Raw genomic sequence first — 108,441 nt, forward strand, 5'->3', positions numbered from 1 at the left:
GCCGTGGGCGAGGTCCAGGCCGAGGATCGTGTCGCCGGGCTGGGCCAGCGCGAAGAGGGCGGCCTGGTTGGCGGAGGCGCCGGAGTGGGGCTGGACGTTGGCGTACTCCGCGCCGAACAGCTCCTTGATCCGGTCGATGGCGATCTGCTCGGCCACGTCGACGTGCTCGCAGCCGCCGTAGTAGCGGCGGCCCGGGTAGCCCTCGGCGTACTTGTTGGTCAGGACCGAGCCCTGCGCCTCCATCACCGCGAGCGGAGCGAAGTTCTCCGAGGCGATCATCTCGAGGGTGGACTGCTGGCGGTTCAGCTCGGCGTCGACCGCGGCGGCGATCTCCGGGTCGAGCTCGTGCAGGGGCGTGTTCAGAACAGTCATCGGGGTGGTCCTCAGCCGGCGGTGTAGGAGATGTACTCGTCGGCGGTCAGCAGGTCGTCCGGCTCGCCCGTGACGCGTACCTTGAACAGCCATCCGCCCTCGAAGGGGGCGGAGTTCACCAGCGCCGGGTCGTCGACGACGTCCTGGTTGATCTCGGTGATCTCACCGGTCACCGGCGCGTACAGCTCGCTGACCGACTTGGTCGACTCCAGCTCGCCGCAGGTCTCGCCCGCGGTCACCGTGTCACCGACCTCCGGGAGCTGGACGAACACCACGTCGCCGAGCGCGTTGGCCGCGTGCTCCGTGATGCCGACCGTCGAGACGCCGTCCTCGGCGCCCGACAGCCACTCGTGCTCCTTGCTGTAGCGCAGCTGCTGGGGGTTGCTCATGGCCTGAATTCTCCTGTACGCGAGGGAGTGCTGATGAATGGGGGACTGCTGAAGGCGTGCGTGACCAGCGGGAATGTGCGCAGCGTCACGCACAGGGACCGGGCACCGCGCCCAGTGTCTATTTCCGGCGCTTGTAGAACGGCAGCGCCACGACCTCGTACGGCTCGTGGCTGCCCCGGATGTCCACGCCGACCCCGGCGGTGCCCGGCGCCGCGTGGGCGGCGTCGACGTAGGCCATCGCGATCGGCTTGCCCAGCGTGGGGGAGGGGGCGCCGGAGGTGACCTCGCCGATCACCCGGCCGTCGGCGACCACGGCGTACCCGGCGCGCGGGACGCGGCGGCCCTCGGCGATCAGGCCGACGAGGACCCGCGGAGGGTTCTGCTCGGCACGGGAGGCGGCCTCCTCGAGCGCGGCGCGCCCCACGAAGTCACCCTCCTTCTCGAACTTCACCACCCGGCCGAGACCGGCGTCGAAGGGGGTGCGGGAGGTGCTCAGCTCGTGCCCGTACAGCGGCATGCCCGCCTCCAGGCGCAGCGTGTCGCGGCACGACAGACCGCAGGGGACCAGGCCGACGCCCTCGCCCGCCTTGGTCAGAGCCTGCCAGAGCTCGACCGCGTGGTCCGGCTTCACGAACAGCTCGAAGCCGTCCTCACCGGTGTACCCGGTGCGGGCGATGAGGGCCGGGACCCCGGCGACCGTGCCGGGCAGGCCCGCGTAGTACTTCAGACCGTCGAGGTCCGCGTCGGTGACCGCCTTGAGGATGCCGGGGGACTCGGGCCCCTGCACGGCGATCAGCGCGTAGGCGTCACGGTCGTCGCGGACCTCGACCTCGAACTCCTCCGCGAGGTTGCTCAGTTCGTTGAGCACGTTCTGGGCGTTGGAAGCGTTGGAGACGATCATGTACTCGGCATCGGCCAGCCGGTACACGATGAGGTCGTCGAGGATGCCGCCGTTCTGGACGCAGATCATGGTGTAGCGGGCCCGGCCCACCCCCACGGCCGCAAGGTTGCCGACGAGGGCGTAGTTCAGGAACTCGACCGCCTCCGGCCCGGTCACCGTGATCTCGCCCATGTGCGAGAGGTCGAAGAGGCCGGCCCGGGTGCGGACGGCCTGGTGCTCGTCGCGTTCGGAGCCGTAGCGCAGGGGCATGTCCCAGCCTGCGAAGTCGGTCATCGTCGCGCCGAGCGAGCGATGCAGGGCGTCGAGCGCGGTGTGACGGGGTGCGGAGCTGCTCATCGGACGGTTGTCTCCCAAGGCATGACGGCGAGGTCGTTCCTCCCCATCTGTCATCGGAACCTGAGAGGTTCGTCACGACCCCGCGAAACGGTGGTCCTGACTTGCACCTTGGGTGGGGCCACCGGAAACGGCGGCCCGCTTTTCAGATGTGCCTCGCCCGCGCGGTAACGGGGCCTGAGAGATTCAAGGGAGGGACTTGCTCCTTCGGCGCCCCAGCGCAACGACAGGCGGACCTGCTGCTGGGGACTCTCCCGCGCGGATTCAAACGGCCGGTATGCAGTTGGCGCGGCCATCATCGCACGGCCCGCCCCGGTCGCGGCAGGCCGCATCTGTAACCGGCTTGTGTCGGTACGCGCACGAAAACGCGAGACACCACGCATTACCTTCTCTTTACGCTCGATGGGGATGAGGACTACCTGACCCCAGGGGAGGACGATCACGGTGAACAGGACGACGACAACGGCGAGGACCACGGCATTCGCGACCGCTTCGGGGCTCGCGCTGCCCGCGCAGCCCGGCACCCGGGCCCGGGAGGCGTGCGGCTCGCAGCCCGCGCCCGTCGTCCGCGACCTGCGCGAGCGGGCCGGCCGCAGCCCGCACGGTCTGCTCTTCGGCCCCCGTGACCTGGTCGTGGTCACCGGGCTGCCCGGCAGCGGCAAGTCCACGCTCATGAAGCGGGCGGTCAAAGGCGCCCGCATCGACTCCCAGGACACCCGCGACCGGTGGGACGCCCGCGCGCCCCGCTTCCTGCCCTACGCCCTCTACCGCCCGCTCGTCCGCCTCGCCCACTACGCCGGCCTGCGTCGAGCCCTGCGCGGCGGCCAGGGCGTCGTCGTGCACGACTGCGGTACGCAGGCCTGGGTCCGCGACTGGCTGGCCCGCGAGGCCCGCCGCCGTGGGGGCACCCTCCATCTGATTCTGCTGGACGTCGGCGCGGACCAGGCCCTGGAGGGCCAGCGCGAGCGCGGCCGGGGCGTCTCGCGGTACGCGTTCCTGCGCCACCGCCGCGCCGCCGCCCGACTCCTGCGTTCGGTGGAGAAGGGCAGCCTCCCCGAAGGCTGCGCCTCGGCGGTCCTCCTGGACCGCCCCGCCGCGAACGTACTCAGGCGCATCGCCTTCACGGGCTGAGGCGTCCGGCGGCCGTCTGTGGCGTGATGCGCCGCACAGGCTCTAGCCTTTCAGCCACAGCACAGTGAGCGGTTCTCAGCAGGCGGTAGGCAGATGGATTTCCCCCCGGCGGACTTCCCGACGGACTTTCCGGCGCAGGCACACCCCCATCCGCACGGCGGATGGCCCGGCAACGAGCTGGAGGAGGTGCTCTCCGCCTCCCTCGGCGTGCCCGGAGCCGGCTCCCGGGTCGTGGAGGTGCTCGGGCGCAGCTTCGTCTGGGTGCCGCTCCCCGGTGGCGGCGGCCCCGGCAGCGGCCCCCTCGACCTGCCCACACTGGAGCTGGACGGCCAGGTGTACGTGCCGGTCTTCAGCTCCGAGGAGCAGTTCCGCCAGGTCGTCGGCTCGCACATGTCGTTCACGATCGCGCCGGCCGTGGAGTTCGCCCGGGGACTGCCCCCGCAGGTGGGCATCATGGTCAACCCCGAGGGCCTGGTCGGCATCCCGCTGCCGCCGCCGGCCGTGGCCGAGCTGTGCCGGGCGGGCCGCACCCCGCTGGACGGTCCCACCAGCGGCGGCCGGGTCCGCCTCTACGAGCCCGACTGGCAGGACGACCCGATCGACTTCCTGGCCGCGGCCTCCGCGGAGTTCGAGGCCACGGGCGCGATCCGCACGGCCCGCCGCTGCCTGGCCGCCGTCGAGACGGCGGAACCGGTGATGTTCGTCGGCGTCGAACTCGCCGGGTCCCCCGAGGAGTCCCAGTGGGAGGTCGACCTGCGCGCCCTGCCCCTGGAGGCGCTGAGCAGGGCGCTCACCGAGACCGCGGCCCCCTGGCCGGTCAACCTCGTCCTGCTGGACGTGGCCCAGGACCCGGTGGCCGACTGGATGAGGGAACGGGTCCGCCCCTTCTACCAACGCTAGACAGGCCCGCACAGGGGCGCGATCGACCACCCGCGACCCGCACCCGCCAACGCACCACAGGCCCTGAGCTCTTGGGCGCTTAAGCTGGACCCCAACGCGGGGCATTTTCTCGAAGGGGCGATAAAAAGTGAGCGCTGGCACTGCCGCGACCGGCTCGGTCGAGCACATGCTGCGCCAGGTCACGCCCGGGCGCTACGACGCCTACGAGGCCCTCCTGCGCGCGCTCGCGACCCCGTCCTCCGGCCAGGTCTGGATGCTGTTGTGGCACGGCCAGGCCGGCTCCCCGGACGCCCAGTACGGGAACATGGAGGTGGACGGCCACGGTTACGCCCCCTGCGTGACCTCCGCCCAGGAGCTCAGCGCCAGTGGCTGGAACCGGTCGTACGAGGTGGTCGACGGAATCGACGTGGCCCGCACGCTCTATCCCGACCACTACGGTCTCTGGCTGAACCCGCACGGCCCCGGCGGCGGCGTCGGCATCCCGTGGCTGGATCTGCGCCGTATCGCCACCGGGCTGGAGCGCCAGCCCGCCGGCCCGCTGCGGCTGTCCGAGCCCGCCATCGAGATCCCGCAGTTCTACGCCCTGCTCGCGCAGAACGCCCACCGGACCCCGGCGGTCCGCGCGCTGCGCCGGGCGTGGGTGCAGCCGGCGCTGGGCGCGCCCTATCTGGCCGTCGGGCTGGACGTGTACGACTCCTCGCCGTCGGCCGTGGACGCCGTCCGGGCCATGATGCAGCAGTCCATCGGCGCGGTGCCGGACGGACTGCCGGTGTCGACGGTCGCCATGACCGACGAGTACGACCCCGTCGTGATGTGGATGCGCGCCAACGCCCGGCCGTTCTACGACCGTGAGGCCCACGCTCCCGCTCCCGCGTCGGCCCCGGCGCCCGCGGGCGGATACGGCTATCCGCCTTCAGGACGCTACTGATTTTCCGCCACCGTTCCTGCCGAGAGTCCGCCGAGAGTCCTGCCGCCGTTCTGTTGTGTGTTTGTTGTGATCCTGTTGTGGGTCCGCCGCGAGGGAGGACTCGGACGTCTTCGCGCGTAGATAGCGGCGATTGATCCCGTTCTTGTCCGATCTGCCCAAATAAGTCAGCGTCCGAGGGGCGTTACCCGCCGTCCGGATAACGGAACCCATCTACCCGCATCACGTTTACGCATCCTTTCACTGCCAAGTCTGGCAACAGATCGCCAAAGCGTTGAAGACTCCCGCTCCAGGGGACTTATCCCCTGCGTATTACGGACTGATCACGCCGCTACAGCGGCAAGTGCGGGCCGGCTACCGCCGGTTGAGAGGGGTCCCTGCCAGATGACGGCACCATTGCACGAGCCGACCGCGGAAGCGGCTCCGAGCGCGGCCGAGGAAGCGGCGGTCGCCACCAGCGGCGCCAAGGCCGTTCAGGGCCGTTCCCTGGGCCGGATCGCCTGGGAACGCCTCAAGCGGGACAAACTCGCCCTCACGGGCGGCATCGTGGTGCTCTTCCTCGTCGTGATCGCGCTGTTCGCGCCGGTCATCACGGGGATCCTCGGGCAGGACCCGAACGAGTACCACGAGAACCTCATCGACCCGCTCTTCGGCACCCCCACGGGCTCCCTGGGCGGCCTCAGCGGCGAGCACCTGCTCGGCGTCGAGCCGATCAACGGCCGGGACATCTTCGCGCGCATCCTCTACGGCGCCCGGATCTCCCTGCTGGTCGGCTTCCTGTCGGCCGTGGTCGCCGTGGTCCTCGGAACGGTGCTGGGCATTCTCGCCGGATTCTTCGGCGGCTGGGTGGACTCCCTGATCAGCCGGATCATGGACGGCCTGCTCGCCTTCCCGCAGCTGCTGTTCATCATCGCGCTGGTCTCCGTCATGCCGAGCGACATGCTGGGCCTCACCGGCTCGAGCGTGCGTGTCTTCGTGATGATCCTGGTCATCGGATTCTTCGGCTGGCCCTACATCGGACGCGTGGTGCGCGGCCAGACGCTCTCGCTGCGTGAGCGCGAGTACGTCGAGGCCGCCCGATCGCTGGGCGCCGGTCGGCTGTACATCCTGTTCAAGGAACTGCTGCCCAACCTGGTCGCCCCGATCGTCGTGTACACGACGATGATGATCCCCACCAACATCCTCACCGAGGCGGCGCTCAGCTTCCTGGGCGTCGGCGTCAAGCCGCCCACCGCCTCGTGGGGACAGATGCTCTCGAGCGCGATCGACTACTACGAGTCGGACCCCATGTACATGGTGGTCCCGGGTGTGGCGATCTTCATCACCGTGCTGGCCTTCAATCTCTTCGGCGACGGCGTCCGGGACGCGCTGGACCCGAAGGCCTCCCGCTGAACAGCGAACTGCCGAACCGCGAACTGCTCTGAACCGCGAACCGCTGAACCGCTTGAACCGCAGAACAGCGAAACCGCAGTACCGCTGAACAGCGAAACCGCCGAACACGGCACCCCAACCGTCCCGTGGCCTTCACACGGGGTCTCTCATCTAATCCGGAGGATCCGAGATCGTGACTACCCAACGCACCTCAGGGCGGCGGAAGCAGGCATTTGCCGCTGCCGCCGCGGTCGCCGCGCTGCTGACCACGGCGGCGTGCGGCGGTGGCGGAAGCGACGACGACAAGGGCTCGACCACCGGCGCCGCCGGCTTCGACGCCGCGAACAACAAGGTCGCCCAGGCTTCCGCCGCCACGAAGGGCGGCACGCTGAAGTTCGGTGCCGCACAGGACGCCGACTCGTGGGACACCACGCGCGGCTACTACGGCATGATGTGGAACTTCGCCCGCTACTACAGCCGTCAGCTCGTCACGAACAAGACCGAGCCGGGCGCGGCGGGCGCCGAGCTCACCCCGGACCTCGCCACCGGTCTCGCGAAGGTCACCGACGACGGCAAGACCTACACGTACACCCTGCGTGACGGCATCACGTGGGAGGACGGCAAGCCGATCACGTCCAAGGACGTGAAGTACGGCATCGAGCGCGTGTGGGCGCAGGACGTGCTGTCCGGCGGTCCGACGTACCTGAAGGACGTCCTCGACCCCACGGGCACGTACAAGGGCCCCTACAAGGACACCTCCGCCGACAAGCTCGGTCTGAAGGCCATCGAGACGCCGAACGACAAGACCATCGTCTTCAAGCTCCCGCAGGCCAACTCGGACTTCGAGGAGATGCTGGGCCTGATCTCGGCCTCCCCGGTCCGCCAGGACATGGACACCAAGTCCAAGTACGGCCTGAAGCCGTTCTCCTCGGGCCCGTACAAGTTCGCCTCGTACAGCCCGGGCAAGGACCTCAAGCTGGTCCGCAACACCAACTGGAAGCAGGCCTCGGACCCGATCCGCAAGGCCTACCCGGACGAGATCACCATCCAGTTCTTCTCGGACGCCAACCAGCTGGACCAGCGTCTGCTCAGCGGTGACCTGGACCTCGACCTGAACCAGACCGGCATGTCGCCGCAGGGCCGCACCACCGCCCTGAAGGAGCACAAGGCCAACCTGGACAACCCGGTCTCCGGCTACGTCCGTTACGCGGTCTTCCCGCAGAGCGTGAAGCCGTTCGACAACATCGAGTGCCGCAAGGCCGTGATCTACGGCGCCGACCACGTGTCGCTGCAGACCGCCCGCGGCGGCCCGGTCGCCGGTGGCGACATCGGCACCAACATGCTGCCGCCGTCCGTCCCGGGCGCCGAGGGCCAGAAGTACGACCCGTACGAGGTCGCCGGAGCCAACAAGAACGGCAACGAGGCCAAGGCCAAGGAGGCCCTGAAGGCCTGCGGTCAGCCGAACGGCTTCAAGACCACCATCGCGGTCCGCAACAACAAGCCGGTCGAGGTGGCCACCGCCCAGTCCCTCCAGGCGTCGCTGAAGAAGGTCGGCATCACCGCCGAGATCGACCAGTACGACGGCTCGCAGACCGCCGGCATCATCGGCAGCCCCTCGAACGTGCAGAAGAAGGGCTACGGCATCATCATCATGGGCTGGGGTCCGGACTTCCCGACCATCCAGGGCTTCGGTCTCCCGCTGTGGGACAGCAAGTACATCTCGGCGAGCGGTAACAACAACTACGCGCTCATCAAGGACAAGACGATCGACGGTCTGTTCGACTCGTACGTCACCACGCTGGACGACGCCGGCAAGACCAAGATCTCCACGGAGATCAACCACAAGGTGATGGAGGGCGCGTACTACCTGCCCTTCGTCTTCGAGCGGTTCATCAACTGGCGCTCGGACAACCTGGCGAACGTCTACACGACCGACGGCTACAGCGGTCAGTACGACTTCGTCAACCTCGGTCTGAAGAACCCGAAGAAGTAAACCCGGCACACCCGCCGAACGGCACGAAAGGCAGGTGAAGGCCGGCGCGGCGTGATCGCGGGTCATCTGGGGGTCCCTCCCACGTCCTCAAGACAGTGGGGGAGATCGCAGGTGGCCCGCGGTCCGCGGCGGGCCGAGAGCTGTGCTCGCTTACCTCATCAGGCGGTTGCTGGCCGCCGCAGTGATGCTCGTGGTCATCGTCATGGTGGTCTTCGGCATCTTCTTCCTCATCCCCAAGTGGGCCGGCGTCGACATCGCCTTGAGCTTCGTGGGCAAGCAGGCCGACCCTGCCGCCGTCGAGGGCGTGCGTGAGAAGCTGGGCCTGGGCGACCCGATCTACGCCCAGGTCTGGGAGTTCTTCAAGGGCATCTTCGCCGGTCGCACCTACACGGGCGGCGGCGATTCCATCCACTGCGCCGCCCCGTGCTTCGGCTACTCCTTCCGCAGTGAGCAGGCCGTCTGGCCTGTGCTGACCGACCGCTTCCCGGTGACCCTGGCCCTCGCGCTCGGCGCCGCCGTGCTGTGGCTGATCCTCGGCGTCTCGGCGGGCGTGCTCTCCGCGCTCAAGCGCGGCAGCCTGTGGGACCGCGGCGCGATGGTCGTCGCGCTCTCCGGCGTCTCCCTGCCGATCTACTTCACCGGCATGGTCGCCCTGTCGATCTTCGTCTACGGACTGGATCTGTTCGACGGGCAGTTCGTGCCACTCGACGAGAGCTTCACCGGCTGGTTCGGCGGGATGATCCTGCCGTGGATCACCCTCGCGTTCCTGTACGCGGCGATGTACGCGCGCATCACCCGGGCCACCATGCTGGAGATCCTCGGCGAGGACTACATCCGCACCGCCCGCGCCAAGGGCCTCAAGGAGCGCACCGTCATCGGCAAGCACGCCATGCGCTCCACGATGACGCCGCTGCTGACCATGCTCGGCATGGACCTCGGCGCCCTCATCGGCGGTGCGATCCTGACCGAGACGGCGTTCAACCTGCCCGGTCTCGGCCAGGCCGTGCTCAACGCCATCAAGAACCAGGACCTGCCCATCATCCTGGGCGTCACCCTGATCACTTCTCTCGCGGTGCTCGTCGCCAACCTCGTGGTGGACATCCTCTACGCCGTGATCGACCCCCGAGTGAGGCTCACGTGACCGAACTCAGCAAGAGCGGAGCGGCCGTGGGCGAGCCCACCCCCGCCTCGCCCGCGCCGACCGCCTTCCTCGAAGTGCGCGACCTCAAGGTGCACTTCCCGACCGACGACGGCCTGGTCAAGTCCGTCGACGGGCTCAGCTTCCAGTTGGAGAAGGGCAAGACGCTCGGCATCGTCGGCGAGTCCGGCTCCGGCAAGTCGGTGACCTCGCTCGGCATCATGGGCCTGCACACCGCCGGCCAGTACGGCAAGCGCAAGGCCCAGATCTCCGGCGAGATCTGGCTGGACGGCACCGAGCTGCTGTCCGCCGACCCGGACCACGTGCGCAAGCTGCGCGGCCGCGAGATGGCGATGATCTTCCAGGATCCGCTGTCCGCGCTGCACCCGTACTACACGATCGGCCAGCAGATCGTGGAGGCGTACCGGATCCACCACGACGTCGACAAGAAGACCGCCAAGCGCCGTGCGGTCGAGATGCTCGACCGGGTGGGCATCCCGCAGCCGGACAAGCGGGTGGACAGCTACCCGCACGAGTTCTCCGGCGGTATGCGCCAGCGCGCGATGATCGCGATGTCGTTGGTCAACAACCCCGAGCTGCTGATCGCCGACGAGCCGACGACCGCCCTGGACGTGACCGTCCAGGCGCAGATCCTCGACCTCATCCGCGACCTGCAGAAGGAGTTCGGCTCCGCGGTCATCGTCATCACCCACGACCTGGGCGTCGTCGCCGAACTCGCCGACGACATCCTGGTGATGTACGGCGGCCGCTGCGTCGAGCGGGGCCCGGCCGAGGACGTGTTCTACGAGCCCCGACACCCCTACACCTGGGGGCTGCTCGGCTCGATGCCGCGCCTCGACCGCGACCAGCAGGAGCGGCTGATCCCGGTCAAGGGCTCCCCGCCCTCGCTGATCAACATCCCGTCCGGCTGCGCCTTCAACCCGCGCTGCCCGTACGCGGACCTCCCGAAGGACAACGTCACCCGCACCGTCCGGCCCGAGCTGGCCGAGGTCGGCAGCCGGCACTGGGCCGCCTGCCACCTGGGCAAGGAGCAGCGGGAGCGTATCTGGACCGAAGAGATTGCGCCGAAGCTGTGAGTGACGACGAGAAAGCGGTGAAGATTCCCGCGCAGGCCGACGCCCCGAACGAGCAGGGCGCGACCCTCACCAAGGACGCCGCCCCCGGCGAGGTCCTGCTGAAGGTCACCGGGCTGAAGAAGCACTTCCCGATCAAGAAGGGCCTGCTCCAGCGGCAGGTCGGGGCGGTGCACGCGGTCGACGGCATCGACTTCGAGGTGCGCTCCGGTGAGACGCTCGGCGTCGTGGGGGAGTCCGGCTGCGGCAAGTCCACCATGGGCCGGCTGATCACCCGGCTGCTGGAGCCGACCGGCGGCAAGGTCGAGTTCCAGGGCAAGGACATCACGCACCTCGGTGTGAGCGGCATGCGCCCGCTGCGCCGTGACGTGCAGATGATCTTCCAGGACCCGTACTCGTCGCTGAACCCGCGCCACACCATCGGCACGATCGTCGGCGCTCCCTTCAAGCTCCAGGGCGTCGAGCCCGAGGGCGGCATCAAGAAGGAAGTGCAGCGACTGCTGTCGGTCGTGGGGCTCAACCCCGAGCACTACAACCGCTACCCGCACGAGTTCTCCGGCGGTCAGCGCCAGCGCATCGGCATCGCCCGCGCGCTCGCGCTGAACCCGAAGCTGGTCGTGGCGGACGAGCCGGTCTCGGCCCTGGACGTGTCGATCCAGGCCCAGGTCGTGAACCTGCTCGACGACCTCCAGCAGGAGCTCGGCCTCACGTACGTGATCATCGCGCACGACCTCTCGGTGGTCCGGCACGTCTCGGACCGCATCGCCGTGATGTACCTCGGCAAGATCGTCGAGCTGGCCGACCGCGACCTGCTCTACAAGTCGCCGATGCACCCGTACACCAAGGCGCTGATGTCGGCGGTGCCGATCCCGGACCCGCGGCGCAAGCACGCCAAGAGCGAGCGGATCCTGCTCAAGGGCGACGTGCCCTCGCCGATCTCCCCGCCGAGCGGCTGCCGCTTCCACACCCGGTGCTGGAAGGCGACGCAGATCTGCACGACCAAGGAGCCGGCGCTCGTCGAGCTGCGGCCCGGCCAGCAGGTGGCCTGCCACCACCCGGAGAACTTCGCGGACCAGGCCCCGCAGGACACCGTCCTGCTGACCGCCGCGAAGGAGGCGGCGGAGCTGGTGGCCGACGAGGTGCTCGCGGAGTCGGCGGAGACGTCGGCGGCCGTGGCGGCGGAGGTCGCGGCGGAGGCGGCGCAGGCCGCGGAGGCTGCGGCGGAGGCCTCCGAAACCCCCGAGGCCTCCGAAACCCCCGAGGCCTCCGAAACCCCCGAGGCCGCCACGGAGGCCGAAGCGGCTTCCGAGGCTCCCGAGGCCTCCGGTGATGACGCTCCGGCCAAGGAGATGTAAGTAACACTGAGCCCCCGCCTTACATTGTAAGGCGGGGGCTCAGTGCTGGGTGACAATGTGAAGGTGCTTCAGCAGATCTTCAGCTCCTCCGTCCAGCACACGCTCGACCTGGCCGGCATCTTCGTGTTCGCCATCTCCGGCGCGCTGCTGGCCGTCCGCAAGAACTTCGACGTGTTCGGCATAGCCATGCTCGCCGAGGTCACGGCGCTGGGCGGCGGGGTGTTCCGCGACCTGGTCATCGGGGCGGTGCCGCCGGCCGCCTTCACGGACCTGGGGTACTTCCTCACCCCCCTCCTCGCCGCCCTGCTCGTCGTCTTCCTGCACCCGCAGGTGGAGCGGATCCAGGCGGGCGTCAACGTCTTCGACGCGGCCGGCCTCGGCCTGTTCTGCGTCACGGGGACCATCAAGGCGTACGACCACGGCCTCGGCCTGACCGCGTCGGCCGCCCTGGGCGTCGCGACCGGCGTCGGCGGCGGTGTGCTGCGCGATGTGCTGGCCAACGAGGTGCCCTCGCTGCTGCGCTGGGACCGCGATCTCTACGCGGTCCCGGCGATGGTCGGCGCCACCATGGTGGCGCTCAGCATCCGCTACGACCTGCTCACCCCGCTGGCCGGCGGGCTGGCCGCGATCACGGCTTTCGTGCTGCGGCTGCTCGCGATGCGGTTCCACTGGCGAGCGCCGCGCGCTTGGAACCGCCGCTCGACGGTTCGCGAGGAGTAGTCGCCTTCCCCTTGCCGTCCCCGGCGTCGGTGAACCGCTGCTCGTCCAGCTGTGTCGTCAGCCAGCTGAACGCCGGCACCACCTGCGGCCGCCACAACGCCATGACGTGACCGCCCGCGCTGCTCGGGATGAAGACGACGTGCACGGTCGTCGGTGCCTTCGCCTCCTGCCGCAGGGCCAGGGCGGCCTCGTAGCCGTCGTGCGGCTGGCCGGAGAGGTAGAGGGCCACGGGCGGCGGGACGGCGGCCTTGCGCAGCAGCAGGTAGGGGTTGTTGGCCCGGCGCAGCGCCGGGTCCTGTGCGGCGAGGGAGTTGGGCTGGTCCATCGGGTCGCTGTACCCGGACAGGCTCACGGCCGCCCGGTAGCGGTCGGGGTGGGCGACGGCGAGCTTGGCCGCGCAGTGCGCGCCCGCCGAGTACCCGGCGACCGCCCAGCCCCTGGGCGCGGGCTGGGCCCGGAAGTTGTCCTTGACCATGTTCGGCACGTCGATGCTGAGCCAGCTGTCGGCGTTCACGGTGCCCGGCACATTGGCGCAGCCGGTGTCGATGCCGGGCAGCAGGTTGGTGCGCGGCGCGACCAGGATGAACGGCGCGACCTTGCCCTCGCGCATCAGCGGGGCCAGCTGCTCGTGCACATGCAGCGTCGAGTACCAGGACTTCGCGGAGCCCGGGTAGCCCGGCAGCAGCTCCACGACGGGGAAGGCGCGGTGCGCGTAGGCGGGCTCGTCGTACTGCGGCGGCAGCCAGACGTAGACCTCGGCGTTCACGCCGGAGACGCGGCCCTTGAGCTGGGTGACGCGGACGCCGCCGGCCGCCTGCATGGCGGACCCCTCGACCTGTGTGAACTTCTGGATGACCTTGGGCAGCCGGTCCAGCGCGATCCCGCCGGTTCCGTCGGCGCCCAGGTCGGCGGCCTGCTGCACATGGGTGCCGGTGCCCAGCAGGTCGTCCCAGGTGTCGTAGAGGTTGTTGGCGTTGTTGACCATGACGAAGACCAGCGCGATGGCCGTGCCCTGCGCGAACATCAGCATCAGTACCCGGGCCGCGGCGCGCAGGATCCGCGGCCCGCGCAGCCGCGACCACGCCAGCAGCGGTAGCGCGACGGCGACGACGGACAGCGCGATCAGGGTGTAGAGGAACGGAGTCCCGGTGAGGCTCATGTCTTTGCAGAGGGGAAACCGGGCGTCGAGGTTTCGGACGACATCGGGCACTTACCAAGAAATTGCGAGCGCTTCACCCGGGGGCCCTGAGGCAAAGCTACCGCTTAGTAGTTTCTTGTTGTAGCGTTCAGACATGCCAGAAGCAGCTATCGCGTGCGCGCGCATCGGCGACAGCGAGTTCGACCGCGACACCGCGCTCACCCGGCGCGAGCCGGGCGTCTACGACCTCGACCTCTCGGCCGGCTGGACGATCATCAGCGCCGTCAACGGCGGCTACCTCCTCGCCGTCCTCGGCCGCGCGCTCGCGGACGCCCTGCCGCACCGCGACCCGTTCACGGTCTCGGCGCACTACCTCACGGCCTCGCAGCCCGGCCCCGCGGTCGTCCGCACGGACGTCGTCCGCACCGGCCGCACCCTGTCGACCGGCCAGGCCTCGCTCTTCCAGTACGACGAGCACGGCGCCGAGGTCGAGCGGATCCGAGTCCTCGCCTCCTACGGCGACCTGGACGCCCTGCCGGACGACGTCCGCACCACGGCCGTGCCGCCCGCGATCCCGCCCATGGACCAGTGCTTCGGCCCCGAGGACGGACCGGCGCCGGTCGACGGCAGCTCCGCCATCGCCGACCGCCTGATGCTCAAGCTCGACCCGTCGACCCTCGGCTGGGCACTCGGACAGCCCTCCGGCAAGGGCGAGATGCGGGCCTGGTTCGGCCTGAAGGACGGCCGCGACCCCGACCCGCTCTCCCTGCTCCTCGCGGTGGACGCCCTGCCGCCCACCGCCTTCGAGATCGGTCTGCGCGGCTGGGTCCCCACGGTCGAGCTGACGGTCCACGTCCGCTGCCGTCCGGCCCCGGGCCCGCTGCGCGTCTCCATCACCACCCGCAACCTCGCCGGCGGCTTCCTGGAGGAGGACGCCGAGGTCTGGGACAGCGCGGACCGTCTCGTCGCGCAGTCGCGGCAGCTCGCGCGGGTCAGGCTCGGCTGAGCGGCTCCCGGCCGAGCCAGGCCGCCAACTCCGCGTAGGCGTCGGCCCCTTCGGGCACCGGGCGGGCCGGCTCGAAAGGACGTCCGTCGCGCGGGCCGTCGGGCAGCGCCGTGCGCGCGGCGGCCAGCGAGAACTCGGCCAGCTCCGGGTCGAGCCGCAGCGGCCGGCCGAGCCCCTCGGAGAGATCCCAGGTGTGCGCCACGATCTCCATGACGTACGCGGACAGCGCGTCCCGGCCCGGGATGTCGCCCCACGGCACCCGCACCGGCCCGGCCATCCGCTCGTCGCTCGCCCAGGCCTTCAGCACCCGGTTCCTGATCTCGTCGTACGCCTGCGGCCAGCCGTCGTCCTCGACGCCGTCCACGAACATCCGTACGGCGAGCCCGTCGCCGCCCTCCCCGACCACCGCGATCCGCACGGAGCCGCCGACGATATGGCTGAGCAGCGTGCGGACGTCGTACTCGGCACACGGCGTGGGGCCGGTCAACAGCTCGGGCCGTACGGTCCCGATGAGCTCGGCCGCCTGCGCGGTGGCCCGGGTGTACAGGGGGCGTGGATCGGTCATGGCGGAGCCTCTCTCTGCTCTCGGCTGGTGCTCCTCGGAGACTTCCCGGAAAACTCGGCGACCGCCGTCGGCGGCGGCGAGGCCGACCCGTATGGCGGGCCCTGTCCGGCGTCCGTCCGCTGTCCGCCCGCGGTCTTCTGTCACGGAGCTGTACCAGCGCACTGACCGGGTATCAGGGGTGAACTCCCAGGTCGGCGAGGTTTGTTGAGGGGGGCTTTACCTGATTGACAGGCAGCGGACAGAGGAGGCTCAAGGAAGCCCTAAGCGCTGTTGGTTGAGTTCGCGGCCTCAGGTCCCCCTCATCTTCCATGGAGCTGTCTCTCATGAAGCGTGCGCTGATGCCCGTCCGTCTCGTCCCCGCGGTGGCGCTGCTGGCGCTCTCGCCCCTCGCCCTGGTCGCCTGCGGCTCCGGTGACTCGTCCTCCTCGAACAGCGGCACGACGAGCCGGCAGTCCTGCTCGCCGCCGACCGGCAACGCCTCGGGGATGCCCAGCGGTGCGCCGAGCGGAGCTCCCAGCGGCGCCCCCTCGGGCGCGCCGACCGGCGCCGCGGCCTCGGGGCAGCCGACCGGCGCGCCGACCGGCATGCCGACCGGCGTCCCGTCGGGCGCGCCGAGCGGTGGCCCCGGCGGCGGTCAGGGCGGCCCCGGCGGCGGCTGTGGCGGTGGCCCCGGCGGCGGCCAGGGGGCCGGTCAGGGGCAGCAGGCCCAGCAGCAGGGCTGACCGACCGGCGGGGCGGCCCGCGGCGGTTCGACGACAGGGGCGGCGCGCTCGGCAACGGGCGCGCCGCCCCTGCGCGCTGCCGCGTCCGGCGTGTCCTACGGGCCGTCGGTCCCGCCGGTGTCAGCTCGGCCGGTGTCAGTTCAGCCAGTGGTGGCGGCCGATGCTGATGAGCCGCATCTGGCGGGTGGCGCGCCGGCGGATCCGCTCCCGCTCCTCCGGCGAGGCCTCCAGCGCCTCCAGGAACAGCGAGGCCGTGCTGAGCATCTGATCGACGTAGAGGTGCGAGAGCATCGACAGGTCGTCCTCGCTCCAGCCCTCGGCCTCGGCGTCCTTGGCCAGCTCGGTCTGCACCTCGTCGGCGAACCGGCCCAGTTGGTCCCGGATCGCCTCCCGCACCGGCTGGACCCCGCCGTGCCGCTCCCGGGCGATGAAGCGGACATGCGCGGGGGAGGCGCTCACGTGACCGTCTATCAGCTCGACGGCCCGGGTGATGCGTTCCTCGCTGGAGTCGGCGGTGGCCACGGTGGTCCGGATCATCGGGTGCAGGCTGCCCAGCGCCTCCTCGACGAGGGCCACGCCCAGATCCGCCGTCGAGCGGAAGTGCCGGTAGAAGGCGGTGGGGGCGACGCCGACGGCCCGGGTGACCTCGCGCAGGCCCAGGGAGCTCAGACTCTGCTCCTCCAGCAGTCCCAACGCCGCGTCCAGGAGCGCCTGCCGGGTCTTCTGCTTCTGGGCCTGCCGGATGCCGAGGGTGTGACTCATGTCATCCAGTTAACAACTGTTCTCCGTAATTGAAAAGCCGTGCGGCGCGCTAGACTCAAGAGTCAGTGAACAACTGTAACCACAACTGTTCACCGAAATGTAACGAGAGGCGGCCGAAGAGCCGTCCGGAGGGGGTTTCGTCCCATGCTGTTCCTCGTCGCCGCGCTGCTGCTGTTCGGTGTCGTGATGGGCGCCGTGGCCCACGCGCCGTTCGCCTTCACCCTCGTCGCCGCCACCGTGATCGCCGCCTGGCTCGGCATCTTCGCGCTCCGTGAGCGCCACGGCCGCCGTCGGACCTCGGCCCACTGACCGCCCACTCGCCGATCCCCCGGGACCGCCCACTCGCCGATCCCCCGGGACCGCCCACTCACCGTTCCCTCGACCGACAGGAGCTGAACCACCGTGCAACTCACCGCACCGGCCAATCCCACCCCCACCCCCACACCCACCCGCGCCACCGGCGTCCGGGACGCGGACGGCATGGCCGTCGCGTCCTTCATCCTGGGGCTGCTGGGCCTGCTCGTGCTCAACCTGTTCCTCGGCCCGATCGCCATCGTCCTCGCGGCAGTCGCCCTGTGGCGCGGCACGGCCCGTCGTGGCCGCGCCTACCTCGGCCTCGCCCTCGGCGTCGCCGATCTGCTGGTCCTGGTGGCGTTCATGCAGGCGGACTCCACGATCTCCTGGAACTTCTGAGACGCGCGGCGCACGACCCGGCCGCGACCCAGGGGCGACCCAGGGGCGACCTGGCAGCGAGGGCTTCTGTACAGCCCCCGTAGAATCGTTGCCACCATGGCATACCTCGACCACGCCGCGACCACGCCGATGCTCCCCGAGGCGGTCGAGGCACTCACCGCGCAGTTGAGCATCACCGGCAACGCCTCCTCGCTCCACGCCGCCGGCCGACAGGCCCGCCGCACGGTCGAGGAAGCACGTGAGACCCTCGCGGAAGCGCTCGGCGCCCGCCCCAGCGAGGTGGTCATCACCTCCGGCGGCACCGAGGCCGACAACCTCGCGGTCAAGGGCCTGTACTGGTCCCGCCGCGACGCCGACCCGGCCCGCACCCGTGTCCTGGCCAGCCCCGTCGAGCACCACGCGGTCCTCGACGCCGTGCACTGGCTGGGCGAGCACGAGGGCGCCACCGTCGAATACCTCCCGGTCGACTCCTACGGGCGGGTCCACCCGGACGCGCTGCGCGAGGCGATCGTCCGCGACCCCCACGACGTGGCCCTGGCCACCGTGATGTGGGCGAACAACGAGATCGGCACGGTCCTGCCGGTCCGTGAACTGGCCGATGTGGCCGCGGAGTTCGACATCCCGCTGCACGCCGACGCGGTCCAGGCCTTCGGGCAGGTGCCCGTCGACTTCGCCGCCTCCGGCCTTGCCGCGATGACCGTCTCCGGCCACAAGATCGGCGGCCCGTACGGCATCGGAGCCCTGCTGCTGGGCCGCGAGTACACCCCCGTGCCCGTCCTGCACGGCGGCGGCCAGGAGCGCCATGTCCGCTCCGGCACCCTCGACGTCCCCGCGATCGCCTCCTTCGCCGTGGCCGGACGCCTCGCCGCCGAGCAGCGCGAGTGGTTCGCCCGCGAGATCGGAAGCCTGCGCGACACCCTGATCGACGCGGTCCGCACCGCCGTCCCGGACGCGATCCTCGGCGGCGACCCCGTGGACCGGCTGCCGGCCAACGCCCACTTCACCTTCCCCGGCTGCGAGGGCGACTCGCTCCTGCTGCTCCTGGACGCGCAGGGCATCGAGTGCTCCACCGGCTCCGCGTGCACCGCCGGGGTCGCCCAGCCCAGCCATGTCCTGCTCGCCACCGGCACCGACCCGGACCTGGCGCGCGGCACCCTCCGCTTCTCTCTCGGTCACACCTCCACCGAGTCCGACGTCGAGGCGGTCGCGGCGGCCATCGGCCCGGCGGTGGAACGGGCGCGGGCGGCCGGGCTGACGTAACGCGGCGGCATGACAGCGATGTCTAGTGTCGACACTCGGGCCGAATCTAAGGGTCACCTGTCAATTCGATGGCTAGGTGTCGACAGTAGGTAGCACTTGCTCTACCTTCTGGCACAGGTTCCCGCCACCGCTGTCGACAGAAGGTCCTCCTTCCATGACCCTCGTGCCCTCGCGTGAACGCCGCCGCGTCGCCTTCGCCGCCACGGCCGCCCTGCTCCTCCTGGGCGCCCTGGCCGCGGCGCCGGCCGCCGCAGTCGTCGGTCCGCAGCGGGCGAGCGCCGCCTGCACCGGCGCCCTCTCGTACCGGTCGGCCGCCTCCGCGACGGCCGCCGCGCAGACCCGTCACGTGGTCACCGCGGACCTGGACGGCGACGGCGTGCTGGACGTGGTCGCCGCCAACCTGGACGCCGACTCGGCGACCGTGCTGCTCGGCAACGGCGACGGGACCTTCGCCACGGGCACGACGTACGCGGTCGGCACCCGCCCCTACCAGAGCGTGGTGGCCGACTTCGACGGCGACGGCAGCCCCGACCTGGCGCTCGCCGACTTCGGCGGCGCCCAGGTCAGCGTGCTGCTGAACGAGGGCGACGGCACGTTCGGCGCCGCCTCGGCCATCGACGTCGGCGCGTCGCCGCGCGCCCTGGCCACCGGTGACCTCGACGGCGACGGCAGCCCCGACCTGGTGGTCGTCGAGCAGGGCCCGAGCACGGTGCGCGTGCTGCTCGGGCGCGGCGACGGCACCTTCGACGACCGGGGCCAGACCGCCACCGGCAGTCAGCCGCACGGTGTCGTCGTCGGCGACTTCGACGGGGACGGCTCGCCGGACGTGGCCACGGCCAGCGTCGGCCGCGCGGGGGTGAGCGTCCTGCTCGGCGACGGCACGGGCGCCCTCGGCGCCTCGACCGCGTACCCGGCGACCTCCCGCCTCTACTCCCTCGCCGAGGGCGACTTCGACGGGGACGGCGCCCTCGACCTGGCCACGGTGAGCAACGGGACCACCGCCCTGGACGTACTGCTCGGCGACGGCGACGGCACCTTCGGCGCGGCGACCACGTACGCCGTCTCCGCGCTGCCGGTCGCGGTGGGCGCCGCCGATCTGGACGGGGACGGCTTCGACGACCTGATGGTCTCCTCCCTGCGGGGCGACTCGGTCACCCTCCTCCGGGGCGCGACCGGTGGCCGACTGACCGAACTCACCGAGCTGTCCGCCACCGGCGCCTACGACGCGACGGCGGCCGACCTCGACGGCGACGGGATACGCGACCTCGTGGTGGCGAACAGCACCGGAGGCCGGGTGGACGTGTTCAAAGGCGCCTGCCGCGGCACTAGCCGCCGCCACCATGAACCTGGCCCGGGTGCGCTGGGCCAGGGGCTGCCGCCGGCACTTCCACTGCCGGCGGCAGCCTGCTGATGAGGCCTGGCTGAGCTGAGGCGAAGCGCCTAGCCGTCCGTGACCATGAGGGCCGCCATCATGCCCTCGTCCTCGTGCTGGAGCAGATGGCAATGGAGCATGTACATGTACGTGTCGTCGGTGAAGTCGGTGAACTTCATCGCGATCTTGATCGAGCCGCCGCCGACCACCTCGAAGGTGTCGAACCAGCCGAGGTCGACGCCGGTGGGCTCCGCACCGTTGATCTCGATCAACTGGAACGGCACGTCGTGCAGATGGAAGGAGTGCTCCAACTGAGTCCCGTTCTTGATCGTCCAGACTTCCTCGGCGTCCAGCGTGGTGCTGATCATCGCCATCCCGGCCATGGTGGTGCCCACCGAGCCGTTGATCGTCATGTTCTGGCCGCTCTGGCCGAGGGTGATCGTCCGCGCGGTGAAGTCGCTCGTGTCGTACCGGGTGATGGTGTTGAGCGCGCTCGGCAGATCGGCGGGCGTGTCGGTGGCCTCCGGCGTCACCGTCAGGAAGTCGTACGTGCCGCTGCCGCCACGGATCCAGCCCGTGGTGACGACGGCCTGGAGTGTGACCGCGTCCGCGAGGTCGAGGACGAACTCGGCGCGGGCGCCCGCCACCAGCCGGATCGTGGTCACCTCGGTGGGCTCGGCGAGATAGCCCTGGTCGGTGGCGATCTGGGTGAGCGTGCCGCCGTCGCCGCGCTGGATCGTCATGATGTCGGCGGGGGAGGCGTTCAGAACCCGGAAGCGGGTGCGGGTCTTGGTGGCCGTGAACCCCAGGGTGGTCGTGTCGACGTTGGTGCCGTTGCACAGCACCGGGTAGCTGAGGCCGGAGGTCAGGTAGCCGGCGATGTCGTACTTGACGTCACCGCTGGTGTCGACCGCCAGACACTGCAGGATGATCGGGATGTCGTCGACGCCGTACTCGCTCGGCAGCGCGGCCGAGACCTCCGAGTCGTCCTCGACGATGATCATGCCCGCCAGGCCGTGCACGACCTGCTCGGCCGTGGTGCCCAGGGCGTGCGGGTGGTACCAGAGGGTCTTGGCCTCGTCCTTGACCTCGAAGGTGGGCGACCAGGTCTCGCCGTCGGCGAAGGCGTTCTGCGGGCCGCCGTCCATCTCGGGCGGGATGTGGGCGCCGTGGAAGTGCACGGAGGTGTCCGCGCCCAGGGTGTTGGTGATGTTCAGCAGGGCTGCGGTGCCGGTGGTCCACTTCATGGTCGGGCCGAGGTAGGACCCGTTGTAGCCCGCGGTGGTGCTGGTGACGCCGCTGATCACCTCGCTCGTGCCGGTCTTCGCGGTCAGGGTGTAGGTGGTGGTGCCGTCGGACGTGGTGCCCTCCAGCAACTCCGGGATGTCGAGGGTGCCGGTGGCGGTCGTCGCCGCGGACGCCTTGTTGCCGTTGCCGCCGGTCAGCAGGGAGAAGGCGGCTCCCGCCGCGCCGACGGCGCCGAGTCCGACCCCGGCCATCCCGCCGAGGAACTTCCGCCGGTGCAGGCCCTTGCCGCCGCGGCCCCTGGTCTCCTTGGAGTGCTCGTCCTTGCGGCCCCGGCCGCTCCTCGCGTGGGCGCCCTTGCTCTGCTCTCCCGCGCCGGCGGCGGGATCTGTCGTGTGGGTCATGGCAGCGGAGCTTTGGACTAAAGCCTATGTAAAGACTGAGCCGAAATTAGGAGCGAGCCGAGGACCCTGTGCGGGTGCCCTGTGCCTCAACTTCCTTGAGAAAAACCCGAGTTGGCAGGCCGCAGGTCATCTTCGGGGAGTGGGACACATCGGACGGCCGACTCTCATCAACTGTTCACGATATTGAGTACATATGACCTGCATCACGATGGCTCGTCAGGTGGAGGCGGTCTGCGTCACTTTCCGCGCCTCTTCGACGAGCCGCAGGTACCGGTCCCAGTCCCAGTGCTCACCGGGGTCGGTGTGGTCCGTCCCCGGCACCTCCACATGCCCGATGATGTGCTCGCGGTCGACGGGTATGTCGTACCGCCGGCAGATCGCCGCGGTCAGCCGGGCGGACGCGGCGTACATCGCGTCCGTGAAGTCCTGCGGACGGTCCACGAACCCCTCGTGCTCGATGCCGACACTGCGCTCGTTGTACGACCGATTGCCCGCGTGGTACGCCACGTCCAGCTCGCGGATCATCTGCGTGACGTGCCCGTCCTTGCCCACGATGTAGTGCGCGGCCGCCTTGTGCCCCGGGTCCTCGAACGCCTTCACGGCGCTGTCCAGATCGCCCTGCGTGACATGGACGACGACCATGTCGATCCCGAAGTCGTCCGGCCGGTCCGCCCAGCGGAAGTTGGCCTCCGACGCCGCCACCCACCGCGCGCCCGTGTAGTCGACCGCGCCCTCCACCCGCTGTCTGCGCACCCCGGGCAGTCGCCAGTACAGCCGGGCCAGCTCCTCACGCGCCAGCACGCCCGTGCCGACCGCGGCCGCCGCCCCGCCGATCAGCAGCGCCCGCCGCCCGATCCGCCGGTCGGAGTCGCCCTTCCTCGCCCCCATGCGCAGTCCTTTCTCGCCCCTCGAGATCGTCAACGGATACTCGCGGGCTCCGGTTCCCGGCGCCCCGTACCCTGGAAGGGCTATGACTGAGACTGAGACCTCGCAGCGTCCCCGCCCCCTCCGCGTACTCGCCGCCATGTCCGGCGGGGTCGACTCCGCCGTCGCCGCCGCCCGCGCCGCCGAAGCCGGCCATGAGGTGACCGGTGTGCACCTCGCGCTCTCCGCGAACCCGCAGTCCTTCCGCACGGGCGCGCGGGGCTGTTGCACCATCGAGGACTCCCGGGACGCCCGCCGCGCCGCCGACGTCATCGGCATCCCGTTCTACGTGTGGGACCTCGCCGACCGCTTCCGCGAGGACGTGGTCGACGACTTCGTCGCCGAGTACGAGGCCGGCCGCACCCCCAACCCGTGCCTGCGCTGCAACGAGAAGATCAAGTTCGCCGCGCTGCTCGACAAGGCGCTCGCACTGGGCTTCGACGCGGTGTGCACGGGCCACTACGCGCAGGTCGTCGTCCGCGAGGACGGCACCCGCGAGCTGCACCGGGCCTCCGACATGGCCAAGGACCAGTCCTACGTCCTGGGCGTCCTGGACGACCGCCAGCTCGCCCACGCGCTCTTCCCCCTCGGCGACACCGTGACGACGAAGGACGAGATCCGCGCGGAGGCCGAGCGGCGGGGCCTGGCCGTCGCCAAGAAGCCCGACTCCCACGACATCTGCTTCATCGCCGACGGCGACACCCAGGGCTTCCTCGCGAACAAGCTGGGCCGGGCCGAGGGCGACATCGTCGACGAGTCCGGCGCGAAGATCGGCACCCACGAGGGCGCGTACGGCTTCACCATCGGCCAGCGCAAGGGCCTGCGCATCGGCACCCCGGCCGCCGACGGCAAGCCGCGCTACGTCCTCGACATCTCCCCGGTGAACAACACCGTGACGGTCGGCCCGGCCGCCTCCCTCGACGTCGGCGCGCTGACCGCGATCAAGCCCCGCTGGTGCGGCGCCGCCCCGAGCGGCCCCGGCGTGTACACGGCCCAACTGCGCGCCCACGGCGGCGAGACCGAGGTGACCGCGGAGCTGATCGACGGCCGTCTGGAGGTCACGTTCACCGAGCCCGTCCGCGGCGTGGCGCCCGGCCAGGCGATCGTGCTCTACGACGACACCCGCGTGGTGGGCTCGGCCACGATCGCGTCCACGGTGCGGGCGACGGCCGGGGTCTCCTGACCACCGGCCCCGCGGCCATGAGCCCTGCCGCCGTCAGTCCTGCCGGGCGAAGAACTCCGCCAGCACCGGCGCGAGGACGGCCGGGTCCACCATGTGCGTCTGGCCCTCGAGCGTGAGGTACGCGCCGTCGGGAACCGCGTCCGCGACGGCCCGTACGGCCTCGCGCAGCCACGGCGGACTCGCGCCGCCCGCCACCGCCAGCACCGGCACGCCGACCGAGGCCAGCCGCTCCCGGGGGACCGCCCCGCCCGCCATGACGGCGTCGTCGTACGCGAGGGTCGGCGCGATGGCCTCCATGCCCTCCCACATGGGCGATCGGCGCGCGCCCTGGATCATCTCCTCGGCCAACCCCGTCAGCCGCAGGAACAGCTCCACGGCGTCCCCGCGCCGCCCGCGCGCGAGCGCCTCGGTGAGGTTCGCCGTGTACGCGGCGCGCTCCCGCACGCCCTCCTCGTCGACGGCGAACGGCGTCTCGTACACGGCCGCCCGGCGCACCGGCAGCCCGCTCGCCGCGGCCTCCAGCACCAGTGCGCCGCCCGACGAGACGCCGTAGAGCGCCGCCTCGCCGCCCGCCGCGTCGACGAGGGCCGCCAGGTCCTCGACCTCGCGCCGCACGTCGTACGGGGCCGTGTCGCCGCTGTCGCCGCGGCCTCGGCGGTCGTACCAGAGGACGGTGAAGCGGTCCGCGAGCAGCCGGGCCAGGGGCGCCACGGTGCCGCCCGTGGACATCGCCCCGCTCACCAGGATGACCGCGGGGCCCTGTCCGGCGCTGGTGTACGCGAGTTCGGTGCCGTCGCGGGAAATCGTCTTCTTGTCCATGTCTGTGCAGACTGCCGCACGGCGGTGCGGTCATCGGGCTACGACACTTCCACCTCGTAGAAGCACAGGTGGTTCCTGATCGCGGCGACGTCCGGCTTGGGGTCGGGATACGACCACACCAGATCGGCCGCGTCCGGCAGCGACCAGTAGGAGGCCGTGCCCTTGAAGGGGCAGTGGGTGTGGGTGTCGGAGGCGGTCAGCAGGTCCATGCGGACGTCCGCCTCGGGGATGTAGTACCGCGCGGGACAGCCGGTCTCGTGCAGCACCAGAGCCCGGTCGGTCTCGGCCAGCACATGGCCCGCGTGGACGGCCCTGATGTGCCGGTCGGACTGCTCGACGGTGATCGTGTGTCCTGGAGTCATGCCGGAAAAGCACTGGCGCGCGCCTCGTTCTTCCCGGATACGGTGACGGGATGCGCATATGTGTCTTCCTCTCCGCCGCCGATCTCGACGACCGCTACACGCGCCCCGCGCGCGAGTTCGCGGAACTGCTGGGCAAGGGTGGTCACACGCTGGTGTGGGGCGGTTCGGATGTCGGCCTGATGAAGGTGGTCGCGGACGGCGTGCAGCAGGCGGGCGGCCGGCTGTGCGGGGTGTCGGTCGACTTCCTCGCGGCCAAGGCGCGGCCCGGCGCCGACGAGATGGTCATCGCGCGCGACCTCGCCGAACGAAAGCGGCTGCTCCTGGAGAAGGCCGACGCGGTCGTCGTCATGGTCGGCGGGACGGGCACGCTGGACGAGGCCACCGAGATCCTGGAGCTCAAGAAGCACGGCCACACCGACAAGCCGGTCGTGCTCCTGAACACCGCGGGCTTCTACGACGGCCTCAAGGAGCAGTTCCGGCGCATGGAGGACGAGGGCTTCCTGCCCCTTCCCCTCACCGACCTGGTCTTCTTCGCCGAGGAGCCGGTGGGCGCGCTGGCCTACCTCGAAGAGAGCCAGGGCATCGCGTAGGCACGCCGTGATGCGAGCATGGCGGGCATGGCTACTCATGTGATCACCGGAGCGGGCTCCGGCATCGGCGCCGCCGTCGCCCGTCGGCTGCACGCGCGCGGGGACGAACTCGTGCTGCACGCGCGCGACGCGGGCCGCGCGAAGGAGCTCGCGGCGCAGTTCCCCGGGGCCCGGACCCTGGTCGGCGACCTGGCCGATCCCGACAAGCTGAGCTGGGCCTTCTCCCACCAGTCGCTGCCGGACCGGGTCGATTCCCTGCTGCACATCGCCGGCGTGGTCGACCTCGGCCCCGTCGGCGACCTGACCCCGAAGTCCTGGCGTCACCAGCTCAACGTCAACCTGATCGCGCCCGCCGAGCTGACCCGCCACTTCCTGCCCCAACTCCGCACCGCCCGCGGCCAGGTGGTCTTCGTGAACTCCGGGGCGGGCCTGCGGGCGAGCGCCGAATGGTCCGCGTACGCCGCCTCCAAGCACGGCCTGAAGGCCCTCGCGGACTCGTTGCGGGCCGAGGAGCACGGCAACGGCGTCCGCGTCACCTCCGTCTACCCCGGCCGCACCGCCAGCCCCATGCAGGCCAAGGTCCACCAGCAGGAGGGCAAGGAGTACGACCCCGCGGAGTGGATCGACCCGGAGTCGGTGGCGACGACGATCCTGATGGCGATCGACCTGCCCGGCGACGCGGAGGTCAACGATCTGACGGTACGACCGGGACGCTGAGGGCCCGGAGCTACGTAGGCTGCACCCGTGAACCCACACTTCAGTTTCGGCCCCGCCACCGGCATCGGCTCCCTGCCGGGCGGTGACGCCCGCGAGGCCGCCAAGACCGTCACCGGGTCCTTCGAGGACTTCCCGTTCCTGGCCGAGCTGCCGGCCCGCGGTCCCGGCGCGGACATGATCGGCCGGACCGCGGGGATGCTGGTCGAGCTGTACGCGCGCGTGGAGCCCAGCGGCTGGCGGCTCGGCGACCGGCCGGGGCGGGACACCAAGCGGGCCCGGTCCTGGCTGGGGGAGGACCTCGACGCGCTGGAGGAGTTCACCCAGGGCTACGAGGGCCAGGTGAAGGTGCAGGCGGTCGGGCCCTGGACGCTCGCCTCCGCCCTGGAGCTGAAGAACGGCGAGGCAGCGCTCTCCGACCCCGGCGCCTGCCGTGACCTCGCCGGTTCCCTCCGCGAGGGCCTGCGTCAGCACCTCGCCGAGGTACGCCGTCGGCTGCCCGGCGCGCAGCTCGTGCTCCAGCTCGACGAGCCCTCCCTCACCTCCGTGCTCCGCGGCCATGTGAAGACCGCCAGCGGCTACCGCACCCACCGCGCGGTCGACCGGCAGGTCGTGGAGGCCACGCTCCGGGACGTCGTCGGGGTGCAGGGCGAGGACCCCGTCGTGGTCCACTCCTGCGCACCGGACGTCCCGTTCGCCCTGCTGCGCCGGGCGGGTGCGGCGGCGGTCTCCTTCGACTTCTCGCTCCTCACCGAGCGTGACGACGACGTCATCGGCGAGGCGGTGGAAGCCGGCACCCGGCTCTTCGTCGGTGTCGTGCCCGGCACCGATGCCGCATTGTCAGACCCTGCCGGTAGCGTCATGGGTGTCAGGACGCTGTGGCGCAGGCTGGGGCTGCGACCGGGGCTGCTCGCGGAGGCCGTCACCCTCACTCCGTCGTGCGGCCTCGCGGGGGCTTCCCCCGCGTACGCCCGCCATGCACTCGCCCACTGCGTCCGGGCGGCGAGATCCCTCGCGGACAACCCAGAGTAACGGGAGGACAACACGGTGGCCGGCGACAGGCAAGCGGAGACGACGGTGCCCAGCGAGGCACGGGAGCAGCACGCGCAGCTCGCTGAGCAGATCGAGGAGCACCGCTTCCGGTACTACGTGAAGGACGCTCCCGTCATCAGCGACGCGGAGTTCGACAGGCTCCTGCGCGCCCTGGAGGCGCTGGAGGAGGAGTACCCCGAGCTGCGTACGCCCGACTCCCCGACCCAGAAGGTCGCGGGCGCGTACGAGGCTGCATTTGCCGGCGCGGCGTTCTCGGCCGTCCAGCACCGCGAGCGCATGCTGTCGCTCGACAACGCCTTCGACGACCTGGAACTCGCGGCGTGGGCGGAGCGCGTCCACAAGGACATCGGCGCCTCCGCCTACCACTTCCTGTGCGAGCTCAAGGTCGACGGTCTCGCCGTCAACCTCACGTATGAGAACGGCCGGCTCACGCGCGCGGCGACCCGCGGCGACGGCCGCACAGGCGAGGACATCACGCCCAACGTGCGCACCATCGCCGAGATCCCGGACCGCCTCGCGGGCGACGGAGTGCCCTCGCTCGTGGAGATCCGCGGCGAGGTCTACTTCCCGATGGAGAAGTTCGAGGAGCTCAACGCCCGGCTGGTCGAGGCCGGCGACAAGCCCTTCGCCAACCCGCGCAACGCGGCGGCCGGTTCGCTGCGCCAGAAGGACCCGCGTGTCACCGCCTCCCGCCCGCTGCACATGGTCGTGCACGGCATCGGCGCGCTGGAGGGCTACGAGGGCATGGACCGCCTCTCCGAGGCCTACGACCTGCTCAAGGGCTGGGGCCTGCCCACTTCTCCGCACAACAGGGTGGTCGGCGACCTCGACGGAGTACGGCAGTTCATCGCCTACTACGGCGAGAACCGGCACTCGGTGGCGCACGAGATCGACGGGGTCGTCGTCAAGCTGGACGAGATCCGGCTCCAGGGGCGGCTCGGCTCCACCGCGCGTGCGCCGCGCTGGGCGATCGCCTACAAGTACGCGCCGGAAGAGGTCAACACCAAGCTGGTCAACATCCGCGTGGGCGTCGGCCGCACGGGCCGGGTGACGCCGTACGCGCAGGTCGAGCCGGTGACGGTGGCCGGGTCCGAGGTCGAGTTCGCCACCCTGCACAACCAGGACGTGGTCAAGGCCAAGGGCGTCCTCATCGGCGACACCGTGGTGCTGCGCAAGGCCGGTGACGTGATCCCGGAGATCCTCGGCCCGGTCGTCGACCTGCGGGACGGCAGCGAGCGCGAGTTCGTGATGCCGGCCGAGTGTCCGGCATGCGGCGAGGCACTGCGGCCGATGAAGGAGGGGGACATCGACCTGCGCTGCCCCAACGCCCGTGCCTGCCCCGCCCAGTTGCGCGAGCGGGTGTTCTACCTGGCCGGCCGCAAGGCGCTGGACATCGAGCAATTCGGTTACGTCGCCGCGGCCGCCCTCACCAACCCGCTGGAGCCGACCGACCCGCCGCTGCGGAACGAGGGCGACCTGTTCGACCTCACCATCGAGCAGCTGCTGCCCATCAAGGCGTACGTCCTCGACCAGGACAGCGGACTGCCCAAGCGGGATCCGAAGACGGGCGAGGAGAAGGTCGCCACGGTCTTCGCCAACCAGCAGGGCGAGCCGAAGAAGAACGCGCTCGCCATGCTGGAGAACATCGCCGCCGCCAAGGAGCGCCCCCTCGCGCGCCTCCTCACCGGTCTGTCGATCCGTCACGTCGGCCCCGTCGCGGCCGAGGCGCTGGCCCGCGAGTTCCGCTCGATCGAGCGCATCGAGCAGGCCACCGAGGAGGAGCTGGCGGGCACCGACGGGGTCGGCGCCATCATCGCGGCCTCGCTCAAGGAGTGGTTCGCCGAGGACTGGCACCAGGAGATCCTCCGCAAGTGGAAGGACGCCGGCGTCCGGATGGAGGAGGAGAGCTCCGAGGAGGACGAAGGCCCGCGGCCCCTCGAAGGACTGACGGTCGTCGTCACCGGCACCCTCGAACACTTCACCCGCGACCGCGCCAAGGACGCCCTGCAGAGCCGCGGAGCGAAAGTGACCGGTTCTATTTCAAAGAAGACCTCATTCGTCGTGGTGGGTGACAACCCGGGATCGAAATACGACAAGGCGATGCAGCTGAAGGTGCCGGTTCTCGACGAGGACGGCTTCACCGTCCTGCTCGAACAAGGGCCCGAAGCGGCGGCCGAAGTCGCCCTCCCGACCGGCGAATCCACCGAGGAGCCGACGGCGGAGTCCACCGAGGAGCCGACCGGGAATTCGATCGAGGAATAACGAAGCGCGGCGGTTGAAGGCCACCCGATCGGCGCATACCAGATGCATACGGGTGGCCGGGGCGCATTCGGGCAACCGTCGACGACCGCTGCCCGTGGAAGCCTTCTGCGGCCTACTGTTGAGATGTGCGCCTGCCGTGCCCAGCTGCGGTCGGGGCATCCCCTGCTCCTGAGGAGCAAAGGGAAAGGGTTTTCCAGCGCGGCGCCGCCCGGGGTTGTCAGGCAACTGGCCGCGTGGCGTGGGCACCGCCGGCTGTGAGAGGGACGGGAATGGAACCGACCGAGAGCGCCGCCGCGGACTCGACGGTGCGCCGACGCCGGGTCGCCGGCGTCTGGTGGGCGAGTTGGCGGACAGCGCGCTCCGAGCGACAGCCGGGCACACAGGCGTATCCGCCGCGCCCCGCCCCGCACACGGCGCCGCGCCCCGCCCCGCACACGGCGCCGCGCCCCGCCCCGCACACGGCGCCGCGCCCCGCCCCGCACACGGCGCCGCGCCCCGCCCCGCACCCTTCCCTGGAGAACCGGGCCTCCGCCGCACTGCCCCCCGGCGCGCCCGGCGCCGGACCCGACCGGCACCTGTCCTGGCCCGCGCTGCCCGCGGCGGTCGTCGCGGCCGCCTCCTTCGCCCTCGGCGCCGGCTTCTACCGCGCCTTCACCGGCGGCCACGCCCTCTTCCCGTCCGGCACGGTCGGCTGGGCGCTGGCCCTGCTCGCCGGCGTCATCGTCGGCCACCTGGTCCTGCTCGGCCGCGCCCGCTGGTGGGGCGGCACCGGCTCCGGCGCCGCCCTCACCCTCGCCGTCCTGCTGCTCTACGGCTGGGTGCCGGCCGGCATGGTCAGCCTCACCGTCGTCGTCCTGGTCGGCATAGCCAGGCGCCACCGCTGGCGGCAGGGCATCCTGCACGGCGCGGTGGACATCCTCGGCATCGGCGCGGGCGCGCTGCTGCTCGCCGCCTGCGGCCGGATACCGTCCGTCGAGCGCCCCTGGACCCCCGACACCTGGTCGGTCTACACCGGCCCCCAGGTGGTCCTGGTGGCCGTCGCCTACCTCGCCGTCACCCGCGTCCTGCTCTGGTATCTGCACGCCCCCCGCACCGGCGGACTGCCCACCGTCGCCCGGACGGCCCTGGTCAGACAGGGCCTCGTCGCCGTCGCCCTGCTGGGCATCGCCCCGCTGGTCTGCGTGGTGGCCGTGGCCAAGCCGATCCTGCTGCCGCTGTTCGCCATCCCGCTCATCGCCCTCGACTCCACCCTGTGGATGGCCCGCGCCCGCGCGGAGGAGCAACTGCGCGACCCGCTGACCGGCCTGCCCAACCGGCAGTGGCTGCTGGAGCGCATCTGGACCGCGCTGGACGACGCCGAGCGCATCGGCGTCCGGGCCGCCCTGATGCTCATCGACCTGGACCGTTTCCGCTCGGTCAACGACACCCTCGGCCATCTCGCGGGCGACCGCCTCCTGCTCCAGATAGCCGATCGGCTGCGGCTGGCCCTGCCGCGCGGCGCGGAGGTCGCGCGGCTCGGCGGGGACGAGTTCGCCGTCTTACTGCCCGTCGCCGACTCCACCACCTCGGCGAGCCGGATCGCCCGCGCCCTGGTATCCGACCTCAGCTCGCCGCTCGACCTCGACGGGCTCACCCTCGTCCTGGAGGCGAGCGCCGGCGTCGCCGTCTTCCCCGACCACGCCATGGACGCGGAAGGCCTGCTGCGCCGCGCCGACGTGGCGATGTACCAGGCCAAACGGGACCGTACGGGCGTGGAGGTGTACGAGTCCAAGCGCGACTCCAACACCCCCGACCGGCTCGGCCTGCTCGGCGACCTGCGGCGCGCGCTCGACGCGCACGAGGTCCAGCTGCACTACCAGCCGAAGGTCCGCTTCGACGGGCAGGTGGCGGGCCTGGAGGCCCTGGTCCGCTGGGTGCACCCCGAGCGCGGGAAGGTGCCGCCGGACGAGTTCATAGCGATCGCCGAGTCGTCGGGGCTGATGCCCCATCTGACGGAGTACGTGCTTGACACGGCGCTCGCCCAGGTCGCGAAGTGGCGGGCCCAGGGGCTGTACGTGCCGGTCGCGGTGAACGTCTCCCCGCGCGATGTGCACACCCCGGGCTTCGCGGGCTCGGTGGCGGCGCGGCTGGCCCGGCACGGAGTGCCCGCGGGATCGCTCCAGCTGGAGATAACGGAACACGTCCTCCTGGAGGACCCGCAGCGCGCCGCCGACACCCTCAACGGGCTGACCGGCCACGGCGTGAAGATGTCCCTGGACGACTTCGGCACCGGCTACTCCTCCCTGGTGCATCTGCGCCGGCTGCCCGTGAGCGAGCTGAAGATCGACCGCTCCTTCGTGGCCCGCCTCGCCGTCGACAACGAGGACGCGGAGATCGTGCGCTGCACGGTCGACCTCGCGCATTCCCTGGGCCTGCTGGTGGTCGCCGAGGGCGTCGAGGACGACGAGACCTGGGAGCGGCTGCGCGACCTCGGCTGTGACGCCGTCCAGGGCTGGCTGGTGGCCGCGGCGATGCCCCCCGAGGAGACGACGGCCTGGCTCCGGGCCCGCGGCTCAAGAGGCTGGCAACGCCCCAAGGCGGCCCTGCCGGCCGCGGCCTCCGACGAGTAGCCCCGCCGAGCCGCACCGGGCTGTACCGCCCCTGGGTAATCCGTGTCACTGGTTCGAGGCCCCGCCCCCTAGGATTGGCCCCAAACCACATCTCACTTCACTCACCCCAGAGGAACGCTGCATGCCTGGCATCACGCGCGAGGAGGTCGCCCACCTCGCCCGGCTGGCGCGTCTGGAGCTGAAGCCCGAAGAGCTCGAACACTTCGCGGGACAGCTGGACGACATCATCGGCGCGGTCGCCCGCGTCAGCGAGGTCGCCGACCAAGACGTACCGCCGACCTCGCACCCGCTCCCGCTGACGAACGTCATGCGGGCGGACGAGGTCCGTCCGTCGCTCACCCCCGAGCAGGCGCTCTCCGGCGCCCCGGCCCAGGAGCAGCAGCGTTTCAAGGTGCCGCAGATCCTGGGGGAGGACTAACCGCCATGACGGACAACGTCAACATCATCAAGCTCACCGCGGCCGAGACCGCCTCGAAGATCGCCTCCGGCGAGCTCACGGCCGTCCAGGTCGCCGAGGCCCACCTGGCGCGCATCGAGGCCGTCGACGAGAAGGTGCACGCCTTCCTGTACGTCGACCGCGAGGGCGCTCTCACGCAGGCCCGCGCCGTCGACGAGAAGCGGGCGCGGGGCGAGAGGCTCGGCCCGCTGGCCGGCGTCCCGCTCGCGCTCAAGGACATCTTCACCACCGAGGGCATCCCGACGACTGTCGGCTCGAAGATCCTCGAGGGCTGGATCCCGCCGTACGACGCGACGCTCACCAAGCGGCTGAAGGCGGCCGACGTCGTCATCCTCGGCAAGACCAACATGGACGAGTTCGCCATGGGGTCCTCCACCGAGAACAGCGCCTACGGCCCGACCGGCAACCCCTGGGACCTCACCAAGATCCCCGGCGGCTCCGGCGGCGGTTCGTCCGCGGCCCTCGCCTCCTTCCAGGCTCCCCTCGCCATCGGCACCGACACCGGCGGCTCCATCCGCCAGCCGGCCGCCGTCACCGGCACGGTCGGCGTGAAGCCGACGTACGGCGCGGTCTCCCGCTACGGCATGGTCGCCTTCTCCTCCTCCCTCGACCAGGGCGGGCCCTGTGCCCGGACGGTCCTGGACGCGGCGCTGCTGCACGAGGTCATCGCCGGGCACGACCCGCTGGACTCGACGTCGATCGACGCGCCCGTCCCGCCGGTCGTCGAGGCCGCCCGCAACGGCAGCGTCGACGGCATGCGCGTCGGCGTCGTCAAGCAGTTCCGCGGCGAGGGCTACCAGGCCGGCGTCATCCAGCGGTTCGACGAGTCCGTCGCGCTGCTGAAGGACCTGGGCGCCGAGATCGTCGAGCTGGACTGTCCGTCCTTCGACCTCGCCCTGTCGGCGTACTACCTGATCGCGCCGTCCGAGTGCTCGTCCAACCTCGCCCGCTTCGACGGCCTGCGCTACGGCCTCCGTACGGGCGACGACGGCACCCATTCGGCCGAGGAGGTCACCTCCTTCACCCGTGAGGCGGGCTTCGGCCCCGAGGTGAAGCGCCGCATCATGCTCGGCACGTACGCGCTGTCGAGCGGCTACTACGACGCCTATTACGGCTCGGCCCAGAAGGTCCGCACGCTCATCACGCGCGACTTCGAGAAGGCCTTCGAGCAGGTCGACGTGATCGTCTCCCCGACGACCCCGACCACCGCCTTCGCGATCGGCGAGCGCGCCGACGACCCGATGGCGATGTACCTGGCCGACCTGTGCACGATCCCGACCAACCTGGCGGGCAACGCGGCCATGTCGCTGCCCTGCGGTCTCGCCCCCGAGGACAACCTCCCGGTCGGTCTTCAGATCATCGCCCCGGCGCTGAAGGACGAGCGGCTTTACAAGGTCGGCGCCGCCGTCGAGGCCGCCTTCGTGGAAAGGTGGGGTCACCCGCTCCTCGAGGAGGCTCCGTCGCTGTGAGTGCACTGAACAAGGCCAAGGGCTTCAAGAAGTCCAAGTCCGGTACGTACCTGTCCATGGCCGGCACCGCGTTTGGCGCGATCGGTGTCGCCAAGCAGATCAAGAGGGCCCGCGCCGAGAACGACACGCTGCGGCTGATCGACGCCACCGTGTCCGCGGTCGCCGTCGTCACCGGCCTCGCCATCCTGTACCGCGAGCTGAAGCGGCTGGGCGACGACGACGTCCTGCTGGGCTGAGAGGGAAGTTTCACCGTGACCACCACGACCGACCTGGAGTCGTACGAGGACGCGCTGGCGTCGTACGACCCCGTCATGGGCCTCGAGGTCCATGTCGAACTCGGCACCAAGACGAAGATGTTCTGCGGCTGCTCGACCGAACTCGGTCAGGGCGCCAACACGCAGACCTGCCCCACCTGCCTCGGCATGCCCGGCGCGCTCCCGGTCGTCAACGCGATCGGCATCGAGTCGGCGATCAAGATCGGTCTCGCGCTGAACTGCGAGATCGCCGAGTGGTGCCGGTTCGCCCGGAAGAACTACTTCTATCCGGACATGCCGAAGAACTTCCAGACCTCCCAGTACGACGAGCCGATCGCCTTCAACGGCTTCCTCGACGTGCAGTTGGAGGACGGCGAAACCTTCCGCGTGGAGATCGAGCGCGCCCACATGGAGGAGGACACCGGCAAGTCGACACACGTCGGCGGCGCCACCGGCCGGATCCACGGCGCGTCCCACTCCCTGTTGGACTACAACCGCGCCGGCATCCCGCTCATCGAGATCGTCACCAAGCCGATCGAGGGTGCGGGCGAACGCGCTCCCGAGGTCGCCCGGGCGTACGTCCGTGAGCTGCGCGAGGTCATCCGGGCGCTCGGCGTGTCGGAGGCCCGCATGGAGATGGGCCAGATGCGCTGCGACGTGAACCTGTCGCTGCGCCCGCACGGCCGGGAGAAGTTCGGCACCCGCAGCGAGACCAAGAACGTGAACTCGCTGCGGTCCGTGGAGCGCGCCGCCCGGTTCGAGATCCAGCGGCACGCGGCCGTCCTGAACGGCGGCGGCACGATCATCCAGGAGACCCGCCACTTCCACGAGGACACCGGGTCGACGACCTCGGGCCGCGTGAAGGAGGAGGCCGAGGACTACCGGTACTTCCCGGAGCCCGACCTGGTGCCGATCGCCCCGTCCCGCGAGTGGGTCGAGGAGATCCGCGCGGGCCTGCCCGAGCTGCCGTTGGCCCGCCGGGGCCGGCTGATCGCCGAGTGGGGCATCTCCGCCACCGACATGCAGTCGATCCTCAACGCCGGCGCCCTGGACCTGATCGTCGCCACGATCGACGCCGGCGCCGACGCGGCCTCCGCCCGCAAGTGGTGGATGGGCGAACTGGCGCGCAGCGCCAACGAGTCCGGGAAGTCCCTGGACGAGCTGGCGATCACGCCCGAGCAGGTCGCCCGGGTCACCGAGCTGGTCACGTCCGGGGATCTGAACGACAAGCTGGCCCGTCAGGTCATCGAGGGCGTCCTCGCGGGCGAGGGCGCCCCGGACGAGGTCGTCGTCAAGCGCGGGCTGAAGGTCGTCTCCGACGACTCGGCGCTCGGCACGGCCGTCGACGAGGCGATCGCCGGCAACCCGGGCGTCGCCGAGAAGATCCGCGGCGGCAAGGTCGCCGCCGCCGGCGCCCTCGTCGGCGCCGTGATGAAGGCCACGCGCGGACAGGCCGACGCGGCCCGCGTCAAGGAGCTGATCCTGGAGAAGCTGGGCGTCAGCGAGGGCTGAGGCCCACAAGCCTCACGAAGGGATGCACCGAGTCGTCGGTGCATCCCTTCTCCCGTTCTCAGCCCGACGCGCTACGCTCGCCCGCCATGAGTGCACGAACCGACTCCGACCCCGACAGCGACATGGAGGACGGCGGCGCGAAGGACGGCGAGACAGAGCACGGCGAGACGAAGGACGTCGACATCGAGGACGCGGACGACGAACTCGGCTTCGAGGACGCGCGGCGGGCCCGCTGGACGGCGACCGGCACCGGAGCGCTGCTCACCCTCGCCGGCCTCGCCGCGTCCCTGCTGCGCCTCAGCGGCTCCTCCCCGGCGCTCGTCCCGGCGGCCTACGCCCTCGGCGCGGCCGTCTGCGCCCTCGCCGCGCTGCTGGGCTCCCGCGGCCGCACCCGGCGCGCGCTGTGGCTGCTGATAGCCGGCGTGATGGTGATGGCGTTCGGCGACCAGGCCGACTGACACCGTCGTCGTTGCCGACTGACACCGTCGTCGTTATTGTCCTGTGATCTGCCTCGCAGTCTTGTGAAAAGTCGCACCAACGCATCAAAAGATCTTCAACGCCTGCAAGAGTGAACACACATCGCTCATAAGTTCTTTGCGGGCTGTTCAGTTCATGTACGACTGTTCCCGGTCAAAGATCCACAATTCGGCCTCCGGGAGCACCAGTGGCAGCCCTCGCACGATGGTGTGTTCGCAACCGCCTTCTCGCGGTTCTGCTCTGGCTCCTCGCCCTCGGCGCCACGGCCGGCGCCGCCGTCGTCACCGGCACCGCGTACTCCAACGACTACGAGGTCCCCGGCACCGAGTCCGGCCGCGCCACCCAGCTGCTGGAGGAAGGCTTCCCGGATCTCGGCGGGGACAGCGACACCGTTGTCTGGCACACCGCCTCGGGAACCGTCCGCGCCGCCGACGTCGAACAGACCATGACCGGCACGCTGGAGCGGATCGCCGACCTGCCCGGCGTGGCCTCCGTCGCCGGCCCCTACGACGACCAGGGCAGCGCGCAGATCAGCAAGGACGGGCGGACGGCCTACGCCGTCGTCGTCTTCGAGGACCGCGCCGAGGACATCGACGAGCGCGAGGCGCGGGCCGTCGTCGACACCGCCCGGGCCGCCGGGACCGACGGGCTCCAGGTCGAGCTGGGCGGCACCGCGATCGGGCTCACCGAGTCCTCCGGCGGGCACCTCGCCGAGGTCGTCGGCGTGGTCGTCGCCGCGGTCGTGCTGTTCCTCGCCTTCGGCTCGCTCGCCGCGTCGCTGCTGCCCATCGCCACCGCCCTGGTCGGCGTCGGCACCGCGTACGCGGGCATCGTGCTGCTCGGACACGCCATGACCGTCGCCGACTTCGCGCCCATGCTCGGCATGCTCGTCGGGCTCGGCGTCGGCATCGACTACGCGCTGTTCATCGTGACCCGGCACCGGCGCGGGCTGAAACGCGGGCTCACGGTCACCGAGGCCGCCACGAACGCCGTCGCCACCACCGGACGCGCGGTCGTCTTCGCGGGCGCCACCGTCTGCATAGCCCTGCTCGGCATGTTCATCCTGCGCCTGAGCTTCCTCAACGGCGTGGCCATAGCGGCCTCCCTGACCGTCGTGCTCACCGTCGCCGCCTCCGTGACCCTGCTGCCCGCGCTGCTGTCCTTCATCGGCATGCGCGCCCTCAGTCGCCGCGAGCGCCGCCGGCTCGACGAGCACGGGCCCCAGCCGGAGGTGCCGGCCGGGTTCGCCGCCCGCTGGTCGGCGTTCGTGGAGCGCCACCCCAAGCTCCTCGGCTCCATCGCCCTGGCCGTCGTCTCCGTCCTCGCCCTGCCCGCCTTCGCCCTCCACCTCGGCACCTCCGACCAGGGCAACGCCCCGAAGTCGGCCACCACCCGCCAGGCCTACGACCTCCTCGCCGACGGTTTCGGCGCCGGCGTCAACGGTCCGCTGACGCTGGTGACCTCCGTCCACGGCGCCGAGGACCGGCTCGCCCTCGACAACCTGGACCTCGCCCTGCGCACCACCGAGGGCGTGGCGTCGGTGACCCCGGTGACCTTCGACTCCGCCGGCCGCACCGCGTACCTCACCGTCGTGCCGGAGTCCGCCCCGCAGTCGCAGCACACCAGCGAACTCGTCGACCGGCTGCGCACCGAGGTGCTGCCCCGCGCCGAGGCCGGCACCGCCCTCGACGTGCACGTCGGCGGGGTGACGGCCGGTTACGACGACTTCGCGGACGTCATCGTCGGCAAGCTGCCGCTCTTCGTGGGCGTCGTCATCGGCCTGGGCTGTCTGCTGCTCCTGCTCGCGTTCCGGTCCGTCGGCATACCCCTCAAGGCCGCCGCGATGAACGTGGCCGCCGTGGGCGCCGCCTTCGGGGTCGTCGTCGCGATCTTCCAGTGGGGCTGGGGGAGCGAGCTGCTCGGCCTCGGCCGGGCGGGGCCGATCGAGCCCTTCCTGCCCGTGATCATGGTGTCGGTGCTGTTCGGCCTCTCCATGGACTACCAGGTCTTCCTGGTCAGCCGGATGTACGAGGAGTGGCTGGAGACCGGCGACAACCGGCGCGCCGTCCGGATCGGGCTCGCCGAGACAGGCAGCGTGATCAACTCCGCGGCGGTCATCATGATCTCCGTCTTCCTCGCCTTCGTCCTCAGCGGCGACCGGGTGATCGCCATGTTCGGCATCGCCCTCGCCTCGGCCGTCGCTCTCGACGCGTTCGTCCTGCGCACCCTTCTCGTCCCCGCCCTCATGCACCTGCTCGGCGGCGCCAACTGGTGGCTGCCGCGCTGGCTGGACCGGCGGCTGCCGCGGATCAGCATCGAGCCGCCCGAGTCCCGCGCCGCCCATGAGAGGCTCACCGAGGTAGTGGAGGCACTCGAGAAGGAGCCGCGGCCGGATGTACGCGATATCGCTGGGTGACGACGGAGCGGAACTGCGCCCGCTGGACCCCTGGCACGCCGAGGAGTTCCTGGCGCACCTGGACCGCGGCCGGGAGTTCATCAACCGGTACGTGCCCTTCGGCTCCAAGGCCACCGACGTGGCCGGCGCGCGGGAGGCGCTCCAGCGGTACGCCGACATGCGCGCCGCCGACACCGGCTCGCTGCACGGCATCTGGCAGGACGGCACGCTCGTCGGCGGGGTGCTCTTCCTGAACTTCGACGCCGAGGCGGCGAACTGCGAGGTCGGCTGCTGGCTGGAGCCCGACGGCACCGGCCGCGGGCTGATCACCCGGGCCGTGCGCGTGCTGATCGACTTCGCCGTGGAGCAGCGCGGGATCCAGCGCGTCGAGTGGGTCGCCTCCGCCGGGAACACGCCCAGCCTGAACGTCGCCCGGCGGCTGGGGATGACCCGCGACGGCGTCCGACGGCAGGCCTACCCCTATCGTGGGGTGCGGCACGACCTCGAAGTGTGGTCCGTGCTGGCCCAGGAGTGGCGCGACGTACGCGCGCGCGGCGCTCACAACGATCATTAAGGGACCTCTCAGAGAGCGTCCGTACGGTGCGAGGTATGGGAACCAAGACTGTTGACGAGGCCGGCGCAGAGACCGGCCCCGAGACGAAGACCGACGACGAGAAGGTGGACGTCAGCAAGACCGACGCCTCGGCAGAGGCGACGCGGCCCCAGGAGACCGACGAGGCCGACGAGACCGACGAGGCCGCGGACTTCGAGGAAGGCGCCGACGAACTCGTCGCCGAGGAGGGTCCCACCGGCGTCGGCCAGGGCGCGGGCGCCGTCGTCGCCGCCGTGCTCGGCTTCGTGTCGCTCACCGGCAGCTGGATCGGCACGGTCGCCGGGGCCCGCCAGACCCTCGTCGGCCAGCTGGAGACCTCGTCGAGCACGAACGTGAGCGTCTCCAAGCAGATCGAGGTCATCTACGGCGACGCCTGGCAGACCACCGCGCTGTGGGGCGGCCTGTTCGCGCTGGCCGCGCTGGTCGTCGGCGTCGTCGTGCTGGCTCGCCCGGCCTTCGGCAACCCCGCCCGTCCGCAGGCGGCCTGGATCAAGTCGGTCTCCTGGGCCGGCGTCGCGCTCGGCGTCATCGGACTGCTCCTGGCCGTCCTGAAGTACACCGACGCGCTGCTCGGCCTGCCTTCCGCGAGCTGAGTACCCGCACGTCACGAGGGGTCTTAGGCCCGCCGTAAGCACCTTACGGCGGGCCTGGGGCCCCTCGGGCGCGTCTAAGGCCCCGCCCCCCGCCGAAGATGCGGAACTCTCCCGATGTGGCGGACCCCCCTGGGAGACGAAGGTTGAGGCATCGCAACGAGCGAAGCCGGAAACACCGACCTCAGGGGACACACACCATGTACGAGCACGAGCTTCAGCAGGCCCGTTCCGCCGAACTGCTCCGCCAGGCCGCACACGAGCGGCAGGTCCGCGAGGCCGTCCGCGGCGCTCGCGCCGCCCGCCGAGAGGCCGCCCAACGCGCCGCCGCCGAACGGTCGGACGGCGGCGCCGAGAGCGAATCGCATACCAGCCGCCTCCGCCGGCTCCGGTTCGCCCGGCCGGCGTGAACCCCCGGGCGGGGGTTGGCACGGTGGCGGAGGGCGGCCGCACAGGGGTCGGCCGCCCTTCCGCCGAGAGCCTGGGCGGCCCGGCGATAACCGCTGGGCCGTCCGCGCACCCGCGTGCGATGCTCGCCCCCGTGGAGACCAGGTCCGTCAGCCCCGTCTTCGTCGGTCGCGCCGACGAGTTGGACACCCTGAACGACGCGCTCGCCCGCGCCGCCGCGGGAGAGCCGCAGGCGCTGCTCATCGGCGGCGAGGCCGGGGTAGGCAAGACCCGGCTCGTCGAGGAGTTCGCCACGGCCGCCCACCGCCTGGGCGCGGTCGTCGCACTCGGCGGCTGCGTCGAGATCGGCGCCGACGGACTGCCCTTCGCCCCGTTCTCCACGGCGCTGCGCGCCCTGCGCCGGGCCCTGCCCGACGAACTGGCCGCCGCCGCGGCCGGTCAGGAGGAGGAACTCGCCCGGCTGCTGCCGGAGTTGGGCCGCAGCGGCACCGGCCGGCACGACGAGGAGGGCATGGCACGGCTCTTCGAACTCACCGCCCGCCTCCTGGAACGCGTCGCCGCCGACCGCACGGTCGTCCTCGCCCTGGAGGACCTGCACTGGGCCGACGCCTCCACCCGCCACCTCCTGTCCTACCTGCTGCGCACCCTGCGCACCGGCCGCCTCGTCGTCCTCGCCACCTACCGCGCCGACGACATCCACCGCCGCCACCCGCTGCGCCCCCTGCTCGCCGAACTCGACCGGCTGCGCACCGTCCGGCGCCTCGAACTCGCCCGCCTCACCCGCGACGAGGTCTGCCGCCAGATCGCCGGGATCCTGGCCCAGGAACCCGACCCCGACCAGGTCGACGACATCTTCCGACGCTCCGACGGCAACGCCTTCTTCGTCGAGGAACTCGCCGTCGCCGCCCACGAGGGCTCCCCGACCGGCCTCACCGACACCCTGCGTGACCTGCTGCTCGTCCGCGTCGAGGCGCTGCCCGAGGGCGCCCAGAAAATCGCCCGGATCGTCGCCGAGGGCGGCTCCACGGTCGAGTCCCGGCTGCTCGACGCCGTCGCCCGGCTCACCGAGGACGAGCTCATCGAGGCCCTGCGCGCCGCCGTGAACGCCAACCTCCTGCTCGCCACCCCAGCCGGCGACGGCTACCGGTTCCGCCACTCCCTCGTCCGCGAGGCCGTGAGCGACGACCTCCTGCCAGGCGAACGCTCCCGCCTCAACCGCCGCTACGCCGAAGCCCTCCAGACGGACCCGACCCTCGTCCCCGGCGAAGAGCGCGTCATGCGGCTGGCCAGCTACTGGTACCACGCGCACGACCCGGCGAAGGCCCTCCCCGCCGTCCTGGACGCGTCCGTCGAGGCCCGCTCCCGGCGCGCCTACAGCGAGCAACTGCGGCTCCTGGAACGGGCGATGGAACTGTGGGAGACCGCGCCCGAGGACATCCGGGCCGCCCTGCGCCCGGTCGACTACACCGAGTCCTTCCCTCCCTGCGGCTGCGACCCGGCCACCACCCCGTTGCGCTACCTCGACCTCATGGCCGAGGCCGCCGTCGCCGGCCGCTACTGCGGGGAACGCGAACGCGCCCTGAAGATCACCAAGCGCGCGCTGCGCCTGCTGGACGACGACAACGATCCCCTGCGCTCCGCCTGGTTCTGGGTGCAGCGCTCCCGGCTGGTGCGCTCCCTGGGTCGGGGCAGCGGCCGCGAGGAACTGGCCACCGCCCAGGACCTGGTGCGCGGTCTGCCGCCCAGCGAGGTGCACGCCGAGGTGCTCGTCCACATCGCCAACTGGTGCATGGTCCACGCCCCCGGCCCCGACGCCTTCGCCGACGCCGAGCGGGCCGTGGAGTACGCCCGTCTGGTCGGCGCCCGCGAGACCGAGCTCAACTCCCGCCAGATCCTCGGCGTCCTCATGGTCCACGCCGGCCATATCGAGGCCGGGCTCGCGGAACTGCACGAGGTCAGGGAACGCGCCCTCGCCGAGGACATGCCGTCCGTCGCCCTCAACGCCTACGTCAACCTGCCCTCCGAACTGGAGGCGGTCGGCCGCTCCCGGGAGGCCGTCCCGATCCTGGAGAAGGGCCTCGCCTTCGCCGCGCGCCACGGACTGCCCGACACCGAGGCCTGGACGGCGACCAACCTCACCGAGTCCTTGTTCTCCCTGGGCCGCTGGGAGGAGGCGGACCGCGCCTGCGCCCTCGCCGGACGGCTCGGCCAGGGCGTGGCGATCCGCGGCACGCACGCCACCATGTGCGCCGAACTCGCCTTCGCCCGAGGCGACTTCGCGGAGACCGGCCGCCAACTCGCCGCCGGGCAGGACTTCTTCGCCGCCCATGAACACGCGCCCCAGCACCACTTCCCCCTCGCCCGCCTCGCCATCGGACTCGCCGCGGCCGAGGGGCGCCTGCCGGACGCCCGCGCCTGCCTCGCGGCCCTCCTCGACCGCGACTTCCCGCCCGGCGCCCAGAACCACGCCTGGCCCCTGCTGCTCGCCGCCGCCTGCGCGGAGGGCGACGCCCGTGGGCTGCCGGCCGCCGAACCCGGTCGCGCCGACCTCCTCGACCGGATCCGCGCCGCCGCCAAGCAGCTCGCCACGCTCGCCCCCGTCTGGCAGGCCCACGAACGCTGGGTCCGCGCCGAACTCCTGCGCGCCGAGGGCCGCACCGACCCGGACGACTGGTCCGAGGTGGTCGCCGCCTTCGAGCGCCTCGAACGCCCCTACGACCTGGCCCGCACCCGGCTCCGCCTCGCCGAGGCGCTCCTCTCGGTCGGCGGCGACGACGAACGCGACCGGGCCGCGGAACTCCTCCGCCTCGCCCGCGCGGTCGCCACCCACCTCGGCGCCCACCCCGTCACCGAAGCCGTGACGCTGCTCGCCCGGCGCGCCCGGCTCCCGCTGGCCCTCGCCGCGGACCGCCCGGAAGCCTCGGCCGACCCTCTCACGACGCTCGGCCTCACCAGCCGGGAACGCGACGTCCTGCGCCTGGTCGCGGCTGGCCGCACCAACCGCCAGATCGCCGAGGAGCTCTTCATCTCCCCGAAGACAGCGAGCGTCCACGTCTCGAACATCCTCGCCAAGCTGGACGTCACCGGCCGCGGAGAGGCAGCGGCCCTGGCTCACCGACTGGACCTGTTCCCGCCGGGGGCGGGGGAGGGGGCGGTGACGCGATAATGGCGGCAGGCCACCAGGAGGGGACAGCGATGTTCAACGCCTTCGAGGAACTCTTCGCACCGGGCCGCAAGCACACCCGGGACGAGCAGAACAGGCTGGAGCTGACCCGGGAGGACGTCGGGGACGCCGATCCCGGGCGGGGACCGATAGACCTCGCGTCCGGCAAGGTCGTGGTGCGGGCACCCGAGGCGGCGCAGGAGGACGGGGCCTGAAGGGGCGCGGGGAACTGCGCGGCCGGCCGCGACGGACCCGCTGACGAGGTACCGGACCTTCTGGTCTCCAGCGGAGCGTCAGGTCACCTGAAGCTCCAGAATGCGGTCGTCCCCCGTCTTCGGGTCGCCGCGGCCGTCCGTGTTGCTGGTCGTGACCCAGAGTTTGTCGCCGCCCGCCGACACCACCGTGCGCAGCCGGCCGTACTCGCCCTCGAGGAAGGACTGCGGGTCCGCCGAGGCCGCCGTGCCCTTCAGCGGGATGCGCCACAGACGCTGTCCCCTCAGCCCGGCCATCCAGATGGAGCCCTCGGCGTAGGCGATGCCGCTGGGAGAGGCGTCGGCGGTGCCCCACTGGGCTATCGGGTTCTTGTAGGCGTCGTCCTTCGACCTGCCCTCCGTTTTCGGCCAGCCGTAGTTCGCGCCGGGCTCGATCGCGTTCAGTTCGTCCCATGTGTTCTGGCCGAACTCCGCTGCGAACAGACGCTGCTTGGAGTCCCAGGCCAGCCCCTGCACATTGCGGTGGCCGTACGAGTACACCGGAGAGTCCGGGAACGGGTTGCCGGGGGCCGGTTCGCCCTCCGGGGTCAGCCGCAGGATCTTGCCGCCCAGGGACTTCTTGTCCTGGGACAGCCCTCGGTCGCCGCTTTCGCCCGTGCCGACGTACAGCATCTTGTCCGGGCCGAAGGCGATCCGGCCGCCGTTGTGGATCGTGCCCTTCGGGATGCCCTTGAAGACCGTGTCGGGCGCTCCCAGCTGATTTCCGGCGGGCCGCTTCGGGTCGTAGATCATGCGGACGATGCGGTTGTCCGAGGCCGAGGTGAAGTACGCGTAGACCATGTGGTCCGAGGCGTAGTCAGGGGAGAGGGCCAGGCCCAGCAGGCCGCCCTCGCCCGCGGCGGAGACGCCCGGCACCTCGCCGACCCCGGTCTTCTCGCCCGTCTTGTCGTCCACCAGCGTGATCGTCCCCTCGTCGCGCGAGGCGACCAGCAGGCCGCCCTCGGGGAGCGGCGCCAGGCCCCAGGGGCTGTTCAGGCCCTCGGCGACCGTGCGCACCACCTTGACCGTGCCCTTCGCGGGCGGGGTCTCCTCGGCGGACGGCGAGGACGCGGACGCCGTCGTCGTGCCTCTCGGGGAGGCGCTTGCCTCGGCCCCGGCTGTTCCTCCGGTGTCGGAGGAACAGCCGGCCGTCAGCAGGAGTGCGCTCGTGGCCAACACGGCCGACACAGCTCGACGTCGCACGATCATGTCCCTTCGACACGGAGGCGCCTTGTGCAGGCTCCACCTGTCCTACGCCGCAGACGCCTCAGGGGTTCCCGATCCGCGTCGACCCGACCCGAACGCGGGACCCGGGAAGGGGATCCGGGACCCGGGAACGGGATCCAAGAGCGGCGCTCACTCCCACGATCCCCGTGCCCCCGGCAGTTCCGCCACCTCCGCCAGATCCTGCGGCGTCAGACGCAGCGCGGACGCCTCCGCGTTCTCCGTCACCCAGCGCTCGTGCTTGGCGCCGGGCACCGGGACGACGTGCCGGCCCTGCGCCAGCACCCAGGCCAGCGCCACCTGCGCCGCCGTCACCGCGTCCCCGTGCCGGGCGGCGATCCGGCGCAGACCGGCGACGATCGGCTGGTTCGCGGCCATCATCTCGGCGGTGAAACGGGGGTGCCGGGCCCGCATGTCGTCGGGCTCGAAGCCCTCGCCGGGGGTCAGCGTGCCCGTGAGGAAGCCGTTGCCGAGCGGCATCGCCGCCACAAAGCCGACACCGCGCGCCTCGCACCACGGCAGCAGGGCGTCCAGCGCCTCCGGCGACCACACCGACAGCTCGGCCTCCACCGTGCTCACCGGGAAGACCTGCTGCACGCGCCGCAACTGCCGAATCGTTCCGTCGTGCAGCCGCCCACCGGATCGCCGACCGCCCCGCGCCCCCACCGCGCACAGCCCCAGCGCCCGCACCTTGCCCGCCCCGACCAGCTCGGCCATCGCCCCCCAGGTCTCCTCGACCGGGACCTCGGGGTCGGCGCGGTGCAACTGGTAGAGATCGATGACGTCTGTCTGCAGCCGTCGCAGAGAGGCGTCGCAGGCCCGCTTCACATACCCGGGACGGCCGTTGGCCACGATGTGCTGCTCACCGACGAGCAGACCGACCTTCGTCGACACGAACGCGTCCCCGCGCCGCTCCTTCAACACCCGCCCCACCAGGAGCTCGTTGGTGAACGGGCCGTACATGTCGGCGGTGTCCAGCAGGGACGAACCCGCGTCCAGCGCCCGGTGCACCGCCCTGAGCGACTCGTCGCCCCGCTGCCGCGACCCGCTGTACGCCCAGCTCATCGGCATGCACCCGAGTCCGACGGACCCCACCTCGAGCGCCCCCGCGCCGATCCTCCTGCGCTCCACCTGCCCGAAACCCTCCCTCTCCAGACCCCCCAACCTAACCTCTGTGTCGACGTGTGCCTGACATAGCCTCCTGACCATGAGCTCTGACATGGCACGCGACGTGTGGCTGCCCCTCCCGCCCGAAGACATCGACGGCCTTCCGGAGGGACTCAACTACCGCTTCTGGGACGGCGGAGACGCCGGCGACCAGGAGTTCCCGGGCGACCCCGCGCAGTGCGCCTTCTATGTGGTGCCGTACCTGAAGCAGCAGTCCGTGAAGGTGCGGCCGCTGTCGCAGATGCGCCGCCTCCAGGTCGTCCAGACGCTCAGCGCCGGCGTCGACGACGTCCGAATGCAGCTGGCCGACCTCGTGCCCGGGGTGCGGCTGTGCAATGCGCGCGGGGTGCACGAGGCGAGCACCGCCGAGCTCGCGCTCACCTTGACCCTCGCCGCCCTGCGCGGCATCCCCGACTTCGTGCGCGCCCAGGACAACGGGCTGTGGCAGAGCGGATTCCACCCCGCGCTCGCCGACAAGAACGTGCTCATCGTCGGATACGGCTCCATCGGCTCCGCCATCGAGGACCGGCTCGTGCCCTTCGAGGTGGCGCGGGTGGCGCGCGTCGCGCGCTCCTGGCGCACGACGGCGCGCGGGCCCGTGCATCCGATCGCCGAACTGCCCGCCCTGCTCCCCGAGGCGGACGTCGTGATCCTGTCCACACCGCTGACCGAGAGCACGCTCGGCCTGGTCGACGCCGACTTCCTGGGCCGCATGAAGGACGGCGCGCTGCTGGTCAACGTGGCCCGCGGCGCGGTCGTGGACACCGAGGCGCTGCTCGCCGAACTGGAGACCGGCCGCATCACCGCCGCGCTGGACGTCACCGACCCCGAACCGCTGCCCCCGGGTCACCGGCTGTGGACCGCGCCGGGCGTCCTCGTCAGCCCGCACGTCGGCGGCCCCACCTCCGCCTTCCTGCCCCGCGCCAAGCGCCTGCTGGTTGACCAGCTGGCCCGCTTCGTGAACCGGGAGCCGCTGCGCAACGTGATCCTTACGACGGGCACGGCCAACGGATCGTGACGACCACGGCACTCCCGTAGTCCGGTTCGGGCACCCTCCGCAGTCCCCCGAACGCGGTCCGTACCTCTTTCGGGCGCATATGCCGATGATCGTCACGCAGCGTAGAGGAACTATGTCCCTGAGTGACGAGACTGGTGTATCGTCCCGACAGGGGCTGCGCCGCGCACTTTCGGCGTGAGGGATGGACATTTCAGACTTGTGAGGGGGGCGACGGGCGATGCACGGCCTATGGACGAACGATCCGACGCGGCGGAGCCGCCGACGGCGACCCTGGGGATCGACCGCGCGCAGGCACGGTCACGGCACGCACCGCCACAGGAGCCATGCACCGTCGGCGTTCTCGGACCCGAGGAATTCGGGAGCGACGCGGACCGGGAGGACCCGGTGAGCTCGCCCACCACCTCCACGACTCTCCTCGACGGAAAGCTGCGGACGCAGCCCTCGACGGGGACGCCACGCACCGTGCCGCCGGCCAAGGGCGGCCCCGCATCGAAACTCGCCCACCAACTGCTGCTGGCCCTGCTGTGCGCGGGATACGCCGCCGGTTCCGCGCTCGGCTGGGGTTCGGCCGAACTCGCTCTGATCATGGGCGACTTCGGGCTCAGCGCCGCGGCGGGCACCGCCGCCGTCTCGTGCTTCCTGTACGCGCGCACCCGCCGCGTCCGCTTTCGACCCGCCTGGCTGCTGTTCGCGCTCTCCTCGACGATGGCGGCCCTCGGCAACCTGGTCTGGGGGTGGTACGAGGTGGTCCTGGGGCGGCCCGTGCCCAGCCCCAGCCTCGCCGACCTGTTCTTCCTCTGCTTCGCGCCCCCCGCCATCGTGGGGCTGCTCGTGCTCGCCGCCCGACCGATGACGAAGGCGGGCTGGGTCTGCCTGGCACTGGACGCCTGGCTGATCGCCGGCTCGTTGCTCACCCTCTCCTGGAGCCTCGCGCTCGCCCAGGCGGCGAAGCTCGACGGGCCGAGCGTGGCGCACGCGGCGCTGTCGCTGGCGTATCCGCTGCTCGACATCGCCCTGGTGAGCATGGTGCTGGTGCTGCACTTCCGGCGCACCGCGGTGAACCGCACGGCGGTCAACACGGCCGTCGGCGCACTCGCGCTGACCGTGATGTGCGACGCCCTGTTCACCTCGCCGCTGCTGCACAACAACTACCGCTCGGGCCAACTGCTCGACGCGGGCTGGTTCGCCGGCTCACTGCTCCTGGCGTACGCGCCCTGGGCCGCCTCCCGGCGGCACGGCCAGACCACGGACGAGGGGCACACGCGCGTGGTGCACGAGCACCTGCCGCCCGGACACCGCCCGGCCGGCCCCGCGCAGGCCGCCGCGCACACATCCGCGCACCCGTCCGCGCAGACACCCCCGCAGAGCCCGCCGCAGAGCCCGCCGCAGGGCGGCGATCACACCCGGTATCCGGCCACCCGGCCCATCACTGGCTCCCTGGCCGCCCTCACCCCGTACCTCGCCGCCGCCGTCTGCACCCTGGGGATCCTCTACAACGTCCTCAACGGCCACAGCGTCGACCGCGTGGTGCTGCTGACCGGCGGCGCCGTGGTGCTCGCCCTCGTGGTGCGCCAGGCGATCATGCTGCTCGACAACATCACCCTCACCCAGGAACTGGCACAGGCGGAGAACCACTTCCGCTCCCTGGTGCAGGGCTCCAGCGACGTCATCATGATCGCCGCCCCCAGCGGCATCCTGCGGTACGTCTCCCCGGCCGCCGTCGGGGTCTACGGACGGCCCGCCGAAGCCCTGGTGGGCACCGAACTGGCCGATCTCATCCACCCGGAGGACCTGGGCTGCGTGGTGCACGAAGTGCGCCGCTTCCTGGCCGCCAGCCCCCAGGACGAAGCCACCACCCGCATCGAGTGCCGCTTCCGCTCCGGCGACGGGGGATGGCTCAACGTCGAGTCGACCGTCAACCGGCACCACGGCGGCCTGATCTTCAACAGCCGGGACGTGACCGAGCGGGTGCGCCTCCAGGCGCAGCTCCAGCACAACGCCGAGCACGACCCGCTCACCGACCTGCCCAACCGCGCGCTGTTCACCCGGCGCGTCCAGCAGGCCCTGTCCGGCCGCCGCAGCTCCGACCGCGGCCCCGCCCTGCGCAACACGGCCGTCCTCTTCATCGACCTCGACGGCTTCAAGGCCGTCAACGACACCATCGGCCACGCGGCCGGGGACGAACTGCTGGTCCAGGCCGCCCGCAGGCTCCAGGACGCGGTCCGCAAGGGCGACACCGCCTCCCGGCTGGGCGGCGACGAGTTCGCGGCCCTGATCGTCGGCGACGGCACCCGCGACCGGGCCGCCCGGGAACGACACATACTGGAACTCGCCGACCGGCTCAGGCTCACGCTCTCGCAGCCCTACCTGATCGACGGCAACGAGGTCCGGGTCGCCGCCTCCATCGGCGTCGCCTTCGCCGAACCGGGCCTCGGCACCGGTGAACTGCTGCGCAACGCCGACCTCGCCATGTACCGCGCCAAGGCGGGCGGCAAGGGCCGGGTCGAGCTGTACAAGCCGCAGATGCAGCAGGACGTCGTCCGCAAGGCGGAGCTGGCCACGCGGCTGCGTGCCGCACTGCACGACGGCGAGTTCGCCCTGCTGCACCAGCCCGTGGTGCGCCTGGAGGACGGCCGGATCTCGTCGGTCGCCGCGCAGGCCCGCTGGCGCTCCTCCCAAGGGGTGCTGTTCACGCCCGCCGAGTTCCTGCGGGTCGCGGAGGACAGCGACAAGACGGCCGAGCTGGACCGCTGGCTCCTGGAGGAGGCCGTCGAACAGGCCGCTGACCGGGCCGCGAGCGGGCTGACCGTGCCGGTGGTCGTACGGGTGGGCGCCCGGCGGCTGCTGGACCGGTCGATGCCGCTGGGCTCGGTGGAGGCCCTGCTGACGCGGCACGGGCTGCCGTCCGGGTCGCTGGTGGTCGAGCTGTCGGACACCGACCCCAGGGTCCCGCTGGACGAGCTGGAGCGCCGCCTGGGGGCCCTGCGGCGCCTCGGCGTCCGCATCGCGCTGGACGGCTTCGGCAACGGCTACGCGGCCTTCACGGCGCTGCGCCGGCTCCCCGTCGACGTGCTCAAGCTCGACCGCTCGCTGGTCGAGGGGGTCGTCGAGTCCGCGCGGTTGCACAAGATCACCGGGGGGCTGCTGCGGATCGCCGGCGATCTCGGGCTGCAGTCCGTGGCCGACGGCGTGGACCTGCCCGAGCAGGTCGTCGCCCTGCGCGCGCTGGGCTGCACGCACGGCCAGGGCATGGCGTTCTCCGGGCCGCTCGACGAGTACCGGCTGCGCCGGGGGCTCGCGACCGGCCGCTACCCGGTGCCGCACGGGCCCGCCGAGCCCGCGTTCGCGGGCGGCGGCGCGGGGGTGTACACCAGTGGAGTGACCGCCGGAGTGACAGCCGTCCTGGGGAGCGGAAGTGCCCTTCGCTCACATAATGAGACTCCCGTCCCACCCACTTGACAGTCGGTGCGCGCCAGGGGGAGGGTCAATGCCATGCGCACCCGAATTCTCGTACTTGGAAAGCGCGTCGGCTGACGCTGGTGACGACCGGGAGGACCCGGAACTCACAGCGACCCACACCCGGCGCGCTCCCCTCGCTTGCCTTCTGGCACGAGGGGTTTTTTGTTGCACAAAACCCGCAGCACCCCAGCAAGACCCTCAGTAAAACCCTCAGCATCGAGAAGAGAATGCCGATGACCGAGCAGGCCACCGGGGCCCATCCGCAGCCACGGCCCCGATCCGGAGGACAGCACTCCGCGTCCGTCGAGCAAGTGACGGGTGCGCAGTCCCTCATCCGTTCGCTCGAGGAGGTCGGCGCCGACACGGTATTCGGCATCCCCGGCGGTGCGATCCTTCCCGCATACGACCCGCTGATGGACTCCTCGCGGGTCCGTCACGTCCTGGTCCGGCACGAGCAGGGCGCCGGTCACGCGGCCACCGGCTACGCGCAGGCCACCGGCCGGGTCGGCGTCTGCATGGCCACCTCGGGCCCCGGTGCGACCAACCTGGTCACCCCGATCGCGGACGCCCACATGGACTCGGTGCCGCTCGTGGCGATCACCGGTCAGGTGGCGTCGAAGGCGATCGGCACGGACGCCTTCCAGGAGGCGGACATCGTCGGCATCACCATGCCGATCACCAAGCACAACTTCCTGGTCACCAAGGCCGAGGACATCCCGCGGGTCATCGCGCAGGCCTTCCACATCGCCTCCACCGGCCGCCCCGGCCCGGTCCTGGTCGACATCGCCAAGGACGCCCTCCAGGCGAAGACCACGTTCTCCTGGCCGCCGGTCATGGACCTGCCCGGCTACCGCCCGGTGACCAAGCCGCACGCCAAGCAGATCCGCGAGGCCGCCAAGCTGATCACCGCCGCCAAGCGGCCGATCCTGTACGTCGGCGGCGGCGTCCTCAAGGCCGGCGCGACCGCCGAGCTGAAGGTCCTCGCCGAGCTGACCGGCGCACCCGTCACCACCACGCTGATGGCGCTGGGCGCGTTCCCCGACAGCCACCCGCTGCACCTGGGCATGCCCGGCATGCACGGCTCCGTCGCCGCCGTCACCGGTCTGCAGAAGGCCGACCTGATCGTCGCCCTCGGCGCCCGCTTCGACGACCGCGTGACCGGCAAGCTGGACAGCTTCGCCCCGTACGCCAAGATCGTCCACGCGGACATCGACCCGGCCGAGATCGGCAAGAACCGCGCCGCCGACGTGCCGATCGTCGGGGACGCGCGCGAGGTCATCGCGGATCTGGTCCAGGCCGTCCAGAAGGAGCACAGCGAGGGCCAGCAGGGCGACTACAGCGCCTGGTGGAAGGACCTGAGCCGCTGGCGCGACTCCTACCCGCTCGGCTACGACCAGCCCTCCGACGGCTCGCTCTCCCCGCAGCAGGTCATCGAGCGCGTCGGGCAGCTCGCCCCCGAGGGCACGATCTTCGCCGCGGGCGTCGGCCAGCACCAGATGTGGGCCGCCCACTTCATCCAGTACGAGAAGCCCGCCACCTGGCTGAACTCCGGCGGCGCGGGCACCATGGGCTACGCGGTCCCGGCCGCGATGGGCGCCAAGGCCGGCGCCCCGGACCGGACGGTCTGGGCGATCGACGGCGACGGCTGCTTCCAGATGACCAACCAGGAACTCACCACCTGCGCCCTGAACAACATCCCGATCAAGGTCGCCATCATCAACAACGGCGCCCTCGGGATGGTCCGCCAGTGGCAGACCCTGTTCTACAACCAGCGGTACTCCAACACCGTGCTGCACAGCGGCCCCAACGACGTCAACCCCGACGCCCGCGGCACCCGCGTCCCCGACTTCGTGAAGCTGTCGGAGGCCATGGGCTGCTACGCGATCCGCTGCGAGTCCCCGGACGACCTCGACAAGGTCATCGAAGAGGCGAACTCGATCAACGACCGCCCGGTCGTCGTCGACTTCATCGTCCACGAGGACGCCATGGTGTGGCCGATGGTCGCCGCCGGCACCTCCAACGACGAGATCATGGCCGCCCGGGACGTCCGCCCCGACTTCGGCGACAACGAAGACGACTGAGCGAGAGAGACGTAAACAAGACATGTCCAAGCACACGCTCTCCGTCCTGGTGGAGAACAAGCCGGGCATCCTGGCCAGGATCGCCGCCCTGTTCTCCCGCCGAGGCTTCAACATCGACTCGCTCGCCGTCGGCGTCACCGAGCACGCCGACATCTCCCGCATCACGATCGTGGTGAGCGTCGAAGCCCTGCCGCTGGAGCAGGTCACCAAGCAGCTCAACAAGCTCGTCGAAGTGCTGAAGATCGTCGAACTGGAGCCCGGAACCGCCGTTCACCGCGAACTCGTTCTGGTGAAGGTGCGCTCCGACAACGAGACGCGCTCCCAGATCGTCGAGATCGTGCAGCTGTTCCGCGCCAAGACGGTCGACGTCTCCCCGGAGGCCGTGACCATCGAGGCCACCGGCAGCCACGACAAGCTGTCCGCCATGCTCAAGATGCTGGAACCGTACGGCATCAAGGAGCTGGTCCAGTCCGGCACGATCGCCATCGGCCGCGGCGCCCGTTCGATCACCGACCGCTCGCTGCGCGCGCTCGACCGGTCGGCGTAAGCAGGGAGAACGGGCGGGGCGGCGTCACCGTCCCGCCCGTGTCCCGCCCGTATACCGAGATCCCGAGACTTCCCTTCCGCCCGCCGTCATACGGTGGGACGCAACACCTGCACACAAGGAGAGAACCCAAAGTGGCCGAGCTGTTCTACGACGCCGACGCCGACCTGTCCATCATCCAGGGCCGCAAGGTCGCGGTCATCGGTTACGGCAGCCAGGGCCACGCCCACGCGCTGTCGCTCCGTGACTCGGGTGTCGACGTCCGCGTCGGTCTGCACGAGGGCTCCAAGTCCAAGGCCAAGGCCGAGGAGCAGGGCCTGCGCGTGGTGACGCCCGCCGAGGCCGCCGCCGAGGCCGACGTCATCATGATCCTCATCCCGGACCCGATCCAGGCCCAGGTCTACGAGGAGTCCATCGCGCCGAACCTGAACGACGGCGACGCGCTGTTCTTCGCGCACGGCTTCAACATCCGCTTCGGCTTCATCAAGGCCCCGGCCGGCGTCGACGTGGCGCTCGTCGCCCCCAAGGGCCCGGGTCACCTGGTGCGCCGTCAGTACGAAGAGGGCCGTGGCGTTCCCGCGATCGCCGCGGTCGAGCAGGACGCGACGGGCAACGCCTTCGCGCTGGCGCTGTCGTACGCCAAGGGCATCGGCGGCACGCGCGCGGGCGTCATCAAGACGACCTTCACCGAGGAGACCGAGACCGACCTGTTCGGTGAGCAGGCCGTGCTGTGCGGTGGCACCTCGGCGCTGGTGAAGGCCGGCTTCGAGACGCTGGTCGAGGCGGGCTACCAGCCGGAGATCGCCTACTTCGAGTGCCTGCACGAGCTGAAGCTGATCGTGGACCTCATGTACGAGGGCGGCCTGGAGAAGATGCGCTGGAGCGTCTCCGAGACCGCCGAGTGGGGCGACTACGTCACCGGCCCGCGCATCATCACCGACGCCACCAAGGCCGAGATGAAGCAGGTTCTCGCGGAGATCCAGGACGGCACCTTCGCCCAGCAGTGGATGGACGAGTACCACGGCGGTCTGAAGAAGTACAACGAGTACAAGACGGCCGACTCCGAGCACCTGCTGGAGACCACCGGCAAGCAGCTCCGCAAGCTGATGAGCTGGGTGAACGAAGAGGCGTAAGCCGCGCGCTCCGCGACGGCGCGCCATCGGGGGCGCCGTCGCGGAGCTCTGCCCGGGTGATCATTCCACGGAGACGTGAGGCGACCTCCGTGGCAGCACTAGACTGCTGGACTACATACGCGTTACAGGCCCACAGCGTCGTGCGTCTCCACGCGGCTAGCCCCTCCTCCGCCTGCGGCCGTCGGGACGGCCGTCCGCACGCTCCCCCATAGCCTGGAGGGCATGGGAGGTGCCCCCATGACTTGTGAGGACTCACGTGAGCTCGAAACCTGTCGTACTCATCGCTGAAGAGCTGTCGCCCGCGACTGTGGACGCGCTTGGCCCGGACTTCGAGATCCGGCACTGCAACGGAGCGGACCGAGCCGAACTGCTCCCTGCCATCGCCGACGTCGACGCGATCCTGATCCGCTCGGCCACCAAGGTCGACGCCGAGGCGATCGCCGCCGCCGGCAAGCTGAAGGTCGTCGCCCGGGCCGGCGTCGGCCTGGACAACGTCGACGTGCCTTCCGCCACCAAGGCCGGCGTGATGGTCGTCAACGCGCCGACCTCCAACATCGTGACCGCCGCCGAACTGGCCTGCGGTCTGCTGCTCGCCACCGCCCGCCACATCCCGCAGGCCAACGCCGCGCTGAAGAACGGCGAGTGGAAGCGCAGCAAGTACACGGGCGTGGAGCTGGCCGAGAAGACCCTCGGCGTCGTCGGCCTCGGCCGCATCGGCGCGCTCGTCGCGCAGCGCATGTCCGGCTTCGGCATGAAGGTCGTCGCTTACGACCCCTACATCCAGCCCGCGCGCGCCGCCCAGATGGGCGTCAAGGTCCTCTCGCTGGACGAGCTGCTCGAGGTCTCCGACTTCATCACCGTCCACCTGCCGAAGACCCCCGAGACGGTCGGTCTGATCGGCGACGAGGCGCTGCGCAAGGTCAAGCCGACCGTGCGGATCGTCAACGCCGCGCGCGGCGGGATCGTCGACGAGGAGGCGCTGTACTCGGCGCTGAAGGAGGGCCGCGTCGCCGGCGCCGGCCTCGACGTGTACGCGAAGGAGCCCTGCACGGACTCCCCGCTGTTCGAGTTCGACCAGGTCGTGGCCACCCCGCACCTCGGCGCCTCCACCGACGAGGCGCAGGAGAAGGCCGGCATCGCGGTCGCGCGCTCGGTGCGCCTCGCCCTCGCGGGTGAGCTCGTGCCGGACGCGGTGAACGTCCAGGGCGGCGTCATCGCCCAGGACGTCAAGCCCGGTCTGCCGCTCGCCGAGCGCCTCGGCCGGATCTTCACCGCGCTCGCCGGCGAGGTCGCGGTCCGCCTCGACGTCGAGGTCTACGGCGAGATCACCCAGCACGACGTGAAGGTGCTGGAGCTCAGCGCCCTCAAGGGCGTCTTCGAGGACGTCGTCGACGAGACCGTCTCGTACGTCAACGCGCCCCTGTTCGCGCAGGAGCGCGGCGTCGAGGTGCGGCTGACGACCAGCTCCGAGTCGGCCGACCACCGCAACGTCGTCACCGTGCGCGGCACGCTCTCGGACGGCGAGGAGGTGTCGGTCTCCGGCACGCTGGCCGGTCCGAAGCACCTCCAGAAGATCGTCGCCGTCGGCGAGTACGACGTCGACCTCGCGCTCGCCGACCACATGGTCGTCCTCAAGTACGAGGACCGTCCGGGCGTCGTCGGCACCGTGGGCCGGGTCTTCGGCGAGGCGGGCATCAACATCGCCGGCATGCAGGTCGCCCGCGCGGCCGCGGGCGGCGAGGCGCTGGCGGTCCTGACCGTCGACGACACCGTGCCGGCGGGCGTGCTCGCGGAGGTCGCGACGGAGATCGGCGCGACGTCTGCTCGTGCGGTGAACCTCGTCTGAGGTGGTGTCCTCAAACGCCGGACGGGCTGAAACAGCCCCGTCCGGCGTTTTTGTGTTCCCTTACTTCACCTGGATCCTTCGCAGCGTCACCGCCGCCGCTGCCGCCGCTGCCGCCGATATCACCGCGCCCGCCACCGCCGCGCCCTGCATTCCGCTGGTGAAAGCCTCGCGTGCCGCCGTCGCCAGGGCGTCTCCCGTGCGCCCCGGAAGGCGGTCGGCGATCGCCAGCGCGCCGCCCAGGGTCTCCCGGGCCGGAGCCGGCGCCGAGGCCGGGATGTCGTGGCGGTAGACGGCCGTACCGATGGAGCCGAGGACCGCCATCCCCAGCGCGCCGCCGAACTCCGCGCCGGTCTCCATCAGGGAGGACGCGGTGCCGACCCGCTCGACCGGGGCGGTGCCCATCGCGAGGTCCATGATCTGGGACATCACGGTGACGCCGCCGACCGCGAGGACAGCGCAGGAGACCAGCACCAGCCACATCGAATCCGTACCGGCGAGGGCCAGCAGCACGAAGCCGCACGCGGAGATCGCGAAGCCCGCGGTGACGACGTAGGCGCGGTTGACGCCCTTGTGGACCAGAGCGGTCGCGATCGGCGCCGCGGCCCCGATCGGCACCGACGGCAGCAGCGCCCACAGGGCCGACTCCAGCGCGCTCTTGCCGAGCACCGACTGCAGGTACTGCGTGGTGAAGTAGGCCGACCCCAAGATCCCGAACGCCGAGACGAGGTTCAGGGCGACGGCGGGCGCGAAGCCGCGGCCGCGGAACAGGGCCGGGTCGATCATCGGTGAGGCCGTGGTGCGCTGGCGGTGGACGAACAGGGCCGCGAGGAGCAGGCCGACGGTGATCGAGACGACGTAGCGGACGTTCCAGCCCTCCGAGGGGATCTCCTTGAGGCCGTAGATCACGGGAAGTACGGCGGCCATCGACAGCGGGACGCTCAGCCAGTCGAAGCGACCGGGGGAGGGGTTCCTCGACTCGGGGAGCAGCATCGGGCCGAGGAGCAGCAGCAGGGCCATCGCGGGCAGGTTGACCAGGAAGACCGAGCCCCACCAGAAGTGCTCGACCAGTACCCCGCTCATCACCGAGCCGAGCGAGATCCCGGCCGTCATCACGCCGGACCACAGACCGATCGCCTTCGCGCGCTGGCCGGGGTCGGTGAACATCGTGCGCAGCAGGGCCATCGTCGACGGCATCAGGGTCGCGCCGCCGATGCCGAGGACCGCGCGGGCCGCGATCAGGGTCTCGGCGCTGTGCGCGTACGCCGCCACCAGCGAGGCGGCGCCGAAGGCGGCGGCGCCGATCAGCAGGAGCCTGCGGTGGCCGATGCGGTCGCCGAGCGAGCCCATCGTCATCAGCAGGCCGGCCAGTACGAACGCGTAGATGTCGAAGATCCACAGCTGCTGGGTGCCGCTCGGCTCCAGGTCCGCGTTGATCGACGGGATCGCGAAGTAGAGGACGGAGACGTCCATCGAGACCAGCAGCAGCGGCAGCATCAGCACGCCGAGGGCGGTCCATTCCGCCCGGCCGGCGCGGCGGCCGGGCGCGGTCGGGTTCTCGGAGGTGCGGGTCGGGTTCGTCATGAGCAGGACTGTACGAGCGTATTAAACGATTGTCTAGAACGCTTGTGTAAGTCGTGCGTCTAGGACGGTTGTATGGATCCTGGGTTACGCTGGCCCGTATGGGACACCGTGAGGATCTGCTCGAAGGCGCCAAGCGCTGCCTGCTCGAGAAGGGGTTCGTGCGCACCACCGCGCGGGACATCGTCAAGGAGTCGGGGACCAACCTGGCGTCCATCGGCTACCACTACGGGTCGAAGGACGCGTTGCTGGCGGAGGCGTATCTGTCGCTGGTCGGTGATCTTTCCGAAGCCTTCGACGGCGAGGAGGCCGCGGGGATCGTGGCGGAGCCCGGTTCGATCGAGCGGTTCCGGGAGGTGTGGGCGAACATCATCGGCACCATGCGGGGGCCAGGTTCGATGTGGCGCCTCAGTGTGGAGATCGTGGCCATGGGCGACCAACTGCCCGCGGTGCGCGAGCACCTGGCGCAGCAGCAACGGGATGCCGAACGCGCCCTCGTCGCACTGTTCATGGGGATGCGGGAGGAGGACGTCCCGGACGAGACCCTGGACACCCTCGGCAAGTTCTACACGACCCTGATGACGGGTCTCATCGCACAGTGGATCTTCGACCCCGAGAGCGCGCCCGATGCCGACTCGCTCACCGAGGGCCTGAGTCAGGTGATCGCCGGGGTCACGAGGAGCTGATCCGCCCGTCCCGCATCTCCAGGCAGCGGTCCGCGAAATGCCGTACGACCGCCCGGTCGTGGCAGATGAACAGGTAGCCGAGGCCCAGCTCGTCCTGGAGGTCGGCCAGCAGGTTCAGGACGCCGGCCCGGACGGACGGGTCGAGGGCCGACACCGGTTCGTCGAGGACCAGCAGGCGCGGCTGCGAGGCGAGCGCCCGGGCGATGCCGACGCGCTGGCACTGGCCTCCGGACAGCTCGTCCGGGCGACGCTCGCCGTACGACGGGTCGAGGCCCACCCGGTCGAGGAGTTCGGCCACCTTGGCCGGGCCGTCGGCCGCGCTCCAGCGGCCCTGCACCTTCAGCGGTTCCGCCACCGCGTCGCGGACCCGGTGGCGCGGGCTGAGGGAACCGTACGGGTCCTGGAAGACCGGCTGCATACGGGGACGCAGCGGGCGTAGTTCGCGCTCGGTGAGAGACGTCAACTCCCGTCCCTCGAAGTGGACTTCGCCCGCGTCCGGGCGGCGCAGCTGGAGCACGGCCAGGGCGGTGGAGGACTTGCCGCAGCCGGACGGGCCGTCGAGCGCGAGGGTCTCGCCCGGTTCCAGCGCGAAGGAGACACGGTCGACGGCCGTCAGCGTGCCGTGGCGGACGACCAGGTCACGGACGTCCAGCAAGGGGTAGGCCGTCTTCGTCATGCGAACTCCCTCAAGGGGTCGGTGACTTCGGTCGCGCGGTGGCAGGCGACCAGGCGTCCGGCGACCTCGTGCTCGGCCGGCTCCTCGCGGCGGCAGACCTCGGTGGCCAGCGGGCAGCGCGGGGCGAACGCACAGCCCGGCGGCAGCGCCCCGGGAGGGGGAGGGGTGCCGGGGAGGGCCGGCAGCCGACGGCGCCGGCCGCCTGCGACCCGAGGGCCTTCGGTTCGGGGGCCTTCGGGTCGGGGGAGCGCGGCCAGCAGGCCCGCCGTGTACGGGGCGCGCGGGTGCGCCAGGATCTCGCGCGCCGGGCCCGTCTCCACCGCGCGGCCGGCGTACATCACCAGCATCCGGTGCGCGTGCCGCAGTACCGCGTCCATGTCGTGGGTGACCAGGACCAATGCCGCGCCGACCGCCTCCCGCTGCTCCGTCAGCAGCTTCAGCACCGACTCGCGGCGGTCGGCGTCCAGCGCGGTGGTCGGCTCGTCGGCGACGAGGATCTCCGGCTCGTTGACGACCGCCATCGCGATGACCGCCCGCTGGCGCATGCCGCCGGAGTACTCGTGCGGGTACGCGCGTGCCGTGCGGGCCGCGTCGGGGATGCCCACCCGGTCCAGCGCGGCCACAGCCAAGGCGCGGGCCTCTCGCCGGGAGACGCCCCGCACCGACCGCACGGCCGCCGCGAGTTGGTCGCCCACCGGGTGGACGGGGGACAGCGCGGAGAGCGCGTCCTGCGGGACCAGGGCGATCCGGCGGCCACGCGCGCCGGACAGGTCGGGGTGGACCGTGCCGGTGGTCGTGGCCTGTCGCGGCAGCATGCCCAGCAGCGTCCGGGCGGTCAGGCTCTTGCCCGCGCCCGACTCGCCGACCAGGGCGAACACCTCGCGCGCCCGGATCTCGAACGACACCCCGCGCACGGCTTCCCGGCCGCCGACGGAGATCCGCAGGTCACGGACGCAGAGCAGGGGCTCGGACGCCGGCCGGGGCAGCGGGGGCGATGGGTGCAAGGGGGGTCTCCTTCCTTGTGGTGCGTGCACTGCCACGGCCCTGGGTGTACGCCGCTCCCGACACGGCCAGTCCCGCCAGCAGGGCGAGGGCGACCGCCGGGGCGAGTGCCGCCCACGGGGCCCGTTCCACGTAGGCGCGGGATTCGTCCAGGAGCAGGCCCCACTCGGGGGCGGGCGGCTGCGCGCCCAGGCCGAGGAAGCCGAGGGAGGCCAGCGCCAGGGCGATGCCGGGCAGGCGGAGCAGGGCGTGCCGGGCGACCGGGGCCGCCACCGACGGGAGGACGTGCCGGGTGAGGATCCACAACGGGGTTGCGCCGATGGCCCGTTGGGCCGTCAGGAACGAGGACGCCCGCACCTCCTGCACCAGCGCCGCCGCGTGGGCGGCCAGCGGCGGCCAGGAGATCAGCGCGACCGCCAGGGCCGCGCCGCCGGTGCCGGGCCCGGCCGTCGCGGCGACCAGGATGCCGACGATCACCGGGGGCAGCGCGTTGGCGATGTCCGCCGCGCCCGCCGCGACGCCCGGCAGGAAGCCCAGCGCCAACGACAGGGCCAGGCTGAGGAGACAGACGGCCGCCGCCGTGCCGACGGTCGTCGCGGCGCCATGACCGAGCCGGGCCAGCACGTCACGGCCGAGTCCGTCGGTGCCGAGCGGGTGCGCCCAGGAGGGCGGGGCCAGCCGGGCGACCGTGTTCACCGCGTAGGGGTCGCGCAGCAGACCCCAGCCGATCGTCGTCCCGAGGACGGCTGCGAGGGTGAGCGGGATCGCCGGGTGGGTGCGGACCGGGCGGGCCGGAGGCAGGCTCAGCGAGGCGTCCCGCAGTGCCGGGCCCAGCAGCCGGCGCCGGGCGAGCGCCGCCAGTGCGCCGGTGAGCAGGCCGAGCAGCAGCAGGGCCAGTACCGAGCCCTGGAGCAGCGGCAGGTCCTGCGACTTGGCCGCGCCGAGGGCCGTACGGCCGATGCCGGGGACCGCGAACACGGTCTCCACCGCGACCGCGCCGCCCGTCAGGCCCACCGCGGCCATCCCGAACTGCGGGAGCAGCGGCGGGAGTACGCGGCGCAGCGCGGCCGCCGAGACACGGGCCCTGCTCACTCCGGCGCCCCGCCACAGCTCCGCCCACCGCTCGTCCAGGACGGCCGGCAACGCGTCCGCGACCAGCCGGCCGAGCAGCCCGCCGGCCGGGACGCCGAGGGCGACGGCGGGCAGGATCAGGTACTGCGGCCCCTCCCAGCCCGAGGTCGGCAGCAGGCCCAGCCACACCCCGCACAGCAGCAGCCCCACGGTCGCCAGCAGGAACTCCGGTACGGCGGCCAGCATCGCCGCGCCCGCGCCCGCACCGGCACTCGCACCGGCCGAGGCCCGCCCGCGCAGCAGCACGGGCGCGACCAGCGCGACGGCGAGCAGCAGCGCCACGGCGAGGGCCGCGCCCATCAGCGTCAGCGACACCTGGAGCCCGGCTGCGACCGACGGCAGGACGTCGGTGCCGGAGACCCAGGACGTGCCCAGATCGCCATGGGCCAGGTCCGCGGCCCAACTCCCCAGCAGGGAAAGGGGACCCGTGTCCAGGCCGAGGTCGCGCCGGATCGCGTCCAGGGCCTCTTGCGTGGGTTCCTGCTCGGCGGACCGGGCGCGCAGGACGGTCAGAGCGGGGTCGCGACCGGAGAGCCAGGGCAGCAGACCCACGGCGGCGAGCACCGCGAGGAGCGCGAGGGCACGGGTGGCCGTGGCCGGGGACGGCCTCAACGCCCTTACCGGCCTGCTCACTTGACGTAGGTGGCGGCCGTGACCAGCTCCCGCTCCCGCGGGTCGTGCGCCGCGCCGACGACCCCGGCGGCGTCGCCCTGGACGACCCGCTCGTGCAGCATCGGCACGGCCGCGTCGGCGGCCAGGACGGCGGCCTCGGCGGCGATGACGGCCTTGCGGCGGGCCGCACCGGTGGGCGTCTCGCCGGCCTTCCTCACCGCGGCGTCCACGGAAGGGTCGTCGAGCTGGGCGATGTTGAAGGAGCCGTCGGAGGCGAAGTCGCTGTAGAGGTAGGCGGCCGGGTCGCCGGAGTCCAGGACGGTGGCGCGGGACAGGATGAACGCGTCGAAGGCGCCGGCCAGCGCGTCCGCCTCGATGTTGGCGTACTCGCGCACCTCCAGCTTCACCTCGAACCCCGCCTTCTGGAGCTGCTGTTGCAGCGCGGCGGCGACCTCGGGCAGCTCGGCGCGGTCGGTGAAGGTGCCGATGGTGATCGACTTGCCGGCCGGGTCGCCCGCCTTCGCGCGGGTCACCGGAGTGCGCAGCCCGGCCGCCCACGGCAGCGCGGGTCCGAGCAGTCCCTCGGCGACGTCCGCGCGTCCCTCGTAGACGCCCCGCACGATGGACTCGGCGTCGATCGCCTCCCGGGCGGCGGCCCGCAGGGAGGCGTCCTCGAACACGCCGCTCCCGGTGTTCAGGTACAGGGTGTTGGTGCGGGGCATCGGCACCTCGGTGATCAGGTCCTCGTCCAGCAGCGCGGCCTGCGAGACGGGCACCGCCTCGACGATGTCGGCCTCGCCGCTGCGCAGGGCGGCCGCGCGGGCGGTGCCGTCGGGCACGAAGCGTACGTCGATGCCGGGCGCCTCGGCCTTGCCGCCCCAGTAGGCGTCGTAGCGGTCGAGTGCGGCGGAGGACGTGCCGTTCACCTTCGTCAGCTCGAAGGGGCCGGTGCCCGCTCCGACCGGGTTCACGCTCTTCCCCGTGTACGCCTTCGCCGCGAGGATCGACAGCTGCGGCGAGCTCAGCCGCTGCGGCAGCAGGGGATCCTCGGCGGCGGTGGTGACGGTGACCGTGCCGGCGTCCTCGGCCCGCACGGTGAGCTGGACGCCGTCCAGGATGCGGGGCTTGGGGGCGGCGGCGGCGGCCCTGGTCAGCGACCGCACGACCGCGTCGGCGTCGAGCTTCGTGCCGTCGTGGAAGGTGACGCCGTCGCGTATCTCGAAGCTCCAACTCCGGCCGCTCTGCCGCCAGGAGGTGGCGAGCGAGGCCTTCGGGTCGCCGTCCGCGTCCAGCTTCACGAGGGTCTCCGCGGTCGACCAGCGCGAGAGCTTGAAGGCGTCGTCGGAGAGCGGCGACAGCCCCGAGCGCGGCGGCTGCATCATCGCGACCCGCACCCGCTTCCCGTCCGCGCTCACCGCCCCGCCGTCGGTGAAACACCCGGTGAGCAGCGCCGAGGCGGCCGTGAGGGCGGTGACGGGAAGCAGACGGCGAGCGGGCAGGCGCACGGAACCCTCCGGGTACAGGGGTGCCCAGGCAGTGATCGTGGGCGAGTGCGCCGACAGTAGCATGATGATAATCGTTTTCAGTAAACCGTTTCGGTAAACCGCTGCCGGTCGACTACAGCCGGGCCGCCTTCAGGGTCATGTGCAGGAGCAGGCGGTCCTCGCCGTCGTCCAGGTCCAGGCCCGTCAGCTGCTCCACGCGGGACAGCCGGTAGTACAGCGTCTGGCGGTGGATGCCCAGCTCGGCGGCCGTGCGACCGGCCTGGCCCGCGCAGTCGAGGTACACCTCGGCCGTGCGGGCGAGTTCGCGGTGGGCGGGGGAGAGCAGGGAGCGTACGGCCGGGTCCTGGGGGGACTGCGGCGGCAGGGCGGTCAGCAGGCGGTACGGGCCGATGGACGCCCACCGTGCGACCGGGCCCAGGCGGGGTTCCGCGAGGGCGGCCCGCGCCGACGCCGACGCCTCCTCCCAGGCCGCGCCGAGTTCCGTCAGGCCTGCGCGCCCGGCGGCCACGCCCGCGGCCACTCCCGCGGCGGCCTCTCCCGCCCGGTCGAGGAGCCGGGCCGCCGCCGACGTCGCCGGGGTGAGGGTGTCCGTCGAGCGCAGCCGGACCAGCAGGGCCAGGGACTGGGACGCGGCGCCCCACGGCACCGTGCACAGCGCCGTGGCCCCCGGCAGCGTACGGACGGAAGGGGCGTCGTCCGGGTCGGCGGACGGCCACGGGGTCACGCACACCACCGTGTGCGGGCCGTCCGCGCGGGCGCCGAGCGCGGTGCGCAGCTCCGCGACCGCCATGTCCCGCTGCCAGCCGGGCTGCGCGGTCAGCACCGCCCGCAGCTCCCGGGTGAGATCGGCCCCGTGCTGGGCCTCGTCGGCGAGCAGCGCGCCGATCCGGCCGGTCACCGCCATCGCGGCCGTCAGCTGCGCCTCCGAGGGGCCGGGATCGTCGTCCAGCAGCCAGACGTAACCGAGGACGACCCCGCGATGGCGGACCGGGAGGCAGACCCGCCCCCGGTACACCCCCGCCTCCGGCGTCGGCGGGATCTGGACCGGGCCGTCGGCGCGCGTGATGCCGAAGCCCTCGAACCAGGTGCGGACGGCCGCCGTGGAGCGCCGGGTCAGGATCGAGCGGGTGCGCACCGGATCCAGCGCGGACGCGTCCAGCTCGCCCTCGCTGTCGTACGCGCCGAAGGCGATCAGCTCGAAGTCCCGGTTCTCCAGGGTCGCGGGAGCGCCGAGGAGCTCCGAGATCTCATCGACCAATTCCTGGTAATCGCCTTTGTAGTCGGCTGTCACCCGGGCATTCTCCCGCATTTCCGAAAGCCTTCATACATCTGTCTGAGATCTGCGGCACGGATGCGTGACAGGTGTCGATGGCCGACGATCGGAGGGATCCTTAGGTTTCACGGTGGTTCTATCTGCTGGTTTGTGGAGGTGCCCCGTGCTGGGTCCCGTGATTCTTGCCGCGTCGCGCAGCGACCGGATGCGACGCCTGATCTCGGCGGCCCCGGTGACGAAACAGGTCGTGGACCGCTTCATCCCCGGTGAGACGGTCGACGACATCGTCCCGATCATCGAGGAGCTCACCGCCGAGGGGCTGGAGCTGACGATGGACGTCGTCGGCGAGGACATCAGCACCCCCGGGCAGGCCGCCGCCGCCCGGGACGCCTATCTGGCGCTGGTCGACCGGCTCGCGGAGCTGGAGCTCGGCGAGCGGGTCGAGATGTCCGTCAAGCTGTCCATGTTCGGACAGGCGCTCGACGGAGGGCACGAACTGGCCCTCGCCAACGTCCGCCCGGTCGTCGAGGCCGCCGCCGCCATCGGCACCACCGTCACCCTCGACGCCGAGGACCACACCACCCTCGACTCGATGTTCGCCATCCACGACGAACTGCGGGAGGACTTCCCGCAGACCGGCTGCGTCATCCAGGCCTACCTCTTCCGCACCGAGGCCGACGCCCGCCGCCTCGCCGCGAACGGCAGCCGGGTACGGCTGGTCAAGGGCGCCTACAAGGAGCCCGCCGAGGTCGCCCACCAGCACAGACACGAGATCGACAAGGCGTACGTCCGGATCCTGAGGATCCTCATGGACGGCGCCGGGTACCCGATGGTCGGGTCCCACGACCCGCGTCTGATCACCATCGCGCAGGAACTCGCCCACCGCGCCGGCCGCAAGCTCGACGAGTACGAGTTCCAGATGCTGTACGGCATCCGGAGCGACGAGCACCTGCGGCTGGCCGCCGAAGGCCACCGCATGCGCGTCTACACCGCCTACGGCACCGACTGGTACGGCTACTTCATGCGCAGGCTCGCGGAGAAGCCGGCCAACCTGCGGTTCTTCGTCCGCAGCATGATCACCACAGGCTGAGCCCGAACACCCGCTCAAGTTCAAGGAGTTACGGATCTCATGGACGCTGTGACCCAGGTCCCCACCCCCGTCAACGAGCCGGTGCACGGCTACGCCCCCGGCTCGCCCGAGCGCGCCCGGCTGGAGGTCAAGCTCAAGGAGCTGGCCGACAACCCGGTCGACCTGCCCTGCACCATCGGCGGTGAGCGGCGGATGGGCGGCGGCAAGCGGTTCGACGTCGTGCAGCCGCACCACCACAAGGCCCGCCTCGGCACCTACGCCAATGCCACCCGGCAGGACGCCCAGGACGCCGTCGACGCGGCCCTCGCCGCCGCGCCCGCCTGGCGCGCGATGTCCTTCGACGACCGCGCCGCGATCATCCTGCGCGCCGCCGAACTGCTCGCCGGGCCCTGGCGCGAGACGCTCGCCGCCTCCACCATGCTCGGCCAGTCGAAGACCGCCCAGCAGGCGGAGATCGACTGTCCCTGCGAGCTGGTCGACTTCTGGCGCTTCAACGTCGCCTACGCCCGCCGGATCCTGGCCGAGCAGCCCCCGGCGAACTCCCCGGGCGTCTGGAACCGCCTGGACCACCGCCCGCTGGAAGGCTTCGTCTACGCGATCACGCCGTTCAACTTCACGGCCATCGCGGGCAACCTGCCGACCGCGCCCGCGCTGATGGGCAACGTGGTCGTGTGGAAGCCGTCGCCGACCCAGACCCACGCGGCCGTCCTGCTGATGCAGTTGCTGGAGGAGGCCGGGCTGCCCAAGGGCGTCGTCAACCTCGTCACCGGCGACGGCATCGAGGTCTCCGAGGTGGCCCTGAACCACCGCGACCTCGCCGGCATCCACTTCACCGGCTCGACCAAGACCTTCCAGTACCTGTGGAAGACGGTCGGCGCCAACATCGAGAAGTACCGCTCCTACCCGCGGCTGGTCGGTGAGACCGGCGGCAAGGACTTCGTCGTCGCCCACCCGAGCGCCGACCGCGCGGTCCTCAAGACCGCCCTCACGCGCGGCGCGTTCGAGTACCAGGGCCAGAAGTGCAGCGCCACCTCCCGCGCCTACATCCCGGCCTCCCTGTGGAACTCCGGCTTCAAGGAGGAGTTCGCGGCCGAGGTCGACCACCTGACCATGGGCGACGTCACCGACCTCGCCAACTTCATCGGGGCGGTCATCGACGAGCGTTCCTTCGCCAAGAACAAGGCCGCCATCGACCGCGCGAAGGCGGACCCGACCTGCACGATCGTCGCGGGCGGCTCCTACGACGACTCGGTCGGCTGGTTCGTCCGCCCGACCGTCGTCGAGTGCACCGACCCGGCGAACGAGGTCTTCACGACCGAGTACTTCGGCCCGTTCCTCGCCGTGCACGTCTACGAGGACGACGCCTACGACGAGATGCTGACGCAGATGGAGTCGGTGTCCGACTACGCGCTCACCGGCTCGGTCATCGCGAACGACCGCGCGGCCGCCGCGTACACGATGGAGAAGCTGCGCTACGCGGCCGGCAACTTCTACGTCAACGACAAGTCGACCGGCGCGGTCGTCGGCCAGCAGCCCTTCGGCGGCGGCCGTGCCTCCGGCACCGACGACAAGGCCGGCGCCCCGCAGAACCTGATGCGCTGGACGCTGACCCGCGCCATCAAGGAGACCCTGGTCCCGCCGACCGACTACGCGTACCCGCACATGGGCTGACCTCCGTTCCGCCCGTCCACCGGCCGCACTCTCCGCCATGCAGACATGACGGAGAGTGTTCGCCGTCTCAGATAGTAGGAAGTCCGAGTACTTGTAGAGACAGGCGCGCGCTCCTCGCTTAGCTTTGTAGGAGCCGAACGTCTCGCTCGATCAAGCGAATGGCGGTCGTGAGCCGGGCCCCGTGCAGGCAACCCCTGCGGCCCGCTCCCCGCCCACCGGCGTCTCGCACCCCCCTTCCGCACTCCCTGGAATTCGAAGGAGTCGATTTCCCATGGCCGAGACGACCGTCCGCCGCCGAGTCCGCCACGTCTCCCGTACGAGCGAGTCCGACCGTAAGAACGCCGCCGCCGCCCTCCAGCGCGCCCTCGACCGCCGCGACAACGGCGGCGAGACCGGCCACTGAGCCGAAGCGACGAGTCCGGGAGCCGCGCGCCCGCACGGGGTGTCGGCGTGGGCCTCGAACGGGACTTCGGGACCCGCGCCGCACCTGGACCCCCACTCGACGCCACTGTCCGTATCGCGGACGGTCCGTGTCATCCCATGGGACGAAGAGTAGGGTTCCCGCATGTCTCGCAGCCTCAATCTCGCAGTGATTCCCGGTGACGGCATCGGCCAGGAGGTCGTGGCCGAAGGTCTCAAGGTCCTCTCCGCCGTCCTCCCGCAGGATGTGAAGCTGGAGACCAAGGAGTACGACTTCGGCGCCCGGCGCTACCACGCCACCGGTGAGACCCTCACCGACGCCGACGCGGAGGCGCTCAAGCAGCACGACGCCATCCTGCTCGGCGCGATCGGCGACCCGAGCGTCCCGTCCGGCGTCCTGGAGCGGGGCTTCCTGCTCAAGCTGCGCTTCCTCTTCGACCACCACGTGAACCTGCGTCCCTCGAAGCTCCTCCCGGGTGTCGCCACCCCGCTGGCAGGCCAGCCCGAGATCGACTTCATCGTGGTCCGCGAGGGCACCGAGGGCCCGTACACCGGCAACGGCGGCACCATCCGCAAGGGCACCCCGCACGAGGTCGCCACCGAGGTCTCCGTGAACACGGCCTTCGGCGTCGAGCGCGTCGTCCGGGACGCGTTCGCCCGCGCCCAGGCCCGCCCCCGCAAGAAGTTGACGCTGGTCCACAAGAACAACGTGCTGGCCTTCGCCGGTCACCTGTGGACGAACGTCTTCAACCAGGTGGCCGAGGAGTTCCCCGAGGTCACCACCGACTACATCCACGTCGACGCGGCCACCATCTACCTGGTCACCGACCCGGGCCGGTTCGACGTCATCGTCACCGACAACCTCTTCGGCGACATCCTCACCGACCTCGCCGCAGCCGTCTCCGGCGGCATCGGCGTCGCCGCGAGCGGGAACATCAACCCGTCCGGCGAGTTCCCGTCCATGTTCGAGCCGGTGCACGGCTCGGCCCCGGACATCGCCGGCCAGGGCAAGGCCGACCCCACCGCCACGGTCCTGTCCGTCGCCCTGCTGCTGCGTCACCTCGGCTACGACGCGGAAGCGGTCCGCATCGAGGAGGCCGTCTCCGCCGACCTCTCGGAGCGCGGCTCGCTGCCCGCGCGCAGCACCTCCGAGATCGGTGACGCGCTCTCCGTACGAGTAGCCGGCTGACCCCGCGCTGCACGAAACATCTCGAAGCCGCCGGGTCGCATTCGCACCCGGCGGCTTCTCGTACGTCCGGCCGGGTGCCACCATCAACCCTGGGTCGCATTCACGCCGTTTTCTTCCTCGTGCCCCGCTTGCGATAATCGAACGCGGAGCCGCGGTATGAGGGAATGCTCGGACGTCCTGGCACCGGCCACCGGCCGTTCGGACGTGAGCGCGGCCCGTCACTACACAACCGGTGAAGGACACCCACTCATGACGACGCCCACGATCGAGCTCAAGCCCTCCGCCAGCCCGACCTCCGCCGCCGAGCGGCAGGCCGTTCTGGCGAATCCGGGGTTCGGCCGCCACTTCACCGACCACATGGTGACGATCAAGTGGACCGAGGGCCGCGGCTGGCACGACGGCCAGCTCGTTCCGTACGCGCCGATCCCCCTCGACCCGGCCACCATGGTCCTGCACTACGCGCAGGAGATCTTCGAGGGCCTGAAGGCCTACCGCCGCCCCGACGGCTCCGTGGCCACCTTCCGCCCGGACCGGAACGCCAAGCGCTTCCAGCGCTCCGCCCGACGCCTGGCCATGCCCGAGCTGCCGGTCGAGACGTTCATCGAGGCGTGCGACGCCCTCGTCGGGCAGGACAAGGACTGGGTGCCCGCGCACGGCGGCGAGGAGTCCCTCTACCTGCGCCCCTTCATGATCGCGACCGAGGTCGGCCTCGGCGTGAAGCCGGCCAACGAGTACCTCTTCCTGGTCATCGCCTCCCCGGCCGGCGCCTACTTCCCCGGCGGCGTGAAGCCCGTCTCCATCTGGGTCTCCGAGGAGCACGTCCGCGCCGTCCCCGGCGGCATGGGCGACGCCAAGACGGGCGGCAACTACGCCGCCTCCCTGCTCGCCCAGGCCGAGGCCGCCGAGCAGGGCTGCGCCCAGGTCTGCTACCTCGACGCGGTCGAGCGCAAGTGGGTCGAGGAACTCGGCGGCATGAACCTGTACTTCGTGTACGAGGACAGGATCGTCACGCCGTCCCTGACCGGCTCCATCCTGGAGGGCGTCACCCGCGACAGCCTCCTCACCGTCGCCGCCGACCTCGGCTACCGGGCCGAGGAGGGCCGCGTCTCGGTCGACCAGTGGCAGCGCGACGCGCGGAACGGCACCCTCAAGGAGGTCTTCGCCTGCGGCACCGCCGCCGTGATCACCCCGGTCGGCACGGTCAAGCGCACCGGCGGCGAGTGGCGGCAGTCGGACGGCGAGCCCGGCGAGGTCACCCTCAGGCTCCGCCAGGCCCTGCTGGACATCCAGCGCGGCACGGCCGAGGACCGGCACGGCTGGATGCACGAACTGGGCTGACGCCCTCGCGGGTGATCGCCGATGGGCGCATTGCTCGCATTCTGAGACACCCGTGAGCGCGGGGGCGGTCTGTGCCAGACTTCCCCCGTGCTCTCGTTCGCCATGATTATTGGCAGCAGGCGCGCCGGTCCGCAGTGACCGCTCCGTACGACAAGGTACGAGCGGACATCGTGTCCTCGACCCGCGCGCAGACCTCTCGCACCCGCGAGAGGTTTTTCGCGTTTCTGGCCCACCCACAGCCAGGAGCGAGAGCGCGAGGGACCATGGGGGGATGGTGGAGCCGGTCATTCCGGTAACGACCGAGATCCAACACAGGAGCCTTCAGACCATGACCGAAACCAGCGAACTCGACGACACCTTCCACGTCTTCGACACCACCCTGCGCGACGGCGCGCAGCGTGAGGGCATCAACCTCACCGTCGCCGACAAGCTGGCCATCGCCCGGCACCTGGACGACTTCGGAGTGGGCTTCATCGAAGGCGGCTGGCCCGGCGCCAACCCCCGGGACACCGAGTTCTTCGCCCGTGCGCAGGCGGAGATCGACTTCAAGCACGCGGCGCTGGTCGCCTTCGGCGCGACCCGCCGGGCCGGTGCCAAGGCGGCGGAGGACCCTCAGGTCAGGGCACTGCTGGAGTCGGGCGCCGGGGTGATCACCCTGGTCGCGAAGTCCCATGACCGGCACGTCGAACTGGCCCTGCGCACGACGCTGGACGAGAACCTGGCGATGGTCGGCGACACGGTCTCCTTCCTGAAGAGCCAGGGCCGCCGGGTCTTCGTCGACTGCGAGCACTTCTTCGACGGTTACCGCGCGAACCCCGAGTACGCCAAGGCGGTCGTCCGGGCGGCCGCCGAGGCCGGCGCGGACGTCGTCATCCTCTGCGACACCAACGGCGGCATGCTCCCGGCGCAGATCCAGGCCGTCGTCTCCACCGTCCTCGCCGACACCGGCGCCCGCCTCGGCATCCACGCCCAGGACGACACCGGCTGCGCGGTCGCCAACACCCTCGCCGCGGTGGACGCGGGCGCGACGCACGTTCAGTGCACGGCGAACGGCTACGGCGAGCGGGTCGGCAACGCCAACCTGTTCCCGGTGGTCGCCGCCCTGGAACTGAAGTACGGCAAGAAGGTGCTGCCCGAGGGCAAGCTGCGCGAGATGACCCGGATCTCGCACGCCATCGCCGAGGTCGTCAACCTCACGCCGTCCACGCATCAGCCGTACGTGGGAGTCTCGGCCTTCGCCCACAAGGCGGGCCTGCACGCCTCGGCCATCAAGGTCGACCCCGACCTCTACCAGCACATCGACCCCGAGCAGGTCGGCAACACCATGCGGATGCTGGTCTCCGACATGGCCGGCCGCGCCTCGGTCGAGCTCAAGGGCAAGGAGCTGGGCGTCGACCTCGGCGACGACCGCGAAGTGGTCGGCCGGGTCGTGGAGCGGGTCAAGGAACGCGAACTCAAGGGCTACACCTACGAGGCCGCGGACGCCTCCTTCGAGCTCCTGCTGCGCGCCGAGGTCGAGGGCAGGCCGCTGAAGTACTTCGAGGTCGAGTCCTGGCGCGCCATCGTCGAGGACCGCCCCGACGGCACCCACGCCAACGAGGCCACGGTCAAGCTGTGGGCCAAGGGCGAGCGGATCGTCGCGACGGCGGAGGGCAACGGCCCGGTCAACGCCCTGGACCGCGCGCTGCGCGTGGCCCTGGAGAAGATCTACCCCCAGCTGGCCAAGCTCGAGCTGGTGGACTACAAGGTCCGCATCCTGGAGGGCGTGCACGGCACCGAGTCCACCACCCGCGTCCTGATCTCCACGACCGACGGCGCCGGCGAGTGGTCCACGGTCGGCGTCGCCGAGAACGTCATCGCGGCCTCCTGGCAGGCTCTGGAGGACGCGTGCACCTACGGGCTGCTGAAGGCGGGCGTGGACCCGGCGGAGTAGTTCCTGGTCCACGGCATGTCTGGTATGGGCAGGTTTCGGGTAGCTTCGAGGTATGAAGGTCGCGACCCCGACCCGGCCTCCCCGAGGCCTCACCGGACTGCTGCTCGCACTGGCGCTCGCCGTCCTGACGGTCCTGACCGTGCTGTCGGCGGGCGCCCCGCGAGCCACCGCGGCCTCGACGAGCCTCGCGACCATCGCCGACTCGCTCCGCGAGAGCCCGGTCTACGTCGATCCCGCCGCGAGCGCCCAGCTGTCCCAGGCGGACGCGCACGCGCTCCAGCGGCAGATCGAGGAGGCCGACAAGCCCCTGTTCGTCGCCGTCCTGCCCGCCGGTCACCCCACGGCGGACCTCTTCACCGACCTGCGCACCGCCACCGGCGTCACCGGCCTCTACGCGATCCGGCTCGGCGACCGCTTCGACGCCCGCGCCGACTCCTCCGTCATGTCGCGCACGGCCGTCCAGAACCTGGTCACCAGCGTCCGGGGCGAGAGCGACGCCAAGACGCAGCTGGCCGACTTCACCGACCGCGCGCTGGCCGACATGGGCGGCTCGGCTCCCGCGAGCTGGAGCTCCTCGGGCGGCGGCGACGGCGTCTCGTCCACCGCGCTGATCGCGGCGGGTGCGGTCCTGGTGGCCGGCGGCGCGGGCGCGTACACCCTCGTGCGGCGCAACCGCCGGCGGCACGAGCAGGAGCAGCGGGCCTCCCTCGAACGGCTGCGGGTCGTCGTCGACGAGGACATCACGGCCTTCGGCGAGGAACTCGACCGGCTGGACTTCCACCCGTCCGAGCCGGGCGCCGACGACTCGATGCGCGCCGACTGCGAACGCGCCCTGGACGCCTACGAGCAGGCGAAGTCGCGCATGGCCGACGCGACGAGACCTCAGGACGTCCGCGCCGTCACCGAGGCGGTGGAGGACGGCCGCTTCTCCCTCGCCCAGCTCGCCGCCCGCCGCGAGGGACGGCCCCTGCCCGAGCGCCGTCCGCCCTGCTTCTTCGACCCCCGTCACGGGCCCTCGGTCGCCGACGCCACGTGGACGCCGTCCGGCGGCGCCACCCGCGAGGTCCCGGTCTGCGCGGCGGACGCGACCCGGCTGGCCGACGGCCGCGACCCGGTGATCCGCGAGGTCGACAGCGACTACGGCCGCCGCCCGTACTGGGAGGCCGGCCCCGCCTACGGCCCCTGGGCGGGCGGCTACTTCGGCGGCGGCATCCTGCCAGGCCTGCTCGTCGGCACGATGCTCGGCTCCATGATGGCCACCCCGTCGTACGCCTCCGACTACGGCGCCGGCTACGGCGACTTCGGCGGCGGTCACGAGGGCGGCGACGTCTCCGGGGCCGACTTCGACGCCGGTGACTTCGGCGGCTTCGGCGGCGGGGGAGGGGACTTCGGCGGGGGCGGGGGCGACTTCGGCGGAGGGTTCTGAGACCCGGGCAGGAGACGGGCAAGGGCACGGGCCCGGCGCAGGTCGGCGCCGGGCCCGTGCCCTTCGTGCGGAGAGTGGCGGCGTCGCGTCAGAGCGTGGCGGCCGCGGCGGTGATCGCCGAGGCGAAGGTGGACACCTCGGAGTAGACGCCGGGGGCGTTCGCCCGGGCGCAGCCGATGCCCCAGCTCACGATGCCGACCTGGATCCACGCGTTGGCGGAGTCCCGGCGGAACATCGGGCCGCCCGAGTCGCCCTGGCAGGTGTCGGTGCCGCCGGCCGCGTACCCGGCGCAGATCTCGTCGCCGGCGACGAGGCCGCTGTAGCCGCTGTACGCACGACAGGTCGCGTCACTCACGAACGGCACGGTGGCCTTGAGCAGGTAGCGCTGCTGGGCCCCGCCCTCGGTGGCCGAACCCCAGCCGGCGATGGTGAAGGTGCCGGTGTTGTACTGCGTGGTGGTGGCGATATTCAGGGTGGCCTGGGTGGTGATGGGCGAGGCGAGCTTGATCAGCGCCCAGTCCTTGCCGTTGCCGTTGTAGCCGGGGGCCCGGTACACGTACGTCGACTTCACCTGGACCCGGCCGGTGGTGGACTGCAGGTCCACCACGCCGGCGGTGGCGGTGATGCTGGTGTTGGCGCCGGTCCCGCTGACGCAGTGCGCGGCCGTGAGCACGATCTGCTGGGTGAGCAGGGACCCGCCGCAGCCCATGGAGAGCCGGACCATGAACGGGAACTCGCCCTGCGCGGCACGGGTTCCGCCGACGACGGGCGAGGGGGCGGCCTGTGCGGACGAGAGGGGCTGGAGGCTGGCGATCGCGAGGGCGGCCGCGCCGACGGCGGCGAATCTCTTGAACGCCGTGAGGAGCTTCTTCAAGGGGTGCTGCCTTCCGTGGGGGGTCGATTTTGGCGAGAGCATGTCAACTCGATGGACAAAGAAATGCCCATGCGCTGGCATGGTCAGGTCAAATCTGTTGCTGGATTATGAGAACGCTGTGACCCCTCGCACAAGGGGGCTGATTCAGCCACGCCCGGCAACGGGGGCGGTGGCGGGGGTGGGGACGGCGGCGGGGGCAGGGGCGAGGCCGGCGAGCGCGCCGAGGGGCTCACCGCTCAGCCGGCAGACCTTCCACTCCTCCAGGAACTCCGCCCCGAGCGACTCGTAGAAGTCGATCGCCGACTCGTTCCAGTCCAGCACCCACCACTCGAACCGCTCGTAGCCCCGCTCCCGGCAGAGCGCGGCGAGCGAGGCGAGCAGGGCCTTGCCATGGCCGCCGCCCCGCGCCTGCGGCCGCACATAGAGGTCCTCCAGATGCATGCCCCGGGTCCCGGTCCAGGTGGAGAAGCGGGGGAACCACAGGGCGAACCCCAGCACCTCGCCCGTGCCGCCGTCGTCCTCGGCGATCAGTGCGAAGGCCGCGGGATGCTCCCCGAACAGCGCCTCGCGCAACTGCTCCTCGGTGGCCCTGGCCTGCTCGACGGCCTTCTCGTACGCGGCGAGCTCCCGGATCATCGCGCGGATCTCGGGTACGTCGTTCGGGGCGGCGGCTCGGATCATGGCCAGGATCATGGGCGACCGCTCCGAGCCGTGTCCACGCGATTCCGCCCTTCGGACGGCGACGGGGTGGCGGGAGACCGCGGCGGGGACGCGGCGGGGCGTGGCGCGGACGCGGCGGCCGGGTCCTCTAGGACAGTTTCAGGCCTATAGCGGCCCTACCGTGCTCTCATGACCCCAGCAGTCGACCCCCAGCGCCCGGCGTCCCTCGCCTTCGACTCCGCCGCCGCCCTCGACGCCTGGCTCGCCGAGCACCCGGCCCCGCACCCCGGCCTCTGGGCCGAGGTCGCGAAGAAGGGGGCCGGGCTGCCCTCCGTCACCGCCGCCGAGGTCAACGACGTCGCCCTGTGCCACGGCTGGATCACCGGGCAGCGCAAGGGGCTCGACGGCGTCCGCTACCTGCAGCGGATCACCCCGCGGCGACCGGGCAGCCTCTGGTCGGCGGTCAACGTGCGGCGGGTCGCGGAGCTGACCGTCGAGGGCCGGATGCGTCCAGGCGGTCTGGCCGAGGCGGCGGCCGCGCAGGCGGACGGACGGTGGGCCGCGGCGTACGCCTCGCAGAAGGAGGCGGCCGTCCCCGAGGAACTCGTGGCCGCGCTGGCGGCCGACCCGCGGGCCAGGGCGGTGTTCGACGCGCTCGGCCGGACGGACCGGTACCTCCTCGTCCTCGGTCTGCTGCGGGCCCGGACCCCGCGGACCCGGAAGGCCCGGCTGGCGGCCGCGCTCGCGAAGCTGGGGGAGGCGGCCGCCGGTTCCGAGTGAGCGGGGTCGGGGTGTTCGGCGAACGGCCGTCAGTCCTGGGCCGCCGCCTTCGCGAAGCCGAGCAGGGCCTCGAAGTCGATCGCTCCCGGATCCCCGTGCGCGTTCTCGGGGACGTGCATGTGCCCGCACACCCCCTTGAACCCGTTCCACCGCTCGCCGCCCATCCGCTGACCGCCCCCGTTCCCCGCCGACTTCGGATAGGCAGGCCACAGCGTCGGCCCGCGCAGCGGCACGTCGTGGTGGATGTGCATCCACGCCAGGTACTGGGCGACCGCGCGCAGCGCCCACTCCGGAGCCTTCGGCCAGTACACGTGGGCCTGCCCGCGGGCCTTCCACTTGGCGTGCAGGTCGGGGTCGCAGGTGCCGACGAGTTCCGCCTGGCAGACGTTCAGCGTGTTCGTCTCGACGCCGCCCTTGCGGTTGGCCAGCGCACGCGAGGAGACGTCGATGTCGAAGTGCTGGTACCACTTCAGCCGTTTGGCGGCGAAGTCCGGCACCGCCGTCAGGTTGGGTGCGACGGCGCCGCCCTGGTAGTCGGGCAGCGAGCCGCCCTCCGTGGTGTGCAGGACGATGACGTTGACCTCCATGCGGTCGCCGCCGAAGTCGTCCTGGTACCAGTGGTCGCGGTTCGCGCCCGGGTAGTGCTGGGGTCCGGTCCTGGTGCTCATGCCTCATGACTGTGACAGGGAACACAGCGAGGGGCCGGAAGCTCTTCGCTTCCGGCCCCTATCCGCCGATTTCTTCTGAATTCGGCCTCATGCTTACGCGTTCTTGATCGCCGAGATGTCGAAGTTCAGCTTGATCTTGTCGGAGACCAGCACGCCGCCCGTCTCCAGCGCGGCGTTCCAGGTCAGGCCCCACTCGGAGCGCAGGATCTCGGCCTTGCCCTCGAAGCCGACGCGCTCGTTGCCGAACGGGTCCGTCGCGGCGCCGTTGAACTCCAGGTCGATGGTGAGCGGCTTGGTGACGCCGAGGATGCTGAGGTCGCCGGTGATGCGGTAGTCGTCGCCGCCCAGGGCCTCGGCGGAGGTGGAGCGGAAGGTCATCGTCGGGAACTCGTCGGTCTTGAAGAAGTCCGCGCTCTTGAGGTGGCCGTCGCGGTCGGCGGACCCGGTGTCGACGCTCTCCATCTTGACGTCGATGGAAGCGGTCGAGCGGGCCGGGTCGGCGCCGTCCAGGTGCAGCGCGCCGGTGAAGTCGGCGAACTTGCCCTTGACGTTCGTGACCATCGCGTGGCGGGCCACGAAGCCGATCGCCGAATGCGTCGGGTCGATCGTGTAGTCGCCGGTCAGGGCGGCGAGTTCGGGATTCACCGTGGCGTCCGCGGGGGTGGTGGCGGCGGTCTCGTCGGTGCTCTTGCGGCCGAAGATGCCCATGACGTGCTCCTTGGGGACGGGGAAGATCGTTGATGTTTAATCTTCAACGAGGTCAACACGGGTGACCGTAGACCTATTCCGTTCAAGTTTCAACTTAATCCGGAGTGTGTTCGCTCCATTGCTCCGGGTGATCTCCCTCCCTCATGCTGGTGGCCGTGGGTGCAGCAACCGAACGAACGCCGACGGCCTTCCATCTCTTCACCGTGCCGGTCCGCCAGGAGACCGAGGCGGCGCAGGACTTACTGCGGGCGGCGGGCCTGGAGCACACCGCCCTGCACACCTCGGGCGGCGCCGCCCGGGCCGAGGTCGTGCTCACCGGGACCGCCCCGGCGGACGCCCTCGCGGAGGTCGTCGCGGCGCTGCGGCACCGGCTCCGCCACGGTGTGGTGGTGCGCAGGGCAGGACCGAGGGACGTCGTCGTCCGGTCCGATCCGGGGGTCGCGCACGGACGGATCCTGGTCCGCAGACCGCACCGGGACGTGGAGGTGCGGGACGCCGCAGGGCTGCGAGGCGCGCTGAACATCGTCCTCGCGGAAGGGGCGCAGCCGTCGCCGCAACGATCGGACGCGGCCGCGCCCGGCCCGTACGCGCGGAGCAGGCTGTTCGAGGGCGAGCAGAACCGGGCGTTGGCCGCCGAGGCGATCCGGCTGGCGCGCGTCTTCGCCGATCCGGATTTCGTCCGGGGCGCGCAGCCCGTCGGCGCCGGGTCCACCCGCGACCTGCTCGAGGACCTGTCGGCGCTGGCCGGCATCGCCGAGAAGCCGCGCGTCCTGCTGGACCTGCTCCTGCTCGCCCACGCCTGCTCCCGGACCGACGACGGCGATCACCGCAAGGGCGAACTCCGGCTGCCGGGCATGGGCGAGGCCCGGCGACTCGCCCGGACCGTCGAGGTGTTCGTCCAGCCGTCCACCGAACCGGAGGCCAGGACGCTGACCCGGCCCCTGCCGGACGGCCGCCGGGAGCGCCTCATCGGAGTGCCGCCGCAGGCAAGCGAGTTGATGGCCAACCTCTCCTGGGCGCTGCCCACCCTCTACGGCGTCGTCGAGGGCGGGGGCGACATCGGGTCCGCCGCACCGGACCGGGAACGGGTGTGGGCCGACGTGGACGGCTCGGTCGCCTCCTACCTCAGAAGCTGGCGCCCCGGACGAGGAGCCGTCCTGCTGCCGCCCCGCCCGCTCATTCCCATGACGATGCCGGAAGGCGAGGTCCGCCACGGCTCCGGAGACCCCTTCGTGGTCTTCGACGCGTGCAACCTCTTCCTGATCGCCCGCGAACTCGTCCCGATCCTGTACGGCCGTCCGGACGACGAGGGCGGCGTCCGCTTCCCGCTGCCGCCCTTCACCGCCGGCCTCCCGCGCGAGGTGCGCCGTGAACTGGCCGCGGACTGCGAGGCGTACGTGCTCACCATGAACGCCCTCGTGCTCGCCTCCGGCGAGAACGGGCCCCACGTACCGGACTTCGACAACATCAGACGCCACTTCCACGGGGGACGCCCCAGCCGCTTCGGGCGGACGCGGCGGCTGGAGGAGCAGGCCCGGCACGACGCCGAAGGGCTGCTGCGGTCCATGCACCGCGCGACGGAGGCCGTCCTCTGCTACTTCGCCGTCATGGACATGTTCGCCGCGCTCGCCCGGGTGCGGGGCGACAGCGTCCTCGCGCGGCATCTGGAGGCCGTCGCCGACCGCCGTGAGACGGTCTGCGCGTACATGCTCGAAGTCAAGCGGAACGGGCTGCCGAAGGACTGGGGCCTGCGCACCTGGCGCGAGGGGGAGGAGGACGGCTGGGAGCGCCTGCGCGACTACGTGCGACACGTCCAGCAGCACCTGGTCCCCCTGCTCGGCGACGCGGGAACGGGCGCGGGAACCGGAGGCGACGCGGGAACGGGGGAGTGAGGCGCGAAGTCCGTCGACCCCTGTGCCGCACGGGAGCCGTCCCGTTACGGTGGGTGCATGAACGACATCACGGTCGGGGACGCGATCGACCACCTCCGCGCCGAGCTGACCGCCGCCCGGGACCGTGCGGCGGAAGGCGGGATGCGGTTCGAACTCGGCGACATCTCACTGGAGTTCACCGTCGAGCTGCGCCGTGAGGCCACCGGGAAGGGCTCCATCAAGGCCTGGGTGGTCTCGGGAGAGGCAGGAGCCACCCGCTCCGAGACGGCGACCCACCGGCTCGCCTTCACCCTGCGCGCGGTGGACGAGCACGGCGAGGGCGTCAGGATCGCCAACTCGGCCGCCCCGACGAGCGGTCTGACGGGCGGCGGCGGGACGCTGACGCGCTGACGGCGCCGCACGGGCGACGGGGGACGGGGGTTCGCGGATGGAACTGGGCCGGATCGTGGCGGTTCTGCTGCCCGGCGCATCGGGCTACACCGGCAACGGAAGCGGCTATCTGCTGGGCCCCAGACTGATCCTGACGGCCCGTCACGTCCTGGCCGGCCGCGACTCCTGCGAGGTGCAGGCGCCCGGCGGCCCGCCCGTCCGGTGCACACCGCTCTGGTCGGGCGGGAGCATCGACGGCGTCGAGGTGGACGCCGCCCTGCTGCTCGCGGAGACGGACGTGCGCGAGCCGCTGTCCCCGGTCCGCTGGGGCCGGCTCGTCACCGCCCGGCACCAGCCCTGCGACGTGGCCGGCTACCCCGAGGTCGGCCGGCGGCCCGACGGAGCCCTGGAACTCCAGCAGCCCCGCGCCACACTCGCCCCCGGCACGGGCGCCCTCTCGCACCGCTACACCGTCGAACTCGCGAGCCGACCGCCCCGCGACCCCGCCGGACGTACCCCGTCCCCTTGGAGCGGCCAGTCGGGCGCCGCCCTGTTCTGCGGCGCCCCGGGCCACGGCCTGCCGCTGCTGACCGGCGTGGTCGTGACCGACGTGACCGGCTGGGGGCTGCCGCGCTGGGAGGCCGTGCCGGTGTACGCGCTGCTGGCCGACCCCGGGTTCACGGACCTCGTCGCCCGGCACACGGGAGCCGCGCCCGTCTGGGAGCCGGTCGACCTGGAGGGTCTGGTCACCCCGGCCGCCGGCTGGCAGGTCCGCTCACCGGCGACCCTGCTCGACCAGCGCGCCGAGGTGGTCCGCTTCCACGGCCGCGAGGAACTGCTCCGGGAGCTCGCCGAGGACTGGTGCGACGGCGGGGACGGGGGCGACGGCGTCCGGCTGGCCGTGGTCACCGGACCGGGCGGCGCGGGCAAGTCCCGGCTCGCCCGGGAGCTGTCCGCCCGGATGCGCGACCGGCACGGCTGGGTCTGCGGCTGGCTCGACGACCGCGCTCCGGACGGCGACCACGCAGTGCTGGCCGAGGTCGACCGCCCCCTGATCCTGGTCGCGGACTACGCGGAGCTGCGGATCGGACAGCTGACCGCCCTGCTCACGGTCCTGGACCGGCGTCCCCGGGGCCGCCCTCCGGTACGGCTGCTGCTGACCGCCCGCGGCCGGGGCGACGACACGGGCGGCTGGTGGGACCAGCTCAGGACCCGCACCCGCGAGACCCGGGCCCTGACCTACGACGCCGTCCACCGCGAACTGCCGCCGCTCACCGAGTTACCGGACCGCGCCGCACACTACCGGCGCGCCCTGACGGATCTCGCCCGACGACTTCCCGAGGCCCTGCCGAGGGCACTGCGCGAAACGACCGGGGACTGGTCGGGGCGCGTCGGGCTGGTTGCCCCGCGCGATGTGAGCGCACCCGAGTACGGCTCCGCCCTCACCCTGCACATGACGGCCCTCACCGACCTCCTCGCCACCCACCCGGCGACCCGCCCGCACGACACGGACCTCCTCGTGGAGGAGCAGCTTCTGCTGCACGAGCGCGCCTACTGGGAGGACAGCGCGGCAGGGCGCCCGCGGCTCGCGGCCGCGGGACCCGTACCGCTGGCCGACGCGGTCGGCACGGCGGTCCTCACCGCCGGCGCCGAGCCCGCCCTGGCCGGCCCGCTGCTGCGCTCCTCGCCCGGGTTCCGCGCGGCGGACGACGCCATGGTCGGACAGGGCGCCGCCTGGCTCGCCGAGATGTACCCGGCGCCCGGCGGCAGTTGCTGGGGCGCGCTCCAGCCGGACCGGCTCGGCGAGTACCACGTCGGCGAGCGGACCGGCGCCGACGCCGGCCTCGTCGCGTCGCCCCTGGTCACCCTCGCCGTCACCCGTACCGGGCAGGACGCGCCCGGCGGGACCGACACCCTGCTCGCCGCCCTGGTCACCGTCTCGCGCACGGGCGACCGGCCCCGCCACTGGGAGCCGGTGGCCCGCGCCCTCGACACGGCGTTCGCCCGCGAACCGTCCCTCGCCGCCCGGGTGATGCAGGCCGCCACCCTGACGGACTGCCCGGAACCCCTCGTGGAAGCCCTCCACCGGCTCACCGACGCCCCGGCCACCGACCCCGCGCTCCTGCTGGAGCTGCTCGACGGGCTGGGCGCGGGCCGCAGCCGGGTGCTCGCCGACTGGGCCACCCGCACCGCCGCCACCGCGGCACGGACACTGCCGCCGTCGCGGCGGGCTGCCGCGCTGGTGCACGAGGCCGTCTGGCGCCAGGCGGCCGGAGACCACGCGGCGGCCGTCCGCCGATGCGACGAGGCGCTGCGGCTGTTCGAGTCCGGGCAGGCCCCAGGCCCGCCCGCCGCGCTCGTCGACGTCCTGACGGTGAAGGCCCGTTCGCAGCGCTGGACGGGCGACTTCGCCGCCGCCCTGGCCACCCTCCAGGCGGTCGAGGACCTGGTGGAGCGGCTGCCGGCCGAACCCGACCGGCTCCGGGCGGGCGCGGAGATCCTCGGCGAGCGCGGCCGCGTCCTCGTCGGGCGCGGCGACCACGACGCGGCACTGCCCCTCCAGCGGCGCCGGGTCGAGCTGCTCGGCTCCCTCGCCGGCCCCGGCGACGCGGCCCTGCTCGAACGGCTCGCGGACGCGGAGACGGAACTCTCCCAGGCCCTGAACCGGCAGGGCAGGTTCCGGGAAGCCGCCGACGTCCTCTCGGACACCGCCGCCGAGTCGCTGAACCGGCTGGTCGAGGAGAGCCCCGACGCGGTCGACCTCGACGCCCTGGGCAGTCTGGTCGGCCGCGCCAACCGGCTTCGGGCGCTCGACCGGCTGGCGGAGTCACTGGAGGTGCAGCGCGCCGCGCTGGCCGTCGTCGACCGCCCGGAGAGCCTGGCCACCCCCATCGCCGCCAACACCCTGGCACTCGTCCTCAACAACCTCGGCGCGACGCTCCTGGCGCTGGGCCGGCAGGAGGAGGCGCTGGAGCCGCTGCGCCGCGGCCTCGACATCCGCCGTGATCACGCCGTGGACACCGGTGAGCCCGACGAACTGCTGCGGAATTCGCTGTTCCAGTACTCCGGCGTGCTGCAGGAGCTGGGGCGCTACGACGAGGCGCTCGAGGTCGCCGAGGAGTGCCTCGCCGTCAGCGCCGAGCTGGTCCGGCTGGATCCCGAGGCCTGGCGGCTGGAGGCGGGCGCGCAGATCGTCCTCGGCGAGATGCTGTACGTCGGCGCGGCCGCGGAACCCGACAAGGACCACCGCGAGGACGTGCGCCGGGCGCTGAAGATGATCGACCAGGCGATCGCGCGGTACCGCCACCCGCTGCGGGACCAGCCCGGCGACCACCTGGTCCAGTACGCGCTGGCGCTGAGCACGGGCGTGGACATCCACTACCGGCTCGGCCACGACCGGCGCGCACGTCGGCTGTCCCGCGTGCTGCTGCACGCACGGCGGCGCCTGGCCGAGCACGACCCCGAGCGGCACGGCGAGGAACTGGCCGCCGACCTGTGCGCCGCCGCCCGGATGAACCAGCAGACCGGGCGCACGGCCGGTGCGGAGAAACAGTCCGCCGAGGCCGTCTCGGTGTGGCGGGGGCTGCTCACCCTGCGCGACAGGCCGACCGACCGGCGCGGCCTCGCCGCCGCCCTCGGCCAGTACGGCGGCCTGCTCTCCGTCGACGGACGGCAGCGCGAGGCCCTGCCCCGGCTGCGCGAGGCGCTGGCGCTGACCCGCGAGGCGGAGCCGGACACGGAGCCCGCGGAGTACGCGCTCACCGTCGCCACCTGCCACTACAATCTCGCGGACACCCTTCCGTGGACCGGGGCCTTCGAGGAAGCACTGCGCGAGGTCGCGGCATCGCTGGCCTGTCTGGCCCCGCTCGCCGAGCTCGATCCGGAGCTGTACGCGCGGGAGGCGGCGGACTGCGAGCACCTGCGGGCGGAGATCGTCAAGGCGGCGGAGCACGGCCTGCCGGACCGGCGCGGGCGGCGACGATGGCGTCGCTGAACGGCCGTCCGGAGCTCCGTTCACCCCGGGGATGGCATGCGCGGGCAGGAATTGTGACCTGACTCCCAGCCCTCGGGTTTGTGAGAACCCTACAAGCCAGGGGCCCTCTGGGCAGTCGGAACGGCTGCATGCCGGTCGGGTTCTGTTCAGGGGTACCAGGAAAAGGGTCCGGAGACTGTACGGAGTCGACGTCTCTCTTTCCTGGGCGGGCTTCGTAAGGTCGCTACATGACCGTTTTGGAAGAGACGACGGGTGAGCCGACCGGGGAACCCACGGACGCGCGTGGCCGGGTGGCCGAGCTGCACGAGATCCGTGCCCAGGCGCTGGCCGGCCCGAGCGAGAAGGCGACCCAGGCGCAGCACGCCAAGGGCAAGCTGACCGCCCGGGAGCGGATCGAGCTCCTTGTGGACCCGGGGTCCTTCCAGGAGGTCGAGCAGCTGCGCCGGCACCGGGCGACCGGCTTCGGTCTGGAGACCAAGAAGCCGTTCACCGACGGTGTCATCACCGGCTGGGGCACGGTCGAGGGCCGCACGGTCTTCGTCTACGCCCATGACTTCCGCATCTTCGGCGGTGCGCTGGGCGAGGCCCACGCCACGAAGATCCACAAGATCATGGACATGGCCATCGCGGCCGGTGCTCCGCTGGTCTCCCTCAACGACGGCGCCGGCGCCCGGATCCAGGAGGGCGTCTCCGCCCTCGCCGGCTACGGCGGCATCTTCCAGCGCAACACCCGCGCCTCCGGGGTGATCCCGCAGATCAGCGTGATGCTGGGCCCCTGTGCGGGCGGCGCGGCCTACAGCCCCGCCCTCACCGACTTCGTCTTCATGGTCCGTGAGACCTCGCAGATGTTCATCACCGGCCCGGACGTCGTCAAGGCGGTCACCGGCGAGGAGATCACCCAGAACGGCCTCGGCGGCGCCGACGTGCACGCCGAGACCTCCGGCGTCTGCCACTTCGCCTACGACGACGAGGAGACCTGCATCGCGGAGGTCCGCTACCTCCTCTCGCTGCTCCCGCAGAACAACCGCGAGAACCCCCCGCGCGTGGAGTCGGGCGACCCCGCCGACCGCCGCAGCGACGTCCTGCTCGACCTGGTCCCGGCGGACGGCAACCGTCCGTACGACATGACCAAGGTGATCGAGGAGATCGTCGACGACGGCGAGTACGTGGAGATCCACGAGCGCTGGGCCCGCAACATCATCTGCGCGATGGCCCGGCTCGGCGGCCAGGTCGTCGGCATCGTGGCCAACCAGCCGCAGTCCCTCGCGGGCGTCCTGGACATCGAGGCGTCGGAAAAAGCTGCACGCTTTGTCCAGATGTGTGACGCTTTCAATATCCCGATCGTCACGTTCCTGGACGTCCCCGGGTTCCTTCCGGGCGTCGACCAGGAGCACGGCGGAATCATCCGGCACGGCGCGAAGCTGCTCTACGCGTACTGCAACGCGACCGTGCCGCGGATCTCGCTGATCCTGCGCAAGGCCTACGGAGGCGCCTACATCGTCATGGACAGCCAGTCCATCGGCGCCGACCTCACCTACGCCTGGCCGACGAACGAGATCGCCGTGATGGGCGCCGAGGGCGCCGCCAACGTCATCTTCCGGCGTCAGATCGCCGAGGCCGAGGACCCCGACGCCATGCGGGCCCGCATGGTCAAGGAGTACAAGTCCGAGCTGATGCACCCGTACTACGCGGCGGAACGCGGTCTGGTCGACGACGTCATCGACCCCGCCGAGACCCGCGAGGTCCTCATCAAGTCCCTGGCCATGCTCCAGTCGAAGCACGCGGACCTGCCCTCCCGCAAGCACGGCAACCCCCCGCAGTAGTAACCCGGCGGATCCGTTGCGGTACCCCTGCGGAAACCTCATCCACGGAGACTGACACCCATGAACACTCCCGACATTCGCGTCGAGAAGGGCCACGCCGAGCCCGAGGAAGTCGCCGCCATCACGGCGATCCTCCTGGCCCGCGCGGCCGCCCGGTCCTCCACCGCCGACACCCACCGAGGCCGCCCCAAGGCCGGCTGGCGCCGCCTGGAGCGCGAGGGCGGCTTCCGCGCCCCGCACAGCTGGCACTGAGTGTGAACGACGGAAGGGCCCCCCTCGCAAGAGGGGGGCCCTTCCGTCGTTTCAGGGGCGCGAGGCTGCGTCGATGTGCGGCTCCGCCACGCGGGCGCGACCAGCCGCAGGCTGCCCGCAGACGGCGAACAACCGTCCGAGGCAGCCCGGTGGCCGTACGCGAACTACCGCAAGCGAGCCATGAGAGCGTGCTCCACGAGAGTGATGAGCGCCGACTTCGCGTCGGCGCGATGCCGCGCGTCCGTCGTGATGATCGGCGTGTCCGGCCCGATCTGCAGCGCCTCCCGCACCTCGTCCGGGTTGTACGGCTGGCTGCCGTCGAAGCCGTTGAGGGCGATCACGAAGGGCAGACCGCTGTTCTCGAAGTAGTCGACCGCGGGGAAGCAGTCGGCGAGACGACGGGTGTCCACGAGGACGATCGCGCCGATCGCGCCGCGCACCAGGTCGTCCCACATGAACCAGAAGCGGTCCTGGCCGGGCGTACCGAAGAGGTACAGGATCAGGTCCTGATCCAGGGTGATGCGGCCGAAGTCCATGGCGACCGTCGTGGTCGTCTTGTCCCCGGTGTGGGTGAGGTCGTCGATACCCGCCGACGCGGACGTCATGACGGCCTCGGTGCGCAGCGGATTGATCTCCGAAACAGCCCCGACGAACGTGGTCTTGCCCACGCCGAAGCCGCCCGCCACCACGATCTTCGCGGAAGTGGTGGAGCGGGAGGGACCCCCGCTAGAGCTTGCGAAGTCCACTGAGCACCCTTTCGAGCAGTGTCACGTCTGGCTGGCCGCCGGCGTTCTCGTCGCCGCCGGGCTGATGGATGGCGACCAGGCCCGCCTCCGCCAAGTCGGCGACGAGGATCCTGGCCACGCCGAGGGGGATGGTCAGCAGCGCCGAGATCTCGGCGACCGACTTGATCTCTCGGCAGAGGTTGCAGATCCGCTGATGCTCGGGCAGTTGGCCCTGCATCTGGTGCGGCTGCGCAGTGGTGTGCACCAGCGCCTCGATGGCGAGCTGGTAACGCGGGCGGGTCCGGCCACCGGTCATGGCGTACGGACGCACCAACGGGTTGTGCGCCGCTGCGGCGGGCGCCGGCTCGGGGGCGCGGCGTTGCGGCTGCACGGGCTGGATACGCGGGGCCTGCGGCTGGTCGTACGGCGACGGCCCGGGGCCCTGCGGGTTCTGGGGTGCGTACGGCCGTTGCTGGCTGGGCGCGGAGGGGAAGTTGTAACGGTTCGGGTTCTGGGAACCGTCGCCCTGGCCCTGGGCAGGGCCGTACGACCAGTTACCCGAATTCGAACCGCCTGGGGGTGTTGCCACTCTCTCTCCTCCTCCGACTGTGCCTGGCACCCATCACGTGGACGCCGCGTCCCGAAACCCTACGGCCTCGGGACGCCAAAACGCACCGTCCGTCTGTTAGTTGAGAAGGCTCCCTTGGAGCTCCGCACGAAGGTCGGGCGTCAGGACCGAACCCGCTCGGTCCACCAGAAGTGCCATCTCGTACCCAATGAGGCCGATGTCCGCCTCCGGGTGAGCGAGAACCGCGAGCGAGGAACCGTCCGAGATGGACATGAGGAAGAGGAATCCCCTCTCCATCTCCACAACCGTCTGGTTCACACTGCCCCCCTCGAAGATCCGGGAGGCGCCTGCGGTCAGGGACGTCAGACCGGAGGCGACGGCCGCGAGCTGGTCGGCCCGGTCGCGGGGAAAGCCTTCGGACATTGCCAGAAGGAGTCCGTCGGCGGAGACCACCACCGTGTGGGACACCCCCGGGGTGTTGTCCACGAAGTTGGTGATCACCCAGTTCAGGTTCTGTGCCGCCTGGCTCATCGGGCTCACACTAACGCTCCTGGTTGTAGGTGCTGTCAGGACCGAGGCCCTGGCCGTTCGTTTCACTGCTGCCTGCGTTGCGGCCACGTTCCACGCCGCGACGCAGGTTGCTCAACCTGCCTCGGACGTCCTCCGGGGCGCGGGAGACCTGTGGGCCGCCCTGAGGGGTGTTCTCGGCGGCGCCCTCGACCAGGTTGGCCTTGGGCACCCGCCGCGGCAGACCGGAGGAGGTGACCCCGCCCGCCTTGGGCTTCTTCAGAGCGGAGGCCTGCTGCCAGCGCTCGTCGTTCGCCGAACGCCAGATGTCGCCGCCGCCGTTGCTCTGCGCGGTGGAGGCCGGCGTTTCCTGCTTCGCGGGCCGGGCGCCGTTCGAACCGCTTGCGGTGGATCCGCGGCGGGGCAGACCGGCGTCGGTCAGCGCGTGGGGGGCGGAGGGGGCCGGTCCCGGACGGTCGAAGCCTACGTGGTTGTGCTCAGCCGCGTCAGCGACCGAGGTGGACTCCGCTTCCGGAGCGTACTGGTCCGGGTAGCCGTTCTGGTAACCGCCGGTGTGGCCGTTCGAGTGGCTGTTCGAGTGGCTGTTCGGCTGGCCGTTCTGCAGGGGCCAGTCGTCCTGGTAGGGCTGCTGCTCCTGGTACGGCTGGAAGCTCTCCGCCGTGCTCGCGGGAGCCGCCGTCCGGTCCTCCTGGACGGGCTCCGCGTACGCGGGGTCGGGGTAGCCGCCGTTCGCGGTGAACGAGTCGCCGCCCTGCGGCGCACCGCTGTTCGGCGCGAAGTGCTGGTCGTCGTACGCCGGGCGCTGCTGCTCCTCGTACGCCGTCTGCTGGTCGAACGAGCCGGGCGGCTCGGCATAGCCGGTCGCACCGTTGTCGTAGCCGGCCCGGGCGCCGTTCTGGGCGGGGTCGTAGCCGTTCGCGCCGACGTCGTACGCCGACGGCTGACGGTTCGCGTCGAAGCCCTCGCCGGACTGCTGCTGCGCGCTCTGCTGCTCCGGCTGGCCCGGGTGGGTCTCCAGAGCGGCGCGGCGTTCCTCGCGCTGCAGGGAGCGACCCACCGGGTCCAGCTCGCGGATGTCGTCGGGGACCTCGTAACGGCTGTCGTCGAAGCCCAGCTCAGCGGCCGTGCGCATCGGCAGACCGTTGCTGAAGTCCTCGCCGCCGAAGCTCTGCTGCTGCTGCTCCGGGATGATCTGCGAGACCGTGAACTCGTCGCGAGGCTGCTGCTGGTCGCCGCCGCCGCCGTGGGTGATGGCGTCCGGCAGCATGACCAGCGACGTGGTGCCGGCCTGCTCGCCCGAGGGGCGCAGCTGGACGCGGATGCCGTGCCGGTCGGACAGCCGGCCGACCACGAACAGGCCCATGCGCTGCGAGATCGCGGCGTCCACCGTCGGCGGGTTGGCCAGCTTGTGGTTGATGTCGGCGAAGTCCTCGGCGGTGAGGCCGATGCCCTTGTCGTGGATCTCGATCATGACCCGACCGTCGGGGAGACGGGTGGCCGTGACCCGGACCTTGGTCTGCGGGGAGGAGAACGTCGTTGCGTTCTCCAGCAGCTCGGCGAGCAGGTGCACGAGGTCGGTCACGGCGCGGCCGTGGATCTCGGCCTCCGGGACGCCCGACAGCTCGATGCGCTCGTACTGCTCCACCTCGGAGGAGGCGGCGCGCAGCACGTCGACCAGTGGGACCGGCTGGTCCCAGCGGCGGCCGGGCTCCTCGCCGGCGAGGACCAGGAGGTTCTCGCCGTTGCGGCGCATACGGGTCGCGAGGTGGTCCAGCCGGAAGAGGTTCTCCAGCTGGTCCGGGTCGGCCTCGTTGTTCTCCAGGTCGGTGATCAGGGTCAGCTGGCCCTCGATCAGGGACTGGTTGCGGCGCGAGAGGTTGGTGAAGATCGCGTTGATGTTGCCCCGCAGCAGGGCCTGCTCGGCGGCCAGTCGCACGGCCTCGCGGTGGACCTGGTCGAAGGCGCGGGCGACCTCGCCGATCTCGTCCGTGGTGGTGATCGGGATCGGCGCGACCCGGGTGTCGACCCGGCCGGGGTCGGTGCGGGAGAGCTGGTCGACCAGCATCGGCAGGCGCTGTTCGGCGATGCCGAAGGCCGCGTTGCGCAGCTGGCGCATCGAGCGGCTCATCTGGCGGGCCACGGCGCCGGCGAGGATGAACGCCAGAAGCAGGGCCACGACGACGGCGGCACCGGTGATGATCGCGGAGGTCTTGGCGTCAGCGGCGATGTCCGAGGCCTCGGTCACGGCCTTGTCGGCCATGTCCGACTCGATCTGCCGGTAGGCGTCGTACTTGAGAGTGGTGACCGCCCACCAGTTCTCCTTGCTGATGCCCTTCTCGGCGAGCCCGGCGCGCTCCGCGCCCGAGGTCGTCTCCATCGTGGAGATGGCGCCGACCATCGTGGTCGGGTCGGACGGCGGCGGTACGTAGTCCGGGTCCTTCTGCTTCGCCTCGGCGGCCTGTGCGGCGCCGTCGGTCTTGATCTTCGCCTCGGCGTCGTTCAGCTTCTTCGCGTCGGCCTCGGTGCCACCGCCGATGTACTCCTCGACGGCGATGCCCTCGAGGTAGGCGTAGGAGGAGAGGGAGACCTTCTGCTTGGCGAAGTCGGCGTTCTCGGGACCGGGCTTGATCAGCAGGTGCATGCCGATCGAGCGCTCCAGCGAGAGCGCGGCCTTGGTCAGCGAGATGGCGTAGACGGTACGGCCGTAGGAGGTGATGTTTCCGGTGCCCAGACCGAGTTCGTTGGAGAACTCCATCAGGGGGTGGGCGACCTGGGTGTAGCCCTCTTCGGTCTGCACGCCGGTGAGCTTGGCGGTGTAGGCGGCCGCGCGTAGCGTCGTCAGCTTGGTCTCCGCGGTGCGGAACAGCTGGAGCCGGCGCTCGAGACCGGCCTTGGCCGGCATGTCCTGCGCGGCCACGTCGAAGGCGTCGGCGGCGGTGTCGGTGGCCTTGCGGGCCGCGGCGACCGTCGCGTCGGTCCGCTTGCCCGCGAGGAGGGGCGCGGCCGAGACGTCGCGCTCCTTGTAGAGGGCGTCGCCGTAGCTCAGCGCGGCGCGGACCAGGCGCGCGGTGTTCTCCGCGTCCTCGGCCTCCTGCCAGGTGTCGATCGAGCTCTTCACCTGGAAGCCGCCCATGACCAGGCCGACCACCACGGGTATGAGCAGAATCGCGTTCAGCCGGGTCGGTACCCGCCAGTTGCGCGGGGAGAGACGGCCACCGCTCTTTGCGGGCGCGGCCGTCGGCTCGGATCCGGGCACAGGGGCGGACGCCGCTCCGCGCGGCGGCGGCGTGAAGTTGCCCCGGGCCGCCGGCTCGGGACTTTTCTTGCTTCGCCTCACTCGACCAACAACCTCTCGGCGGTCGGCACCTTCGTCGTGCCGCAGTGTCTCAAGGGCCCGGCCAGCCATCGACCATGAGTACGTCATTGACTATTGGGCAGTTCAGGCATTCCAGCACGACGACCAGTCCTCTTCCAAACATGGGAAAGAGTTGGTTGGACGTGATGTAAACCCCAGATAAAACGGTCAAAAAGAACTAGCCCCGCCAAAAGGCGGGGCCTAGGTGAGCACAGCGAGACCGAGTGACCGCGACGCGTGGCGGTGCCCCCCGATTCCTCTGCCGAAACGTTATGAACGCCGGAGTCGGCCGTGTCAAAGGCCACAGCCGACTCCGAAGCGTCTACGACAACTGCCGTAGGGCACGGGTCTTTTGAAAGTTACCGCAGTCGTGCCATCAGTGCGTGCTCGACCAGCGTGATCAGCGCGCTCTTGGCATCCGACCGGTGTCGGGCGTCCGTCGTGATGATCGGAGTGTCCGGACCGATCTGGAGCGCCTCGCGCACCTCTTCGGGCTGGTAGGGCTGCGAGCCGTCGAAGCCGTTGAGGGCCACGACGAACGGCAGTCCGCTGTTCTCGAAGTAGTCGACCGCGGGGAAGCAGTCGGCCAGACGGCGGGTGTCCACCAGGACGATCGCGCCGATCGCGCCGCGCACCAGGTCGTCCCACATGAACCAGAAGCGGTCCTGGCCGGGCGTGCCGAACAGGTAGAGGATCAGGTCCTGGTCGAGCGTGATGCGGCCGAAGTCCATGGCCACCGTGGTGGTGGTCTTGTCCCCGGTGTGGGTGAGGTCGTCGATGCCCGCGCTCGCGGACGTCATCACGGCCTCCGTGCGCAGCGGGTTGATCTCGGAGACGGCGCCCACGAACGTGGTCTTGCCCACGCCGAAGCCGCCCGCCACCACGATCTTCGCGGAGGTGGTGGCCCGCCCCCCGTCAGAGCTTGCGAAGTCCACTGAGCACCCTTTCGAGCAGCGTCACGTCCGGAGCGCCGCCGTTGTTCTCGTCGCCACCCGGCTGGTGGATGGCCACCAGGCCTGCCTCGGCGAGGTCTGCGACGAGGATCCGCGCCACGCCCAGCGGCATGGCCAGAAGCGCCGAGACCTCGGCGACCGACTTCACCTCGCGGCACAGGTGACAGATGCGCTGATGCTCCGGGAGCAGCCCCATGAGCGCTGCCGGGTCGGCCGTCGTGCTGATCAGAGCCTCGATGGCGAGCTGATAGCGCGGCCGGGTCCGGCCACCGGTCATCGCATACGGACGCACCAGCGGCTGGTCGCCCTCATCCCCGTACGGCTCCGCGTACGGGTCATGATGGGCGGTGGGCGGGGTCATGGATCCTCCGGGCGGGACAGCGTCTCGGTCAGTCGTGCCGTCCGTCGAGGCCGGTGGGGGGATTGTGTCGGCCGGACGGTGATTTCGTGAGGTGGGTGGTACTGGGGCGGGTCAGTGGAGCAGACTGCCCTGGAGCTCGGCGCGCAGGTCGGGCGTGAGCACCGCGCCCGCGCGATCGACGAGGAGTGCCATCTCGTAGCCCACGAGGCCGATGTCGCACTCGGGGTGCGCCAGCACGGCGAGGGAAGAGCCGTCCGAGACGGACATGAGGAAGAGGAAGCCTCGTTCCATCTCGACGACGGTCTGCGCCACGCTACCGCCCTCGAAGATCCGGGAGGCCCCGGCCGTCAGCGAGGTCAGTCCCGAAGCGACGGCCGCCAGCTGGTCGGCACGGTCGCGCGGGAAGCCCTCTGACATCGCGAGCAGGAGCCCGTCGGCGGACACCACGACGGTGTGGGACACCCCAGGGGTGTTGTCCACGAAGTTGGTGATCAACCAGTTCAGGTTCTGTGCTGCCTGGCTCATCTGGCTCAACTAACGCTCCTGCTGGTGAGTGGGGCTCGGGAGACTGCCGGTCTGACCGTTGCCGGCCTGACGACCCTGCGCGATGCCCCGACGGAGATTGGTCAGCCGTCCGCGTACGTCGTCAGGCGCACGCGAGACCTGCGGACCGGCTTGGTGCTGTTGCTGCTGAGCCGTACCCGGGACCAGGTTCGCCCTGGGCACCCGGCGCGGCAGCCCGGAAGTGGTGACGCCGCCCGCGGCCGGCTGCCTGACGCGCTCGGCCTGCCGGACGAGTTCGTCGTTCGGCGAGGTGCGCCACGAGGACGTGGCGGCCACGGGACGTTGAGGAGCAGCCGGAGCCTGCGGCTGCTGGTGCTGCTGGGGATCCGGAGCCGAACCGCCCGCCTGCTGACCGTGGAACCAGTTGGTCTCCAGCGTGTCGTACAGCGGGGTACGCCCGTCACCGGGACCGGGGGCCGGCGGCAGTGCCCACCCGTCACCCTGCCCCAGCCCCTCATCGGGCCGCTGCGCGGCGCCCGCGCTCTCGGGCTCCGGACGGCGGGCCGGACGCGGCGGGACCGCCGGCTGCGGCGGAGTGCCGTAGCCGCCCTGCTGCGGAGCGGCGAACTGGCCCGTGGACGAAGGGTCCTGGCGGCCGGGCAGCGAGTGCTGTCCGGCCGAGGAGCCGTCGTAGCCGGGGGCGGCGAACTGGCCGGTGGAGCCGTTGTCGTACGCCTGCGGAGCGAACTGGTTCGGGTTCGCCGGAGCGTTCTGTCCGCCCGGGGCGCCGAAGACGTCGGAGCGGGTGAAGCCGTTGTCGTCCGGCCGGCCGCTGGTGCCGGGCCGCTCGAACTGACCGGCGTCCGGCCTGCCGTTCGTGCCCGGACGCTGGAACTGGCCCGAGGGGAAGTCGTCGCTGACGGCCGGGAACTGGCCCGTGCTGTGCAGCCCGTTCGCGGTGGCCCGGCCGAAGTCGGCGGGACCCGCCGGGCCCTGGCGCTCGTCCATCCGCGGGATCGCCGGTATCTCGGCGGTGGCCGCGGGACCGGAACGGTCGTCGATGCGCGGCATCCGCGACGTCTGGGCGACGTCCGGCTCCTCGTGGCCGCGCGGGGCGTCCAGCGGGGTGCGCGGCACCGGCGGCTGGGCGTTCTCGTCGCCCCAGCTGGGCACGCGCGGCTGCGGGTTGCCGCCGGGCAGCTCGGCGCGCGGACCACCGCGCGGCGGCAGCTGCGGCTGACGGCCGCGGCCGCCCTGCTCGGGCTTGTTGCCCCGCTGCGGCGGACGTCCGCCGCCGAACATGTCGGTGCCCTGCGGAGTGGTACCGGCCGACTGCAGACCCTGCGGCGCGCCCGGCGCCTGCCCGCCGAAGCCGGCGCCCGCACCGGCCGGAGCCGGTCGGCCCTGCTGGGGGGAGGACGGAGGCTGCTGCGGACCGCGCGGCGGCTGGCCGCCGGGGCGGCCACCGCCGTCCCGGCCGGGCAGCGCGGCCCGGGGACCCTGACCCGCGGCGAGCCTGCCGCCCGCGCCGGCCGGTGCGCCGGCGCCGAGGGGGCCGCCCTGCGGGCCGTTGCGCCGTGCGGCGGCGACGCCCGCGGCGGCCTGCGCGGCGGCGGGACCGCCCGCGCTGCCGCCCTGACCGGGCTTGGGCTGGGGCTTCTTGCCGCCCTGGGCGACGTCCACGGGCAGCATGACCAGCGCGGTCGTGCCACCGGAGTCGGACGGGCGCAGCTGGATGCGGATGCCGTGCCGCTGGGACAGTCGGCCGACCACGAAGAGGCCCATGCGGCGGGAGACGGAGACGTCCACGGTGGGCGGCGAGGCGAGCCGCTCGTTGATCGCGGCGAGGTCCTCGGGGGAGAGGCCGATGCCGGTGTCGTGGATCTCGATCAGCACGCGGCCGTCGGGCAGCGCGTGACCGGTGACCTTGACCTTGGTCTGCGGCGAGGAGAACGAGGTCGCGTTCTCGAGCAGTTCGGCGAGGAGGTGCACGAGGTCGTTGACGACCCGGCCGGCCACTTCGGTGGTCGGCACGGAGGACAGCTCGATGCGCTCGTACTGCTCCACCTCGGACGCGGCGGCGCGCAGCACGTCGACCAGCGGGACCGGACGGGTCCACCGGCGGCCGGGCTCCTCACCCGCGAGGACCAGGAGGTTCTCACCGTTACGGCGCATGCGGGTCGCGAGGTGGTCGAGCTTGAAGAGGGAGGACAGCTGGTCCGGGTCGGCCTCGCGGGACTCCAGTTCGGAGATCAGCGACAGCTGGCGCTGGATCAGACCCTGGGAGCGGCGCGAGAGGTTGGTGAACATCGCGTTGACGTTGCCCCGCAGCAGGGCCTGCTCGGCGGCGAGGCGGACGGCCTCGCGGTGCACGTCGTCGAAGGCCGCGGCCACCTGGCCGATCTCGTCCCGGGAGTGCACACCGACCGACTCCACGGACGTGTCGACGTCCTGCGGGTCGGACTCGGACAGCTGCTTGACCAGCTCGGGCAGCCGGTCCTGGGCGACCTTGGTGGCCGTCTCCTGGAGGCGGCGCAGCGAGCGGATCATGGACCGGGCGACGACGAACGCGCCGACCAGCGAGACACCGAGGACGAGCAGGATGAGCGCACCGGAGATGATCGCTTCGCGCTCCGACTCGGCGCGCAGCTCACGCGCCTTCTGCTCCATCTGCTCGAGCAGCGTGTGCTCGATGTTGTTCATCTGCTGGATCTTGGTCGAGCTGTCGTCGATCCAGTCCTGGAACGACCGCTGGTCCAGCGACTGAAGACCGCTGGAGGAGCTGAGCGCCCGGGTGGCGTAGGTGTCCGCCTCCTCGATGACCGGGTTGCCCTGCTCGATGGGCTTCAGCAGCTCCTCGGCGCCGTCGTCGCCGTAGATGCTGCGGAAACTCGCGAGCTCGGAGTCCTGGTTCTCGAGCGCGGCCTCGGCGTACTGCCGGTCGTTCTCGTTGAGGATGCCGTAGGTGGTGTTGTTCTTCGGCAGCGCCGCCGCGAGGGTGGCGCGCTGGATGGAGGCGTACTCCTTGGCGGAGGAGAAGGCGGCCAGGGCACGCGTGCGCTGGATCATCTCCGGGTTGTTCGTGGCCTGCGCCATGTCCTGGGACAGGTCGAGCAGGCCGGTGATGAGGCGGTGGTAGGCCTCGACCGTCTGGGTGGAGTTGCCCTTGTCCGCGTACGCGGTGCTGCGGATCTTGGCGAGGTTGCCGAGGTCGCTGAGCAGGCCGACGAGGCTGTCGCGGACACCCTGGAGGTTGCCGTCCGTGGTCGCGGCGTCGATCTCCTCCGACGCGTCCTGGAAGGCGGTCAGGGACTTGTCGGTCTTGTCGCGGTAGCCCTTGATGCCGAAGTCGGTCGCCTTGACGCCGTGCGCCAGCGGGCCGGCGGAGCGGTCGCGCTCGTTCTGCAGCTGGACGGCCAGCTCGGTGGCCTGCTTGGTCATGTCCGTCAGCAGCTTCATGTTGTCGAGCTGCTGGATGTCGTCCATCGACTGGTTGATGCGGATCGCGCCCAGGGTGGTGGCCGCGACCACGGGCAGGGTCAGCAGCGCCACCAGACGCGTGGAGATGCGCCAGTTGCGCAGCGCGACCCGCGCGCCGGGGCCGGTGGGGCCGGTAGGCGGTTTGACCGTCGGAGTCGGGGGGAGAGAACTCGGCGACGCGGACGCGCCGGGGCGCCCGGGGCGCTCACCGCCGTCGCCGGACGCGGCCGGGCCCGGGTTCTGGGCGTGCTGGGGCGAGGAACCGACTGCCATCGGGCCAGTCCCGCCGTGCGGCTCCGGCTCGGCCGAAGCGCTGCCATCCCTCTTGAAACGTCCCTGCACTAGCGTCGCAACCTCTGGACCAGGCGCCCTCCCGCGTGAACGGAAAGACGGTGTCGGCGTGTTGAGGGGCGTCCTGAATACGCCCCCCGGATGGTCGTGAGTGACCGGCGCTGGCTCCCCCTGTCTCGCCGCCACCGGGCGCGTTGTGCGCCCCCTGTGCGCCGGCTCGATCCCGCGGCGGTCCGAGGAATTCCAGCACAGTGCAGGATCTCCAACAAGGCCCGTTGGCCAGGCTGTGACATCCGTGACACCACGTGAGGGTCAAGTTACGGGATGTAGAAACTGTTCCCACATAAGGCGGACATAAGTGGTCGAAGCAGTGGGGTGCAGTCGGTGTCCCAGTCGCCATGATCAGGAGCGGAATGAGGGCTTCAGGTGGCTAATGTCCGTTTCGTAGCGATCGATCGGATGCCTGGATTGACCGCTTTGCCCATGGATTCGTGAGCAAACTCACACGCTGATCATGAGACCTTCACGCGTTCACCGGGAATCGCGTGTTTAGCCTGACGCTTTACAGGGATGGCAAACCCGACAAGCCGCGCCTGCGCGACGCCCATTGGGCCCGCCCGGCGCCCGAAAACGACAGGGTCAAGTAAAACAGTGAAGACGACGACGATGTTCCACAAGATCGCCAACCCGCGGCGCACGACGCTGGCTCACCTCAAGGACGCCGACGAACTGCAGCTCCCGGAGCAGGCGGAGCACTCCGTCGACCTCCCTGCCCAGACTGCCAACCCCAAGCGCACCATCCTCATGGAGATCCCGGTCACCGCCTCCGCCCCCCAGTAGTCCCGGAGTTCCGGCGGTGGCTTCCGACCGGTAAGTACGCGCACCGGCCGCCGAATGCTCAGGGCGGCCGCCACGGATGTCAAGGGCGTCCCCGGCCGGGGACGCCCTTCCGCGTTAGCCTGGGGCCTCACACTCCAGCCAGCTCAGTCAAGGGGCCAACCAACCCGTGCGCATCGCCAGGTTCTCCATCGACGGGAACGTCGCCTTCGGCGCGGTCGAGGGCGACAAGCCGGACGAGCTCGTCCTCGACATCATCAAGGGCATCCCGTTCGCGGACTTCGAGCTCTCCGGCACGAAGGTGCCGCTGAGCAAGGTCCGACTGCTCCCGCCCGTGCTTCCCAACAAGGTCGTGGCCTTCGGCCGCAACTACGCCGAGCACGCGAGGGAGCTGGGCAACGAGGTGCCGGACGCCCCGTTCGCCTTCTTCAAGCCGTCCACCTCCGTGATCGGCTCCGGCGACGACATCCAGTACCCGTCCTTCTCCGCGGACGTCCACCACGAGGCCGAGCTCGCCGTGGTCATCGGCCGGCTCTGCCGCGAGGTCCCGCGCGACCGCGTCAAGGACGTGATCCTCGGCTACACCTGCGCGAACGACATCACCGCCCGCGACGTCCAGAAGCGCGAGAAGCAGTGGGCCCGGGCCAAGGGCTTCGACACCTCCTGCCCGCTCGGCCCCTGGGTGGAGACCGGCCTGGACCTCGAGACCGCGAGCGACCTCACCATCCAGCTCACGGTCAACGGCGGACAGCGGCAGCTCGGCCGCACCAGCGAGATGATCCACTCGATCGAGGATCTGATCGTCAACATCACCGAGGCCATGACGCTGCTCCCCGGCGACGTGATCCTCACGGGCACCCCGGCAGGGGTCGGCCCCCTGGCTGTCGGCGACGAGGTCGCCGTCACCATCGAAGGCATCGGCACTCTCACCAACAAGGTTGTCAAGCGTGGCTAGCGCACCCGGCTCCCCCGTACGCGTCCGTTTCTGTCCCTCGCCCACCGGTAACCCCCACGTGGGCCTGGTCCGCACCGCCCTGTTCAACTGGGCGTTCGCCAAGCACCACCAGGGCACCCTGGTCTTCCGCATCGAGGACACCGACGCGGCCCGCGACTCCGAGGAGTCCTACCACCAGCTCCTGGACTCGCTGCGCTGGCTGGGCTTCGACTGGGACGAGGGCCCGGAGATCGGCGGCCCGCACGCGCCCTACCGCCAGTCGCAGCGCATGGACCTCTACAAGGACGTCGCCGAGAAGCTGCTCGCCGCCGGCCGTGCCTACCACTGCTACTGCTCCCAGGAGGAGCTGGACACCCGCCGCGAGGCCGCCCGAGCCGCCGGCAGGCCGTCCGGCTACGACGGCCACTGCCGCGACCTCACCGAGGCGCAGACGGCCGAGTACCGGGCCCAGGGCCGCACCCCGATCGTCCGCTTCCGGATGCCCGACGAGACGATCACCTTCACGGACCTGGTCCGCGGCGAGCTGACGTTCACCGCGGAGAACGTGCCCGACTACGGCATCGTCCGCGCGAACGGCGCTCCGCTGTACACGCTGGTCAACCCGGTGGACGACGCGCTGATGGAGATCACGCACGTCCTGCGCGGCGAGGACCTGCTCTCCTCGACCCCCCGGCAGATCGCCCTCTACAAGGCGCTCATCGAACTGGGCGTCGCGAAGTCCGTCCCCGCCTTCGGCCACCTGCCGTACGTGATGGGCGAGGGCAACAAGAAGCTCTCCAAGCGCGACCCCGAGTCGTCCCTCAACCTCTACCGCGAGCGCGGCTTCCTCCCCGAGGGCCTGCTCAACTACCTCTCGCTGCTGGGCTGGTCGCTCTCGGCCGACCAGGACATCTTCACGATGGACGAGATGACCGCGGCCTTCGACATCGCGGACGTCAACCCCAACCCGGCGCGCTTCGACCTGAGGAAGTGCGAGGCGATCAACGCCGACCACATCCGCCTGCTGGACGTGAAGGACTTCACGGAGCGCTGCGCGCCCTGGCTGAAGGCCCCCTTCGCGCCCTGGTCGCCGGAGGACTTCGACGAGGCCAAGTGGGCGGCGATCGCCCCGCACGCCCAGACCCGGCTGAAGGTGCTGTCGGAGATCACCGACAACGTCGACTTCCTCTTCCTCCCGGAGCCGGTCTCCGACGAGGCGAGCTGGACGAAGGCGATGAAGGAGGGCAGCGACGCCCTGCTGACCACGGCCCGGGAAAAGCTGGAGTCGGCCGACTGGTCCTCCGCCGAGTCCCTGAAGGAGGCCGTCCTGGCCGCCGGCGAGGCCCACGGCCTCAAGCTCGGCAAGGCCCAGGCCCCGGTCCGCGTGGCCGTCACCGGCCGCACGGTCGGCCTCCCCCTCTTCGAGTCCCTGGAGATCCTGGGCAAGGAGAAGACGCTGGCGCGCATCGACACGGCCCTGGCGAAGCTGTCGGCGTAACACCGGCACAGGCGTGAGGGGCGGCACCCGAAGAACTCCGGGTGCCGCCCCTTCGGCCTTCGCCTCAGCCCGCGTCGCTCTCGTCGATCAGGTACGCGAACTCGTCGAAGATCTCCAGGACGACGACCACCATGACGGCTCCCGCGACCATGTACTCCAGCATCACGCCGGGGGCCACGTACGCCTTCCGCAGATGCTCGTCGGGGCCGAGCTGCGCCGTCGCGACCTTACGGAAGGGATCACGCGCCAGTATCCGCACGGCCTTGTCCAACTGGGCCTGACGCTCGCCGGGCAGGCTGTCGTACGCCGTACGCGCTTCGACGGTGAACTGGACGCGGTACTCGGTCATGCCCTTCAGTGTGCCAGCCCGCGATACCGTCGGAGGCATGAGCATTCGCGCCGTGGTCTGGGACGTGGACGACACCCTCTTCGACTACACCTCCGCGGATCGTGAGGGCATGCGGTCCTATCTGGTGGCCGAGGGGCTGCTGGACCGGTTCGGGACCGCGGAGCAGGCGCTGACGCGATGGCGCGAGGTCACCGACCAGCAGTGGGAGCGGTTCTCGGCGGGCGGGATCACCTTCGAGGACCAGCGCCGGGACCGGGTACGGGTGTTCCTGGGCCGCGAGATGACCGACGCGGAGGCCGACGACTGGTTCCTGCGGTACCGCGCGCACTACGAGGCCGCCTGGTCGCTCTTCCCGGACGTGCTGCCCGTCCTCGACCTCCTCGCCGCCAGCCACCGCCACGCGGTGCTCTCCAACTCCAGCCTGGAGGTCCAGAACCACAAGCTGCGCGTGCTCGGCGTCCACGACCGCTTCGAGACCATCCTGTGCGCCGTCGACCTCGGCGTCTCCAAGCCGGAGGCCGGCGCCTTCCTCGCCGCCTGCGAGGCGCTCTCCCTGCCCCCGCACGAAGTGGCCTACGTGGGCGACCACCCGGAGATCGACGGACGGGGCAGCGCCGACGCCGGACTGCTCTCGGTGTGGATCGACCGCTACGGCGGTACGGCGGCCGTGGAGGTCCCCGCGGGGCGGCACCGGATCGCCAGCCTCGCCGAACTCCCCGCGATCCTCGGCGCGGATACCCGTTTTGGAGCGCAGTCCACCTTCGGGTAATGTTCTTCCTGCGCCGCCGGAGAGCGGGCCGAAAGGCCGGAACCGGAGGAGCGAAACTAGAACAAGAACCCCTACGGGGCTTGCGTTCCAGTGGCCTATGGTGTAATTGGCAGCACGACTGATTCTGGTTCAGTTAGTCTTGGTTCGAGTCCAGGTAGGCCAGCTCGCAGAGCTCATCTGCGCACGTGGAGATCGATTCCACAAAGCCCCCGTTGTGTAGCGGCCTAGCACGCTGCCCTCTCAAGGCAGTAGCGCCGGTTCGAATCCGGTCGGGGGTACTGGTTCCGATCATGTCGGAACTGCTAGGGCCCCCGTTGTGTAGCGGCCTAGCACGCCGCCCTCTCAAGGCGGTAGCGCCGGTTCGAATCCGGTCGGGGGTACGAACTGGTTTAAACCACATTGGTCTATGGTGTAATTGGCAACACTACGGTTTCTGGTACCGTCATTCTTGGTTCGAGTCCAGGTAGACCAGCTCCGACCTGCGGAAACGCAGTGTCCACGCCCCCGTTGTGTAGCGGCCTAGCACGCCGCCCTCTCAAGGCGGTAGCGCCGGTTCGAATCCGGTCGGGGGTACGCATCAGGGAAGGCCCTCCACTTCGGTGGGGGGCCTTCGCCGTGTCCGTGAGCCAGGGGGCGTCCGGCTGACAGCCGGCTCACTCGAAGCCGTACCGCCGCGCCGACTCCTCCTCCTGGGCCAGCCGGTGCAGCGCCTGAAGCATCGGCTCGACGAGGATCGCGCCCAGCACCGCCGCCTCGATCCGCTCCGCCTCCGACTCCCGCGTCTCCACGAAGTCCAGGTCGAGCACGGCCGCCCGATGCATCAACTTGGCGTAGGACACCAGGAGTTCGGCGTCCCACTCGTAGCCGAGCCGGCGCAGCGCGGCCACCGACACCACCAGCGAACGGCAGGCGGGGGAGATCGTCGTCAACAACCGGGCGTTCGACCAGCCCAGGGTGCGCAGCAGTTCGTCGGCCTCCAGATGGGCGGCGCGCACATGGTCGTCGTCCGTGTCCGGCTCGCGGACCTGGGGCAGCGACCACAGGGCCGCGCCGAGCCGGATCGTGCGGCCCAGCGAGTCGTCGTCGACGTGTCCGAGCACCTCGCGGACCGTGGCCACCGGCAGCCCGCCCACCTGGATCATCGCGCGCACCAGCCGCAGTCTGCGCAGGTGTTCCTCGTCGTACTCGGCGGTCGTCAGGTTGAGCTGGCGGCCGGGCGGCAACAGGCCCTCGCGCAGGTAGTACTTGATCGTCGCGGTGGACACCCCGCTGCGTGCGCTCAGTTCGGCCAGTCGCAATGTCTTGCGCCCTTCATTGGTTAGCGGCACTATCCAAGCATGGCTGTGAGCCTCACCACCGCGAACGCCCGTGGGGACGCGGTCGTCCTGTTGATCGGGATGCGCGTCAACCACTTCTGGGCCGTGCACCAGTGGGTGCCGGTCATGCTGGCCATGTTCCGCATGCTCGCGGAGCTGAAGAAGGATCCGGGGCGCGGTCTGCTCTCCCGGGTGCTGCTGACGGCCTCGCCGCGGACGTACTACGTCGTCCAGTACTGGGAGTCCAAGGAGAAGCTCTACGCCTACGCGGGCGCGCCCGACGCGTTCCACCACAAGGCGTGGGCGAAGGTCAACCGCCTGGACCGGGAAGGGAAGGTCCGGGGGCACGTGGGCATCTGGCACGAGGCGTACATCGCGCCGGAGGGGTCCTACGAGTCGATCTACGGGGACATGCCGGCCTTCGGCCTCGCGGCCGCGCACGGGCAGGTGCCGTTGGGGGAGCGGGGGAGATACGCGAAGGACCGGTACGCGTACCGGTCCTCGAAGACTGTCTGAGCGCTCGAAAAGCGTCCGAGAGGGTGACGAGCGTCCGAGCCCGGTCTTCGGGAAGAGCCTGCCGCGGCGTTGAGGCCGGCTCTCGCCCGAAGGGGGGCACTCCGCTCAACCCGTGCGGCGCAGGGCCTCCGACAGCCGCGCCGCCGCGTCGATGATCGCCTGGGCGTGCATCCGGCCCGGGTGGCGGGTCAGCCGCTCGATCGGGCCCGAGACGGAGACGGCGGCCACCACGCGGTTGGAGGGGCCGCGGACGGGGGCCGAGACGGACGCGACGCCCGGCTCGCGCTCGCCGATGGACTGCGCCCAGCCGCGGCGGCGCACGCCCGACAGGGCGGTCGCCGTGAAGCGCGCGCCCTGGAGGCCGCGGTGCAGGCGCTCGGGCTCCTCCCAGGCCATCAGGATCTGGGCCGAGGAGCCGGCCTTCATCGTGAGCGTGGAACCGACCGGGACCGTGTCCCGAAGGCCGGACAGGCGTTCCGCCGCGGCCACGCAGATACGCATGTCGCCCTGGCGTCGGTAGAGCTGCGCGCTCTCGCCCGTGATGTCACGAAGGTGCGTGAGCACCGGGCCCGCGGTGGCCAGCAGCCGGTCCTCGCCGGCGGCTGCGGCCAGCTCGGCGAGCCGGGGGCCCAGAATGAACCGGCCCTGCATGTCGCGCGCCACCATACGGTGGTGTTCCAAAGCCACGGCCAGCCGGTGGGCCGTGGGTCGTGCGAGTCCGGTGGCTGCGACCAAGCCTGCGAGGGTGGCCGGACCGGACTCCAGGGCGCTCAGGACAAGGGCTGCCTTGTCCAGGACGCCGACGCCGCTACTGTTGTCCATGCAACGATACTCCCGTCTCACTCTGTGAAACGCAAGTTCATTTTTCCGTGAGACGCGCAACCCTTGGACTCATGGTGGCCCGCGGACCAACGGGCCTGGCGGCGGATGCCCGGGTACAGGGGCGAGGGCGTCGCCTCCACAAGATCTCTAGTTGGGCCGGCGCAGTTCTGCCGGCCGGAGGGAAAGCGATGGGTAGGACACTCGCGGAGAAGGTCTGGGACGACCACGTCGTCCGGCGCGCCGAGGGCGAGCCCGACCTCCTCTTCATCGATCTGCACCTTCTGCACGAGGTGACCAGCCCGCAGGCCTTCGACGGGCTGCGGCAGGCCGGCCGCCCGGTGCGCCGGCTCGACCTCACCATCGCCACCGAGGACCACAACACCCCGACCCTCGACATCGACAAGCCGATCGCCGACCCGGTCTCCCGCGCCCAGCTGGAGACGCTGCGCAAGAACTGCGCCGAGTTCGGCGTGCGGCTGCACCCGCTCGGCGACGTCGAGCAGGGCGTCGTCCACGTCGTGGGCCCCCAGCTGGGACTGACCCAGCCCGGCACCACCGTGGTCTGCGGCGACTCGCACACCTCCACGCACGGCGCCTTCGGCGCGCTGGCGTTCGGCATCGGCACCTCGCAGGTCGAGCATGTGCTGGCCACCCAGACGCTGCCGCTGGCCCGCCCCAAGACCATGGCCATCACGGTCGAGGGCGAACTGCCCGACGGCGTCACCGCCAAGGACCTGATCCTGGCGATCATCGCCAAGATCGGCACCGGCGGCGGCCAGGGCTACATCCTGGAGTACCGCGGCTCCGCCATCGAGAAGCTCTCGATGGAGGCCCGGATGACCATCTGCAACATGTCGATCGAGGCCGGCGCCCGCGCGGGCATGATCGCCCCCGACGAGACCACCTTCGCGTACCTCAAGGGCCGCGCCCACGCCCCCGAGGGCGAGGACTGGGACGCCGCGGTCGAGTACTGGAAGACGCTCAGGACGGACGACGACGCCGAGTTCGACGCCGAGGTCGTCATCGACGGCGCGGCGCTCGCGCCGTTCGTCACCTGGGGCACCAACCCCGGCCAGGGCGCGCCGCTTTCGGCGGACGTCCCCGACCCTGCTTCGTACGAAGACGCTTCGGAGCGCCTCGCCGCCGAAAAGGCCCTGGAATACATGGGGTTGGAGGCCGGGCAGCCGCTGCGCTCCATCAAGGTGGACACCGTCTTCGTAGGCTCCTGCACCAACGGGCGCATCGAGGACCTGCGCGCCGCCGCCGAGATCGTACGGAGCCGCAAAGTCGCCGACGGCGTACGGATGCTGGTCGTCCCCGGCTCGGTGCGGGTCGGTCTGCAGGCCGTCTCCGAGGGCCTGGACGCCGTCTTCAAGGAGGCCGGCGCCGAATGGCGGCACGCGGGCTGTTCGATGTGCCTGGGCATGAACCCCGACCAGCTGGCCCCGGGTGAGCGCTCCGCGTCGACCTCCAACCGCAACTTCGAGGGCCGGCAGGGCAAGGGCGGTCGGACGCACCTGGTGTCGCCGCAGGTCGCGGCCGCCACGGCCGTCCTGGGCCACCTGGCCTCCCCGGCCGACCTGTCCGACGCCGAGACCCGTACGCCCGCTGGAGTCTGATCAGTCATGGAAGCATTCACCACGCACACCGGCCGGGCCGTCCCGCTGCGCCGCTCCAACGTCGACACCGACCAGATCATCCCTGCTCACTGGCTCAAGAAGGTCACGCGGGACGGGTTCGAGGACGGGCTGTTCGAGGCCTGGCGCAAGGACGAGAACTTCATCCTCAACCGCCCCGAGCGGCAGGGCGCCACGGTCCTGGTCGCCGGCCCCGACTTCGGCACCGGCTCCTCCCGTGAGCACGCCGTGTGGGCGCTGCAGAACTACGGCTTCAAGACCGTGATCTCGTCCCGGTTCGCCGACATCTTCCGCGGCAACTCGCTGAAGAACGGCCTGCTCACCGTGGTTCTGGAGCAGCAGACCGTGGACGCGCTCCAGGAACTCTCCGAGAACGACCCGCAGGCCGAGATCACCGTCGACCTCGAGGCCCGCGAGGTGCGCGCCGAGGGCATCACGGCCTCCTTCGAGCTGGACGAGAACTCCCGCTGGCGGCTGCTGAACGGGCTGGACGACATCTCCATCACCCTCCAGAACGAGGGCGACATCGCCGAGTACGAGGCCAAGCGCCCGTCGTACAAGCCGAGCACGCTCCAGGTCTGACCCGGAGGCCCCCGGAAGACCTGGGCAGGTCGAGTTTCGGCCACCGCGACACCCCCGCCGTACCCCCGATCGGACCGATCGGGGGTACGGCTGTGTCTGCACCCGTTCGGCCCCGTAAATCTTCGCCGTTCCTCCCAACTTCCCACGTTAGAGCTGGTGTTGCCGGGGTACGCGCTCTGTGCGGACGCAACCGCCGGAAGGGCTCGGACGGCCGTTTGGGGCGGCAGTTGCCCCCTGAGCGGGCGACAACTCGCCCCAGATGGCACAATCTGTGCATGGAACACGACGGCCAACTCGAGCTCTATACGGCGGTCGCGAACCGACTCAAGGAAGCGCACACAACAGTGCGCGCACTGCAAGTCCCGGAGGGCGTACGGATGGCGCTGACCCGGAAGCTGCTGGTCATTACGGCCGCGGCCAAGCACGATCTCGCCGATGCGACAAGGCGTCTGGAGCGGTTCATGGCGGACCTCGACGAGGGGCGAATGCCCGAAGAGGACCGCTGATCGCCTCCGGAGCCGCCGATTTCGTTGCGGCACAAGGGTGATTAGCCCGTTTCGTGTTTGATTTGCGGTATATATCTGCCTAACGTGCGAAAAAGCTTGAACACTTTCGTTCTGGCTAATGCCTCCGAAGGGGAAGACGTGAACAAGGCGCAGCTCGTAGAAGCGATTGCCGACAAGCTGGGCGGCCGCCAGCAGGCCGCCGAGGCGGTCGACGCGGTCCTGGACGCCATCGTCCGCGCGACCGTCGCCGGCGACCGGGTCTCGGTCACCGGCTTCGGTTCGTTCGAGAAGGTCGACCGGCCGGCCCGCTACGCTCGCAACCCCCAGACGGGCGAGCGGGTTCGGGTCAAGAAGACGTCCGTGCCGCGCTTCCGCGCCGGCCAGGGCTTCAAGGACCTGGTGAGCGGCTCGAAGAAGCTCCCGCGCGGCGGCGAGGTCGCCGTCAAGAAGGCCCCCAAGGGCAGCCTGACCGGCGGTGCCTCCGCGACGGTCAAGAAGGCCGCGGCGAAGAAGGCCGCCCCGGCCAAGAGGGCGTCGGCCGCCGCGAAGAAGGCCGCCCCGGCGAAGAAGACGACGGCGGCCGCCAAGAAGACCACGGCCACCGCCAAGAAGACGACGACGAAGAAGGCCGCCACCACGAAGACGACGGCGGCGGCCAAGAAGACCACCACCGCCAAGTCCGCCGCGGCCAAGAAGACGGCGGCCAAGAAGGCCCCGGCGAAGAAGGCGACGGCCAAGAAGGCCCCGGCCAGGAAGTCGACCGCCCGCAAGACCACCGCCAAGAAGGCCACCGCCCGCCAGGCGTAGGGCAGCAGGGGCACTCACGCGCCGGGCCGGACCCCCTCTCGGAGTCCGGCCCGCGGCGTGTCCGGGAGGGCCCGCGCCGGGAGCCGCCTCAGAACGTCTGGAGCGTCACGAGGGTGATCCGGGGACTCGCCTTCGGCCCCTCCGCCTCGTCCACCTCGATCCGCACCCGCTGCCCGGGCCGCAGCAGTCGCAGCCCGCCCGCGTCGAACGCCGAAGCGTCGAACGGCATCGGTGTCCCGTCGTCCAGCAGCACCTGTCCGCTGCGCGTGTCGGGGTCGTACGTGTATGCGGTCGCCTGCATGGCGGCAGCCTACTGCCCGGGGATCAGCAGGCGCGCGGCCGCCGCGGCCGTCCGGGGCCCCACGCCCAGCGCGAGCGCCGCTCGCAGATCCTCGCCGGTGTCCACGTCCTGGCGTACCGAATCCACCGCGTCGAGACGGAGTTCCACGGCTCCGGAGGCGTGGTGACGCGCGCGGGAATGCGCGCCGAATGCCGGGAGCAATTCACGGCCCGGGGCGACGGCGAGCAGCGTCGTGCCGATTGCGGCCGCATCCGGGAGAAAGGCGCGCGGGAATTCCGCGGCCGCGTCCAGAACCCGGGCCAATTCCGACGGGCGCAGGGAAGGGAGATCGGCGTTGAGGGCGGCGAGCGGAGCATCGGGGCGCACGGCGCGCACGGCGCCCGCTCCGTGGGCCAGGGCGGCGTTGAGGCCCGTGCGCGGCTCGTCGGCGACGATCCGGGCGCCCAGGGCCGCCAGAGCGCGTCCGGCCAGCGCGTCGTCCGTGACCACGGCCACATCCCGCACCGCAGGCGATGCCAGCGCGGCCGCCACGGTGTCCTCGGCGAAGGCCAGGGCGAGCCCCGGGCGCAGCCCGTCGGCAGCGGTGTCCGCGAGCCTGCTCTTGGCCAACGCCAAGGGCTTGAGGGGTATGACCAAGGTCCACTGCACCGGCGTACCGTTCCTCTCTTGTCGCGGCCATTGTCACCCGGTACATCCGCCGGTCGGGCGGGCGGGCGTACCGTGTTCTCGACAGACCGGCGGCCCGGGGCGACACTTGTGCGGCCCCAGGCCCCGGAGCAGGCTTGGGAAGACCTAGACCCGGACTTCGCGGGTCACCGTTTCAGGTCTGTGGCCAGCGGGTCTGTCCGATGTCGGTGTCGAGGAGATCGAGGAGGTGGAGTTGAAC

95 protein-coding genes, 5 tRNA genes, 1 pseudogene and 1 riboswitch are annotated in these 108,441 nt (G+C 71.2%); of the genes and pseudogenes, 66 read left to right on the forward strand and 35 right to left on the reverse strand.

What is annotated here, in order from left to right:
• The 3 genes and pseudogenes from AB0J04_RS11680 to gcvT form a co-directional block, all read right to left on the reverse strand.
• Positions 1-372: pseudogene (locus AB0J04_RS11680) on the reverse strand (serine hydroxymethyltransferase); the annotation flags it as partial.
• A gap of 11 nt (positions 373-383) precedes the next feature.
• Entirely contained in the window at positions 384-761 is a 378-nt protein-coding gene (gcvH, locus tag AB0J04_RS11685; protein WP_363168184.1) for a glycine cleavage system protein GcvH, read from the reverse strand.
• Between the two features lie 118 nt (positions 762-879).
• Positions 880-1,998, reverse strand: coding sequence for a glycine cleavage system aminomethyltransferase GcvT (gene gcvT / locus AB0J04_RS11690; RefSeq protein WP_363168185.1), 1,119 nt, complete (start codon positions 1,996-1,998; stop codon positions 880-882).
• Between the two features lie 152 nt (positions 1,999-2,150).
• Positions 2,151-2,262, reverse strand: a riboswitch (glycine riboswitch).
• Between the two features lie 177 nt (positions 2,263-2,439).
• Between gcvT and AB0J04_RS11695 the strand changes: the two genes are divergently transcribed.
• The 9 genes from AB0J04_RS11695 to AB0J04_RS11735 all read left to right on the forward strand — a co-directional run bounded on the left by AB0J04_RS11695 (position 2,440) and on the right by AB0J04_RS11735 (position 12,622).
• A complete protein-coding gene (locus tag AB0J04_RS11695; RefSeq protein ID WP_363168186.1) occupies positions 2,440-3,126 on the forward strand; it encodes an AAA family ATPase in 687 nt (228 codons plus the stop codon).
• 93 nt (positions 3,127-3,219) lie between these two features.
• The gene (locus AB0J04_RS11700; RefSeq protein WP_363168187.1) at positions 3,220-4,026 is read left to right on the forward strand and encodes an enhanced serine sensitivity protein SseB; all 807 of its coding nucleotides are present in this window, start codon (positions 3,220-3,222) and stop codon (positions 4,024-4,026) included.
• Positions 4,027-4,192: 166 nt separating this feature from the next.
• The gene (locus AB0J04_RS11705; RefSeq protein ID WP_363168267.1) at positions 4,193-4,954 is read left to right on the forward strand and encodes an enhanced serine sensitivity protein SseB C-terminal domain-containing protein; all 762 of its coding nucleotides are present in this window, start codon (positions 4,193-4,195) and stop codon (positions 4,952-4,954) included.
• Positions 4,955-5,335: 381 nt separating this feature from the next.
• Positions 5,336-6,343, forward strand: a complete 1,008-nt coding sequence (locus AB0J04_RS11710) for an ABC transporter permease (RefSeq protein ID WP_363168188.1) — start codon at positions 5,336-5,338, stop codon at positions 6,341-6,343.
• 172 nt (positions 6,344-6,515) lie between these two features.
• Positions 6,516-8,315: an ABC transporter substrate-binding protein gene (locus AB0J04_RS11715; RefSeq protein WP_363168189.1), complete on the forward strand. Its 1,800-nt coding sequence runs from the start codon at positions 6,516-6,518 to the stop codon at positions 8,313-8,315.
• A 142-nt stretch (positions 8,316-8,457) separates the two neighbouring features.
• Positions 8,458-9,456, forward strand: a complete 999-nt coding sequence (locus AB0J04_RS11720) for an ABC transporter permease (protein ID WP_363168190.1) — start codon at positions 8,458-8,460, stop codon at positions 9,454-9,456.
• Positions 9,453-10,550: an ABC transporter ATP-binding protein gene (locus AB0J04_RS11725; RefSeq protein ID WP_363168191.1), complete on the forward strand. Its 1,098-nt coding sequence runs from the start codon at positions 9,453-9,455 to the stop codon at positions 10,548-10,550. The genes AB0J04_RS11720 and AB0J04_RS11725 overlap by 4 nt, the downstream gene beginning before the upstream one ends.
• Positions 10,547-11,902 carry a dipeptide ABC transporter ATP-binding protein gene (locus AB0J04_RS11730; RefSeq protein ID WP_363168192.1) on the forward strand — a complete coding sequence of 452 codons (1,356 nt, stop codon included), beginning with the start codon at positions 10,547-10,549 and terminating at the stop codon, positions 11,900-11,902. The genes AB0J04_RS11725 and AB0J04_RS11730 overlap by 4 nt, the downstream gene beginning before the upstream one ends.
• Positions 11,903-11,965: 63 nt before the next feature.
• Positions 11,966-12,622, forward strand: a complete 657-nt coding sequence (locus AB0J04_RS11735) for a trimeric intracellular cation channel family protein (protein ID WP_363168193.1) — start codon at positions 11,966-11,968, stop codon at positions 12,620-12,622.
• On the opposite strand, the gene AB0J04_RS11740 is transcribed toward AB0J04_RS11735, so the two are convergent.
• On the reverse strand, positions 12,531-13,781 hold the full coding sequence (locus AB0J04_RS11740) for an alpha/beta hydrolase-fold protein (protein ID WP_363168194.1): 1,251 nt from the start codon (positions 13,779-13,781) through the stop codon (positions 12,531-12,533). The genes AB0J04_RS11735 and AB0J04_RS11740 overlap by 92 nt on opposite strands.
• A gap of 133 nt (positions 13,782-13,914) precedes the next feature.
• Here AB0J04_RS11740 and AB0J04_RS11745 point away from each other — a divergent pair, with 133 nt between their 5' ends.
• The gene (locus tag AB0J04_RS11745; protein ID WP_363168195.1) at positions 13,915-14,766 is read left to right on the forward strand and encodes a thioesterase family protein; all 852 of its coding nucleotides are present in this window, start codon (positions 13,915-13,917) and stop codon (positions 14,764-14,766) included.
• Here the strand turns inward: AB0J04_RS11745 and AB0J04_RS11750 are convergent.
• On the reverse strand, positions 14,753-15,331 hold the full coding sequence (locus AB0J04_RS11750) for a TIGR03086 family metal-binding protein (protein ID WP_363168196.1): 579 nt from the start codon (positions 15,329-15,331) through the stop codon (positions 14,753-14,755). The two genes, AB0J04_RS11745 and AB0J04_RS11750, sit on opposite strands and share 14 nt — an antisense overlap.
• Positions 15,332-15,654: 323 nt before the next feature.
• Between AB0J04_RS11750 and AB0J04_RS11755 the strand changes: the two genes are divergently transcribed.
• Complete coding sequence (locus AB0J04_RS11755; protein WP_363168197.1) at positions 15,655-16,053, forward strand: hypothetical protein; 399 nt, start codon at positions 15,655-15,657, stop codon at positions 16,051-16,053.
• A 135-nt stretch (positions 16,054-16,188) separates the two neighbouring features.
• Here the strand turns inward: AB0J04_RS11755 and AB0J04_RS11760 are convergent, their stop codons facing one another.
• Positions 16,189-16,815 (reverse strand): TetR family transcriptional regulator, encoded by a 627-nt coding sequence (locus AB0J04_RS11760; RefSeq protein ID WP_363168198.1) that lies wholly within the window; start codon positions 16,813-16,815, stop codon positions 16,189-16,191.
• Positions 16,816-16,959: 144 nt separating this feature from the next.
• On the opposite strand from AB0J04_RS11760, the gene AB0J04_RS11765 reads away from it, so the two are divergent.
• The 4 genes from AB0J04_RS11765 (at position 16,960) to AB0J04_RS11780 (ending at position 20,179) form a co-directional block, all read left to right on the forward strand.
• Positions 16,960-17,124 (forward strand): hypothetical protein, encoded by a 165-nt coding sequence (locus AB0J04_RS11765; RefSeq protein WP_363168199.1) that lies wholly within the window; start codon positions 16,960-16,962, stop codon positions 17,122-17,124.
• Between the two features lie 171 nt (positions 17,125-17,295).
• A complete protein-coding gene (locus AB0J04_RS11770) occupies positions 17,296-17,508 on the forward strand; it encodes a DUF4190 domain-containing protein (protein WP_363168268.1) in 213 nt (70 codons plus the stop codon).
• Between the two features lie 96 nt (positions 17,509-17,604).
• The gene (locus tag AB0J04_RS11775; protein ID WP_363168200.1) at positions 17,605-18,768 is read left to right on the forward strand and encodes a cysteine desulfurase family protein; all 1,164 of its coding nucleotides are present in this window, start codon (positions 17,605-17,607) and stop codon (positions 18,766-18,768) included.
• A 154-nt stretch (positions 18,769-18,922) separates the two neighbouring features.
• A complete protein-coding gene (locus AB0J04_RS11780; RefSeq protein ID WP_363168201.1) occupies positions 18,923-20,179 on the forward strand; it encodes a VCBS repeat-containing protein in 1,257 nt (418 codons plus the stop codon).
• Between the two features lie 29 nt (positions 20,180-20,208).
• Here the strand turns inward: AB0J04_RS11780 and AB0J04_RS11785 are convergent, their stop codons facing one another.
• Together AB0J04_RS11785 and AB0J04_RS11790 are read right to left on the reverse strand one after the other, a co-directional pair.
• Positions 20,209-21,789 carry a multicopper oxidase domain-containing protein gene (locus AB0J04_RS11785; RefSeq protein ID WP_363168202.1) on the reverse strand — a complete coding sequence of 527 codons (1,581 nt, stop codon included), beginning with the start codon at positions 21,787-21,789 and terminating at the stop codon, positions 20,209-20,211.
• Positions 21,790-22,005: 216 nt separating this feature from the next.
• Complete coding sequence (locus tag AB0J04_RS11790; protein WP_363168203.1) at positions 22,006-22,677, reverse strand: N-acetylmuramoyl-L-alanine amidase; 672 nt, start codon at positions 22,675-22,677, stop codon at positions 22,006-22,008.
• A gap of 82 nt (positions 22,678-22,759) precedes the next feature.
• Between AB0J04_RS11790 and mnmA the strand changes: the two genes are divergently transcribed.
• On the forward strand, positions 22,760-23,896 hold the full coding sequence (gene mnmA / locus AB0J04_RS11795; protein WP_363168204.1) for a tRNA 2-thiouridine(34) synthase MnmA: 1,137 nt from the start codon (positions 22,760-22,762) through the stop codon (positions 23,894-23,896).
• Between the two features lie 33 nt (positions 23,897-23,929).
• Here the strand turns inward: mnmA and AB0J04_RS11800 are convergent, their stop codons facing one another.
• Both AB0J04_RS11800 and AB0J04_RS11805 read right to left on the reverse strand, forming a co-directional pair.
• Positions 23,930-24,715 (reverse strand): alpha/beta hydrolase, encoded by a 786-nt coding sequence (locus AB0J04_RS11800; protein WP_363168205.1) that lies wholly within the window; start codon positions 24,713-24,715, stop codon positions 23,930-23,932.
• Between the two features lie 38 nt (positions 24,716-24,753).
• Positions 24,754-25,077 (reverse strand): DUF427 domain-containing protein, encoded by a 324-nt coding sequence (locus tag AB0J04_RS11805; protein ID WP_363168206.1) that lies wholly within the window; start codon positions 25,075-25,077, stop codon positions 24,754-24,756.
• A 50-nt stretch (positions 25,078-25,127) separates the two neighbouring features.
• On the opposite strand from AB0J04_RS11805, the gene AB0J04_RS11810 reads away from it, so the two are divergent.
• From AB0J04_RS11810 to AB0J04_RS11885, 16 genes are all read left to right on the forward strand, one after another.
• Positions 25,128-25,667 carry a TIGR00730 family Rossman fold protein gene (locus AB0J04_RS11810; RefSeq protein ID WP_363168207.1) on the forward strand — a complete coding sequence of 180 codons (540 nt, stop codon included), beginning with the start codon at positions 25,128-25,130 and terminating at the stop codon, positions 25,665-25,667.
• Positions 25,668-25,685: 18 nt separating this feature from the next.
• Positions 25,686-26,384, forward strand: coding sequence for an SDR family oxidoreductase (locus AB0J04_RS11815; RefSeq protein WP_363168208.1), 699 nt, complete (start codon positions 25,686-25,688; stop codon positions 26,382-26,384).
• A gap of 27 nt (positions 26,385-26,411) precedes the next feature.
• Positions 26,412-27,413 (forward strand): methionine synthase, encoded by a 1,002-nt coding sequence (locus AB0J04_RS11820; protein WP_363168209.1) that lies wholly within the window; start codon positions 26,412-26,414, stop codon positions 27,411-27,413.
• Between the two features lie 15 nt (positions 27,414-27,428).
• A complete protein-coding gene (gene ligA, locus AB0J04_RS11825) occupies positions 27,429-29,696 on the forward strand; it encodes an NAD-dependent DNA ligase LigA (protein WP_363168210.1) in 2,268 nt (755 codons plus the stop codon).
• A gap of 269 nt (positions 29,697-29,965) precedes the next feature.
• On the forward strand, positions 29,966-32,305 hold the full coding sequence (locus AB0J04_RS11830; protein WP_363168211.1) for an EAL domain-containing protein: 2,340 nt from the start codon (positions 29,966-29,968) through the stop codon (positions 32,303-32,305).
• Positions 32,306-32,426: 121 nt separating this feature from the next.
• Positions 32,427-32,723: an Asp-tRNA(Asn)/Glu-tRNA(Gln) amidotransferase subunit GatC gene (gene gatC / locus AB0J04_RS11835; protein WP_007384860.1), complete on the forward strand. Its 297-nt coding sequence runs from the start codon at positions 32,427-32,429 to the stop codon at positions 32,721-32,723.
• A 5-nt stretch (positions 32,724-32,728) separates the two neighbouring features.
• Positions 32,729-34,231, forward strand: a complete 1,503-nt coding sequence (gene gatA / locus AB0J04_RS11840; RefSeq protein WP_363168212.1) for an Asp-tRNA(Asn)/Glu-tRNA(Gln) amidotransferase subunit GatA — start codon at positions 32,729-32,731, stop codon at positions 34,229-34,231.
• A complete protein-coding gene (locus tag AB0J04_RS11845; protein ID WP_358806571.1) occupies positions 34,228-34,467 on the forward strand; it encodes a hypothetical protein in 240 nt (79 codons plus the stop codon). The genes gatA and AB0J04_RS11845 overlap by 4 nt, the downstream gene beginning before the upstream one ends.
• 15 nt (positions 34,468-34,482) lie before the next feature.
• Entirely contained in the window at positions 34,483-35,997 is a 1,515-nt protein-coding gene (gatB, locus tag AB0J04_RS11850) for an Asp-tRNA(Asn)/Glu-tRNA(Gln) amidotransferase subunit GatB (RefSeq protein ID WP_363168213.1), read from the forward strand.
• 86 nt (positions 35,998-36,083) lie between these two features.
• Positions 36,084-36,455 (forward strand): hypothetical protein, encoded by a 372-nt coding sequence (locus AB0J04_RS11855; RefSeq protein WP_363168214.1) that lies wholly within the window; start codon positions 36,084-36,086, stop codon positions 36,453-36,455.
• Positions 36,456-36,661: 206 nt separating this feature from the next.
• Positions 36,662-38,890, forward strand: coding sequence for an MMPL family transporter (locus tag AB0J04_RS11860; protein WP_363168215.1), 2,229 nt, complete (start codon positions 36,662-36,664; stop codon positions 38,888-38,890).
• Positions 38,868-39,443: a GNAT family protein gene (locus AB0J04_RS11865; RefSeq protein WP_363168216.1), complete on the forward strand. Its 576-nt coding sequence runs from the start codon at positions 38,868-38,870 to the stop codon at positions 39,441-39,443. Before AB0J04_RS11860 ends, AB0J04_RS11865 begins: the two co-directional genes overlap by 23 nt.
• A gap of 35 nt (positions 39,444-39,478) precedes the next feature.
• Complete coding sequence (locus AB0J04_RS11870) at positions 39,479-40,075, forward strand: hypothetical protein (RefSeq protein ID WP_363168217.1); 597 nt, start codon at positions 39,479-39,481, stop codon at positions 40,073-40,075.
• 197 nt (positions 40,076-40,272) lie between these two features.
• Positions 40,273-40,482: a hypothetical protein gene (locus AB0J04_RS11875; RefSeq protein WP_363168218.1), complete on the forward strand. Its 210-nt coding sequence runs from the start codon at positions 40,273-40,275 to the stop codon at positions 40,480-40,482.
• A 119-nt stretch (positions 40,483-40,601) separates the two neighbouring features.
• Complete coding sequence (locus tag AB0J04_RS11880) at positions 40,602-43,646, forward strand: AAA family ATPase (protein ID WP_363168219.1); 3,045 nt, start codon at positions 40,602-40,604, stop codon at positions 43,644-43,646.
• 29 nt (positions 43,647-43,675) lie between these two features.
• Entirely contained in the window at positions 43,676-43,858 is a 183-nt protein-coding gene (locus AB0J04_RS11885; RefSeq protein ID WP_363168220.1) for a DUF6191 domain-containing protein, read from the forward strand.
• Between the two features lie 78 nt (positions 43,859-43,936).
• On the opposite strand, the gene AB0J04_RS11890 is transcribed toward AB0J04_RS11885, so the two are convergent.
• A complete protein-coding gene (locus AB0J04_RS11890; protein ID WP_363168221.1) occupies positions 43,937-45,103 on the reverse strand; it encodes a PQQ-dependent sugar dehydrogenase in 1,167 nt (388 codons plus the stop codon).
• 147 nt (positions 45,104-45,250) lie between these two features.
• Positions 45,251-46,249, reverse strand: coding sequence for an aldo/keto reductase (locus AB0J04_RS11895; RefSeq protein ID WP_363168222.1), 999 nt, complete (start codon positions 46,247-46,249; stop codon positions 45,251-45,253).
• A gap of 88 nt (positions 46,250-46,337) precedes the next feature.
• Here AB0J04_RS11895 and AB0J04_RS11900 point away from each other — a divergent pair, with 88 nt between their 5' ends.
• The 6 genes from AB0J04_RS11900 (at position 46,338) to serA (ending at position 56,366) form a co-directional block, all read left to right on the forward strand.
• On the forward strand, positions 46,338-47,303 hold the full coding sequence (locus AB0J04_RS11900; protein WP_363168269.1) for a 2-hydroxyacid dehydrogenase: 966 nt from the start codon (positions 46,338-46,340) through the stop codon (positions 47,301-47,303).
• Positions 47,304-47,687: 384 nt separating this feature from the next.
• Complete coding sequence (locus AB0J04_RS11905) at positions 47,688-50,762, forward strand: EAL domain-containing protein (protein WP_363168270.1); 3,075 nt, start codon at positions 47,688-47,690, stop codon at positions 50,760-50,762.
• Positions 50,763-50,995: 233 nt separating this feature from the next.
• Positions 50,996-52,843: an acetolactate synthase large subunit gene (locus tag AB0J04_RS11910; protein ID WP_363168223.1), complete on the forward strand. Its 1,848-nt coding sequence runs from the start codon at positions 50,996-50,998 to the stop codon at positions 52,841-52,843.
• 22 nt (positions 52,844-52,865) lie between these two features.
• Positions 52,866-53,390 (forward strand): acetolactate synthase small subunit, encoded by a 525-nt coding sequence (ilvN, locus tag AB0J04_RS11915; protein WP_363168224.1) that lies wholly within the window; start codon positions 52,866-52,868, stop codon positions 53,388-53,390.
• Positions 53,391-53,521: 131 nt separating this feature from the next.
• Positions 53,522-54,520 (forward strand): ketol-acid reductoisomerase, encoded by a 999-nt coding sequence (gene ilvC / locus AB0J04_RS11920; protein WP_363168225.1) that lies wholly within the window; start codon positions 53,522-53,524, stop codon positions 54,518-54,520.
• A 256-nt stretch (positions 54,521-54,776) separates the two neighbouring features.
• Entirely contained in the window at positions 54,777-56,366 is a 1,590-nt protein-coding gene (gene serA, locus AB0J04_RS11925) for a phosphoglycerate dehydrogenase (RefSeq protein ID WP_363168226.1), read from the forward strand.
• Positions 56,367-56,426: 60 nt separating this feature from the next.
• Here serA and AB0J04_RS11930 read toward each other — a convergent pair whose 3' ends face one another.
• On the reverse strand, positions 56,427-57,947 hold the full coding sequence (locus AB0J04_RS11930; RefSeq protein WP_363168227.1) for an MFS transporter: 1,521 nt from the start codon (positions 57,945-57,947) through the stop codon (positions 56,427-56,429).
• 98 nt (positions 57,948-58,045) lie between these two features.
• On the opposite strand from AB0J04_RS11930, the gene AB0J04_RS11935 reads away from it, so the two are divergent.
• Positions 58,046-58,630: a TetR/AcrR family transcriptional regulator gene (locus AB0J04_RS11935; protein ID WP_363168229.1), complete on the forward strand. Its 585-nt coding sequence runs from the start codon at positions 58,046-58,048 to the stop codon at positions 58,628-58,630.
• Here the strand turns inward: AB0J04_RS11935 and AB0J04_RS11940 are convergent.
• The 5 genes from AB0J04_RS11940 to AB0J04_RS11960 all read right to left on the reverse strand — a co-directional run bounded on the left by AB0J04_RS11940 (position 58,617) and on the right by AB0J04_RS11960 (position 64,865).
• On the reverse strand, positions 58,617-59,306 hold the full coding sequence (locus AB0J04_RS11940) for a dipeptide/oligopeptide/nickel ABC transporter ATP-binding protein (RefSeq protein ID WP_363168230.1): 690 nt from the start codon (positions 59,304-59,306) through the stop codon (positions 58,617-58,619). The two genes, AB0J04_RS11935 and AB0J04_RS11940, sit on opposite strands and share 14 nt — an antisense overlap.
• Positions 59,303-60,310 (reverse strand): ABC transporter ATP-binding protein, encoded by a 1,008-nt coding sequence (locus AB0J04_RS11945; protein WP_363168231.1) that lies wholly within the window; start codon positions 60,308-60,310, stop codon positions 59,303-59,305. Before AB0J04_RS11945 ends, AB0J04_RS11940 begins: the two co-directional genes overlap by 4 nt.
• A complete protein-coding gene (locus AB0J04_RS11950) occupies positions 60,252-62,072 on the reverse strand; it encodes an ABC transporter permease subunit (RefSeq protein ID WP_363168232.1) in 1,821 nt (606 codons plus the stop codon). Before AB0J04_RS11950 ends, AB0J04_RS11945 begins: the two co-directional genes overlap by 59 nt.
• Complete coding sequence (locus AB0J04_RS11955; protein WP_363168233.1) at positions 62,069-63,556, reverse strand: ABC transporter substrate-binding protein; 1,488 nt, start codon at positions 63,554-63,556, stop codon at positions 62,069-62,071. Before AB0J04_RS11955 ends, AB0J04_RS11950 begins: the two co-directional genes overlap by 4 nt.
• A gap of 112 nt (positions 63,557-63,668) precedes the next feature.
• Positions 63,669-64,865, reverse strand: a complete 1,197-nt coding sequence (locus tag AB0J04_RS11960) for a helix-turn-helix domain-containing protein (RefSeq protein WP_363168234.1) — start codon at positions 64,863-64,865, stop codon at positions 63,669-63,671.
• A gap of 127 nt (positions 64,866-64,992) precedes the next feature.
• On the opposite strand from AB0J04_RS11960, the gene AB0J04_RS11965 reads away from it, so the two are divergent.
• The 7 genes from AB0J04_RS11965 (at position 64,993) to AB0J04_RS11995 (ending at position 73,896) form a co-directional block, all read left to right on the forward strand.
• Complete coding sequence (locus AB0J04_RS11965; protein ID WP_363168235.1) at positions 64,993-65,919, forward strand: proline dehydrogenase family protein; 927 nt, start codon at positions 64,993-64,995, stop codon at positions 65,917-65,919.
• A gap of 39 nt (positions 65,920-65,958) precedes the next feature.
• On the forward strand, positions 65,959-67,590 hold the full coding sequence (pruA, locus tag AB0J04_RS11970; RefSeq protein WP_363168236.1) for an L-glutamate gamma-semialdehyde dehydrogenase: 1,632 nt from the start codon (positions 65,959-65,961) through the stop codon (positions 67,588-67,590).
• A 271-nt stretch (positions 67,591-67,861) separates the two neighbouring features.
• Positions 67,862-67,993: a hypothetical protein gene (locus AB0J04_RS11975; RefSeq protein WP_015493350.1), complete on the forward strand. Its 132-nt coding sequence runs from the start codon at positions 67,862-67,864 to the stop codon at positions 67,991-67,993.
• Positions 67,994-68,155: 162 nt separating this feature from the next.
• On the forward strand, positions 68,156-69,199 hold the full coding sequence (locus AB0J04_RS11980) for a 3-isopropylmalate dehydrogenase (RefSeq protein ID WP_363168237.1): 1,044 nt from the start codon (positions 68,156-68,158) through the stop codon (positions 69,197-69,199).
• 249 nt (positions 69,200-69,448) lie between these two features.
• A complete protein-coding gene (locus tag AB0J04_RS11985; protein WP_363168238.1) occupies positions 69,449-70,537 on the forward strand; it encodes a branched-chain amino acid aminotransferase in 1,089 nt (362 codons plus the stop codon).
• A 328-nt stretch (positions 70,538-70,865) separates the two neighbouring features.
• Positions 70,866-72,470, forward strand: coding sequence for a citramalate synthase (gene cimA, locus AB0J04_RS11990; protein ID WP_363168239.1), 1,605 nt, complete (start codon positions 70,866-70,868; stop codon positions 72,468-72,470).
• 52 nt (positions 72,471-72,522) lie between these two features.
• Positions 72,523-73,896 carry a hypothetical protein gene (locus AB0J04_RS11995; protein WP_363168240.1) on the forward strand — a complete coding sequence of 458 codons (1,374 nt, stop codon included), beginning with the start codon at positions 72,523-72,525 and terminating at the stop codon, positions 73,894-73,896.
• An 88-nt stretch (positions 73,897-73,984) separates the two neighbouring features.
• Here the strand turns inward: AB0J04_RS11995 and AB0J04_RS12000 are convergent, their stop codons facing one another.
• The gene (locus tag AB0J04_RS12000) at positions 73,985-74,770 is read right to left on the reverse strand and encodes a serine protease (protein ID WP_363168241.1); all 786 of its coding nucleotides are present in this window, start codon (positions 74,768-74,770) and stop codon (positions 73,985-73,987) included.
• A gap of 144 nt (positions 74,771-74,914) precedes the next feature.
• Positions 74,915-75,451 (reverse strand): GNAT family N-acetyltransferase, encoded by a 537-nt coding sequence (locus tag AB0J04_RS12005; protein ID WP_363168242.1) that lies wholly within the window; start codon positions 75,449-75,451, stop codon positions 74,915-74,917.
• Positions 75,452-75,619: 168 nt separating this feature from the next.
• Here AB0J04_RS12005 and AB0J04_RS12010 point away from each other — a divergent pair, with 168 nt between their 5' ends.
• Complete coding sequence (locus AB0J04_RS12010) at positions 75,620-76,210, forward strand: YdeI/OmpD-associated family protein (RefSeq protein ID WP_363168243.1); 591 nt, start codon at positions 75,620-75,622, stop codon at positions 76,208-76,210.
• A 29-nt stretch (positions 76,211-76,239) separates the two neighbouring features.
• Here AB0J04_RS12010 and AB0J04_RS12015 read toward each other — a convergent pair whose 3' ends face one another.
• Positions 76,240-76,878, reverse strand: a complete 639-nt coding sequence (locus tag AB0J04_RS12015) for a hypothetical protein (protein ID WP_363168244.1) — start codon at positions 76,876-76,878, stop codon at positions 76,240-76,242.
• Between the two features lie 93 nt (positions 76,879-76,971).
• Positions 76,972-77,586, reverse strand: a complete 615-nt coding sequence (locus AB0J04_RS12020; protein ID WP_363168246.1) for a YceI family protein — start codon at positions 77,584-77,586, stop codon at positions 76,972-76,974.
• Positions 77,587-77,741: 155 nt separating this feature from the next.
• On the opposite strand from AB0J04_RS12020, the gene AB0J04_RS12025 reads away from it, so the two are divergent.
• From AB0J04_RS12025 to AB0J04_RS12045, 5 genes are all read left to right on the forward strand, one after another.
• Positions 77,742-79,478: a hypothetical protein gene (locus AB0J04_RS12025; protein ID WP_363168247.1), complete on the forward strand. Its 1,737-nt coding sequence runs from the start codon at positions 77,742-77,744 to the stop codon at positions 79,476-79,478.
• A gap of 57 nt (positions 79,479-79,535) precedes the next feature.
• Positions 79,536-79,868 (forward strand): trypco2 family protein, encoded by a 333-nt coding sequence (locus tag AB0J04_RS12030; RefSeq protein WP_363168248.1) that lies wholly within the window; start codon positions 79,536-79,538, stop codon positions 79,866-79,868.
• Between the two features lie 37 nt (positions 79,869-79,905).
• Positions 79,906-83,841 carry a tetratricopeptide repeat protein gene (locus AB0J04_RS12035; protein ID WP_363168249.1) on the forward strand — a complete coding sequence of 1,312 codons (3,936 nt, stop codon included), beginning with the start codon at positions 79,906-79,908 and terminating at the stop codon, positions 83,839-83,841.
• 227 nt (positions 83,842-84,068) lie between these two features.
• Entirely contained in the window at positions 84,069-85,664 is a 1,596-nt protein-coding gene (locus AB0J04_RS12040; protein ID WP_363168250.1) for an acyl-CoA carboxylase subunit beta, read from the forward strand.
• 60 nt (positions 85,665-85,724) lie between these two features.
• Positions 85,725-85,916 carry an acyl-CoA carboxylase subunit epsilon gene (locus AB0J04_RS12045; protein ID WP_363168251.1) on the forward strand — a complete coding sequence of 64 codons (192 nt, stop codon included), beginning with the start codon at positions 85,725-85,727 and terminating at the stop codon, positions 85,914-85,916.
• 164 nt (positions 85,917-86,080) lie between these two features.
• Here the strand turns inward: AB0J04_RS12045 and AB0J04_RS12050 are convergent, their stop codons facing one another.
• The 8 genes from AB0J04_RS12050 to AB0J04_RS12085 form a co-directional block, all read right to left on the reverse strand.
• The gene (locus tag AB0J04_RS12050) at positions 86,081-86,662 is read right to left on the reverse strand and encodes an ATP/GTP-binding protein (RefSeq protein WP_006375305.1); all 582 of its coding nucleotides are present in this window, start codon (positions 86,660-86,662) and stop codon (positions 86,081-86,083) included.
• Positions 86,643-87,230, reverse strand: a complete 588-nt coding sequence (locus AB0J04_RS12055; RefSeq protein WP_363168252.1) for a DUF742 domain-containing protein — start codon at positions 87,228-87,230, stop codon at positions 86,643-86,645. Before AB0J04_RS12055 ends, AB0J04_RS12050 begins: the two co-directional genes overlap by 20 nt.
• Positions 87,231-87,326: 96 nt before the next feature.
• A complete protein-coding gene (locus tag AB0J04_RS12060; RefSeq protein WP_037737006.1) occupies positions 87,327-87,740 on the reverse strand; it encodes a roadblock/LC7 domain-containing protein in 414 nt (137 codons plus the stop codon).
• 10 nt (positions 87,741-87,750) lie between these two features.
• Entirely contained in the window at positions 87,751-91,074 is a 3,324-nt protein-coding gene (locus AB0J04_RS12065; RefSeq protein ID WP_363168253.1) for a nitrate- and nitrite sensing domain-containing protein, read from the reverse strand.
• A gap of 377 nt (positions 91,075-91,451) precedes the next feature.
• Entirely contained in the window at positions 91,452-92,027 is a 576-nt protein-coding gene (locus tag AB0J04_RS12070) for an ATP/GTP-binding protein (protein WP_054239771.1), read from the reverse strand.
• A complete protein-coding gene (locus tag AB0J04_RS12075) occupies positions 92,008-92,406 on the reverse strand; it encodes a DUF742 domain-containing protein (protein ID WP_009190816.1) in 399 nt (132 codons plus the stop codon). The genes AB0J04_RS12070 and AB0J04_RS12075 overlap by 20 nt, the downstream gene beginning before the upstream one ends.
• Positions 92,407-92,517: 111 nt before the next feature.
• A complete protein-coding gene (locus tag AB0J04_RS12080; protein WP_003993189.1) occupies positions 92,518-92,931 on the reverse strand; it encodes a roadblock/LC7 domain-containing protein in 414 nt (137 codons plus the stop codon).
• A 9-nt stretch (positions 92,932-92,940) separates the two neighbouring features.
• Positions 92,941-96,732, reverse strand: coding sequence for a nitrate- and nitrite sensing domain-containing protein (locus AB0J04_RS12085; RefSeq protein ID WP_363168254.1), 3,792 nt, complete (start codon positions 96,730-96,732; stop codon positions 92,941-92,943).
• A gap of 600 nt (positions 96,733-97,332) precedes the next feature.
• Between AB0J04_RS12085 and AB0J04_RS12090 the strand changes: the two genes are divergently transcribed.
• The 3 genes from AB0J04_RS12090 (at position 97,333) to gltX (ending at position 99,950) form a co-directional block, all read left to right on the forward strand.
• The gene (locus AB0J04_RS12090) at positions 97,333-97,521 is read left to right on the forward strand and encodes a hypothetical protein (RefSeq protein ID WP_363168255.1); all 189 of its coding nucleotides are present in this window, start codon (positions 97,333-97,335) and stop codon (positions 97,519-97,521) included.
• A gap of 166 nt (positions 97,522-97,687) precedes the next feature.
• The gene (locus tag AB0J04_RS12095) at positions 97,688-98,473 is read left to right on the forward strand and encodes a fumarylacetoacetate hydrolase family protein (RefSeq protein WP_363168256.1); all 786 of its coding nucleotides are present in this window, start codon (positions 97,688-97,690) and stop codon (positions 98,471-98,473) included.
• A complete protein-coding gene (gene gltX / locus AB0J04_RS12100) occupies positions 98,466-99,950 on the forward strand; it encodes a glutamate--tRNA ligase (protein ID WP_363168257.1) in 1,485 nt (494 codons plus the stop codon). The genes AB0J04_RS12095 and gltX overlap by 8 nt, the downstream gene beginning before the upstream one ends.
• A gap of 64 nt (positions 99,951-100,014) precedes the next feature.
• Here gltX and AB0J04_RS12105 read toward each other — a convergent pair whose 3' ends face one another.
• On the reverse strand, positions 100,015-100,299 hold the full coding sequence (locus AB0J04_RS12105) for a hypothetical protein (protein WP_363168258.1): 285 nt from the start codon (positions 100,297-100,299) through the stop codon (positions 100,015-100,017).
• Between the two features lie 37 nt (positions 100,300-100,336).
• On the opposite strand from AB0J04_RS12105, the gene AB0J04_RS12110 reads away from it, so the two are divergent.
• The 6 genes from AB0J04_RS12110 to AB0J04_RS12135 all read left to right on the forward strand — a co-directional run bounded on the left by AB0J04_RS12110 (position 100,337) and on the right by AB0J04_RS12135 (position 101,641).
• Entirely contained in the window at positions 100,337-101,068 is a 732-nt protein-coding gene (locus tag AB0J04_RS12110) for an HAD family hydrolase (RefSeq protein WP_363168259.1), read from the forward strand.
• 91 nt (positions 101,069-101,159) lie between these two features.
• Positions 101,160-101,231, forward strand: a tRNA-Gln gene (locus AB0J04_RS12115).
• A gap of 42 nt (positions 101,232-101,273) precedes the next feature.
• A tRNA-Glu gene (locus AB0J04_RS12120) sits at positions 101,274-101,346 on the forward strand.
• Between the two features lie 29 nt (positions 101,347-101,375).
• Positions 101,376-101,448, forward strand: a tRNA-Glu gene (locus AB0J04_RS12125).
• 20 nt (positions 101,449-101,468) lie between these two features.
• A tRNA-Gln gene (locus AB0J04_RS12130) sits at positions 101,469-101,540 on the forward strand.
• Positions 101,541-101,568: 28 nt separating this feature from the next.
• Positions 101,569-101,641, forward strand: a tRNA-Glu gene (locus tag AB0J04_RS12135).
• Positions 101,642-101,721: 80 nt separating this feature from the next.
• Here AB0J04_RS12135 and AB0J04_RS12140 read toward each other — a convergent pair.
• A complete protein-coding gene (locus AB0J04_RS12140) occupies positions 101,722-102,366 on the reverse strand; it encodes a MerR family transcriptional regulator (RefSeq protein ID WP_363168271.1) in 645 nt (214 codons plus the stop codon).
• Between the two features lie 39 nt (positions 102,367-102,405).
• Here AB0J04_RS12140 and AB0J04_RS12145 point away from each other — a divergent pair, with 39 nt between their 5' ends.
• Complete coding sequence (locus AB0J04_RS12145) at positions 102,406-102,900, forward strand: DUF4188 domain-containing protein (protein WP_363168260.1); 495 nt, start codon at positions 102,406-102,408, stop codon at positions 102,898-102,900.
• 105 nt (positions 102,901-103,005) lie between these two features.
• On the opposite strand, the gene ndgR is transcribed toward AB0J04_RS12145, so the two are convergent.
• Positions 103,006-103,722, reverse strand: a complete 717-nt coding sequence (ndgR, locus tag AB0J04_RS12150) for an IclR family transcriptional regulator NdgR (protein WP_267027425.1) — start codon at positions 103,720-103,722, stop codon at positions 103,006-103,008.
• 188 nt (positions 103,723-103,910) lie between these two features.
• On the opposite strand from ndgR, the gene leuC reads away from it, so the two are divergent.
• From leuC to AB0J04_RS12170, 4 genes are all read left to right on the forward strand, one after another.
• The gene (gene leuC / locus AB0J04_RS12155; protein WP_363168261.1) at positions 103,911-105,341 is read left to right on the forward strand and encodes a 3-isopropylmalate dehydratase large subunit; all 1,431 of its coding nucleotides are present in this window, start codon (positions 103,911-103,913) and stop codon (positions 105,339-105,341) included.
• Between the two features lie 6 nt (positions 105,342-105,347).
• On the forward strand, positions 105,348-105,941 hold the full coding sequence (leuD, locus tag AB0J04_RS12160; RefSeq protein ID WP_363168262.1) for a 3-isopropylmalate dehydratase small subunit: 594 nt from the start codon (positions 105,348-105,350) through the stop codon (positions 105,939-105,941).
• Between the two features lie 275 nt (positions 105,942-106,216).
• Positions 106,217-106,447, forward strand: a complete 231-nt coding sequence (locus AB0J04_RS12165) for a hypothetical protein (protein WP_351911663.1) — start codon at positions 106,217-106,219, stop codon at positions 106,445-106,447.
• Positions 106,448-106,585: 138 nt separating this feature from the next.
• Positions 106,586-107,254, forward strand: coding sequence for an HU family DNA-binding protein (locus tag AB0J04_RS12170; protein ID WP_363168264.1), 669 nt, complete (start codon positions 106,586-106,588; stop codon positions 107,252-107,254).
• Between the two features lie 88 nt (positions 107,255-107,342).
• Here the strand turns inward: AB0J04_RS12170 and AB0J04_RS12175 are convergent, their stop codons facing one another.
• The gene (locus AB0J04_RS12175; RefSeq protein ID WP_363168265.1) at positions 107,343-107,555 is read right to left on the reverse strand and encodes a hypothetical protein; all 213 of its coding nucleotides are present in this window, start codon (positions 107,553-107,555) and stop codon (positions 107,343-107,345) included.
• Positions 107,556-107,564: 9 nt separating this feature from the next.
• Entirely contained in the window at positions 107,565-108,203 is a 639-nt protein-coding gene (gene cofC / locus AB0J04_RS12180) for a 2-phospho-L-lactate guanylyltransferase (RefSeq protein ID WP_363168266.1), read from the reverse strand.
• Between the last annotated feature and the right edge of the window lie 238 nt (positions 108,204-108,441).

The sequence above is a fragment of the Streptomyces sp. NPDC050263 genome (assembly GCF_040655955.1).
GTDB lineage: Bacteria > Actinomycetota > Actinomycetes > Streptomycetales > Streptomycetaceae > Streptomyces.

Bases quoted from the DNA above. Each gene is read 5' to 3' on its own strand.
- AB0J04_RS12045 (WP_363168251.1), top strand. From the start codon at position 85,725: ATGAACACTCCCGACATTCGCGTCGAGAAGGGCCACGCCGAGCCCGAG.
- AB0J04_RS12015 (WP_363168244.1), bottom strand. From the start codon at position 76,878: ATGAGCACCAGGACCGGACCCCAGCACTACCCGGGCGCGAACCGCGAC.
- AB0J04_RS11810 (WP_363168207.1), top strand. From the start codon at position 25,128: ATGCGCATATGTGTCTTCCTCTCCGCCGCCGATCTCGACGACCGCTAC.
- AB0J04_RS11770 (WP_363168268.1), top strand. From the start codon at position 17,296: ATGGCCGTCGCGTCCTTCATCCTGGGGCTGCTGGGCCTGCTCGTGCTC.
- AB0J04_RS11865 (WP_363168216.1), top strand. From the start codon at position 38,868: ATGTACGCGATATCGCTGGGTGACGACGGAGCGGAACTGCGCCCGCTG.
- AB0J04_RS11785 (WP_363168202.1), bottom strand. From the start codon at position 21,789: ATGACCCACACGACAGATCCCGCCGCCGGCGCGGGAGAGCAGAGCAAG.
- AB0J04_RS11890 (WP_363168221.1), bottom strand. From the start codon at position 45,103: ATGATCGTGCGACGTCGAGCTGTGTCGGCCGTGTTGGCCACGAGCGCA.
- AB0J04_RS12020 (WP_363168246.1), bottom strand. From the start codon at position 77,586: ATGGGCATCTTCGGCCGCAAGAGCACCGACGAGACCGCCGCCACCACC.
- gatA (WP_363168212.1), top strand. From the start codon at position 32,729: ATGACGGACAACGTCAACATCATCAAGCTCACCGCGGCCGAGACCGCC.
- AB0J04_RS12030 (WP_363168248.1), top strand. From the start codon at position 79,536: ATGAACGACATCACGGTCGGGGACGCGATCGACCACCTCCGCGCCGAG.
- AB0J04_RS12010 (WP_363168243.1), top strand. From the start codon at position 75,620: ATGACCCCAGCAGTCGACCCCCAGCGCCCGGCGTCCCTCGCCTTCGAC.
- ndgR (WP_267027425.1), bottom strand. From the start codon at position 103,722: ATGGACAACAGTAGCGGCGTCGGCGTCCTGGACAAGGCAGCCCTTGTC.
- AB0J04_RS11705 (WP_363168267.1), top strand. From the start codon at position 4,193: ATGCTGCGCCAGGTCACGCCCGGGCGCTACGACGCCTACGAGGCCCTC.
- AB0J04_RS12005 (WP_363168242.1), bottom strand. From the start codon at position 75,451: ATGATCCGAGCCGCCGCCCCGAACGACGTACCCGAGATCCGCGCGATG.
- AB0J04_RS11870 (WP_363168217.1), top strand. From the start codon at position 39,479: ATGGGAACCAAGACTGTTGACGAGGCCGGCGCAGAGACCGGCCCCGAG.
- AB0J04_RS11900 (WP_363168269.1), top strand. From the start codon at position 46,338: ATGGCACGCGACGTGTGGCTGCCCCTCCCGCCCGAAGACATCGACGGC.
- AB0J04_RS12075 (WP_009190816.1), bottom strand. From the start codon at position 92,406: ATGACCCCGCCCACCGCCCATCATGACCCGTACGCGGAGCCGTACGGG.
- AB0J04_RS11750 (WP_363168196.1), bottom strand. From the start codon at position 15,331: ATGACCGATCCACGCCCCCTGTACACCCGGGCCACCGCGCAGGCGGCC.
- AB0J04_RS11930 (WP_363168227.1), bottom strand. From the start codon at position 57,947: ATGACGAACCCGACCCGCACCTCCGAGAACCCGACCGCGCCCGGCCGC.
- AB0J04_RS11760 (WP_363168198.1), bottom strand. From the start codon at position 16,815: ATGAGTCACACCCTCGGCATCCGGCAGGCCCAGAAGCAGAAGACCCGG.
- gcvT (WP_363168185.1), bottom strand. From the start codon at position 1,998: ATGAGCAGCTCCGCACCCCGTCACACCGCGCTCGACGCCCTGCATCGC.
- AB0J04_RS11710 (WP_363168188.1), top strand. From the start codon at position 5,336: ATGACGGCACCATTGCACGAGCCGACCGCGGAAGCGGCTCCGAGCGCG.
- AB0J04_RS11780 (WP_363168201.1), top strand. From the start codon at position 18,923: ATGACCCTCGTGCCCTCGCGTGAACGCCGCCGCGTCGCCTTCGCCGCC.
- AB0J04_RS11740 (WP_363168194.1), bottom strand. From the start codon at position 13,781: ATGAGCCTCACCGGGACTCCGTTCCTCTACACCCTGATCGCGCTGTCC.
- cimA (WP_363168239.1), top strand. From the start codon at position 70,866: ATGACCGAAACCAGCGAACTCGACGACACCTTCCACGTCTTCGACACC.
- AB0J04_RS11910 (WP_363168223.1), top strand. From the start codon at position 50,996: ATGACCGAGCAGGCCACCGGGGCCCATCCGCAGCCACGGCCCCGATCC.
- AB0J04_RS11960 (WP_363168234.1), bottom strand. From the start codon at position 64,865: ATGCGGGAGAATGCCCGGGTGACAGCCGACTACAAAGGCGATTACCAG.
- AB0J04_RS12145 (WP_363168260.1), top strand. From the start codon at position 102,406: ATGGCTGTGAGCCTCACCACCGCGAACGCCCGTGGGGACGCGGTCGTC.
- AB0J04_RS11745 (WP_363168195.1), top strand. From the start codon at position 13,915: ATGCCAGAAGCAGCTATCGCGTGCGCGCGCATCGGCGACAGCGAGTTC.
- AB0J04_RS11985 (WP_363168238.1), top strand. From the start codon at position 69,449: ATGACGACGCCCACGATCGAGCTCAAGCCCTCCGCCAGCCCGACCTCC.
- AB0J04_RS11790 (WP_363168203.1), bottom strand. From the start codon at position 22,677: ATGGGGGCGAGGAAGGGCGACTCCGACCGGCGGATCGGGCGGCGGGCG.
- AB0J04_RS12105 (WP_363168258.1), bottom strand. From the start codon at position 100,299: ATGACCGAGTACCGCGTCCAGTTCACCGTCGAAGCGCGTACGGCGTAC.
- gcvH (WP_363168184.1), bottom strand. From the start codon at position 761: ATGAGCAACCCCCAGCAGCTGCGCTACAGCAAGGAGCACGAGTGGCTG.
- AB0J04_RS11940 (WP_363168230.1), bottom strand. From the start codon at position 59,306: ATGACGAAGACGGCCTACCCCTTGCTGGACGTCCGTGACCTGGTCGTC.
- AB0J04_RS11880 (WP_363168219.1), top strand. From the start codon at position 40,602: ATGCTCGCCCCCGTGGAGACCAGGTCCGTCAGCCCCGTCTTCGTCGGT.
- AB0J04_RS11765 (WP_363168199.1), top strand. From the start codon at position 16,960: ATGCTGTTCCTCGTCGCCGCGCTGCTGCTGTTCGGTGTCGTGATGGGC.
- AB0J04_RS12165 (WP_351911663.1), top strand. From the start codon at position 106,217: ATGGAACACGACGGCCAACTCGAGCTCTATACGGCGGTCGCGAACCGA.
- AB0J04_RS11805 (WP_363168206.1), bottom strand. From the start codon at position 25,077: ATGACTCCAGGACACACGATCACCGTCGAGCAGTCCGACCGGCACATC.
- AB0J04_RS11980 (WP_363168237.1), top strand. From the start codon at position 68,156: ATGTCTCGCAGCCTCAATCTCGCAGTGATTCCCGGTGACGGCATCGGC.
- AB0J04_RS11855 (WP_363168214.1), top strand. From the start codon at position 36,084: ATGAGTGCACGAACCGACTCCGACCCCGACAGCGACATGGAGGACGGC.
- AB0J04_RS11830 (WP_363168211.1), top strand. From the start codon at position 29,966: ATGGAACCGACCGAGAGCGCCGCCGCGGACTCGACGGTGCGCCGACGC.
- AB0J04_RS11995 (WP_363168240.1), top strand. From the start codon at position 72,523: ATGAAGGTCGCGACCCCGACCCGGCCTCCCCGAGGCCTCACCGGACTG.
- gatC (WP_007384860.1), top strand. From the start codon at position 32,427: ATGCCTGGCATCACGCGCGAGGAGGTCGCCCACCTCGCCCGGCTGGCG.
- AB0J04_RS12175 (WP_363168265.1), bottom strand. From the start codon at position 107,555: ATGCAGGCGACCGCATACACGTACGACCCCGACACGCGCAGCGGACAG.
- AB0J04_RS11815 (WP_363168208.1), top strand. From the start codon at position 25,686: ATGGCGGGCATGGCTACTCATGTGATCACCGGAGCGGGCTCCGGCATC.
- AB0J04_RS11935 (WP_363168229.1), top strand. From the start codon at position 58,046: ATGGGACACCGTGAGGATCTGCTCGAAGGCGCCAAGCGCTGCCTGCTC.
- AB0J04_RS12110 (WP_363168259.1), top strand. From the start codon at position 100,337: ATGAGCATTCGCGCCGTGGTCTGGGACGTGGACGACACCCTCTTCGAC.
- leuC (WP_363168261.1), top strand. From the start codon at position 103,911: ATGGGTAGGACACTCGCGGAGAAGGTCTGGGACGACCACGTCGTCCGG.
- AB0J04_RS12040 (WP_363168250.1), top strand. From the start codon at position 84,069: ATGACCGTTTTGGAAGAGACGACGGGTGAGCCGACCGGGGAACCCACG.
- AB0J04_RS11775 (WP_363168200.1), top strand. From the start codon at position 17,605: ATGGCATACCTCGACCACGCCGCGACCACGCCGATGCTCCCCGAGGCG.
- AB0J04_RS12060 (WP_037737006.1), bottom strand. From the start codon at position 87,740: ATGAGCCAGGCGGCACAGAACCTGAACTGGGTGATCACCAACTTCGTG.
- AB0J04_RS11885 (WP_363168220.1), top strand. From the start codon at position 43,676: ATGTTCAACGCCTTCGAGGAACTCTTCGCACCGGGCCGCAAGCACACC.
- pruA (WP_363168236.1), top strand. From the start codon at position 65,959: ATGGACGCTGTGACCCAGGTCCCCACCCCCGTCAACGAGCCGGTGCAC.
- mnmA (WP_363168204.1), top strand. From the start codon at position 22,760: ATGACTGAGACTGAGACCTCGCAGCGTCCCCGCCCCCTCCGCGTACTC.
- AB0J04_RS12035 (WP_363168249.1), top strand. From the start codon at position 79,906: ATGGAACTGGGCCGGATCGTGGCGGTTCTGCTGCCCGGCGCATCGGGC.
- AB0J04_RS11700 (WP_363168187.1), top strand. From the start codon at position 3,220: ATGGATTTCCCCCCGGCGGACTTCCCGACGGACTTTCCGGCGCAGGCA.
- AB0J04_RS11975 (WP_015493350.1), top strand. From the start codon at position 67,862: ATGGCCGAGACGACCGTCCGCCGCCGAGTCCGCCACGTCTCCCGTACG.
- AB0J04_RS11800 (WP_363168205.1), bottom strand. From the start codon at position 24,715: ATGGACAAGAAGACGATTTCCCGCGACGGCACCGAACTCGCGTACACC.
- AB0J04_RS11755 (WP_363168197.1), top strand. From the start codon at position 15,655: ATGAAGCGTGCGCTGATGCCCGTCCGTCTCGTCCCCGCGGTGGCGCTG.
- AB0J04_RS11875 (WP_363168218.1), top strand. From the start codon at position 40,273: ATGTACGAGCACGAGCTTCAGCAGGCCCGTTCCGCCGAACTGCTCCGC.
- AB0J04_RS12080 (WP_003993189.1), bottom strand. From the start codon at position 92,931: ATGAGCCAGGCAGCACAGAACCTGAACTGGTTGATCACCAACTTCGTG.
- leuD (WP_363168262.1), top strand. From the start codon at position 105,348: ATGGAAGCATTCACCACGCACACCGGCCGGGCCGTCCCGCTGCGCCGC.
- ilvN (WP_363168224.1), top strand. From the start codon at position 52,866: ATGTCCAAGCACACGCTCTCCGTCCTGGTGGAGAACAAGCCGGGCATC.